This window comes from Scandinavium sp. NPDC088450, from assembly GCF_044900545.1.
GTDB lineage: Bacteria > Pseudomonadota > Gammaproteobacteria > Enterobacterales > Enterobacteriaceae > Scandinavium.
Map to the genome: position 1 here is coordinate 1 of NZ_JBJDNI010000021.1, position 96,074 is coordinate 96,074.

Consider the following 96,074-nt stretch of genomic DNA (forward strand, 5'->3'; position numbering starts at 1 on the left):
TGACCCCATGCCGAACTCAGAAGTGAAACGCCGTAGCGCCGATGGTAGTGTGGGGTCTCCCCATGTGAGAGTAGGGAACTGCCAGGCATCAAATTGAAAAACCTGAACAGTCTTCGAGGCAGTTCACTACTCGATGAGAGTAGGACAAAAGCGAATGCTTTTGAATGTTGCAGAGCAACAGCCCGAAGGGTGAGTCACAAAGTGACTCATAAACTGCCAGGCATCAAATAAACAAGAAAACCTCATGCGAAAGCATGGGGTTTTTTTGTTATCTGTTGTTTGCAGGAACAGGGTTACACACTGTCCCTGCACAGATTTTCCACACCCCACCCACAGAGTTATTCACAAGCCTTTCCTGTCGGCAGGCTTCAGTTTTCCCCTTGATAACGCAGATGCAGCAGCGGATAAGGTCTACCGTGATCGTCTGTTGCTGAATGCCCAGTGACCACGAACCCCATTCTTTTATAGAAACCAACCGCTTGATCGTTTTGCTCATTCACATCCGTTGTCAGTGATGACGTGAGCGAAAGAGCGTGGTGAATCATCATCCGTCCAAGCCTTGCCCATGAACATCTGGATCAACAAACAGCGCATCCATATGGCTATCTGACAACAGCATGAAGGCGACTGGCGTATCATCGGTCGCCACGGCTACCCAAAGCGGTGCGTCGGGTACAAAATGCCTGACCTGAATCTCAATCTCTTGCCGGTCTGCTACCGTTAAAAAGGCGTGTGTCGCATCAACGGCACGACACCAGACGTTAATCAGCTTGTCTGCATCTTCCTTGCGAGACTGGCGTATTGTGAATGTCATTCTTTCTCCTTGCTGTTTTGCTTATTCTACCACTGGCAGTGGACGTGAAACTTTCTCACCTTTCACATGCAGACTCGACATTTTGCCGATTCCTGGTTATCGTCAGCTATCTGGATGTCTAAACGTTTAAACGTATGCTGTGAGGTAATAAGGTTATGCCGATTCGGGTGCAGGACGAGCTACCAGCCGTCAATTTCTTGCGGGAAGAAAACGTCTTCGTGATGACGGCTTCTCGCGCGACAAATCAGGAAATTCGTCCGCTGAAGGTGCTGATCCTCAACCTGATGCCAAAGAAAATCGAGACGGAAAACCAGTTTCTGCGCCTGCTCTCCAACTCACCGTTGCAGGTTGATGTCCAGTTGCTCCGCATTGATGCCAGAGAATCACGGAATACGCCCACGGAGCACCTGAACAATTTCTACTGCAACTTCGAAGACATCTGCAACGATAATTACGATGGTCTGATTGTGACGGGTGCCCCGCTGGGTCTGGTGGAATTTAACGATGTCGCCTACTGGCCGCAAATCCAGCAGGTACTGGAATGGGCCAAAGATCACGTTACCTCGACGCTTTTCGTCTGTTGGGCGGTGCAGGCTGCGCTGAATATTCTGTATGGCATTCCGAAGCAAACCCGCACTGAAAAGCTTTCTGGCGTCTATGAACACCACATTTTGCACCCACACGCCTTACTGACCCGCGGGTTTGATGATTCCTTCCTGGCTCCTCATTCACGTTATGCAGATTTTCCTGCTGCACTGATTCGTGATTACACTGACCTGGAGATCCTGGCCGAAACAGAAGACGGTGATGCTTATCTGTTTGCCAGCAAAGACAAGCGAATTGCCTTCGTGACGGGTCATCCTGAGTACGATGCGCATACGTTGGCCAGTGAATTTTTCCGTGATGAAGAGGCCGGGCTTTCCCCGGAAGTGCCTTACAATTACTTCCCGCAAAACGATCCGCAAAATAAACCCCGGGCCACCTGGCGTAGTCATGGAAACCTGCTGTTCATTAACTGGCTGAACTATTACGTCTACCAGATCACACCATACGATCTGCGCCATATGAATCCTACCCTGGAGTAATCCTCCACTCTCGCGATCGTAAAGCGATTCAGCACTCCATATCAGGCACCTTCGGGTGCCTTTTTTATTTCCGAAAACCCTCTCCAGACACACTAAAACTTTAATTTCTTTGTTATCAAAAAGTTATGTGAAAGTTAATTTAAAAATGGAAATTGTTTTTGATTTTGGATAATTATTGCGTAGGCTTAAATCGAGCTGAACGAAAACCATCCAACGATCTCAGGTCGCACTGGGAAGTGACCAGAGATCAATAACGAGGAGCTGCGCAATGACACAACAGGCAACCACCATCGAAGAACTGGCCTTCAGCCAGCCGTTTGGCGAGCAGGAGCAGCAGATCCTGACGCCCGAAGCCGTTGAATTTCTCAATGAGCTGGTGACCCGATTTACGCCGAAGCGTAACAAGTTGCTGGCAGCACGCATTCAGCAACAGCAAGAGATTGACGATGGCAAGTTGCCTGATTTTATTTCGGAAACCGATTCCATTCGCAATTCGCAGTGGAAGATTCGCGGGATCCCTCAGGATTTACTGGACCGTCGCGTTGAGATCACCGGGCCCGTTGAGCGCAAAATGGTGATTAACGCGCTGAATGCTAACGTTAAAGTCTTCATGGCTGATTTCGAAGATTCGCTGGCACCCAACTGGCATAAGGTCATCGACGGACAGATCAACCTGCGTGATGCCGTGAACGGGACGATCAGCTATACCAACGAAGCCGGGAAAATCTACCAATTGCAACCCGATCCTGCGGTACTGATCTGCCGTGTTCGTGGCCTTCATCTGCCTGAAAAGCACGTCACCTGGCGTGGGGAAGCGATCCCCGGCAGCCTGTTTGATTTCGCGCTCTATTTTTTCCACAACCACGAAAGCTTACTGGCTAAAGGCAGCGGCCCTTATTTCTATCTGCCCAAAACGCAGGCCTGGCAGGAAGCGGCCTGGTGGAGCGAAGTGTTCAGCTACACAGAAGATCGCTTCAGCCTGCCACGCGGAACGATCAAGGCAACGCTGCTGATAGAAACACTGCCAGCGGTCTTCCAGATGGACGAGATCCTGCATGCGCTGCGTGATCATATCGTCGGTCTCAATTGTGGCCGCTGGGATTACATCTTCAGCTACATTAAAACCCTGAAAAATCACCCTGACCGCGTGTTGCCGGACAGGCAGGTCGTGACGATGGATAAGCCGTTCCTCAGCGCCTATTCACGTCTGTTGATCAAGACCTGTCACAAGCGCGGGGCTTTTGCGATGGGCGGCATGGCTGCGTTTATCCCGAGCAAAGAGAGCGAGCGTAATAGTTGGGTGCTCAACAAGGTGAAAGCAGACAAAGAGCTGGAAGCGAAAAATGGCCACGACGGCACCTGGATTGCGCATCCTGGGCTGGGGGACACGGTGATGGGCGTGTTCAACACTGCGCTGGGCGAGCAAAAGAATCAGCTCTCTGTCACGCGTGAAGAAGACGCGCCGATTACCGCCGAGCAGCTGTTGGCTCCCTGCGAGGGCGAACGCACCGAAGAAGGCATGCGCGCCAATATTCGCGTGGCGGTGCAATACATTGAAGCCTGGATCTCCGGTAATGGCTGCGTACCGATTTACGGCCTGATGGAGGATGCCGCAACCGCTGAGATCTCCCGAACCTCTATCTGGCAATGGATCCACCACCAGAAAACGCTCAGTAACGGCAAACCGGTGACCAAAGCCTTGTTCCGCCAGATGCTAGCCGAAGAGTTAATGGTTGTGCAGGACGAGCTGGGCGAGCACCGCTTCAGCAGCGGTCGCTTCGATGAAGCGGCGCGCCTGATGGAACAAATCACCACCTCTGATGAACTCGTTGATTTCTTAACGTTGCCTGGCTATCGCCTGCTGGCTTAACCCACCTCAAAACAATAATGGAGCACTCGCCAATGAAAACCCGTACCCAACAAATCGAAGAAGTACAACAGGAATGGACAAACCCACGCTGGGAAGGCATTCGCCGTCCTTACAGCGCGGAAGAGGTGGTGAAATTACGCGGCTCGGTGAACCCGGAATGCACGCTGGCGCAGCGTGGCGCGGCGAAAATGTGGCGTCTGCTGCATGGCGAATCAAAGAAAGGTTACGTGAACAGCCTCGGTGCGCTCACCGGCGGGCAGGCACTGCAACAGGCGAAAGCAGGCATTGAGGCGATCTACCTCTCTGGCTGGCAGGTGGCGGCGGACGCCAACCTCGCGTCCAGCATGTATCCCGATCAATCGCTCTACCCGGCGAACTCCGTGCCGTCAGTGGTGGATCGGATCAACAACACGTTTCGTCGTGCGGATCAGATCCAATGGGCATCCGGCATTGAACCAAACGATCCGCGTTTTGTGGATTACTTCCTGCCGATCGTGGCTGATGCGGAAGCTGGCTTTGGTGGCGTACTGAATGCCTTTGAACTGATGAAGTCGATGATTGAAGCCGGAGCGGCAGCCGTTCACTTCGAAGATCAGCTGGCTTCAGTGAAAAAATGCGGCCACATGGGCGGTAAAGTGCTGGTGCCAACACAAGACGCCATTCAGAAACTGGTTGCTGCGCGCCTGGCGGCGGATGTGCTTGGTGTGCCAACGCTGCTGATAGCCCGTACAGATGCTGATGCAGCGGATTTGATCACTTCCGATTGCGACCCGTACGACAGCGAATTTATCACCGGCGAGCGTACCAGCGAAGGGTTCTACCGTACCCGCGCGGGTATTGAGCAGGCTATCAGCCGTGGTCTGGCTTACGCGCCGTATGCAGATTTGGTGTGGTGTGAAACCTCCACGCCGGATATCGATCTGGCACGCCGCTTCGCTGAAGCTATTCACGCAAAATACCCGGGTAAGCTGCTGGCGTACAACTGCTCGCCATCGTTTAACTGGCAGAAAAATCTCGATGACAAAACCATCGCCAGCTTCCAGCAGCAACTCTCAGAGATGGGCTACAAATACCAGTTCATCACTTTGGCGGGTATCCACAGCATGTGGTTCAACATGTTCGACCTGGCGCACGCCTATGCACAAGGTGAAGGCATGAAACACTATGTCGAGAAGGTACAACAACCTGAGTTTGAGGCTGGAAAACAGGGCTATACCTTTGCTTCTCACCAGCAGGAAGTGGGCACCGGCTACTTCGACAAAGTGACCACCATTATTCAGGGCGGCGCCTCTTCCGTCACGGCGCTCACCGGGTCCACGGAAGAGTCGCAGTTCTGAGCCTGCATGTGTTTTCCCCCTCTCCCTGGGGGAGAGGGTTGGGGAGAGGGGGAAATGCATTAGCCGTTGCTACCTGAGGGGAAATTATGCCGCGTGGCCTGGAGTTACTGATTGCCCAAACCATCCTGCAAGGCTTTGACGCGCAGTATGGTCGCTTTCTGGAAGTCACTTCCGGCGCGCAGCAGCGCTTTGAACAGGCTGACTGGCACGCGGTGCAGCAGGCCATGAAACAGCGTATTCATCTCTACGATCACCACGTGGGGTTGGTGGTTGAGCAACTGCGCTGTATCACCGACGGCAAAAGTCCTGATGCGGATTTTTTGCTGCGGGTCAAAGAGCACTACACCTCGCTGTTGCCTGATTATCCTCGCTTTGAAATTGCCGAAAGCTTTTTTAACTCTGTGTATTGTCGGTTATTTGACCACCGCTCGCTGACTCCCGAGCGGCTTTTTATCTTCAGCTCTCAGCCTGAAGGGCGCTTTCGCACGATCCCTCGTCCATTAGCGAAAGATTTTTATCCGCATAAAGGCTGGGCAGCCTTGTTCAATCAGGTGCTGAGTGATTTGCCGCTGCGGCTGCCGTGGCAGGACAACGTGCGTGATATTGCCTACATCGTGGCGCATCTGACCGAAACGTTTGGTTCGCAGCAGCTGGCCGATTCGCATCTGCAAGTGGCGAACGAGCTGTTTTATCGTAACAAAGCGGCATGGCTCGTCGCTAAGCTGCACACGCCTGATGGCATGGTGCCGTTGCTGATGCCGATTCATCGCAGCGATGAGGGCGAATTGTTTGTCGATACCTGCCTGACAACCAGCGCCGAGGCCAGCATTGTGTTTGGTTTCGCCCGCTCTTATTTCATGGTGTATGCCCCGTTGCCGGCGGCGCTGGTCGAATGGCTGCGCGACATTTTACCGGGCAAAAGCACTGCCGAACTGTATATGGCGATTGGTTGCCAGAAACATGGCAAAACGGAAAGTTATCGTGAATACCTGACCTGGATAAGTAACACCGACGAGCAGTTTATTGAAGCGCCAGGGATACGCGGCATGGTGATGCTGGTGTTCACGCTGCCCGGTTTTGACCGGGTGTTTAAGGTGATTAAAGACCGTTTTGCGCCGCAGAAAGAAATGACGGCGACGCATGTGCGCGCCTGTTATCAGCTGGTCAAAGAGCACGACCGCGTAGGTCGCATGGCGGATACCCAAGAGTTTGAAAATTTCGTGCTGGAGAAACGGCAGATTTCTCCCGCGCTGCTCGATTTACTCTGGCAGGAAGTGCCGCAGAAAATCACCGATTTGGGCGACCGCATTGTTATCAGCCATCTCTATATTGAACGCCGGATGGTGCCGCTGAATCTGTGGCTTGAGCAGGTGAACGGGCAGCAACTGCGCGATGCGGTGGAAGAATACGGCAATGCGATTCGCCAGCTTGCAGCGGCTAATATTTTCCCCGGCGATATGCTGTTTAAGAACTTTGGTGTCACGCGCCATGGGCGAGTGGTGTTCTATGATTACGACGAAATTTGCTATATGACCGAAGTGAATTTCCGCGACATCCCGCCGCCGCGCTATCCGGAAGATGAGCTCGCCAGCGAGCCGTGGTACAGCGTCTCACCGGGTGATGTGTTCCCGGAAGAGTTTCGCCACTGGCTGTGCGCTGATGCGCGTATCGGGCCACTCTTTGAGGAAATGCACGCGGATTTACTGCGAGCGGATTACTGGCGCGGCCTGCAGACGCGCATTCGCGAAGGGCATGTCGAGGATGTGTTTGCTTACCGAAAATATCAGCGTTTCTGTATTCGATTTGGTGCCTGATGGCGGCTGCGCGAGGTAAACAGCAAGGCCTTCTTTTTGAAGAAGGCCTTTAGTGTTTGCGCCCTCTCCCCGTGGGAGAGGGTCGGGGAGAGGGCATCAGGCTGCACGTTTCTTAACGCATCCCACCATAAGCCAGCGTCACTTCTTTCGCCGCCTTAATCACCAGCGCACCCAACTCGGTCACGCGGTCATCGGTCATACGTGAAATTGGCCCGGAAATGGAGATCGCCGCAAACGGCTCGCGGTGCTCATCGTAAATACATGCCGCCAGACAGCGCAGACCCAGCGCGTGTTCTTCATCGTCAAACGAATAACCGCGTTTACGCGTCAGTGCCAAATCTTCTTTCAGATGCACGGGCGACACTAGCGTGGCGTGTGTATAAGCGTGCAGCCCTTTGCGGTGCAGTAACCCGCTTACCTGTTCGTCGTTCAACTGAGACAGAAACGCTTTACCGGCTCCGGAGGCGTGCATCGGCAGCTTGCCACCAATCGGCGCGGACATACGCATCAGTTGGGTGCACTGAACCTGGTCGATGATAATCGCCTGATGATCGCTCTGGTCGAGCACCGCCAGGTTCACTGTCTCGCCGGAGTCTTCCATTAATTTGCGCAGAATCGGGTGCACGATAGCCAGCAGGTTGCGGCTTTGCAGGAAGCTGCTGCCGACAATGAAAGCATGTGCGCCCACCGTCCAGTGGCCTAAATCGCCTACCTGGCGTACAAATCCGAGCTGCTGCATCGTCGTCAGCAGGCGATGTGTTGTGGAATTTGGCAGGCCAGCCTGCTGCGCCAGTTCAGTTAACGCGACATCACCGTGAGATTCGGCGATGGATTCAAGAAGTTTGAGGCCACGAGTTAAGGACTGAACCTGACCAACCGCCGGAGCGGCTGCAGCAGGGGCGGGTTTTCTGCCGCGTTTGGCGGGCGTGGTTGTAACCATGATGGCCTCCGTTTCTGTATCGTGGAAATCATTTTCGTTTTATCTGATTATAATGCAACCGCTTTCAGAACTGATCGGAGCAGTGGTCCTGAACATCTCTCATGTTCATGCCGGCTCTCTTTTCCGCACTGGCTGAATATGCCACTATGGCCTGATGAGAAGAGCGTTGTCGGGAGTCCGTGTGAGCACCATCGTGAAGCAGTTACACCAACAATTAAAAGACAGAATTCTGGTTCTGGACGGCGGCATGGGCACCATGATCCAAAGCTATCGCCTGAACGAAGAAGATTACCGTGGTGAGCGTTTTGCCCAATGGTCCAGCGACCTGAAGGGCAACAATGACCTGCTGGTGCTGACTCAACCGGACATCATCGCCGCCATCCACAACGCCTATTTTGAGGCTGGGGCGGATATCGTCGAAACCAACACCTTCAACTCCACCACCATCGCGATGGCGGATTACGAGATGGAGTCGCTGTCGGCGGAGATTAACTTCGAAGCCGCGAAACTGGCGCGCGCCTGCGCCGATGAGTGGACAGCCCGCACGCCAGACAAACCACGCTATGTCGCAGGCGTGCTTGGCCCAACCAACCGTACCGCGTCGATTTCCCCTGATGTGAACGACCCGGCGTTTCGTAACGTCACGTTTGATCAACTGGTCGTTGCCTACCGCGAATCCACCAAAGCGCTGGTGGAAGGGGGCTCAGATCTGATTCTGATTGAAACCGTCTTCGATACGCTCAACGCCAAAGCGGCCATCTATGCGGTGAAAGAAGAATTTGAAGCGCTGGGCGTCGAGTTGCCGATCATGATTTCCGGCACGATCACCGATGCGTCTGGCCGTACGCTCTCCGGGCAGACGACTGAAGCATTCTACAACTCACTTCGCCATGCGGACGCGCTCTCTTTCGGCCTTAACTGTGCGCTGGGGCCAGATGAACTGCGCCAGTATGTGCAGGAACTGTCTCGCATTGCCGATTGCTACGTGACAGCGCACCCCAACGCCGGTCTGCCAAATGCGTTTGGTGAATACGATCTTGATGCCGACACCATGGCGCTGCAAATTCGCGAATGGGCGGAAGCCGGGTTCCTGAATATTGTGGGTGGCTGCTGTGGCACCACGCCAGAACATATCGCGGCGATGAGCCGTGCAGTGGCTGGCCTTGCGCCACGTAAGCTGCCAGAAATTCCCGTAGCTTGTCGTCTGGCTGGCCTTGAGCCGCTGAACATTGGCGACGACAGCCTGTTTGTGAACGTCGGTGAACGTACCAACGTGACAGGGTCTGCCAAATTTAAGCGGCTGATTAAAGAAGAGAAATACAGCGAAGCGCTGGATGTGGCGCGTCAGCAGGTCGAAAGTGGCGCGCAGATCATCGACATCAACATGGATGAAGGGATGCTTGACGCCGAAGCGGCGATGGTGCGTTTCCTCAACCTGATTGCCGGTGAGCCGGATATCGCACGTGTGCCGATCATGATCGACTCCTCAAAATGGGACGTCATCGAAAAAGGCCTGAAGTGTATTCAGGGCAAAGGCATCGTGAACTCCATCTCGATGAAAGAAGGGGTGGAAGCGTTTGTCCAGCACGCGAAAAAGGTGCGTCGTTACGGCGCGGCTGTGGTGGTGATGGCGTTTGATGAAGTCGGTCAGGCCGATACCCGCGCGCGTAAAATCGAAATCTGCCGCCGTGCCTATCAAATTCTGACGCAAGAAGTTGGCTTCCCGCCGGAAGATATCATCTTCGACCCGAATATTTTCGCTGTCGCAACCGGCATCGAAGAGCACAACAACTACGCGCAGGACTTCATCGGCGCGTGTGAAGATATCAAACGTGAATTGCCACACGCGCTGATTTCCGGCGGTGTGTCCAACGTGTCGTTCTCTTTCCGGGGTAACGATCCGGTGCGCGAAGCGATTCACGCTGTGTTCCTCTACTACGCCATCCGTAACGGCATGGACATGGGGATTGTGAATGCCGGGCAGTTGGCGATTTACGACGACCTTCCTGCCGAACTGCGCGAAGCAGTAGAAGATGTGATCCTCAATCGCCGCGATGACAGTACAGAACGTCTGTTAGACCTGGCAGAGAAATACCGTGGCAGCAAAACCGATGAAGCGGCGAACACTCAGCAGGCCGAATGGCGCAGTTGGGAAGTGAAAAAGCGCCTCGAATATTCATTGGTTAAAGGCATCACAGAGTTTATCGAGCAGGACACTGAAGAAGCCCGCCAGCAAGCCTCACGCCCGATTGAGGTGATTGAAGGCCCGTTGATGGACGGCATGAACGTGGTCGGCGACCTGTTTGGTGAAGGGAAAATGTTCCTGCCCCAAGTGGTGAAATCCGCCCGTGTGATGAAACAGGCAGTTGCGTATCTCGAACCGTTTATCGAGGCCAGCAAAGAGAAAGGCCAGACTAACGGCAAGATGGTGATCGCCACGGTGAAAGGCGACGTGCATGACATCGGCAAGAACATCGTTGGCGTGGTGCTGCAATGTAATAACTACGAGATTATCGATCTTGGCGTGATGGTGCCGACGGATAAAATCCTCAAAACCGCACGTGAAGTGAACGCCGACCTGATTGGCTTGTCCGGGCTTATCACGCCGTCGCTGGATGAAATGGTCAACGTGGCAAAAGAGATGGAACGTCAGGGCTTCACCATTCCGCTGCTGATTGGCGGGGCAACCACTTCTAAAGCGCACACGGCAGTGAAAATCGAACAGAACTACAGCGGCCCGACAGTTTACGTGCAGAACGCCTCGCGTACAGTAGGCGTGGTGTCGGCACTGCTTTCGGCAACACAGCGTGATGACTTTGTCGCCCGCACTCGCCAGGAATACGAAACGGTCCGTATCCAGCACGCACGCAAAAAACCGCGCACGCCGCCAGTTTCTTTGCAGGCAGCACGCGATAACGATCTGGCTTTCGACTGGGAAAACTACACCCCGCCCGTGGCGCACCGCTTGGGCGTGCAGGCGGTCAACGCCAGTATCGAAACGCTGCGTAACTACATCGACTGGACGCCGTTCTTTATGACGTGGTCGCTGGCGGGCAAATATCCGCGCATCCTTGAAGATGAAGTGGTCGGCGAAGAAGCGAAGCGTCTGTTTGCCGATGCCAACGAAATGCTCGATAAACTCAGCGCCGAGAAAACCCTGAATCCGCGTGGCGTGGTGGGCTTGTTCCCGGCCAACCGCGTCGGTGATGATATCGAGATTTACCGCGATGAAACCCGTACTCACGTGCTGACGGTCAGCCATCATCTGCGTCAGCAAACGGAAAAAGTTGGGTTTGCCAACTACTGCCTGTCTGACTTCGTCGCGCCAAAAATTTCCGGTAAAGCGGATTACATTGGTGCGTTTGCGGTAACAGGCGGCCTGGAAGAAGATGCCCTGGCAGAAGCGTTCGATGCGCAGCACGATGATTACAACAAAATCATGGTCAAAGCGGTGGCGGATCGTCTGGCAGAAGCGTTTGCCGAATATCTGCATGAGCGCGTGCGTAAGGTGTATTGGGGTTATGCCGCCAATGAAAACCTGAGCAACGAAGAGCTGATTCGTGAAAATTATCAGGGTATCCGTCCGGCACCGGGCTACCCGGCCTGCCCGGAGCACACCGAGAAAGCCACGATTTGGGAGCTTCTGGATACGGAAACGCACACTGGAATGAAGCTCACTGAATCTTACGCCATGTGGCCCGGCGCTTCGGTTTCAGGCTGGTACTTCAGTCATCCTGACAGCAAATATTACGCAGTGGCACAGATTCAGCGCGATCAGGTCGAGGATTACGCTCGCCGTAAAGGCATGAGCGTGGCGGAAGCCGAACGCTGGCTGGCACCTAACCTCGGCTATGACGCTGATTAAGTCATCTTTTCTTACAACAAACAGGGCACCGTAACGGTGCCCTGTCTCTTTCTACTGCAATAACTCATATACTTAAGCTATTGGCATCCTGCCTCATGGCACTCATTGCCCGGTGGCGCTAACGCTTACCGGGCCTACAAACTGACCTAAAGCTTATTGTAGGCCGGGCAAACGCAGTGCCGCCCGGCAGAGGCTCCAAAGGAAAACCTATAACGATAAGGAGAACAAACATCCATGCTGATACTGTTACACCTGCTTTCTGCTATCGCCCTGCTGGTGTGGGGCACTCATATCGTCCGTACCGGCGTCATGCGCGTTTATGGCGCGCGTCTGCGTACTGTTCTTAGCCGTAGCGTCGAGAAGAAACCGCTCGCCTTCTGCGCGGGCATCGGCGTGACTGCGCTGGTGCAAAGCAGCAACGCCACCACCATGCTGGTCACCTCGTTTGTGGCGCAGGATCTGGTCGCGCTCACGCCTGCTCTGGTGATTGTCTTAGGCGCTGATGTGGGTACCGCGCTGATGGCGCGAGTCCTGACGTTCGACCTCTCGTGGCTGTCGCCGCTGCTGATTTTTGTCGGCGTCATTTTCTTCCTCGGCCGTAAGCAAACGCGTGCAGGCCAGTTGGGGCGCGTGGGCATCGGCCTTGGGCTGATTTTGCTGGCGCTGGAACTGATTGTTCAGGCCGTCCACCCGATTACCCAGGCCAATGGCGTGCAGGTGATTTTCGCCTCGCTGACGGGCGATATCATGCTGGATGCGCTGATTGGCGCGCTGTTCGCGGTGATCACCTACTCCAGCCTTGCCGCTGTGCTGCTGACGGCCACGTTAACGGCAACGGGCGTGATTTCCTTCCCTGTCGCGCTGTGTCTGGTGATTGGTGCCAACCTCGGTTCTGGCCTGCTGGCGATGCTCAACAACAGCGCAGCCAATGCCGCTGCTCGCCGTGTTGCGCTAGGAAGCCTGCTGTTCAAGTTGGTGGGGAGCCTGATTGTGCTGCCGTTCGTGCATATTCTGGCGGACAGCATGGCCAAACTGCCGGTGGCTAAATCGGAACTGGTTATCTATTTCCACGTGTTCTACAACCTGATCCGCTGCCTGGCGATGGTGCCGTTTGTTGATCCGATGGCGCGCTTCTGTAAACGCATCATCCAGGAAGTGCCGGAACTGGATGCCCGCCTCAAACCAAAACATCTCGACCCGACGGCGCTCGATACGCCAACGCTGGCGCTCGCCAATGCCGCACGTGAAACGCTGCGTATAGGTGATGCGATGGAAACGATGATGGACGGTCTGCGCAAAGTGATGCACGGCGAGCCGCGTGAAGAGAAAGAGCTGCGTAAAATCGCCGATGACGTGAACGTGCTGTATACGGCAATTAAGCTCTATCTGGCGCGAATGCCGAAAGATGAGTTGGCGGAAGAGGAATCTCGTCGCTGGGCGGAAATCATCGAGATGTCGCTCAACCTTGAACAGGCGTCCGATATCATCGAGCGCATGGGCAGTGAAATCGCGGATAAATCGCTGGCTGCACGCCGGGCGTTTTCGGTTGAAGGTCTCAAAGAGTTGGATGGCCTTTTCGAACAACTGCTCAGCAACCTACAACTGGCGATGTCGGTGTTCTTCTCCGGCGACGTCGACAGCGCTCGTCGCCTGCGCCGCAACAAGCATCGCTTCCGCATCATGAACCGTCGTTACTCGCATGCGCACGTTGACAGGCTGCATCAGCAAAACGTGCAGAGTATCGAAACCAGTTCGCTGCACCTCGGCTTGCTGGGCGATATGAAGCGTCTGAACTCCCTGTTTTGTGCCGTGGCCTACAGCGTGATGGAGCAACCGGACGAAGACGACGATCGCGACGACTATTAACCCCTCCACATCAGGTCGATAGCTGTTTTCTAAGGCTATTGGCCTTTGCTATAGTTCGCCTTCTACAGGAGAGACTATGCTGCCGAACTCATCAATTCGATTAAACAAATACATCAGCGAAAGCGGGATCTGCTCGCGTCGTGAGGCTGACCGCTACATTGAGCAAGGGAACGTGTTTATCAACGGTAAACGCGCGACCGTTGGCGACCAGGTGTCCGTGGGCGACGTGGTGAAAGTGAACGGTCAACTGATTGAACCGCGTCAGGAAGACGACCTGGTGTTAATCGCGTTGAACAAACCGGTCGGTATCGTCAGTACGACGGAAGCTGGCGAAAAAGACAATATCGTCGATTTCGTCAACCACAGCAGCCGTGTGTTTCCGATCGGTCGCCTCGACAAAGATTCTCAGGGGCTGATTTTCCTCACCAACCACGGTGACCTGGTAAACAAAATTCTGCGTGCCGGCAACGATCACGAGAAAGAATATCTGGTGACAGTGAACAAACCCGTCACCGATGAGTTCATCGTGGGAATGGGCAAAGGTGTGCCGATCCTCGGAACGGTGACGAAGAAATGTAAGGTGAAGAAGGAAGCTGCATGCACCTTCCGGATTACCCTGGTGCAGGGCTTGAACCGTCAGATCCGCCGTATGTGCAAACATTTCGGTTTTGAGGTGACCAAGCTGGAACGTGTGCGCATCATGAACGTCAGCCTGAAAGGATTGCCGCAGGGGGAATGGCGCGATCTGACGGACGACGAACTGATAGAACTGTTTAAGCTGATTGAGAACTCGTCTTCACAAGCGGAGCACGAGAAAGTGAAACCCAAGGCAAAACCGAAAGTTGCCGCCACACCGGCGAAAAAACCTGCCAGCAGCAGCGGAAAGAACATGGCAAAAACACCGGCAGAAATGGCGAACAAGAAGCGTTTTACCGCGCCGGGTCGCAAGAAGAAAGGGCGTTGAGTTCCTGAGAACACTGCCCGGCAGCACCTTGTTTGCGCGGGCATTGCCGGGGGCGACTACGCCTGACCCGGCTGGAAAATGTGATTACCTTCTGCCGCGCACATGCGTGCTGGCTGTCCACGAAAACGTCGCTTCTTTATCCACTTTATAAGCCTGCTTTTTCTTCAACTGGCGGGCTTTCTTCGCTTCGGCTTCCCGTTCTGCCATCAGCTTGTCGATGTACTCTTTCTTTACATGATTCGTTTCAGCGTTAGTCAGCGGGCGCCCGTGCGCGATCCGGGCACGGTCGAGGAGGGTTTTCAGCTCGCGTTGCTCTTGCTCGGTCATGTCCTGCTGGGTCAGACGTGGAGTTGCCATGCTGTATTCCTCTGGTGGAGTAACCGTGTCTTGCTTACGGAAGTGCCTCAGTATTCTTGATTGCCAGCTCAAAGCCCAGCGCTTTCATCACTGCCAGGGTGGTTTTTAAGGTCGGATTGCCCTTATCGCTGAATGAGCGGTAAAGCTGCTCGCGTGAAAGCCCGGTTTCAGCAGCGACAGCGCTCATCCCTTTGGCTCTGGCCACGATGCCCAGAGCCTGGGCGATATAGTTAGCATCGCCGGTTTCCAGGGCATCGTTCATGAAAATGGCGATGCATTCATCATCGACCAGCGCATCGGCAGGATCGTAGATGGTCAGTTTATTCATAAGGGAGAGCCTCGTTGGTTTCGTAAATTTTGGCCAGGTATTTTGCAGCGACGATATCGCTGCTTTGGCGATTTTTTTCACCACCACAGAGCAGCAGGACAATGGCATCGCTTCGTTGCTGAAAATAAATGCGATAACCAGGGCCAAAATGAATACGCAATTCGCTGAGACCATCACCGATGGGTTTTGCATCACCCACCAGTCCATTTGCCAGCCGCATAAGACGAGCGGCAATAAGCGCCTTTACTCGATGATCTTTGAGCTGATATTCCCACTTTTGAAACGCAGTGGTTTGCAGAATCGTTTTCACATCCGCTCCTTGTATTTTATAAACTACATAAAATAGTGCAAGGAATAACCGCGAGGATGAAGTACGAATCGGGACAAAAAGACCTCTGAAGGATCAATCCTGATAACGGCTCGAAGAATATTGCAACGGGGGTTTTATTGCAGGCGTGGCTTGCGATGAAGCCACGCCATTGGGGATCAACTCTCTTTCGCGACAGCCACTTTCGATTTCTCGACCGGCTTACCAGACCAGTAGCCTGCCAACAGCGAGCCGGAAAGGTTATGCCATACCGAGAACAGCGCGCCAGGCAAGGCGGCGAGCGGGCCGAAGTAGATTTTCCCCAGCGCGGCGGCCAGGCCGGAGTTCTGCATCCCAACTTCAATCGCCAGCGTGCGGCAGGTGGACTCGTCGAAGCCGAACAGGCGTCCTCCCCAGTAGCCGCCGAGCAGGCCAATCGTGTTATGCAGGATCACCGCGATAATCACCACGAAGCCAACCGAGGCAATGTGTGAGGCGGAACCTGCCACCACGGCGCTGATGATGGCCAAAATGCAGATCATCGAAAAAGCGGGCAGATACGGTTCGACAGCTTTCACCACGCGTGGCAGCAAATGATGCACCACCAGGCCTAACGCAATCGGGATCACCACGATTTGCAGAATGCTCAGCAGCATGCCCATCACATCGACCTGAATGTGGGTGTCGACATACAAGCGCGTCAGCAACGGCGTCGCGATAACGCCGACCAGTGTGGAAACGGACGAGATTGTCACGGACAGCGCCACATCACCTTTTGCCAGGAAGATCATCACATTGGACGCAGTCCCGCTGGCAACGCTGCCGACCAGCACCATCCCGGCAGACAGTTCTGGCGGCATATGGAACAGCATCGCCAGCAGCCATGCCGCGAGAGGCATCACCAGATAGTGCAGAAAAATCCCCGCTGCCACGGGCGCAGGGCGTGACAGCACACGTTTGAAATCATCGAGTTTCAGGTGCACGCCCATGCCAAACATGATCAGCATCAGCAGCGTAGTGACCCACGGGCCAATCGGTGTGAAGGTGGTTGGTGTCTTGTAAGCGAGGACGGAGAGCAGCACGGCCCATAACGGGAATAGCCGCGTCAGCAGAGATAACATAGTGTTTTCCTTTAATGTGTTGTGTGTCTTATAGGTATAAAAAAGCCGGGTTCGAGCCCGGCCTTAGATATTGTTTATCCTGCGAAGGATTTTTATTCAAACAAATTGTGATGAAGTTTTTGCACGACTTCTTCTGCCTCTGCGCCTGGCACCAGGAAGCAGAGGTTATGGCTTGATGCGCCATAGCAAATCATGCGGATGTTGAACGGTTCAAGCACGCCAAACACCTCTTTACCCACGCCACAAGCTTTCGACAGGTCGTTACCAATCAATGCGACCAGCGCCAGGTTCTCTTCCACTTCCACGCGGCACAGGGCGGACAACTCAATCAGCAAGGATTGCGTCAGCAGCATATCGCTGGTGGCTGTTGAACCGGTGGTGTCCAGCGTCAGCGCGATGCTCACTTCTGAAGTGGTGATCAAATCGACGGAGATATTATGGCGCGCCAGAATGCCGAAGACTTCCGCAAGGAACCCGCGGGAATGCAGCATATTCAGGCTGTGCAGCGTCAACAGCGTTTGCTTGCGGCGCAGTGCCAGCGCACGGAACAGCGGCGGGTTTTCGGTTTTATTACACACCAGCGTACCGCCCGCTTTAGGATCTTTGCTGGACCCTACAAACACTGGAATATCGCTGCGTACGGCAGGCAGCAGGGTTGCCGGATGCAGGACTTTCGCGCCGAAAGTCGCCATTTCAGCGGCTTCTTCAAAGGCGATTTCATCGATGCGTTTTGCCGCTGGCACGACGCGTGGATCGGTGGTGTAAATCCCTGGGACATCTGTCCAGATATCAACACGAGTCGCGTGCAGCGCTTCGCCCAACAGCGCTGCGGTGTAATCGCTGCCGCCGCGGCCAAGTGTGGTAGTGCGGCCTTTGGCTTCGCTGCCGATAAAGCCCTGGGTGATCACCAGGCCTTCCGCCAGACGCGGGGCCATCTGCAATGTAGCCAGTTCTGACAATGCAGCCACATCGGGTTCAGCGCGCCCGAAGCGGTCGTTGGTACGCATGATTTTGCGCACATCAAACCATTGTGCCTGAACGTCACGCTCGCGCAGGATTTCAACAAACAGCAGGGTGGACATCAGCTCGCCGTGGCTGACCAGTTCGTCAGTCAGGGCGGTCGATGTTGCCAGTGAAGCGGCTTCTGCCAGGGTGGTGATATTTTCCAGCAGGCGCTCAACTTCTTCACGAATCACATTGGGATTGCGCAGACGTTCGAGAATATCGAACTGGATTTTGCGCAGAGCATCGAGTTTCACGAACCGCTCGGTCGCTTCCAGGCCTTCGGCCAGAGCAACCAGCAAATTGGTGACGCCTGCGGAGGCAGAAAGCACAACCAGACGAACCGAAGGATCGGAAAGCACCACATCGGCACTGCGGTTCATGGCGGTGTAGTCGGCGACGCTGGTTCCGCCAAATTTGGCTACAACGAGCGGGGAAACTGCATGTGTCATAACAACCTCGTGTCAGGGGATTACATTCTCAGCCATGGCACAAGGGAAGAGCGGGAGGGCAGACGTAGAGGGCTACAGTTCACCCAGAAGCGCTCCACCTTGCGAAGCGCCCGACTGTGGGTCACTTCCGGTGACAGCCCAGAGGATTCAGCCCCTGTAGCCGATAGTGAACACTGCCAGATGCTCTGCTATCTCGGCATCGCTCCCCCTAAAGTGTTGTCTGCGGACTGGCTCCTCAAACACTTCGCCTGGGCGATGCTCCTCTTCTGGCCTGCGCACGCGAGCGCGCAGGTAGGGTTTAATAAATAAAGGGTTCCGGGGGGTGTTGTCAACGATCCGATGATGGTGATTTTTCACTTTCCACTATTGCCACCAGCGTACAGGGCGATGGTGGGGTCATTGTGCTGTTCAGCGGGATAAGCGCACCATCCTCTTTGCGGGCAAAAAGCGGCGTAGCGCCAGGGTTAACGTTGAGATAATCCATCCAGCCAAAGTTCTCATTCAGACGGGTAACTTTGACGGCCGCGCCTTTGGCAATCAGGCTACTGAGCCGCGCCCATGTCATCTCTGCATCAAATAACTGTTCATGGCGAGTTTCTTTTTCGCTGCGGCCTTTCGTCGCCGGACCCGTGCGAATCGAAAATACCCGGTTTTCCCCGAAGATATGCCGGAAATGCAGCGCAGAAAGCGCATTTTGATGACGGTTTGGCGACAGGGCGATCACCTGACGGGTGTCACTCAGATTGAGGTAGTTTTCTGCATGCTCAGACCAGACGTTGCCGTAATAGGTCGGCAGGCCTTCCATACGGGCAAGGCGATAATATTCCCAGCTGTTGTCGCTGAGCTGCACCGGAATATCGAGCTTTTTCAACGCCTGGGCTATCGTCCTTGCCACCGTATTGGCACCCACAATTAACACGCCACGCGATTTACGCTGCTGCACGCCAAGCCAGCGCGCCAGGCGACTGCTGGTGAGACTTTGCAGAACGACAGTCCCGATGATTATCGCAAACACCACCGTCACGATTTGGTCGGCTCCGTCGTAGCCATTTTTTTGCAATGTCAGGGCGAACAACGAGCTGACGGCGGCGGCCACAATGCCTCGCGGCGCAATCCAGCACAGCAGCAGTTTTTCGCGCCAGCGTAAGGTTGAACGCCAGGTTGAGGCGATAATACAGAGCGGACGGGCCACAAACTGCACCACCAAAAGCAGCACCAACAGAGGCCAGCCCATTGACCACAGAGCCTGAATATCCAGACGTGCCGCCAGAATGATAAACAAGGCTGAGAGTAATATCGCCGACAGTTCTTCTTTAAACTCGACGATATCGGCGGTTTCCACTTCCCGCATGTTGGCAAGCCAGATGCCCAGCACAGTCACTGCCAGCAGGCCAGACTCATCTGCCAGCGTATTAGACAGGCCAAACGTCAGCAGGACAAGGGCCAGCACCGCGAAGTTTTGCAGATAACCGGGTATCCAGCCGCGTTTGAGCGCATTGCCTAAAAACAGGCCAAACACTGCGCCTGTGGCGAGACCGACAACCAACGTTTGTGCCAGCATGATAAGCAGATGCAGCCACGTCCCGCTTTGTTCCTGCAGTGTAATAAACTCAAACACCAACAGAGTGAAAATGGCGCCCACAGGGTCGATAACAATCCCTTCCCAACGCAGCACCTGGTTGATGGCGGCAGTCGGGCGTACAACGCGCATCAGCGGGGCGATCACGGTAGGGCCTGTGACCACGGTGACTGCGCCAATCAGGGCGGAGATTTGTGGTGTCAGACCCAAAATTCCCCAGCAGGCCAGGGAGATAACCGCGAAGGTTATCAACATGCCGACAGTCACTAAATTACGCACCACGCCGCCAAGCCCGCGAATTTCATCAAAACGCAGCGTCAGCGCACCTTCAAACAGGATGATGGCCACCGCCAGCGAGACCAGCGGGAAAAGCAGTGAGCCAAACAGTAAGTCTGGCTGGAGAATATGCAGCGCAGGGCCTATCAACACGCCAATGAGCAGCAGCGGCAGGATGGCGGGAAGGCGAAGCCGCCAGGCCAGCCATTGGGCCAGCAGCGAAGCGATAGCGATGATGACCAGCAGAAAAGGGACCGGCAATTCCATTCTTTTTCTTTCTTCCTCAGAAACGTGGGCCTCGGTGATTTGCCCATTCGTGTAGTGCTCTGAGTATAAGCAGCGCTGGCGCAGACAGCGTAACGTACAAAGGTGAGAAAACACCTAATGACACAAAAATCATCACAAAAACCGTCGCAGGCGCTACAATCGACCGAAGTCACAATTCTCAAATCAGAAGAGTATTGCTATGAAAAACATCAATCCAACGCAGACCTCTGCCTGGCAGGCATTACAGAAACACTACGATGAAATGAAGGACGTGTCGATCGCCGACCTGTTCGCGAAAGATGGCGATCGTTTCGCCAAGTTTTCCGCGACGTTTGACGATTTTATGCTGGTGGACTTCTCCAAAAACCGCATTACCGAAGAGACACTGAGCAAACTGCAGGCGCTGGCGAAAGAGACAGAGCTGGCCGACGCTATCAAATCCATGTTCTCTGGTGAGAAGATCAACCGCACTGAAGACCGCGCGGTTCTGCACGTTGCCCTGCGCAACCGTAGCAATACCCCGATTATTGTTGACGGCAAAGACGTGATGCCGGAAGTGAATGCGGTTCTTGAGAAGATGAAGCATTTCTCCGAAGCGATCATTTCTGGAAGCTGGAAAGGTTACACCGGCAAAGCGATTACTGACGTGGTGAACATCGGTATCGGCGGTTCTGACCTCGGCCCGTTCATGGTGACCGAGGCGCTGCGTCCGTACAAAAACCACCTGAATATGCACTTTGTCTCTAACGTCGATGGCACTCACATCGCCGAAGTGCTGAAAACCGTTAACCCAGAAACCACGCTGTTCCTGGTGGCGTCCAAAACCTTCACCACTCAGGAAACCATGACCAACGCCCACAGTGCGCGTGACTGGTTCCTGAAAACCGCCGGTGACCAGAAGCACGTGGCGAAGCACTTCGCGGCGCTCTCTACTAACGGTAAAGCGGTGGGTGAGTTCGGCATTGATACCGCCAACATGTTCGAGTTCTGGGACTGGGTCGGTGGCCGTTACTCTCTGTGGTCTGCAATTGGTCTGTCGATCATCCTGTCTGTTGGTTTCGACAACTTTGTTGAGCTGCTCTCCGGCGCACACGCGATGGACAAGCACTTCTCCACGACCGCTCCAGAGAAAAACCTGCCAGTGCTGCTGGCGCTGATTGGTATCTGGTACAACAACTTCTTTGGTGCAGAAACCGAAGCCATCCTGCCGTACGACCAGTACATGCACCGCTTTGCGGCGTACTTCCAGCAGGGCAACATGGAATCCAACGGCAAATACGTTGACCGTAACGGCAACGCGGTGGATTACCAGACTGGCCCAATCATCTGGGGTGAGCCAGGCACCAACGGTCAGCATGCGTTCTATCAGCTGATTCACCAGGGCACCAAAATGGTTCCTTGTGATTTCATCGCACCGGCCACGACCCACAACCCGCTGTCCGATCACCATCCGAAGCTGCTGTCTAACTTCTTTGCGCAGACTGAAGCGCTGGCGTTCGGTAAATCACGTGAAGTGGTTGAGCAGGAATACCGTGACCAGGGTAAAGATCCGGCCACGCTGGAAAACGTGGTGCCGTTCAAAGTGTTCGAAGGCAACCGTCCAACCAACTCCATCCTGCTGCGCGAAATCACGCCGTTCAGCCTGGGTGCGTTGATTGCCCTGTATGAGCACAAAATCTTCACTCAGGGCGCGATCCTCAACATCTTCACCTTCGACCAATGGGGCGTTGAGTTAGGTAAACAGCTGGCCAACCGCATCCTGCCAGAGCTGGGCGATGACAAAGACGTCAGCAGCCACGACAGCTCTACCAACGGTCTGATCAACCGTTACAAAGCCTGGAAATAAACTGCGGAGCTTCCCCTCTCCCTAACCCTCTCCCGCGGGGAGAGGGAACCGACTTGTGCGGTTTTGGGCTTTCTCCCTCTCCTTTTGGAGAGGGCCGGAGAGAGGGGAACAGCCCGAACAGGTTTTGGACTTCTCCCTCTCCCTTTGGGAGAGAGCAGGGGAGAGGGGATTAAACCGCACCAAACTCACCATTACCCAATCCGCAAACTCCCAACCCCCAGCAGCTTCGCGATAGCTTCAATTTTCTCCCCAACGTGACCCATGCCGATGGCGCAGTGATGCGCAGGCCCACCTTCGCACCAACGACGGGTAAACTCGCGAGCAGACAGTGAAAAACGGTAATGGCTGTTGGTATTGCCGATATCCAGTACTTCACCCTTCACGGCTTCACCTTCTGCATATTGCAACGTCACGCTCCCGTCGCGATGTTCCACAACAGACAGGAACGTTACCGGGCCGGTTTTCACCGTCATCTGAATCGAGACGCCTTTGCCGGGCTTGCCGTGATAAACCGGTAAAGGCACCAGCCGGACTTTATCCGCCGACATCAACGGATGCGCTGGCCCATCGTGGCCCCACTGCACCGTCTGATGTTCAAAGTCGATGCCGTAAGGCTCAGAGAAGGAGCCTCCGGCTTTCAGCAGGCTGAGGATTTTCATCGCAATGACGTTTTTGATTTCGCATTCGCCCGCCACCGGAATATCTCGCTCGGTGAGCAAAGTGTTGCCGAGGATAACTGAAGTAATGATGTTCTCCTGCGGCGACCCGGCACTGCCTTCGTAGTAATACGCCATTCCGCCAAGCTGGTGGCGTTCCGCCAGTTTATCCAGTGCAACAGAGGTTGCGATGGCTCGCTGTAACTCATATTCCTCACAAGCGGGGTCAACATTCAGCGTGCGATAAACCTGTTCGCGTTTCTGGCTGCGCAGCTCTTCGGTGATGGCCGGTAATATTTCGGCCAGTTCGCAGATCTCCAGCACTTTAAAGCGCACGCCAAATTTCGCCGACAGGTTGGTCATGTCCGAATACACGTCGTACATGCCGTTGTAGTAATGCCCCATCACACCGATGTTCGTGCGTTTCAGGGCGTTAACGGTTGAGGCCGCCGCCAGCCAGGCGTCAATTTCTTGCCAGGCTTCGGCATCATCCAGATAGCCTGGAACCAGCGAGTAGCCGATATTCGCGCGCTGGAAAACGTTCACCAGTTCTGGTGCGCTACAGGCCTGACAATGTGCCAGCCATTGCCCGGTGCGTTCTCCGCGATCTTCACGCTGGTTGATGGTGGCGCAAGGCACTTTCTTTTCAGGCTGCAAGGCCAGGATCAGCACCGGGACGTTCAGTTGCTGCACCAAAGGAAGCACCGTTGAGCTCAGCGCATAAGTGGTGATGTAAAGCACCAACGCATCGACATTCTTGCTGGCGAACAGCGCCGTGGCGTTATCCATCGTTTGCGAACTGTCGACCAGACCACCGTTCACCACGGCGACTTCACGGCGTTGTAACTGGCTATCGACCTGATTCAGATAACCTTCAAGCTGCTCTCGCAGGCCATCAAACTGCGGCCAGTAGGTTTCTAATCCAATCCCAAACAGACCCACGGTGAATGCTTTCATCCCAACCTCTTATCAGAAAAATGGCAGATATCACCACTGTACTGAGTGAGACAGGGCAAAACCTGTTCCTGATGGACATCCGGGAGAAAGGAATGGCAAGGATTTCGAGGAAGGGAATATCACGATCGCAAAAAGGCATTCAGGCTATTTTCCGGGCCTTCCGGGCTTAATGATGTCATTAATTACCCATTTAAAATACAAGGAATAAAGTTGTTTTACGGTGATGAGGTTAATCCTAAAAAAGCCTGTGATGATTTCTGCATATTTTGATTTTTAAGATTATCTTGAGGGTGTGAATTTTTCATATCATTGATATTTTTGATTTTAATTATTAATGAATAATTTGAAATAATGATTTTTTCTCATTATCCGAAAACCCTCTTGCTTATTTCCTGAGCCCTAATTCGACCGTTTTACTTGTGTATACTCGATGACGCCTGAATATCTCAGGTGACACTCCATTCATTCAACCAATGAAGGGAAATAGCAATGAAAAAAGTACTGTGTGGCATTTTTGCCATTTCTGCGCTTGCGGCGGCTTCAGCTTATGCCGATCCGGTGGAAACCGGTGAGGCGGCAGGGGCGGCAGCGACGTCGGTCTCTGCGGGCAGTTCCGCCGCAACCAGCGCCAGCGCCGTAAGCTCGGCCGTGGGGGTCGCACTGGCGGCGACCGGTGGTGGTGATGGCTCCAATACCGGAACCACGACCACAACAACCACAAGTACCCGCTAAGTCTTACGGGTCATTAATCCTAACCACACTTCGGTGTGGTTATTTTGCCCCTTCGGAGAAGAGTCGTGCAGCGACCCATAATTATTCTGCTTTGCCTGCTGCTTCAGGCCTGTTCTGCCAGCACGGAAGGGCTGGGGAAATCTCTCTGGCACAGTCTTTTTGGCACCCCGGGCGTGCAGTTAACCGCCGATGATATCCAGAACATGCCGTACGCCAGCCAGTACCTGCAGCTCAATAACGGCCCCCAGCTTTTTGTGGTACTCGCGTTTTCTGAAAATGGTCAGCAGAAATGGGTGACTCAGGATCAGGCGACCCTCGTCACCCAACATGCCCGCATGGTGAAAACGCTGCTCGGCGGTGACAACCTGCTGAGCGTCAGCAATATCGACAACGACCCGCTGGCGAAACCCAATCAACTCGTCGATGGCGCAAGCTGGACCCGCACGATGGGCTGGACCGAACACAAGCAAGTCCGTTACGCCACAGCTCGTTCTCAGTTCCACTGGGACGGCACGGACACGCTAAAACTGGCGAATGACACCACCGCTGTACGCGTATTGGTGGAGAAAGTCAGTACCGATCAGGCGAGCTGGGAAAACCGGTTCTGGGTCGACAGCGACGGTCAGATTCGTCAGTCCGAACAGTACCTCGGGGCTGGCTTCTTCCCGGTCAAAATGACTCTGATTAAGGCGGCAAAGCAATGAAATCACCCCTCTTTGCTGCGTTGATGGCGCTCTTTGTTGCGCCTCTGGCTCTGGCGGCAGGCACGGTTGACGTTTATATCGATGGCGCAAAAGACCCTAAAACCCTGACGGATGCCGCGCATCTGGCGGATTTAGTCGCCCAGCCGAGGCTGGCAAAAAGCTGGTGGCCCGGTGCTGTCATTGCTGAAAAGCAGGCCAGTGCTGTAGCCCAACAGCAGAAGCAAACCCTGATGGCAGAGCTGGCGACATTAGCGGCGGATGAAAGTGGCGATGACGCTGCGGCCATTGCTTCGCTGCGCCAACAGCTTCAGGCGGTCAACGTCACGGGCCGACAGTTTGTGAATCTCGATCCGGATCGCGTTCGACTTGGGCGGCGCGCCAACCCGCCACTCGAAGGGCACTACAGCCTGTGGGTTGGGCAGCAACCGAGCACAGTCCACATTTTTGGCCTGATCAGTCGTCCAGGAAAAGTGGCGTTCACGCCGGGTAAAGATGTGGCGAGCTATCTCGATGATATGAGCCTGTTAAGCGGCGCTGACCGCAGCTACGCCTGGGTTATCTACCCGGATGGACGCCGCGAAAAAGCGCCTGTCGCTTACTGGAACAAACGCCATATTGAGCCAATGCCAGGCAGCACCATTTTTGTCGGTTTCGCCGACTCACTTTGGACGAAGAAGTTCGACGACCTTAACGCTGAGCTTCTTCGCGCCCTTGCACAGCGGATCCCGGAACAATGAAAAAAAGCCATCTCTTCAGCCTGCTGGCGCTGAGTATCAGCGCGGCCTGCCATGCAGAAACGTATCCGGCACCGATAGGTCCTTCTCAGTCTGATTTCGGCGGAGTGGGCCTGCTGCAAACGCCCACCGCGCGCATGGCGCGTGAAGGGGAACTCAGCCTCAACTATCGCGATAACGATCAGTACCGCTACTACTCCGCCTCGGTGCAGTTGTTCCCGTGGCTGGAAACCACGTTGCGCTATACCGACGTGCGTACCAAACAGTACAGCAGCGTCGAGTCGTTTTCCGGCGATCAGACCTACAAAGACAAAGCGTTCGACCTGAAACTGCGTCTGTGGGAAGAAAGTTACTGGTTGCCGCAGGTGTCCGTCGGTGCGCGTGATATCGGCGGGACAGGCTTGTTCGATGCCGAATATGTGGTGGCGAACAAAGCCTGGGGCCCGTTTGATTTCAGCCTCGGCCTTGGCTGGGGCTATCTCGGCACCAGCGGCAACGTCAAAAACCCGTTTTGCAGCTATGACGATAAGTTCTGTTATCGCAACAACAGTTATCGCCAGGCCGGATCGATGGACAGCAGCCAGATGTTCCACGGCCCGGCGTCGATTTTCGGTGGGGTGGAATATCAAACCCCCTGGCAGCCGCTGCGCCTTAAACTGGAGTACGAAGGCAACGACTACAGCGAAGACTTTGCCGGAAAGCTCGAACAGAAGAGCAAGTTTAACGTCGGCGCCATTTACCGCGTGGCTGACTGGGCCGACGTAAACCTGAGCTACGAGCGCGGTAATACCTTCATGTTTGGCTTCACGGTGCGCACCAACTTCAACGATCTGCGTCCGTCATACAATGATAACGCCCGTCCGAAATACCAGCCGGAGCCGCAGGATGCCATTTTGCAACACTCGGTAGTGGCGAATCAGCTGACCTTGCTGAAGTACAATGCAGGCTTTGCCGACCCGAAAATTCAGGTCAAAGGTGACACGCTGTATGTCACAGGCGAGCAGGTGAAATACCGCGATTCCCGTGAAGGCATCGAGCGTGCGAACCGTATTATCGCCAACGATCTGCCAGACGGCGTACGCACCATTCGCATCACGGAAAACCGTCTTAATATGCCGCAGGTCACCACCGAAACGGACGTGGCGAGCCTTCAGCATCATCTGGAAGGCGAACCGTTGGGGCATGAAACGCAGTTGGTACAAAAACGCGAAGCTCCTGTGGTGCCGGATAAAACGGAGCAGGGCTGGTACATCGATAAATCGTCGTTTGATTTCCACATCGATCCGGTGCTGAGCCAGTCCATCGGCGGGCCAGAAAGTTTCTACATGTACCAGCTTGGCGTAATGGCCACCGCCGACTGGTGGGTGACCGATCACCTGCTGACCACCGGTAGCCTGTTTGGCAACATCGCCAATAACTACGACAAGTTCAACTACACCAACCCGCCGAACGATTCGACGCTGCCACGCGTGCGTACTCACGTGCGTGATTACGTCGAAAATGATGTCTACGTGAATAACCTGCAGGCCAACTATCTCCAGTATCTGGGCAACGATTTTTACGGTCAGGTGTACGGCGGTTATCTCGAAACCATGTACGGCGGCGTGGGCGCGGAAGTGCTGTGGCGCCCTGTGGACAGCAACTGGGCGTTTGGTGTGGATGCCAACTACGTGAAACAGCGTGACTGGCGCAGCTCAATGGACATGATGAAGTTCACCGATTACAGCGCAAAAGTGGGCAATCTGGCGGCCTACTGGACGCCGCCGTTTGCTCAGGATGTGCTGATTAAAGCCAGCGTCGGCCAGTATCTGGCGGGCGATAAAGGCGGCACGCTGGAAGTGTCAAAACACTTCGACAGCGGCGTGGTAGTGGGCGCTTATGCAACGATCACCAACGTTTCGGCGCAGGAATATGGCGAGGGCGATTTCACCAAAGGCGTATATGTGTCGGTGCCGCTGGACTTGTTCTCGTCTGGCCCGACCCGCAGCCGCGCGGCGATTGGCTGGACGCCGCTCACGCGAGACGGCGGTCAGCAGCTTGGGCGTAAGTTCCAGCTGTATGATATGACCAGCGATCGCAGTGTGAATTTCCGCTAGCAGGGATTGCCGGGCGGCACGTTGTTTGCCCGGCCTACAAAAACCTTCGTAGGCCCGTGCAAGCGAAGCGCCGCCGGGCAGTGTTTTGCACAAAACATAAACAAAAAATATAGATCCCCGTCACAATTTTGCGTTATACAGGAAGCTCGCCACTGCGAAGGAGGTGCTGTATGACGTCGCTGACCCGTCCACGCGTTGAATTTATCTCCACCGTTTTGCAGACCGTGCTCAATCTGGGTTTGCTTAGCCTTGGCCTGATCCTGGTGGTTTTTCTTGGCAAAGAAACCGTCCATCTGGCCGATGTCCTGTTTGCACCGGAACAGACCAGCAAATATGAGCTGGTGGAAGGGCTGGTGGTTTACTTCCTGTATTTCGAATTTATCGCCCTGATTGTGAAGTACTTTCAGTCCGGATTTCACTTCCCGCTACGCTACTTTGTTTACATCGGGATCACCGCTATCGTGCGGCTGATCATCGTCGATCATAAATCCCCTCTGGATGTGCTGATCTACTCGGCGGCGATCTTGTTGCTGGTGGTTACGCTATGGCTGTGTAACTCGAAACGGCTAAGGCGTGAATAAAAAAAGGGCGCTCCGAAGAGCGCCAAACAACAGTCACAAGTTAGGGTCAAACATGAGGATAACGTGGCATTACAGTGGCATATAACGATGAAAACTTATCCTTTCACCCCGCCGGCGGTCAGGCCGTTTACCAGCCAGCGCTGAGCCAGCAGGAACACAACGGTGATAGGAATGGCGGAGAGCACAGCCGCCGCGGCAAAATCGCCCCACAGGTAGTTTTGCGGGTTGAGGTATTGCTGCATGCCGACCGCCAGGGTGTAGCTGTTCACATCACGCAGCAGCAGTGATGCGACCGGGACTTCGGTAATCGCGGCGATAAACGACAGAATAAAGACCACCGCCAGAATTGGCACGGAAAGCGGCAACAGCACCAGGCGGAAGGCCTGCCATGGGGTTGCGCCGTCCAGCGCGGCCGCTTCTTCCAGCGAGCCATCGATAGTTTCGAAGTAGCCCTTAATCGTCCACACGTGCAGTGCGATGCCGCCCATGTAGGCGAAGATAACGCCGCCGTGAGTGTTCAGGCCGATAAACGGCACGTACTGGCCGAGACGGTCGAACAAGGCATACAACGCAACCAGTGAGAGCACCGCCGGGAACATCTGGAAAATCAGCATGCTTTTCAGCAGGGTGGCTTTCCCCGGGAACTTCATACGGGCGAAGGCGTAAGCACAGGTGGTGGACAGCGCCACAATCCCTATCGCCGTGATACCCGCGATTTTGATTGAGTTCCACAGCCACAACAGCACCGGGAACGGTGGGGGAGTGACGCGGCCATCGGCGTGTTCCACGCTAAAGCCAAGCGCCAGTTTCCAGTGCTCCCAGGAAATCTGGTCCGGGATAAGGCTGCCGGTCGCGAAGTTCCCTTCACGCAGTGAGATAGCGATAACCATCAGCAGCGGGAACATGATCGCCGCGATAAACATCAGCAGTAAAAGGTGCGTGATAAAGAGGCGCAGCTTCTGGGATTTCGGTTGTACCATTGCCATTTTTGATGCCCTCCTTAGTCAAATTTCATGCGTGTGGCTTTCAGGTTGATAATCGCAAGCAGCCCTACCAACAGGAAGATCAGCGTGGCAATTGCCGCCGCCAGGCCAAAGTCCTGACCGCCGCCGCCTTCAAAGGCGATGCGGTAGGTGTAGCTCACCAGCAAGTCGGTGTAGCCCGCAGGCGTGGTGGTGCCCAGACGGTCTGGCCCGCCGTTGGTCAACAGTTGAATCAGCACGAAGTTGTTAAAGTTGAACGCGAAGCTGGCAATCATCAGCGGGGTTAGCGGCTTGATCAGCAGCGGCAGCGTAATCTTGAAGAAGTTCTGGAACGGGCCGGCACCGTCCATTGCCGACGCTTCATACAGGTCATCCGGAATCGCTTTCAGCAGCCCCATGCAGAGGATCATCATGTACGGATAGCCGAGCCAGGTGTTGACGATGATGATCATCGAACGGGCGGTGGTCGGGTCACTGAACCACGCTGGCTTAATGCCAAACAGCGCGCTCAGCATCATGTTGATCTCACCAAAGCTCTGGTTGAACAACCCTTTGAAAATCAGAATCGAGATGAACGACGGCACGGCGTAGGGCAGGATCAGCAGCACGCGGTAAATCGCTTTGCCTTTCAGGGATTCCCACTGAACGACGCACGCTAACACCATGCCGACTGCTACGGTCAGTAGAACGGTCAGCACAGAGAAGACCACCGTCCAGACGAAAATGGCGAAGAACGGTTTCTGAATCCCTTCGTCGGTGAAGACGCGAGTGAAGTTGTCCCAGCCGATGCTGACGGTGTAACCCGGGCTGAGTTTCTCGTCACCCCAGTTGCCGTCGGCATTGACCGACTGATAGAAACCGATTTGATTGTCAGGACGGTATTTCACGCCGCTTTGGTTGTTGGTCAGCTCGCCGTTTTCCCCGGCGGTGTACAGCGGACGCGTGCCCGAGAACTGACGCAGTGAGCTCATGATCACCTTGCTGTCATCCGGCAGAATGGCCGTCAGCTGGTTCAGCGCCTGGCGATTTTGGGTGATAACGCGCAGGTTGCCGCGTTCGCCTTCTGGCAGGGCATCGGCTTCTTTCAGCGTGATTTTTTGCTCGCCGCCCAGTTTGAACGCGTCGGAGACATAGTTTTTACCGCTGTCGCCATCATTTAGCGCCAGCTTCCACTCCTCACCCGCCGGATATAACCCGAAGTTATAGGCTTTGCCCGCCTGATAAGAGCGGTCCATCAGTACCTGCTGCGCACGTTCCTGAGTCAGCTGGTTAGTGCTGCTGTAGTTGGTGAAGGCGATAGCGATGGTACAGATAAGCGGGAATAACACGAACAAGCCCATCCCGGCCATACCCGGATAGACGTAGCGCCACGCGTAGGCTTTACGATTGGCGAAAATATACAGGCCAACTGAGCTTAAAATCAGCGTCATGATGGCAAACAGGTACTCCCCCTGGGCGTACATCAAAACAACAAGATAGCCAACCAGCAGGCCCAGCAGTCCAATCACGGACCACTTCAGCGTATCGCTCTGCCACCAGTGACTCTTTTTAACGGCATCCATGGGGTTCTTCCTCTACAACGGTGGAAACTTACTGTCAGGTGGCGCTTCGCTAACCTGACCTACGGGGCAAACCGTAGAAGTAGGGCGGGTCAGCAAAGCGCCACCCGCCACAGTGCTTACTTAGTAATACGACCCTGAGCATCCTTCAGCGCAGCATCAACAGTCTGACGACCGCTTGCAGCGTTGATCACAGCTGTGCGCGTTGCATACCAGAACGCAGCCATTTGTGGGATGTTAGGCATGATTTCGCCGGTTTTGGCGTTTGCCATGGTGGCGGCGATGCGTGGATCTTTCTCCAGTTGCTCCTGGTAAGTTTTCAGCGCTACAGCACCCAGCGGTTTGTCTTTGTTCACTTCCGCCAGACCTTCGTTGGTCAGCAGGTAGTTTTCGAGGAACTCTTTCGCCAGCTCTTTGTTCGGGCTGGCGGCGTTGATGCCCGCGCTCAGCACACCAACGAACGGTTTAGACGCTTTGCCTTTGAACGTTGGCAGCTGGGTCACGCCGTAGTTGATTTTGCTCTTGTCGATGTTGGACCACGCCCAAGGACCGTTGATGGTCATTGCGGTTTCACCTTTGTTGAAAGCGGCTTCTGCGATGGAGTAGTCGGTATCGGCATTCATGTGTTTGTTTTTAATCAGGTCAACCAGGAAGGTCAGGCCCGCTTTCGCGCCAGCGTTGTCCACGCCCACGTCTTTCACGTCGTATTTGCCGTTTTCAAACTTGAATGCGTAACCGCCATCGGCAGCAATCAGCGGCCAGGTGAAGTACGGTTCTTGCAGGTTGAACATCAGCGCAGATTTGCCTTTCGCCTTCAGCGCTTTATCCAGAGCCGGGATCTCTTCCCAGGTTTTCGGCGGGTTTGGCACCAGGTCTTTGTTATAGATGAGCGACAGGGCTTCAACAGCGATTGGATAAGCGATCAGCTTGCCGTTGTAACGCACCGCATCCCAGGTGAACGGATAGAGTTTGTCCTGGAACGCTTTGTCGGGAGTGACTTCAGCCAGCAGGCCGGACTGCGCGTAGCCACCAAAGCGGTCGTGTGCCCAGAAGATAATGTCCGGGCCATCACCGGTCGCGGCAACCTGCGGGTATTTCTCTTCCAGTTTATCCGGATGCTCTACGGTCACTTTAATGCCGGTGTCTTTCTCGAATTTCTTACCGACTTCTGCGAGGCCGTTATAGCCTTTGTCGCCGTTGATCCAGATAACCAGCTTGCCTTCTTCAATCTTGGCGAAGGCAGAGGCGGAAAACATCATCGTGGTCAGTGCCGACAGCGCGAGGATGCGTGCGCCAGTTTTGATTTTCATATATCCCGTCCTTTTTGGTGATGTGCTCGTGGATACGCCTGGTGGCTTTTACTCGGTTGAGTTTCCTTTCTTAGCAACCTCTTTCCATCCTCCCCGACCCTACGCCCCACCCCCGGTTTGTGTGATCTCTGTTACATAAAATTAAGTTATGCGTCCTGGCGCACACAAAATGACGCTGATTTTTGCCGTGTTCATCACGATTTTAGCCAGGCCCCGCCAGATGCGGGGGCAGACTAGCCCTCCTCATCCTCCCGCCTCCTCCCCCACAAAAAAGCCAGGGGGTGGAGGATTCACGAAAGTTATTGGTAGCCCATAGTCGGCGCAGAACGAATATTTCATTTAGTGACGGGTTGTAACGAAGGGAGAAGGGGATGGCGAGCGTACAGCTGCGAAATGTAACGAAAGCCTGGGGTGACGTGGTGGTGTCAAAAGACATCAATCTCGACATCCAGGAGGGAGAGTTCGTGGTGTTTGTCGGGCCATCAGGTTGCGGCAAATCCACGCTGTTGCGCATGATTGCCGGGCTGGAAACCATCACCACTGGTGAGTTGTTGATTGGTGATAAACGTATGAATGACACGCCGCCCGCGGAACGCGGAATCGGCATGGTCTTCCAGTCTTATGCGTTGTATCCCCACCTCTCCGTCGCCGAAAACATGTCCTTCGGTCTCAAGCTCGCGGGCGCGAAAAAAGACGTTATCAACCAGAAAGTCACTCAGGTTTCCGAAGTGCTGCAGCTGGCTCACCTGTTGGATCGTAAGCCAAAAGCGCTCTCCGGCGGGCAGCGTCAGCGCGTGGCGATTGGCCGTACGCTGGTGGCCGAGCCTCGCGTGTTCCTGCTGGATGAACCGCTTTCCAACCTTGATGCCGCGCTGCGTGTACAGATGCGTATTGAGATTTCCCGTCTGCATAAACGCCTTGGCCGCACGATGATTTACGTCACCCACGATCAGGTCGAAGCGATGACGCTGGCCGACAAAATTGTGGTGCTGGATGCCGGGCGCGTGGCGCAGGTCGGCAAACCGCTGGAACTGTATCACTACCCGGCAGACCGCTTCGTTGCGGGCTTTATCGGCTCGCCGAAGATGAACTTCCTGCCGGTGAAAGTCACCGCCACCGCCATTGAGCAGGTGCAGGTAGAACTCCCTAACCGTCAGCAAGTGTGGCTGCCGGTGGAAAGTACGGGCGTGCAGGTGGGCGCCAACATGTCGTTAGGTATTCGTCCTGAACATCTTCTGCCAAGCGACATCGCTGATGTCACGCTCGAAGGTGACGTTCAGGTCGTCGAGCAACTCGGTCACGAAACGCAAATTCATATCCAGATCCCCGCCATCCGTCAAAACCTGGTTTACCGCCAGAACGACGTGGTGTTGGTAGAAGAGGGAGCCAGATTCGCTATCGGTCTGCCGCCAGAGCGTTGCCATCTGTTCCGTGAGGATGGCACCGCATGTCGTCGGCTGCACAAAGAACCGGGCGTTTAAATCCCATAACAAAAGAAAGCAATGGTCTCAGGAGATAGAATGATGATTACTCTGCGCAAACTTCCACTGGCGATCGCCGTGACTGCGGGCATTTTGTCTGCGCACGCGGGCGCCGTAGATTTTAAAGGTTACGCCCGTTCGGGTATCGGCTGGACCGGTAGCGGCGGCGCGCAACAGTGTTTCCAGGCCACTGGTGCACAAAGTAAATATCGTCTCGGTAACGAATGTGAAACTTACGCCGAGCTGAAGCTGGGTCAGGAAGTGTGGAAAGAAGGCGACAAGAGCTTCTACTTCGACACTAACGTTGCCTACTCCGTAGCACAGCAGAACGACTGGGAAGCGACTGACCCAGCGTTCCGTGAAGCGAACGTGCAGGGTAAAAACCTGATCGAATGGCTGCCAGGTTCCACCATGTGGGCCGGTAAGCGCTTCTACCAGCGTCATGACGTTCACATGATCGACTTCTACTACTGGGATATCTCCGGCCCGGGTGCAGGTCTGGAAAACGTCGATCTCGGCTTCGGTAAACTCTCCATGGCGGTGACCCGCTCGACTGAAGCAGGCGGTTCTTCTACCTTCGCCAGCAACCAGGTTCGTGACTACACCACCGCCACCGCGAACGACGTGTTCGACGTGCGTTTGGCGCAGATGGAAATCAACCCAGGCGGTACGCTGGAACTGGGTGTTGACTACGGTCACACCAACGTAAACGACGATTACTACCTGCAGCCACAGGCTTCGAAAGATGGCTGGATGTTCACCGCTGAACACACCCAGAGCATGCTGAAAGGCTTTAACAAGTTCGTGGTTCAGTACGCCACTGACTCCATGACTTCTCAGGGTAAAGGCCTGTCTCAGGGCGCGGGCATCGGTCTTGGCAATGACGATACCGATGGCAAACTGTATGCCTACGGCATCAACAACAACGGCCACCTGCTGCGTATCCTCGACCACGGTGCAATCTCCCTGGGCGACAGCTGGGACCTGATGTACGTCGGTATGTACCAGGATATCAACTGGGATAACAACAACGGCACCAAGTGGTACACCGTGGGTGTTCGTCCAATGTACAAATGGACGCCAATCATGAGTACCTTACTGGAAGTGGGCTACGACAACGTCAAATCCCAGAACACCGGCGACACCAACAACCAGTACAAAATTACCCTGGCACAGCAATGGCAGGCGGGCGACAGCATCTGGTCCCGTCCGGCAATCCGTGTCTTCGCGACCTACGCCAAGTGGGATGAGAAATGGGGTTATGACACCGGTGGTAGCCCGATTTCTACCAGCGGCAACTTCAACTCTAACTTCGGTATGCAGACCGCTGGCCTGGGCCGCGGCGATAGCGACGAGTGGAGCTTCGGTGCCCAGATGGAAATCTGGTGGTAATTCGCAGTTAAGTTAACCCACTGTTATGCCACATAAAGAGGGGCGAAAGCCCCTCTGTTTTAGACTCAGCGCGCTATTGCCTGGCTACCGCTGAGCCCTGTCTTTGAGGTAATAAAAAATGAAAATGAAGAAAAGTTTTGTTGCCCTCTGCCTCTCCGCTGGCCTGCTGGCAAGCGTTCCGGCAGTCAGTTTTGCTGATGTGAATTTTGTGCCGCAGAACACTACCGCGGCGCCTGCTATCCCGGCTTCTGCGCTGCAGCAGTTGACCTGGACGCCGGTTGACCAATCGAAAACCCAAAACACGTCCCTTGCCACGGGTGGCCAGCAGCTGAATGTGCCGGGGATTTCCGGTCCGGTTGCGGCTTACAGCGTGCCAGCAAATATTGGTGAGCTGAATATCACCCTGACCAGCGAAGTGAACAAACAAACCAGCGTCTTTGCACCGAACGTGCTGATTCTGGATCAGAACATGACGCCATCGGCGTTCTTCCCAAGCAACTATTTTACCTATCAGGAACCCGGTGTGATGAGCGCCGATCGCCTGGAAGGGGTGATGCGCCTGACGCCAGCGCTGGGCCAGCAGAAAATTTATGTGCTGGTGTTCACCACGCCGCAGGATTTGCAGCAGACCACCAAACTGGTTGACCCGGCAAAAGCCTATGCCAAAGGCACCGGTAACGCCGTGCCGGATATTCCGGACCCGATTGCTCGCCACGTCACCGATGGCACGCTCAAACTGCAAGTGAAAACCTCGTCAGCCTCCAGCGTTCTGGTTGGCCCACTGTTCGGTTCTTCCGGCCCTGGTCCTGTCACCGTGGGTAACACGGCAGCACCGGTTTACAGTGCACCTGCGGCTGCCCCAGTAGCGGCGACGGCTATTGCAGCACCAGCGGCAGCCGCTTCTTCTGCTCCGGCAGCGAAGAGCGAACCGGTACTGAACGACACGGAAAGTTACTTCAACAACGCCATCAAACAGGCGGTGAAAGAAGGCAATATTGATAAGGCCCTCAAATTGTTGAACGAAGCCGAGCGCCTCGGTTCAACGTCTGCACGTTCCACCTTTATCAGCAGTGTAAAAGGCAAGGGGTAAACATCTCCCCACAATGCTGATGTTTAGGCCCTGGCCATTCGGTGCGTCCTCGCGGGCGCACCGTTTTTTCTGACGCAATGGCACGTGTTGCATCGCTGTTGCGCAGAAGATCGTATATTCATGTTTCTTCCTCCCGTTCGCCGTTTTCTACGATACAATGCCGATAAGTTTTGTATCGGAGAGTCAGGCATGTCACACCCTGCGCTGGCGCAACTGCGCGCGCTACGCTATTTCGCCACCCTTCCGGAACTCGACGCACAGCTTCGCGACTGGCTGCTGCTGGAAGATTCCATGACCAAACGTTTTGAACAGCAAGGCAAAAGCGTGACGGTAACGCTTATCCGCGAAGCGTTTGTCGGGCAGGATGAGGTGGCCGAGGAGTTGTCACTCCTGCCTGCGGAATCGCGCTACTGGCTGCGAGAAATCTTGCTCTGTGCTGACGGCGAACCCTGGCTTGTCGGGCGCACCGTCGTGCCGGAATCCACCCTGAGCGGCCCTGAGCTGCAATTACAGCAGCTGGGTAATACGCCGTTGGGGCGCTATCTGTTTACATCGTCGACGTTAACCCGCGATTTTATCGAGATTGGTAAGGATGCAGAGCTGTGGGGACGCCGTTCCCGTCTCCGGCTGAGTGGAAAACCGCTGCTGCTGACTGAGCTGTTTTTACCTGCATCACCGCTGTACTGAGAGGAAAAGAAGAATGGAGAGGAGTCTGACGCAGAATAAGCTGCTGGCTTATCACCGCCTGATGCGTACCGACAAACCGATTGGCGCGCTGCTGTTGCTGTGGCCAACGTTGTGGGCGCTGTGGGTTGCCACGCCCGGTGTGCCACCGCTGTGGATACTGGCGGTTTTTGTCGCAGGTGTCTGGCTGATGCGCGCGGCAGGGTGCGTGGTGAATGACTACGCCGATCGTAAATTCGATGGTCATGTGAAGCGCACTGCGCATCGCCCACTGCCAAGCGGCGATGTCAGCGAAAAAGAAGCGCGTGGGCTGTTTGTGGTGTTGGTTCTGCTTTCCTTCCTGCTGGTGTTGACGCTCAACAAAATGACCATCCTGCTTTCCGTCGCCGGGCTGGCGCTGGCGTGGGTCTATCCGTTTATGAAGCGCTACACCCATCTGCCGCAGGTGGTGTTAGGCGCGGCGTTTGGCTGGTCGATTCCGATGGCCTATGCCGCCGTCAGTGAAACACTGCCGCTGAGCTGCTGGCTGATGTTCCTCGCCAATATCTGCTGGGCGGTGGCGTATGACACGCAGTATGCGATGGTCGACCGTGACGATGACCTGAAGATTGGCGTGAAATCCACAGCGATCCTGTTCGGCAAACAAGACAAACTGATTATCGGCATTTTGCAGGTAGCGGTGCTGGCGCTGATGGCGGCAGTAGGCTGGATGAGCGGGCTGAACTGGGAGTTTTACTGGTCGATTTTTGTCGCCGGGGCACTGTTTGTTTATCAGCAGAAATTGATTAAAGACCGCGAGCGCGATGCCTGCTTTAAGGCGTTTATGAACAACAACTACGTTGGGCTGGTGCTGTTTATTGGCCTGGCGATGAGTTATTTGGTTTAACGCTAATCTGAGATGCCTGTCTGAGGATCTTGTAGGCCGGGTAAGGCGAAGCCGCCACCCGGCAATTCATATTGAAGGCATGTGCGGTCTGATGCCCTCTCCCCCGACCCCTCTCCCACGGGGCGAGGGGCGCAAACACTAAAAAAACCTCTCCGGGAGAGGTTTTTGCTGTTTACCTTGTGCGGTCTGATGCTCTCTCCCCCGACCCCTCTCCCACGTGGAGAGGGCGCAAAGACAAAAAAACCTTCCCGAAGGAAGGTTTTTGCAGTTTACCTAGTCCTGACTGGCGCTCTCAATCGTCAAACGCACATCGGAAGTGATCAGCTCCGCCAGCATCTGGTAAACCTTCATGGTTTCCGCCGGCTCGGCATCGCCGGAATCACTGATAAAGCCTTCGTCACGCAGCGTCAGCACCAGGGTGCTGAATACAGCTTTGTCGAAGAACTCTGGCGCGTTGATGCCGTGCAGAACGGAGAGACGCTGTGCCACGGTGCGGCTTTCTTTCTCCAGCGTACTGCGGTTGATTGACGGGTTCGCGCTCAGCAGCCAGAAGGTGATGGCGTAGCGTTGCAGCGTCTCGCGCGCACCGGCTGCCAATAATTGCAGCGTGCGGGAGTGAGACGGGTTAATGCTGACCGTGTCATTCTCAACCGTGACCAGCTCCTGACGCTGCATTTCTGCCAGCAACAGGTCGATAACGCCCGCCAGTTCGGCTTTTTCCCAGCGCAGGAACAGCTCGGCTTTCAGCATCGGATACAGCGTCTCGACGTGGCGAACCATCTCTTCGCGTGAGATTTTACGATGCTGAGTGACAATCGCGGCCAGCAAGGACGGGATCATCAGCATATGCGTGATGTTGTTGCGGTAGTAGGTCATCAGCACCGCCTGCTCGCGCGGCAGAATGATGATGTCACCGATGGTGTCTTTCTCCACTTCGAACTTATTCATCTGCAGCGCATGATCGATAAGTTCGCTGGCGCTGAGGGCAGGCACTGTCGAATCCTTCGAGTACGGCACGTTGCGCATCAGTTGCAGATAGCAGTCTAACTGCTGGGCGAGCTGTTCGCGGGTCAGAGAACGCTGACGAGAAGCCAACAGCGCGGTCACACACAGGTTCATGGCGTTAGCCGCGCCTGCGTTGTTGATGCGCACCATCAGGTCTTCGGCAATGTTATTCACCGTTGGTGTCAGCCATGCCGGGCGAATTGCTTCAATTGGGTCGATAGACTCGCGCCACTCTGGCACGTGCTGATTGAGGTAGGTCATCAGCGGCATCGGTTCGCCAAAGTTCACGTAGCCCTGGCCGAGATTACGCAGCTTGCTCAGGCCTTTCAGCATCTGAGGCAGGCTCTCTTTCTCTTTGGTCGCGCCTCGCAGTTCTTTCGCGTAGGTGCCCACTTCCATCACGTGCTCGTAGCCGATGTAAATTGGCACCAGCGTGATAGGACGTGTCCCGCCGCGCAGCATCGCCTGAATGGTCATCGACAGCGTGCCGGTTTTCGGGTCGAGCAGGCGACCAGTACGGGAACGGCCACCTTCCACGAAGTACTCAACGGAGTAACCACGGCTGAACAGTTCGCCGAGGTATTCGCGGAACACGGTGGAATAGAGCTTATTGCCCTTGAAGGTACGACGAATAAAGAACGCGCCGAGGCGGCGGAAAATCGGGCCAGCTGGCCAGAAGTTCAGGTTGATACCCGCGGCGATGTGCGGTGGCACCAGGCCTTGATGGTAGAGCACGTAAGAGAGCAGCAGATAGTCCATGTGACTGCGGTGGCAAGGCACATAGACAATCTCATGGCCGTCGTGGGCCAACTGGCGAACTCGCTCGGCGTTGTTAACGTTAATCCCCTGATAGAGGCGGTTCCAGGTAAAGCCCAGAACGCGGTCTGTCAGGCGGATCATCTCGTAAGAAAAGTTAGCCGCAATCTCTTCCATCAGCGCAATGGCGTTCTGCTGCGCTTTTTCGTGGGAGATTTTCTTGCTGCGCGCTTCATCTTCAACGGCGCGGGCAATCGCTTTGGACGCCAGCAGCTTGTTGAACAAATCCTGACGCGCAGGCAGGCGCGGGCCTACGGCCGCCAGACGCTGACGGGCGAAGTGCGTACGCGCCACACGAGCCAGCTTCTGCGCGATAATTTTGTCAGTGCCGTGTTCGGTCGCCATGCGGCGCAGTGACACGGACGGCGAGAAACGCACGAAGCTGTCGCGACCAAGCCAGGTGACGGCGAAGAACTTCTGGAAGCCGTTCATCATACGCAGTGGCGGGTTAACTTCGCCTTTTTCGCGCCCCGGAGAACGCCCAAACATCACCGAAACCGGCACCATCTGCACGTCGAGATCCGGGTTGCTGCGATGCAGGTCCAGATAGTTGTGGAACAGCTTGATGGATTCTTCTTTCGGCGTGTAATAAGTGAACGCGCGCGGCCCGCCGTGAATGAACACGTAACGCGGCAGCTCGGTTCCGTCGATCACCAGCGGCTCCAGCGGATCCGGGAGATCGTGCGCCAGACATTGGGCGCGTAACGTCAGCAGATCTGCCTTCGAGTTATAGGGCAGAACGTACATAATTGGGCGTGAGGTATCGAGTCCAAGTTCCTGGGCAGGATTTGCCGGAATGGACTTGCTTTTTACCAGCACGCTTAATGGTAAATTCAGTAATTTGTAGTAAATTCGTGGCCAGCCAGACATAAACGATGTAAAGCCTCTGGTTAATCATGCAAATGCGTCGCAAGGATAACAGAAAGTAAGCAGAATATCTGTTCTACCACTTACGGCGCGCAGTGACATTGACGCTAATAAATAAAAAGGTTCTTTTGATGGCCAATAATACCACCGGGTTAACCCGAATCATCAAGGCGACAGGCTACTCCTGGAAAGGGTTCCGCGCGGCGTGGAAGAACGAAGCCGCCTTCCGTCAGGAGGGTACCGCCGCCGTGATCGCCGTCATTATCGCCTGCTGGCTGGACGTGGATGCCATCACCCGCGTCCTGCTGATTGGCTCGGTGCTTCTGGTGATGATAGTGGAAATTCTCAACAGTGCGATTGAAGCAGTGGTCGACCGTATCGGGCCGGAGCATCACGAGCTGTCAGGGCGCGCGAAGGACATGGGTTCTGCCGCGGTCACGCTGGCTATCATTATCGCCGTCTTCACCTGGGCACTGCTGCTGTGGTCGCATTTTCGATAGACGCCACATAATTACGCAACCGTCTGGTTTTTTGTGCGTTTTGCGGTTCCAAAATCGCCATCAACTGTATATACTCACAGCATAACTGTATATACACCCAGGGGGCGGAATGAAAGCGTTAACGACCAGGCAGCAAGAGGTGTTTGATCTCATCAGGGATCACATCAGCCAGACGGGCATGCCACCGACGCGTGCGGAAATTGCACAGCGCCTGGGATTTAAGTCCCCTAATGCGGCTGAAGAGCACCTGAAAGCGCTGGCGCGTAAAGGCGTGCTTGAGATTGTCTCCGGGGCTTCTCGCGGCATTCGTCTTCTGGTTGAAGAAGAAGCGGGCATCCCACTGATTGGCCGCGTGGCTGCCGGTGAGCCGCTGCTGGCACAGCAACATATTGAAGGCCATTATCAGGTTGATCCAGGCATGTTCAAGCCAAGCGCAGATTTCCTGCTGCGCGTCAGCGGCATGTCGATGCGCGATATCGGTATTCTTGATGGCGACCTGCTGGCAGTGCATAAAACTCAGGATGTGCGTAACGGCCAGGTGGTTGTCGCGCGCATCGACGATGAAGTGACGGTCAAACGCCTGAAAAAACAGGGCAGCACCGTTGAGCTTCTGCCTGAAAACAGTGAATTCTCCCCGATCGTGGTCGACCTGCGCGAACAGAACTTCTCGATTGAAGGTCTGGCGGTTGGCGTGATCCGCAACGGCGAATGGCTATAATCATCCTTTAGCCTTCTGCTTCGTGTTTTGAGTGGCGCAATTCTGGCGCCACTTCGTTTTACCTTTCCACTCTGACAGGTTTTCCGATGTCGCTATTCACTGCTGCGGACAAGGCATTGTGGCGTCTTGCGCTGCCGATGATTTTCTCCAATATCACTGTCCCTTTACTGGGGCTGGTGGATACGGCGGTGATTGGGCATCTGGATAGTCCTGTGTATCTGGGCGGTGTCGCTGTGGGGTCTATGGCGACCAGCTTCCTCTTCATGTTGCTGCTTTTCCTGCGAATGAGCACCACCGGCCTGACGGCTCAGGCTTATGGCGCGAAAGATCCACAGCGGCTGGCGCGTGCTTTGGTACAACCGTTGTTGCTGGCGTTGGGCGCAGGGATAGCCATTGTCCTGCTTCGTACGCCGCTTATCGAGTTGGCGCTGCATATTGTCGGCGGCAGTGATGCGGTGCTGGAACAGGCAAGGCGCTTCCTTGAGATCCGCTGGCTCAGCGCGCCGGCTTCTCTGGCAAACCTGGTCTTACTGGGCTGGCTGCTTGGTGTGCAGTATGCTCGCGCACCGGTCATTTTGCTGGTGGTGGGGAATGTGCTGAACATCGCGCTCGATTTGTGGCTGGTGATGGGTCTGCACATGAACGTGCAAGGCGCGGCACTGGCAACCGCATGTTCGGAATATGTCACTTTCTTCATTGGCTTGCTGATGGTTCGGCGGGTCCTGCATCTGCGAGGCATTTCATTAGCGCTGTTGAAAGAGGCCTGGCGCGGCAATGTTCGTCGTCTGTTGGCACTCAACCGGGACATCATGCTGCGTTCGCTGCTACTGCAACTCTGCTTTGGCGCTCTGACTGTGTTTGGCGCGCGTTTGGGTAGCGACATTGTCGCGGTCAACGCCGTGTTGATGACCATGCTGACGTTCACCGCCTACGCGCTGGATGGTTTTGCTTATGCGGTTGAAGCCCATTCCGGGCAAGCATATGGCGCGAGAGATGACAGCCAACTGCTGCACGTCTGGAAAGCGGCGTGCCGACAATCCGGCTTAGTGGCACTGGCATTTGCCATGATTTATGCCGTCGGCGGGGAGCACATTGTGGCGATGCTGACCTCACTGCCACAGCTGCGTGAGCTGGCCGATCGCTATGTTATCTGGCAGGTGATTCTGCCGGTGATTGGCGTCTGGTGTTATTTGCTGGATGGCATGTTTATCGGTGCGACACGAGGGGCTGAAATGCGTAACAGCATGGCTGTCGCCGCCGCTGGCTTTGCTCTGACACTGTTAACCGTGCCGCTGTTTGGCAACCACGGATTGTGGCTGTCACTCGCGGTGTTTCTTGCGCTGCGCGGGCTCTCTCTGGCCTGGATTTGGCGACGTCACTGGCAACACGGAACCTGGTTTTCGTAGGGGGTTCGTTTCCCGCTATGGTTAAAGATTCTGAATAATTCCTGAAAGCCAATATCCTTACCTATACTCATTATCACGTCCAGCAGAAAACGATGCTTACAGGACGACGTTACTTCACTCTGCTTCACCGAACGATGAGGAAAGGATCATGAATAAAGACGAAGTCGGCGGTAACTGGAAACAGCTCAAAGGTAAAGTGAAAGAGAAATGGGGTAAGCTCACCGATGATGACTTTACCGTTATCGAAGGTAAGCGCGATCAGCTGGTAGGTAAAATCCAGGAGCGTTACGGATACGCGAAGGACCAGGCTGAGAAAGAGGTTAAAGACTGGGAAACCCGCAACGATTATCGCTGGTAACCCACTGCTCTACCCGTAGGTACAAGGAAGTACAACCCTCAGGGCGGCTTAGGCCGCCCGCTACTGTTCAGACAAAGAAAGGAAAAAGCGTGGTTTTTCCTTTCTTTGTGGAAAGCGGCCGAAAATCAATAAACCGATTTTCCTTAGTTTTATTCGGCTGCCTATGACAGCTCTCAATCGTATTAGGGTCTGTTATCTGTCTGTGGGCGGCTTAGGCCGCCCGCTACTATTTCTGGCCCGGCTTTCTTTTGATTTGAATGGTATGGTCGTGCCCGCAGCAATCCTGTGTTGCACAGGCTTCCACTTCAACACACTCCGCACACAAACCATGGGCTTCAAGCACATTATGGCGCAGCGCAAATCCCATCCTCGCAGCCAGCTTATGCATGATGTCTTCCAAGCCATCGGCAACTTCTTCTTTTACCACCCCACAACGGTCACAAATAAACATCGCAGAACTGTGTGAAGGGTGATCAATCAGATGACACAACACATAGCTGTTGGTGGATTCAACCTTGTGGACAAAACCCTGTTCGAGTAAAAACTCCAGTGCCCGATAAACGGTCGGTGGTTTCGCCTGTGGCTCACTGACTTTCAGCAGATCGAGTAAATCATAAGCGCTGATTGCGCCCTGTTGAAGCGTCATCAGGCGCAGCACTTCCAGACGCTGCGGGGTCAGACGCACGCCGCGCTGAGCGCAAAGCCTTTCGGCATGCGTGAGCATATCCTGGGGAGTGGTCTTGTCCATCGGCGTCCTCGAATCAGCTAAAAAGTAAACCGCTACTTTATCATGTTATGGCACAAACGCCGATAACCTGCCGGGTGTGTGCTATACATGACGCAAGACAACAGGGAAAAAATCCCGGGGGAAAGATGAAACGACCCGACTGCATTCGACACTGGCGTGACCTGGAAGAGCCAGATAACTCAACCTATCCCGACAGCCCTGAGCTGTTTGCCATCGGTGCGCCCCTGGCGCGTAAGCTTGGGCTGCGTCATTTAGGCATTCACCACGAACGCCTTCCGCCGGGTAGACGCACGTCTTACCCGCATGCCGAAAGCGATGAAGAAGAGTTTATTTATGTGCTTGAGGGCAACCCGCAGGCATGGATAAACGGCTATCTCTGGCAACTGGAACCGGGCGACAGCGTTGGCTTTCCTGCCGGGACGGGCGTCTGCCACACTTTTATCAATAATACTGAGGAAGAGGTGTGTCTGCTGGTCGTTGGCGAAGCCAATAAAAAGCACAATCGCATCTACTATCCGCTGAATCAGGAGTATGCCGCGACCCGCCAGGACCGCTGGGTCGACCATCCGCCGCAGTTTTTTGGCCCGCATGACGGTAAACCCTCGCGAAAATAACAATCTCATCTATAAATATTGAGGGGCGTCACATATTCCTACGATAACACGACGCCCCTTAACGCAAATCGCCCTAACAGGCTGCTTTTTACATCGTTATTCACAGCAATAGTTCGCCCCTTTTCAGCCGATAACTGAACAGGGATAAACGTTCACCTGCAAATAACGAGTCTATCGTGAAAAAAAATATCAAATATTCTGTGGTGTCTGCGGCAGTTTCGCTTTTTATGGCAAATCAGGCGGGGGCTGCGAATACGTGGTCTGAAGCAAGAAGTGATGCGATGGGGGGAACCGGGGTTGCGTCAGCCAGTTATGGCAGCGCAGTGTTGATTAACCCGGCGCTATTGGCAAAATCCAAACCTGACGATGATGTCTCTGTCGTTATTCCGTCGGTTGGCGGGCAGATTACCGACAAAGACAACCTTCGCGATCAAATTGACGATATCAGCAACGATATCGACCACTACAAGAGCGTGCTGGATAACATCACGCCGACGGATATTCTGATCAATCCCGGCGACACGTTAAATCAGTTCCAAAGCGCCGCAGGCGATTTAGCCGGGCAACTGGAAGATTTACGCGGCAAAACTGCGCGTGCGAATGCCGGTGCTGGTATTGCCGTCAGCGTGCCGACCTCCGCCGTTTCACTGGCGTTTGTCACCAAGGCCTATGCGCATGCCCGTGTCAGTTCCAGTATCGATCAGAGCGATATCGACTATCTGCGTAATATTCAGAATTCCGATCCTTTTGCTGCATCACAGGCGGCTAACGCGCTGATTAACGGCAGCGATTCGCTGACCAATAATCTCAATTCCACCGCATCCGGTAAGGCCGCCATTGTTTCCGATTACGGCATCGCAATCGCCCGTAAATTTGATATCGGCGGCGTGCCGGTTTCCTTTGGGGTCACGCCGAAACTGCAGCAAACCTGGCTCTATAACTACACGACGTCCATTGATGATTATCACAGTGATGACTGGAAGAAGAGCAAATATCGCAATGACGATACTGGCTTTAACGTGGATGCAGGGATTGCAGCAGACTTTGGCGAAAACTGGACAGTGGGTTTAAGCGGACAAAACCTGATGTCGCGTGATATCGACACCAAAGATGTTCGTATCACCAACAATTCAACCGGCGTGACCACCAACTACAAAGACACCTACCAAATTCGCCCACTGGTGACAGCCGGCGTGGCGTGGCACACCGACCTGGTGACGCTGAGTGCGGACGGCGACCTGACGGAAACCAAAGGATTTAAGAGCGAAGATAATTCCCAGTACGTTGGCGTCGGGGCAGAAGTGACGCCGCTGAGTTGGCTTGCGGTGCGTGCGGGTTATCGCGCAGACGTGAAAGGCAATGACAGCAACGTCTTCACCGCAGGTGTTGGTTTCGCGCCGCTGAACACAGTTCACGTCGATCTGATGGGGCTGTACGGCGAAGATCAAACCTGGGGCGCGGGTGTGCAACTGGGTCTGACCTTCTGATGTGTTGCCGGGCGGCACGTGTGCTTGCCCGGCCTACATGAACTTTCGCACTGCTTACCTGGCCCGCTCTGCCTTTGTAGGCTCGTGCCAGCGTAGCGCCGCCGGGCAATTCCTCTGCGCTTCCTTTGTGCTATAGTAGCGCCCCCTTTTAACCGGACGCTCAAACTTTCACCATGCTGCCAGAAACACAATCCCCCGCTTTTCCTGCATACCGCTTCTCCATCGCACCGATGCTCGACTGGACGGACAGGCATTGTCGTTACTTCCTGCGCCTGCTTTCGCGTCACACGCTGCTGTACACCGAAATGGTGACCACCGGGGCGATTATTCATGGCAAAGGCGATTATCTGGCGTACAGCAAGGAAGAGCATCCGTTGGCTTTACAGCTCGGCGGGAGCGATCCGGCGGCGTTAGCCCATTGTGCGAAGCTGGCTGAAGAGCGCGGGTATGATGAAATCAACCTGAATGTTGGCTGCCCGTCAGACCGTGTGCAAAACGGCATGTTCGGTGCTTGCCTGATGGGCAATGCACAACTGGTGGCAGACTGCGTGAAAGCGATGCGCGACGTGGTCTCCATTCCGGTCACCGTCAAAACGCGTATTGGCATTGACGATCAGGACAGCTACGAATTCCTCTGCGATTTCATCAATACCGTTTCCGGCAACGGCGAATGTGAGATGTTTATCATCCACGCGCGCAAAGCCTGGCTTTCTGGCCTGAGCCCGAAAGAAAACCGCGAAATTCCGCCACTCGACTACCCGCGTGTTTATCAGCTCAAGCGTGATTTCCCGCATCTGACGATGTCCATCAACGGCGGCATTAAGTCTTTGGCCGAAGCCAAAGAGCACCTGCAGCACATGGATGGCGTGATGGTCGGGCGCGAGGCGTATCAAAACCCTGGCATTCTGGCGACCGTTGACCGTGAAATCTTTGGCGTTGAAGGCGCGGATGTTGATCCTGTCGCCGTCGTCCGCGCGATGTATCCGTACATTGAGCGCGAGCTGAGTCGTGGCACCTATCTGGGCCACGTCACGCGTCATATGTTGGGCCTGTTCCAGGGGATTCCGGGCGCGCGCCAGTGGCGTCGCTACCTCAGTGAAAACGCTCACAAAGCGGGTGCCGATATCGACGTGCTGGAGCAAGCACTGCAGTTAGTGGCGAATAAGCGTTAAATACTCGCTAATAGTTAGTCAAATTGACCACGCCTCGCAACAGCTTGCGGGGCGTTTTTGTTTTAATTCAATAAGTTAGTTTTGGCATGTTTTTTGTATTGGTTAACCCAGTTGCGTTATCTTGAGGGACATAGCCATGTTTGAACTGTTATTTATCATTGGATTTTTCGTCATGCTGCTGGTGACTGGCGTGTCTGTGCTGGGCATTCTGGCGGCGATTGTGGTGGCTACCGTGCTGATGTTCTTCGGTGGCCTGATAGCGCTGATGATCAAATTGCTGCCGTGGCTGCTGCTGGCGGTCGCCGTGGTGTGGATCATCAGGGCGGTGAAAGCGCCAAAAGTGCCGCAGTATCGCCGCGACGATCGGTGGCGTTATTAAGGGTTTGCGGAGTTCGTCACAACCTGGAAAGGCCAGCATAGGCAGCGCGTCATAACTCTGTCATGCTTACCAGACTAACGAATTCATCGCGCTGTACCCTACATACAGCGAACGATAAAAAAACAGGGCTTCCTTCGGGAAGCCCTAATAATTTGTACCGATCCGCACTCTTAAGGGATCAGCAAGCTAGACCCTTCTGTCGCCCGGCTCTCCAGAATCTGATGCGCTCGCTGCGCATCCTTCAACGGATATTTCTGCGCATCGGCCACATCCACTTTGATAACGCCGCTGGCTATCAGCGAAAACAGTTCATTGCTTGCTTCGGCCAGTTCTTCCCGGTTAGTGATGTAACCCTGAAGAGAAGGGCGGGTCACGAACAGTGACCCTTTCTGGTTCAGGATCCCCAGATTCACGCCCGTCACCGCGCCAGACGAATTGCCAAAACTTACCATCAGGCCACGGCGCTGCAAGCAATCGAGCGAGGCTTCCCAGGTGTCTTTGCCGACCGAGTCATACACCACCCGCAGCTTTTTACCGTTGGTTATCTCTTTCACTCGCTCAACCAGATTTTCTTCCCGGTAATTAATGATCTGCCAGGCTCCGGCCTGTAACGCGCGTTGTGCCTTCTGTGCTGAGCCAACAGTCCCAATCAGCTGTGCGCCCAAAGCTTTCGCCCACTGGCAGGCGATAAGCCCCACACCCCCGGCCGCTGCATGAAACAGGAACGGTTCATTCGGTTTGATTTCATGCGTTTTGCGCAGCAGATAGAACACCGTCAGCCCTTTCAGGAAAGAAGCCGCGGCTTGTTCATAAGAGATTGCTGAGGGGAGGATAGCGGCTTTATCAGCGGGCACGTTGTGCACAGTACTGTAAGCCCCAAGAGCCGATTGTGCGTAGACCACGCGGTCGCCCGCTTTGATGTGTTTTACGCCGCTGCCGACTTTACTGACCACCCCTGCCGCTTCGGTACCAAGACCGCTCGGTAGCGCGGGCGGTGGGTAAAGGCCGCTGCGAATGTAAGTATCTATATAGTTGATTCCGATGGCTTTGTTTTCCACCTGAATCTCGTTCTCTTTGGGGTCGGTTGGGGTAAATTCTGCGGGCTTAAGTACCTCAGGCCCACCGTGCTGATGAAACTCAATTCGCGTTGCCATGCTATCCTCCAGATATCGTTTAGGAGCATCAGATATGATAATCTTACGGCCCACTCTTTAACCCGGTAACTCCATTCACTATGGCAGGAAATAAACCCTTCAACAAACAACAGACTGAACCCCGCGAGCGCGATCCACAGGTCGCAGGGTTGAAAGTACCGCCGCACTCGATTGAAGCGGAACAGTCGGTGTTGGGCGGTTTAATGCTGGATAACCAGCGCTGGGACGACGTTGCCGAACGCGTCGTAGCGGAAGATTTTTACACCCGTCCGCATCGCCATATTTTCACCGAAATGGCGAAGTTGCAGGAAACCGGCAGCCCGATTGACCTGATTACGCTCGCGGAATCGCTGGAGCGGGAAGGGCAACTGGACAGCGTCGGCGGGTTTGCCTATCTGGCAGAACTGTCTAAAAACACGCCAAGTGCGGCGAACATCAGCGCTTATGCAGACATCGTGCGTGAACGTGCCGTTGTTCGTGAGATGATCTCTGTGGCGAATGAAATCGCCGAAGCCGGTTTTGACCCACAAGGGCGCACCAGTGAAGACTTGTTGGATCTCGCTGAGTCCCGTGTTTTCAAAATCGCGGAAAGCCGCTCCAATAAAGACGAAGGCCCGAAAAATATCGCCGATGTGCTGGATGCCACCGTTGCGCGTATCGAACAGCTGTTTCAGCAACCGCACGATGGTGTCACTGGGGTCAACACGGGCTATGACGATCTGAATAAAAAGACTGCCGGTTTGCAGCCGTCGGACCTGATCATCGTCGCGGCTCGTCCGTCGATGGGTAAAACCACGTTTGCAATGAACCTCGTCGAAAATGCGGCGATGTTGCAGGATAAGCCCGTGCTTATCTTCAGTCTCGAGATGCCCTCCGAACAGATTATGATGCGTTCTCTTGCCTCATTGTCGCGCGTCGACCAGACCCGTATTCGTACTGGTCAGCTTGACGATGAAGACTGGGCACGTATCTCCGGCACCATGGGCATCTTGCTCGAAAAACGAAACATCTACATTGATGACTCTTCCGGCCTGACGCCGACAGAAGTGCGTTCCCGCGCGCGCCGTATTGCCCGAGAACACGGCGGCATCGGGCTTATCATGATCGACTACCTGCAATTAATGCGTGTGCCGTCGCTGTCAGACAACCGTACCCTTGAAATTGCTGAAATTTCTCGCTCCCTCAAGGCGTTGGCGAAAGAGCTGCATGTACCGGTGGTGGCGCTGTCGCAGCTTAACCGCTCTCTGGAACAGCGTGCGGATAAACGCCCGGTGAACTCGGATCTGCGTGAATCCGGCTCCATCGAGCAGGATGCCGACTTGATCATGTTTATCTATCGTGACGAGGTTTATCACGAAAACAGCGATCTGAAGGGGATTGCCGAGATTATCCTGGGTAAACAGCGTAACGGCCCCATCGGCACAGTACGTCTGACTTTTAACGGACAATGGTCGCGTTTCGATAACTACGCAGGCCCACAATACGACGACGAATAAATCCTCGGCTGAGGATCTTCATTTTTAAGGCAAGGAATTCAAATGCAAGCGGCAACTGTAGTCATTAACCGCCGCGCTCTGCGACACAATCTGCAACGCCTGCGTGAACTGGCGCCCGCCAGTAAGCTCGTTGCGGTCGTGAAAGCGAACGCCTACGGACACGGTCTTCTGGAGACTGCGCGAACGCTCCCCGACGCCGATGCTTTTGGCGTCGCCCGCCTGGAAGAGGCTGTGCGCCTGCGAGAAGGCGGCATTCGCCAGCCTGTGCTCCTGCTGGAAGGTTTTTTCAATGCCAGCGATCTGCCACTGATTTCCGCTCAGGGTTTTCAAACGGCTGTCCACAATCCTGAACAGCTTGAAGCGCTGGAGCAGGCTGATTTGCCTGAACCTATCACGGTCTGGATGAAACTCGACACCGGCATGCACCGTCTGGGCGTTCGACCGGAAGAGGCCACGGCGTTTTATCAGCGCCTGAGTCAGTGCAAAAATGTACGCCAGCCGGTGAACGTGGTCAGCCATTTTGCGCGTGCAGATGAGCCTGAGTGTGGCGCGACCGAACAGCAGCTCGACATTTTCACCACCTTTACCGAAGACAAGCTGGGCCAGCGTTCCATTGCCGCTTCCGGCGGTATTCTGCTGTTCCCGCAGTCGCATTTCGACTGGGTTCGTCCGGGCATCATTCTCTACGGCGTATCGCCGCTGGAAGGCAAGCCGTGGGGCGAGGATTTTGGCTTCAAACCAGTGATGTCTCTGACTTCCAGCCTGATCGCAGTACGCGAACATAAAGCAGGTGAACCCGTCGGTTATGGTGGAACCTGGACCAGTGAACGCGATACGCGTCTCGGCGTAGTGGCGATGGGCTATGGCGACGGATATCCACGCGCGGCACCAACAGGCACGCCAGTGCTGGTCAACGGACGTGAAGTGCCGATTGTTGGCCGTGTGGCGATGGACATGATTTGCGTCGATCTGGGGCCAGAAGCACAAGAGAAAGCAGGTGATAGCGTCGTGCTATGGGGCGAAGGCCTGCCGGTTGAACGTATCGCTGAAATCACGAAAGTAAGTGCTTACGAACTTATCACGCGCCTGACATCACGGGTGGCGATGCAGTATCTGGACAAGTAACGTTCTTCGCCCGGCGGCGCTACGCTGGCCGGGCTCATATCTCTTTTGACGAATGATTGTTTGTAAGCCTGTTGTGCGCAGCGATACCAGGCCTTTCCGTGTTCCAGGCGTTAACATCCTCTCGATCTTCCCCTGCATCCGGTTTATTGTGGTGATTCCTGCCCTGTGTAACCCTGGAGAATCATCGCGTGTTTCAGAAAGTTGACGCCTACGCTGGCGATCCCATCCTCTCGCTGATGGAAAAATTTAAAGAAGACTCCCGTAGTGACAAAGTGAACCTCAGCATCGGTCTTTATTACAATGAAGACGGTATCATTCCGCAATTACAGGCGGTTGCTGAAGCGGAAGCGCGTCTGAATGCTGCGCCGCACGGGGCTTCTGTTTATTTGCCGATGGAAGGTCTGAACACTTACCGCAACGGTATCGCACCTTTATTGTTTGGTGCCGATCACCCGGTGCTGGCGCAAAATCGCGTGGCGACCATCCAGACGCTGGGCGGTTCCGGTGCGCTGAAAGTAGGGGCTGATTTCCTCAAACGTTATTTCCCAGGTTCAAAAGTGTGGGTCAGTGACCCAACCTGGGAAAACCACATCGCCATATTTGAAGGGGCTGGCTTCGAAGTAAGTACTTACCCATGGTTTGATGAAAACACCAACGGTGTGCGTTTCGAAGCGCTGCTGGAAAAGCTCAATAGCCTGCCAGAAAAAGATATTGTTCTGCTGCATCCTTGCTGCCACAACCCGACCGGTGCGGATCTCACCGATGCCCAGTGGGATGCGGTGACGGAAGTCCTGAAAGCACGCAACCTTATCCCGTTCCTCGACATCGCCTATCAGGGCTTTGGCGCAGGCATGGAAGAAGATGCGTACGCCATTCGCACCATTGCCAGCGCAGGCTTGCCCGTGCTGGTCAGCAATTCGTTCTCCAAAATTTTCTCTCTGTATGGCGAGCGCGTGGGCGGCCTTTCTGTCGTGTGTGAAGACAGCGAAGTGGCCAGCCGCGTGCTTGGCCAGCTGAAAGCCACAGTGCGCCGTAACTACTCCAGTCCGCCGAATTTTGGCGCACAGGTGGTGTCGACTGTGCTCAACAATGCTGACCTGAAAGCCTCCTGGCTGGCGGAAGTAGAAGCCATGCGTACCCGTATTCTGGCGATGCGTCAGGAACTGGTGACAGTGCTGAAGCAGGCGATGCCGGAGGGGAATTTTGATTACCTGCTGAAGCAGCGCGGCATGTTCAGCTACACCGGGCTGAGCGCTGCTCAGGTCGATCGTCTGCGTGAAGAGTTTGGCGTCTACCTGATTTCCAGCGGACGTATGTGCGTGGCGGGTCTCAACTCGCGTAACGTTCAGCGTGTTGCCCAGGCGTTCTCTGCTGTAATGTAAGTGCTCACTTACGCTGGCTTTTGCGTTAAGGCAAGGCCAGCGTGTTTAAAGTCCTGGCAACAGTAAGGGTTTGTGATCATCACCCTTTTCTATGACATTAATCGTCAATATTCCTTCCCTTCATGTGTTCGCGCGGTTAAGGTCAACCTGACTGCTGGGCAGTCATCCTCTTCGAAAAAATAAAAACTGGCTCATTCAGGGATAAAAATGCGCAAAATTAGCCTGGCGCTTAGCGCCGTTTGTTTGCTGTTTACCTTAAACAGCGCTGTTGTCGATGCCCACGCTTCCTCGCCATCTCCGCTGTACGTGGGGACAAATGTCGCGAAGCTCGCCGAACAAGCGCCCATTCATTGGGTTTCTGTGGCGCAAATAGAAAACAGCCTGTTAGGTCGCCCGCCGATGGCCGTAGGATTCGATATTGATGACACCGTGCTGTTCTCAAGCCCCGGTTTCTGGCGCGGTAAAAAAACGTATTCACCAGAAAGTGAAGCCTATCTGAAGAACCCGGAGTTCTGGGAAAAAATGAACAACGGCTGGGACGAATTCAGCATCCCGAAAGAAGTGGCTCGCTCACTGATTGCGATGCACGTGAAGCGTGGCGACAGCATCTACTTTGTGACTGGCCGTAGCCAGACCAAAACCGAAACCGTAACGAAAACCCTGCAAGACGATTTCTTGATCCCTGCGGCCAACATGAACCCTGTGATTTTCGCCGGGGATGAGCCGGGTCAAAACACCAAAACGCAGTGGTTGCAGAGCAAGAACATCAAGCTGTTTTACGGTGACTCAGATAACGATATCACCGCTGCCCATGACGTTGGAGCCCGTGGCATCCGTGTTTTACGCGCTTCAAACTCGACCTACAAACCGTTGCCAAATGCCGGTGCGTACGGCGAAGAAGTTATCGTTAATTCCGAATATTGATCGCAGAAAACGGCAGACGTCAGGTGTGCCGTTTTTTTAATCAGTTTCGTTTCCCCTTTCCCCCGACTTGCTGCACACTTAGTCAGAAGATCTTCATGGCAGAACGCGGCATCGTGCCGCTGGGCTACAAGGGGAATAACGATGACCATTTCGGAGTTACTGCAATATTGCATGAGCAAGCCCGGTGCGGAACAGAGCGTTCACAGCGACTGGAAAGCCACGCAGATTAAAGTCTCAGACGTGTTGTTTGCGATGGTGAAAGAGGTGGAAGGTCGCCCGGCGACGTCACTGAAAACCAGCCCTGAACTGGCAGACTTGCTGCGCCAACAGCACGGCGATGTCCGGCCAAGCCAGCATTTGAATAAAGCACACTGGAGCACCGTTTATCTCGACGGAACGCTGCCGGATTCGCAGATTTACTACCTGGTGGATGCCTCTTATCAGCAGGCGATGGGGCTGCTGCCGGAAGCGGTCCGACAGCAGCTTTCAGACTGATTACAGCATAGGTTTGAGGAAGCGTGCCGTGTGCGAGGCTTCGCACTCTGCCACGGTTTCTGGCGTGCCTGAAACCAGGATTTCCCCGCCGCCGCTACCGCCTTCCGGACCGAGGTCAACAATCCAGTCTGCGGTTTTAATCACGTCGAGGTTGTGCTCAATCACCACAATGGTGTTGCCCTGATCACGCAGCTGATGCAGGACGTCGAGCAGTTGCTGAATATCCGCAAAGTGCAGACCGGTGGTCGGCTCATCAAGGATATAGAGCGTCTGGCCCGTACCGCGTTTTGACAGCTCACGCGCCAGTTTCACGCGCTGGGCCTCACCACCGGACAATGTTGTTGCGGATTGCCCAAGGCGAATGTAAGTCAGGCCGACATCCATCAACGTTTGCAGCTTACGCGCCAGCGCTGGTACGGCATCAAAGAACTCGCGTGCTTCTTCAATCGTCATATCCAGCACTTCGTGGATGGCCTTGCCTTTGTACTTAATCTCCAGCGTTTCGCGGTTATAGCGTTTGCCTTTGCACTGGTCGCACGGCACATAGATATCCGGCAGGAAGTGCATCTCAACCTTGATAACACCATCGCCCTGACAGGCTTCGCAACGCCCACCGCGCACGTTAAAGCTGAAGCGGCCCGGCGTATACCCGCGAGCACGGGATTCCGGCACGCCAGCAAACAGCTCGCGAACAGGCGTGAAAATGCCCGTATAGGTTGCCGGATTAGAGCGGGGTGTACGGCCGATTGGGCTCTGGTCGATGTCGATAACTTTGTCGAAATGCTCAAGACCCGAGACATCACGGTACGGCGCAGGTTCAGCGATAGTCGCGCCGTTGAGTGCGCGCTGTGCTATCGGGAACAGCGTGTCGTTAATCAGCGTAGACTTCCCGGAGCCGGACACGCCGGTCACGCAGGTGAACAGCCCAACCGGCACGGTCAGCGTGACGTCTTTCAGGTTGTTGCCACGTGCGCCGGTCAGCTTGAGGACTTTTTCCGGATTGGCCGGAACGCGCTGTTTCGGCACTTCGATTTTACGCTTGCCGCTCATGTACTGGCCGGTCAACGATTCAGGCACCGCCATAATGGCTTCTAACGGGCCTTCCGCAACCACTTCACCGCCGTGAACGCCCGCGCCAGGGCCGATGTCGATAACATGATCTGCGGCGCGAATCGCATCTTCATCGTGCTCAACCACAATCACCGTGTTGCCGAGATTACGCAGATGGATAAGCGTGCCGAGCAAACGCTCGTTATCGCGCTGATGCAGGCCGATGGACGGCTCATCCAGCACGTACATCACCCCGACCAGGCCCGCGCCAATCTGGCTTGCCAGACGGATACGCTGCGCTTCGCCGCCGGAGAGGGTTTCTGCGGAACGGGAAAGTGTCAGGTAGTTAAGGCCTACGTTGACGAGGAACTTCAGGCGATCCCCAATCTCTTTCAGCACTTTTTCGGCAATTTTTGCACGCTGCCCGGAAAGCTTCATGTTGTTGAAGAAATCCATGGCGTGACCGATGCTCATGTCTGAAATAGTCGGCAGCGCGGTGTTTTCCACAAACACGTGGCGCGCTTCGCGGTTCAGACGTGTGCCGTCACAGCTGGTACACGGGCGATTGCTGATGAATTTCGCCAGTTCCTCGCGCACCGCATTGGACTCAGTCTCTTTATAGCGACGCTCCATATTATGCAGCACGCCTTCAAACGGATGGCGGCGTACCGAGGTGTCGCCACGGTCATTGATGTATTTGAATTCAATGGTTTCTTTACCTGAACCGTACAACACGACTTTTTGCACGTGCGCGCTCAGGCTGCCCCACGGGGCTTCCACATCAAATTCATAATGTTCCGCCAGTGAGCGAAGCATCTGGAAATAATAGAAATTACGGCGATCCCAGCCGCGGATGGCACCGCCTGAAAGGGACAGCTCAGGGTTCTGAATGATGCGATCCGGATCGAAATATTGCTGCACGCCCAGGCCATCGCAGGTTGGGCAAGCCCCCGCCGGGTTGTTGAACGAGAACAGACGCGGTTCCAGTTCACGCATGCTATAGCCGCAAATCGGGCAGGCAAAGTTGGCCGAGAACAGCAGTTCTTCGGCTTTCGGATCGTCCATGTCGGCGACGACAGCGGTACCGCCGGAGAGCTCCAGTGCGGTTTCGAAAGATTCTGCCAGGCGCTGGGTGAGATCGTCTCGCACCTTAAAGCGGTCAATCACCACTTCAATGGTGTGCTTCTTCTGCAGTTCCAGTTTCGGGGGATCGGAAAGGTCACAGACTTCACCATCAATACGTGCGCGGATATACCCCTGACTAGCCAGGTTTTCCAGCGTTTTGGTGTGCTCGCCTTTACGCTCTTTGATAACCGGGGCCAACAGCATCAGGCGCTTGCCTTCCGGCTGCGACAGGACGTTATCCACCATCTGGCTGACGGTTTGCGCGGCCAGCGGGACATCGTGGTCAGGGCAGCGCGGCTCGCCCACGCGGGCATACAGCAGACGCAGGTAATCGTGAATTTCAGTGATGGTCCCCACGGTAGAACGCGGGTTATGCGACGTTGATTTTTGCTCAATTGAAATGGCGGGTGACAGCCCTTCAATGTGGTCAACGTCCGGTTTTTCCATCAGCGACAGGAACTGACGCGCATAGGCGGACAGCGATTCCACATAGCGCCGCTGCCCTTCGGCATACAGCGTATCGAACGCCAGCGAAGATTTACCTGACCCCGAAAGCCCGGTCACGACAATTAATTTGTCGCGAGGGATGACGAGGTTGATGTTTTTGAGGTTGTGGGTGCGGGCGCCCCGAACTTCGATCTTATCCATTCACCTTTCCCGGTAGAGACTCGGAATGCCTGGTTTGCTTGAAGGACAAACGGCAGAAACGGCTAATTATGACACAGTTTAACCTGAATGAATATACAGTACTGGAATCCAGCTTCAGGGTTTCGCTGCAACAAAGTCTGTCCATCAATGAAACCTGGAATCAGACTCGCAAACTATCAAACGGGCACTTTGTAATGCTACAATCCCCGGCTTAAACTATTTAGATATTCTTTTCAGGAGACACAGTCATGGCCAGCAGAGGCGTAAACAAGGTGATTCTCGTCGGTAATCTGGGCCAGGACCCGGAAGTACGCTACATGCCGAGTGGTGGTGCAGTTGCCAACATTACGCTGGCTACTTCTGAATCCTGGCGCGATAAAGCGACCGGTGAAATGAAAGAGCAGACTGAATGGCACCGTGTTGTGCTGTTTGGCAAACTGGCGGAAGTGGCCGGTGAATATCTGCGTAAAGGCTCTCAGGTCTACATCGAAGGCCAGCTGCGTACCCGCAAATGGACTGACCAGGCCGGTGCTGAAAAATACACCACTGAAGTCGTGGTTAACGTCGGCGGCACCATGCAGATGCTCGGCGGCCGTCAGGGCGGCGGTGCACCAGCAGCCGGTGGCCAGCAGCAGGGCGGAAGCTGGGGCCAGCCACAGCAGCCGCAAGGCGGCAACCAGTTCAGCGGCGGCGCGCAGGCTCGTCCGCAGCAGTCTTCTGCTCCGGCTCCGTCCAACGAACCGCCAATGGACTTCGACGACGATATCCCGTTCTGATTTAACCCTTCAGACGCGATCCGTTGATGAACAAAAGCCTCGTTTACGAGGCTTTTGCTTTTATAGCCGCAGGTGGCGCAGCGGGCGGGAGTTTCGTGGCCAGTTTCTTGCGAGCGACCTCGTCCATGATCAATCGATAGGCGACATAGTACTTGTAGATGTTGCTGACGTAGGTCACCGTCTCCGCACCAATTTTTTCCGCCGCCACATTCTCCACATTGCCAAACCAGACGTTTTCGTTAAACCCTCGTTTTTTCGTTTCAGCACGAAGTTGTGCGATACGTGCGGGGCCAGCGTTGTAAGAGGCGAAGGTAAACAGCGCCTTGTCCAGTGGCGTCATCGGCTCATCGGCGTAATAACGATCAATCATAAAGCGCATGTATTTGATGCCTGCATGGATGTTCGGCTCGACGCTACGAATATCGCCTACGGCCAGTTCCTTGCCGGTGCGTGGCATCACCTGCATCACGCCAATGGCACCCACCGGGCTGCGCACGGTCTGATTAAGACGTGATTCCTGGTAACCTTGTGCCGCCATCAGTAGCCAGTCAACCTGGTACTGCTCCCCGTATTTCTTGAACAAATCCACCATCGTAAGGAATTTGCGGCGTTCTTTTTCTGACGCGGCATCTTTGACATATTCGGCGCTTTTCAGATAGCGCAGCAGCAGGGTGTTGCCGAGTTTGCTGCCTTTTTTATTCTTATCAACAAAAGTGTTCAGCAGGGCAAGAAGCTGAGGATCGTCTTTGCGTACAGCCCAGGCAACATCCGCATGATCGCGAAGGATGACGTCTTCATGCACCTGGATTTTTGGGAACACTTGTTTCCAGAAAAGGGCTTTATGGCGGTCGACGACGATCAACGGGATCAGCCCGGCGTTGAGCATTTCGATCAGATCTTCATCTTCCAGTGATTCCGGCGCGGCTTCGAGTTTGACAGGTGGACGGGACTCTTTGGCAAAACGATCGTTCAACGCCTTCAGGCTTTCGTAATAGCTGGAAGAGAAGCGGACAAAGACGGTCTTGCCTGAGAGTTGATCAAGATTTTGCACCGTTGGCGAAGAGGGGCCAGAGAGTAACAGCTCTTTCACGTTTGGGTATAAAGAGTGGGTGAAGGCGACCTGACTCTCCCGGGAAGGCGTCACGGTAAGATTGGCTGCCGCGATGTCACCTTTCCCCTCATTCAGCGCAGTGAACAGCTGATCGCGAGAGACGGGCACGAAGAGGATCCTCACCTTGAGATGGCGATGTTCGAGCTTGTCGTCTTTAGCCAGTTGCTGGTTTAACGCTTGTTCGAACTGAATAAAAGCATCATGCGTCAGTCCTCGCTGTGTCCCTTTATTGATAAAGAAAAAGGTCTTACTGTAGGTTGTCAGGACACGGATCACCCGACGATCAAGCATGCCTTGTAGATCGCCTTTCCAGGGTTGCAGCACCTCGTCCATGTTGACTTCAAGCGGGAGGGATTCATCTGTTTTTGCGGCAGGAGCGTTTGAATCAGCGGCACAAGCCGGGGTAACAACCAGAAGTGTGGTCAGCAACGTGAGTAGCGCGGCAAAGCTGCGCTGAAAAGTGAGCCTGTGCATGATGCAACGCTCCAGAGGGGTACTGTTCTTATTTTAGTCAATGTCGCGGGCGCAAGCAGGAAATGACGAGGCAAGAAGCACAAAATCGGGCGAAAAAAAACGCCTCCTGAAACAGGAAGCGCTTCCTTCTGATCATATGCCTGCATCAGGTCATGACGATCGGCCATTCTGGTGGCGTCTGGCTCATCACATCCATCATCACGTCTTTAATGTTGTTCCAGACGAGGCTCATGTCGATGAGCGTGATACCTAACAAGCCGGTCGCAAACCAACAGGCGGCAGCAAGGCCGAAGAGACTGCAGATGACCGCCAGTCCGGCGTAATCTGATTTGCGGAACTGAATATTCAACGTGCTGGCCAGAAACATCAGCACAGCGCTCACTAAGGGCCAGCGTAAAAGCACGACGCCAGTGGTGACAGAAACCATGAAACGTATCCTCTGAGAGACTAAGCCGGCGGTAGCTCGGTGTTGCTCATCGGTGGCATCACGATTTGGCTAGCAGCAGGCATTCACGACAAAATGAAACAATGTTTTGTGTTTCATAAGATGTGTGAACTATATCACATTTGTGGATTTATTCGCCATGGGGAGAACGTATCTTTTTATCTGTTTTTGCGTGGGTGACCCGATGACATATTGATTTGAAGAATATATCGGTGGCGAACGCAGGGCCGGGTTGTTCGACATTTCAGTGAGATAGCCGTCAACCCTAAAGTTTAGCGTGTGTACATTATTTACAGCACAAACGTCATGGCTTATGCTTGCTGGACAATTAATTTTACTTGCGATCAATTAATCAGCTATTGATTTCATTGGTTATTTTATTTTTTGTCATGTTACCAAGACAACACAGCGTGTTTTTGTTTTTCTGAGCGTACACCTTCATGATTAACTTGTGCTTAATCATGCGAATCGGTATCTGATTTATTCATTGCAGGATTTGTCATTAACAAACCTGTGATTGAAAAAATGAAGAAAGAAAGATTACACACAGCAATCAACGATGCAGAGCGTAGCCTGCACCGTCTGGCAAAACTCATGCCTGGGTTAACGGCCCGGCATTCGCTGAGCGAGGTATTGAGCCACATTCATCATGTGATGGACGCCCGTCTGTCCTGGATAATGCTGGAAAATGAGGAGACCTGTCAGCTGGAAGTGCTGGGCGACCCGGACAATGCCAACGGCGGGGCGCAACGCTTACTCGACTTGTTGCGACAGCAGCAGGTGCATTGGCGCGTTAAATGCTGGCACAAGGATGTCGGTAAGCTGCTCTATTGCGACGATAATTTTCTCTCAAGGGAATTAGAATGTGGCGTGCTTTGCCGAATAACCCCGCTGCAGGATACTTCGCAAGCGTTTCTCTTTTTGGCCTTTGATCAGTCTTTATTCGCACCCGCCGTTTTACGTAGCGTGGCATTGATTATTGCTGACAAATTACGTGATTACATAACTGAATTAATATCGCGAGAAAGAACAGCTTTGGAATTGCAGAATATCGTCAATCAGTATCGTATTCTTTTTGATCGTGCTCCGGTGTTAATGAATTCATTCGATAAAAATAACCGCTGTATTTTATGGAACGGTGAGTGTGAGCGCGTTTTTGGCTGGACGCTGGAGGAAATTAATCAGAGTGCTGATCCGCTGGCGCTGTTTTACCCCGAGCCCGAAGTCAGGCGAAGGGTCCGCGAATCGGTCAACGTCTCTCCTAGCCTGGAGATGAACGAATGGTACCCGTGCCGTCGCGATGGCACGATCCTGGCGACATTATGGTCAAATATTATGCTTCCCGATGGCGAAATACTGAACATTGGTGTCGACATTACCGAGCGCAAAAGGGCGGAACATCTGCTGGAATTAAAGGCTACCACGGATGCTCTGACCAGTTGTTATAACCGTCTGGCGATTCTGGAGCGTTTGCAGCACTCGGTAGAAAAATGTGAGGAGGAACAGCACGATACGCATTTTGTGTTGGTGATGATTGATCTTGACCATTTCAAGCAGATTAATGATTGTTGGGGGCACCATATCGGTGACGAAGCGCTGATTTATTTCTGCGAGCGCATTCGTTCCCAATGTGACGAGCCGCCGATATTTGGCCGCTTAGGTGGCGAAGAGTTTCTGCTGTTGCTGCCGGTAGCCGATCCTCAACATGCCATTGCGTTTACCGACAAGCTACGTGCGCAACTGCAACATCAGCCTTTCTGTATGGGTGATGTCTCCCTTACCCTATCTTTTAGCGCGGGCGTTATTGCTGTATGCCAGAATAACCACGAAGCAGTTGTGTTATTAAAGCTTGTCGATAATGCCTTGTATGAGGCAAAACGTACTGGCCGCGGTAAAACAATGGTCGCCTCGCTTCCTTCTTTGTGAGTAAACAGGGGGTGATGACCTCATCGCCTGCTATTCTTATTGGGTTTGGCTTAAAGGATTGTTTGGTTCAGTTTTAAACAATAGGGTTAACAAACCTTAATAAATAGCAGACTTAATAAAAACGACAGCCTCACTTTTAGTTTGCCTTACGGGCAAATATTATCGTCATAAACAAATATTAGGTTTTTCCAGGCAAAAGACGGTTGCTAATGTTGATTGATTCATGCAACGTAATCACCTGTCAGAAAGCATCCAGCCTGAATAGCAGGCACATTATATGCAGGGATATCAGGCTGAATATGAATCAGAGTGCGCGAAGCAACGTGCTGAGGGGCTTGGGGGTGATCGTCGTCGTGCTCCTGCCGGTGATGCTTGCGCTTTGGTTTGCACAGCTACGTGCTGAATCTGAAACCCACAGCCAACTGCAAAACTTCGCTCATATTGCGCTAAATAAAACAGAACACGTTATCCGCCAGGCCGATCTCGCGCACGATGCAGCAGAACGCTTTACCGGTGCCGTGTGTTCGCCAGAACATCAGCAGCAGATGTTAAATATTGTTCGCGGCCGTTTATACGTGCAGGATTTAATATACGCCAAAGATAATCAGTTTTTATGCTCCACAGCGGTGCATCCTGACAAAGCATGGCAAATGCCTGAACCGAATTATCGCCGTCATCCTGATATCGCTATCTATTATTATCGTGATACCCCCTTTTACCCGGGTTATAACATGACCTACATGCAGCGGGGGAATTATGTTGCGGTGATTAATCCACTCTCTTACAGTGAAGTGGTGACGGACGATGACACGATCTCTTTTGGTGCCTTTGACACCAAAACCAATGAATTCTTTTCCCTCAGCGAAAATGCAAATCTGGCAACCCTGAAGCCCTTACTCCGCGACAGCAACTCTGCGTTTCAGCATGATGGGCGTTTTTACACCATTGCGTTGTCCGACAAGCGACCGATTGCCATTATTATTTCGTCGTCGGTGTCCCGTTATCTCGACAATTTTCGCCATCAGTCAACCTTGACGCTGCCGCTGGGCCTCATTTGTAGCCTCATTATTCTGCTGGTGTGGACGCGTACCCGGCAGCGGTTAAATTCCCCCAAACGTATGTTGCAACGTGCGCTTATCAAGCAGCAGTTGCGCCTGCACTATCAGCCCATCATTGATATTAAAAATAATCAATGCGTGGGAGCAGAAGCGCTTCTGCGTTGGCCTGGCTTTGACGGCCCGGTCATGAGTCCGGCCGAATTTATTCCGCTGGCAGAAAAAGAAGGGCTGATTGAACAAGTCACGGATTACGTGGTGGAGCATGTCTTCACGGATTTAGGCCATTTTCTGCAAAGCCAGCCTGAGCTTTATGTGTCGATTAACCTCTCGGCATCGGATTTCCACTCTTCGCGTCTGATTGCGATGATTTCTGACAAAGCCCAGCAGTATCGGGTACGTGCGCAGCAGATTAAAATCGAAGTGACCGAACGAGGGTTTATTGATGTGCCGAAAACGACGCCCGTTATTCAGGCGTTTCGCCAGGCGGGCTACGAAGTGGCGATCGATGATTTCGGCACCGGCTATTCCAACTTACATAACCTCTATTCGCTGAACGTCGATATTCTCAAAATCGATAAGTCATTCGTCGATACCCTGACCACCAACAGCACCAGCCATTTGATAGCTGAGCACATCATTGAAATGGCGCAAAGCCTGCGACTGAAAACGATCGCGGAAGGGGTGGAAACGGCTGAGCAGGTAAGCTGGCTGTTAAAACGCGGCGTGGAATACTGTCAGGGCTGGCACTTTGCGAAAGCGATGCCACCGCAGGAGTTTATCCAGTGGCAGCAACGCTCGACACAATCGGTCATGCGCAAGGTCACTCAGGCTGAGATCTGATGGCGGTAATCGCTCGGCGTCCTGTCAAACTCGCGGCGAAATACCCGTGAAAACGTCTGTTGTGAGACGTAGCCTAAATCCATCGCGATATCAAAAATCGGGCGCTGAGTGGTTCTGAGCTCTTCTGCCGCCATCGACAGCCGACGCTGACGAATGTAATCCCCCAGTGTCTGATGCGTGACCTGGCGGAACATCCGCTGCAAATACCATTTTGAATAACCTGATTTTTTCGCGACAACGTCGATGTTTAAGGGTTGATCGATATGGTCATCAATCCATTCAATTAAAGTCTGAACAATTTGCTGATGGGACATAAGCGGCCTCTTTTTCACCTTCTCGGTTCGTCGTTTTGTCTGCGGGCGAGTATAATTCCTCAAGTTAACTTGAGGTAAAGCGCTTTATGGAAAAGAAATCTCCCCGCATTAAAACGCTGCTCACACCGCGTGAGGTGGCAAAACGTAGCGGCGTTGCCGTCTCGGCGCTGCATTTCTATGAAAGCAAAGGGCTTATCGAAAGCACGCGTAATGGCGGCAATCAGCGGCGATATCGTCGTGATGTGCTGCGTTATGTGGCGATCATTAAGATTGCCCAGCGAATTGGCATTCCACTTTCGACCATTAGCGATGCCTTGGGTGTGTTGCCGGAAGGGCACAATCTGAGCCCGAAGGCCTGGAAACAGCTCTCGTCGCAATGGCGTGAAGAGTTGGATAGCCGCATCAATACGTTAGTGGCGCTGCGGGATCAGCTTGATGGGTGCATCGGTTGCGGCTGCTTATCGCATCGAGATTGCCCGCTGAGAAACCCAGGTGACATGCTTGGCGAGAAAGGGCCGGGCGCGCATTTCCCGGGTGATAAAGAATAGAAACAACTAAAGCGCCACACGAGGGCGCTTTAGTTGTTTTCCGGTCTTTGTCTTTCTCTCTATCCCGCTGGTTCACGGGAGGGTTTCCCCCGACATCAGTACGCCTCAGTCGATCAAATGGGTTGGAGGTTCCGGTTTGTGCTGACACTTTAAGTCTATGCCGGACGCGCTCTTTTGCCAGCAAAACGGGCGTCTTTTTCGCCGAATTTTTTCCCGCCTTACGCCACAGTTCCTATAGTTATTTTGAACAACTCACAGGAGACCGCCATGCTGACGGTGCATCATCTCAATCTGTCCCGCTCCCAGCGCGTGCTTTGGGCGCTGGAGGAACTGGAATTGCCCTACCAAATCGTGCGCTACCAGCGCGAACCCACCATGCTGGCACCGGAAGCACTGAAAAAAGTCCATCCACTGGGCAAGTCTCCGGTGCTGGAAGATGAAGGGACGGTGCTGGCGGAATCGGGGGCGATCCTCGAATACCTCCAGGAAACGCGTGACCCTGAGCAAAAACTAAAACCTTCAGATCCTCAGGCACGTATTCAGTATCGCTTCTGGCTTCATTACGCCGAAGGATCGCTGATGCCGATGCTGTTAATGAAACTGGTCTTTGGGTCTCTGGGTAAGCCGCCGGTGCCTATTGGGTTGCGTACGGTAGGGAAAATCCTTGGGCAAGGCGTGCAAAAAGCGTATCTGAACAAGCAACTGGCGACGCATGCGGCGTTTATCGAGTCACACCTTGCGCAAAATCCCTGGTTTGCCGGGGAAACGCTAAGCATGGCGGATATCCAGATGAGCTATCCGGCGATGGCACTTCTGGCTCGTGGCGAGCAGGGGGCAATGCCGCATCTTAGTGCGTGGAAGAAAAGGGTCGAAATGCGTCCAGCCTGGCAAAGAGCCATTCAACAGGGTGGCCCGCTCGATTTTCCTGGCGCGTAATTCGCCATCACAAAAACCGATGACGGCCAGGAATGAAAATATTCGTCCACAAAATTGTTGCCAGATTGCGCATAGACGATAACGTTTGCGCACACGTTGGCGATTTCTTCGCCGTCATAAGCGAAATTTAGCCAAATCGCATAAACATCAGTTGAAAAGGGCAGTATAAAAGCCAGATAATCGTTTGCCTTTTTTTGCCGGCCCTGTTTTTGCGTTGCGTAAACTCAGTGGCGGGTCACATTGAACACCGTTTTTGTCTGCGCGGAGTTAAACGTTTGCTTTTTTGCGGCTCCCCTTAGTCGCGATGTAGCACAGGGAGATGACGCTTAGCTGGCAGTGGATTGTCCACCACGCAGACGAACGAATGATAAAAAACTCTCAGGGGATGTTTGCTATGTCTACGCCTTCAGCGCGTACCGGCGGTTCGCTCGACGCCTGGTTCAAAATTTCAGCCCGTGGTAGCACGGTTCGTCAGGAAATCGTTGCCGGGTTAACCACCTTTTTGGCGATGGTGTACTCCGTTATCGTCGTGCCAGGTATGCTCGGCAAAGCAGGTTTCCCACCTGCGGCCGTCTTCGTAGCGACTTGCCTGGTTGCGGGTGTCGGTTCACTGGTCATGGGCCTGTGGGCTAACCTGCCGTTGGCCATTGGCTGTGCGATTTCACTGACCGCGTTCACCGCGTTCAGCCTGGTTCTGGGCCAGCACATCAGCATTCCTGTCGCTCTCGGTGCGGTATTCCTGATGGGTATTTTGTTCACCGTGATTTCTGCCACCGGGATCCGTAGCTGGATCCTGCGCAATCTGCCGCAGGGCGTTGCGCACGGCACGGGTATTGGTATCGGCCTGTTCCTGCTGCTGATTGCCGCTAACGGCGTGGGTCTGGTTATCAAAAACCCACTGGACGGTCTGCCGGTCACGCTGGGCCACTTCGCCAGCTTCCCGGTCATTATGTCGCTGATTGGTCTGGCGGTGATTATCGGTCTGGAAAAACTCAAAGTGCCGGGTGGTATTCTGCTGACTATCATTGGCGTTTCCGTCGTGGGTCTGATTTTCGACCCATCAGTGCATTTCTCCGGTATTTTTGCGATGCCTTCCCTGAGCGATGAGCACGGCAATTCCCTGATTGGTAGCCTCGATATCATGGGCGCGCTGAATCCGGTGGTTCTGCCAAGCGTCCTTGCGCTGGTCATGACCGCAGTCTTCGATGCGACAGGGACCATTCGCGCGGTCGCCGGTCAGGCTAACCTGCTGGATAAAGACGGGCAGATCATTAACGGCGGTAAAGCGCTGACCACCGACTCCCTGAGCAGCGTGTTCTCTGGTCTGGTGGGCGCGGCGCCTGCAGCGGTCTATATCGAATCTGCTGCGGGTACGGCGGCAGGCGGGAAAACCGGCCTGACTGCCATCACCGTGGGTGTGTTGTTCCTGCTGATCCTGTTCCTCTCGCCACTCTCTTATCTGGTTCCTGCTTACGCTACCGCTCCGGCGCTGATGTACGTGGGTCTGCTGATGCTGAGCAACGTGGCGAAAATCGACTTCAATGACTTCGTTGATGCGATGGCAGGCCTGATCACGGCGGTCTTCATCGTGCTGACCTGTAACATCGTGACCGGTATCATGATTGGTTTTGCGACCCTGGTGATTGGCCGCATCGTGTCAGGTGAATGGCGTAAGCTGAATATCGGCACCGTGATCATTGCGCTGGCGCTGGTCGCGTTCTACGCAGGTGGTTGGGCGATTTAAGTTCGACGCTGTGTGTTATGAAGCCCCTCGCGAGGGGCTTTTTTTATGTCACTCAAACAGCTTTTCAATTGATTTTGTCGGGAAAAAAAGCGAATTGGCGTTCCCTCCAACCAATGGGATAAAACCGAGCTTCAGGTAAAATTGTTTGGCCTTCTCTGATTGAGCATCCACAAACAGACCATGTACACCTACCGCCTTTGAAGCTTGATAAACAACCCGCATGGCATGTGCGACAAGCGTCGATCCCCATGCCTGGCGGTGAAGGTCACGATGCACAGCCAGACGACCTAATGTGACACTCGGTACATTGGCGTAAGGCACCTGGCGTTTTTGTGTGCTGGAGGGGAGGGTGGCTTTCTCAAAGCAGCTTCCGGACAGCGTGTAGTAGCCCAACACTTTGGGTAACGGATGCGGTGTTAGCAGGAGATAAGCCCGTAAAATGCGTCCCCGATGCTGCCGGAACAGGTGGTCCTTCAGGAAAATATTGAGATTTTCTTCGCCGCAATCGAAGCCTGTAAAGTCATACTCCGCCGCTTCAGAGAAAATCTCAATCTTCAGATGATCCACCGCTTACTCCCTGTCTTTGAGGCGTTTTGCCGCTTTTTTCAGCCTGTCGTTAGGGGCTGGTGGATGACTAATGGCTTCCATCACCTGGTTCCAGGAGGCCTCATTCAGAATCAGACGACGATGTTGCTCAATCACCTCAGCGGCGCGCTCTGAAGCGCTTGTCACCATAAACTGGGTGATGCTCTGGTTGGTCATTGCAGCCGCTTCTTCGATCATGCTTTTGTCCTCATCGGTCAGCCTGAGATCGATACGTTGGTTTTTCAGGGCTGGCATTCTCTACTCCTCGGCAGCCTTTACAAAGCGGCTGTCGTGCTCGTTGCGCGGGATGTTTTTACGTACGGGATTATTCCGTACAAAAAATATAAAGCGTAGCGAGCAAATTTTCAACAATAAAGCACCTGGATTCTGACGGCGGCAAGCATAATTTGCTGTGTGGCGGGGTTAGCTGCTGCCTTTGCGAGCGAGCTTCCAGAAAGTGTGTATCCCGCAAGGGAGGCTGAACAGAGTACAATGTTGCGATCGTGTTTCTGTTCTTACGTAATGATTTATCAGCCATTTTGCATTTTAGGGCACATCCTGCCGTTCTTTGCGATAAGCTGGATGACGTATTATCAAGCACTGCAATAGAAACAAGACATCGCATACAGGGATAGCATGGAAATTTTCTTCACAATACTGATCATGATCCTACTGGTCTCCCTTTCCGGGGTGATCACCCGTGTATTACCCTTCCAGATCCCCCTGCCGCTGATGCAAATCGCCATCGGGGCGCTGCTGGCGTGGCCGACGTTTGGGCTGCACGTCGAGTTTGATCCGGAACTGTTCCTCGTTCTGTTTATTCCGCCATTGCTGTTTGCCGATGGCTGGAAGACGCCGACTCGTGAGTTTATCGAGCATGGGCGAGAGATATTCGGTCTTGCGCTGGCGTTAGTGATAGTCACCGTGGTTGGTATCGGCTTCCTGATTTATTGGGTGGTGCCGGGCATTCCGCTGATCCCTGCCTTTGCGCTGGCGGCCGTGCTGTCACCGACCGATGCCGTTGCGCTCTCTGGCATTGTGGGCGAAGGGCGCATTCCTAAGAAAATTATGGGGATTTTGCAGGGCGAAGCGTTGATGAATGACGCCTCTGGCCTGGTGTCGCTGAAATTTGCGGTGGCTGTGGCGATGGGCACCATGGTGTTCAGCGTCGGAGGCGCCAGCCTGGAATTTCTGAAAGTTGCCATTGGCGGCATCCTTGCCGGGTTTGCGGTGAGCTGGCTGTATGGCCGCTCGATGCGTTTTCTCAGCCGTTGGGGCGGTGACGAACCGGCGACACAGATTGTGTTGCTGTTCCTTCTGCCGTTTGCTTCTTATCTGTTCGCGGAACACATCGGGGTGTCTGGCATTCTCGCCGCCGTTGCAGCAGGGATGACCATCACCCGTTCCGGCGTGATGCGCACTGCGCCATTGGCGATGCGTCTACGTGCAAACAGTACCTGGGCAATGCTTGAATTTGTCTTTAACGGCATGGTGTTCTTGCTGTTAGGTTTGCAGTTGCCGGGCATCCTCGAAACGTCGCTGGTGGCAGCTGAAGCCGATCCGAACGTCGAGACCTGGATGTTATTCGCAGACATCATCCTTATTTACGCCGCGCTAATGATCGTCCGTTTCGGTTGGTTATGGACGATGCAGCGCTTCAGCCAGCGTTTCCTGAAGAAAAAGCCAATGGAGTTCGGAAGCTGGAGCACGCGCGAGCTGCTTATTGCTTCTTTCGCTGGGGTTCGCGGGGCAATCACCCTCGCCGGTGTGCTGTCAATTCCGCTTCTTCTGCCGGATGGCAACGTCTTCCCGGCTCGTTATGAGCTGGTGTTCCTTTCCGCCGGGGTGATCCTTTTCTCGCTGTTTGTGGCGGTGGTGGTGATGCCAATTCTGCTTCAGCACATCGAGGTGGCCGATCACTCCCAGCAGCATAAAGAAGAGCGTCTGGCACGAGCCGCAACCGCAGAAGTGGCGATTGTCGCCATTCAGAAAAAAGTGGAACGCATGGCCGTGGACACGGAAGAGAACATCGACAATCAGCTTCTGACCGAAGTCAGCTCGCGAGTGATCGGTAATTTGCGTCGCCGCGCGGACGGGCGAAATGACGTGGAAACGTCAATGCTGGAAGAATCGCTGGAGCGACGTTTCCGTCTTGCAGCTTTACGCTCAGAACGCGGTGAGCTCTACCATCTTCGTGCCACACGGCAAATCAGCAACGAAACGCTGCAAAAGCTGCTGCATGACCTCGATTTGCTGGAAGCGCTGTTGATAGAAGATCAGTAATCACTTCCGCCCAAAAAAAAGCCGCCATTAAAGGCGGCTTAAAGGGGGGGGGAATAACGTTACCCGTTACTGCAGGTCAACGTTTTTACTGCCAAAGAACCAGGTCAATACAAACCCTGCAAGATAAGAAATCAAAATACCTGCCACATAAACTGCCATCCCGGCGAAGATACCCTGAGAAGAGGTCATCAGCGGAATAGAGACCAGGCCGGATGGGCCGAAGACGGTATTCAGGCCAACAGGCAGACCAAGCCAGGAGACCAGGCCAATAAAGAAGCCGCCGACAGCGCCGCCAATACAGGCCGTGATAAACGGTTTCAGGCGCGGTAGCGTCACACCGTAAATCAGCGGCTCACCGATACCCAGCAGGCCCGGGAAGATAGCGCCTTTAATCTGACCACGCAGCACTGAACCCTGCTTAGCACGGAAGTAGAGCGCCAGTGAAGCACCGACCTGACCCGCACCGGCCATCGCCAGAATCGGGAACAGGGAGTTAAAGCCCTGCGCATCCATCAGCGCGAAGTACACCGGTACGAAGCCCTGGTGAATACCAAACACCACCGCAATCAGGAACAGACCAGCCAGCAGCGCGGTACCGAACGGGTTGCCGTTGAGGTGCAGGAACAGCCAGGACATGCCTTTAAACAGCTCGCCGCCAATCGGCATAATCACGGTGAAGGTGATAGCGCCAGTAATCAGCAAGGTGATGGCTGAGGTCAGGATCATATCCAGGTCGTCGTGAATGAAACGACGCACCTGGCGCTCAATCCACGCACCCAGAATACAGGCCAGCAGCACGCCGATAATGTTGCCGCGTGGGTCAATCGTCAGGCCGAAGAAATCCTGCATGCCCGCGTAGTAGCCCACTTTGCCTTCCGGCACGTAGCGCAGAATAAACAGCGACGCGATAATTGCCCCGTTAACGCCGGAACCGCCGAACGCTTTCTGAGTGTTGAAGCCAATCAGGATGCTCAGGAAGGTGAACAGGCCAATGCTGAACACTTTCATGTAGGCGATAAGCTCGACCATCCAGCTGGCTGGCGTGTCGAAAATCTGTTGCAGCAGGGTCGCGATACCCAGCAGCAAGCCCGCAGCGATGAAGCCTGGGATAAGCGGCGTAAAGATGGTGGCGAATTTGGTCAGGAAGTTGTGAACAGCGCTGTTTTGCTTGCCCTTCATCTTCGCTTTATTCTCGCTGGCCTGAGATTTCAGGTTGGCGTCGGTCGCAGGCGCAGCGGTTTCACCGCCTTCTGCTTTGATCATCTCATTCATCATCTCGCTGGCCGTTTGCGCTTTGCCTGGGCCAAGAATGATTTGCAGCTGATCGTCACCGTTAATGACGCCCATCACGCCAGGTACAGCTTTCAGTTTGTCGATATCCACCGCATCGCGATTGACCAGCGTCAGGCGCAGGCGCGTCATGCAGTTGCCGCAGACGCTGATATTCGATTTCCCGCCAGAAAGCTGTAGCAGTTGCTCGATCATTGAGCTTGTTATTTTAGCCATGAGTTAGTTGCTCCCAATTCCTTGTATGGCGCTGCGAATAAAGCCGTTATTGCTGGACAGCATCTCGCTGGCATCTGCGGCGCTCACACCAGCCAGAATCATCACAATGGCTGTTTTGCAGTGACGGTTGCACGCAGCCAGCGCTGTTGCAGCTTCTTCAGGTGTGCACTCGGTGGCTTGTACCACGATGTTAACCTGACGCTGGATAAGCTTGGCGTTGGTGGCTTCCACGTCCACCATCAGATTGCCGAAGACTTTACCGGAGCGGATCATCGCGCCAGTCGTCAGCATGTTGAGGATCAGTTTTTGTGCGGTGCCCGCTTTCATACGGGAAGAGCCGGTAACCACTTCCGCGCCAACCAGCGGCTCGATAGCGATGTCGGCGATTTTGCCGATTTCGCTGCCACGGTTACAGGCGATAGCGCCAACAGTTGCGCCGACGCTGCGGGCATAATTCAGCGCGCCAATAACGTAAGGTGTGCGGCCGCTGGCGGCGATACCCACCACCACATCACGCTCGTTGAGGGCCAGATCACGCAGATCCTGCTCGCCCATCTGCGGGCTATCTTCGGCATTTTCTACCGCCTGAAGGATAGCGGTATGGCCGCCAGCAATCAGGCCGATAACCATTTCACGTGGCGTGCCGTAAGTCGGCGGGCATTCACTCGCATCCAGAATACCCAGACGACCGGAAGTCCCTGCACCGCAGTAAATCAGACGGCCGCCGTTGGCGAACGCGTGGGTGATGGCATCCACGGCTTTCGCGATAGCAGGCAGCTGTTCTTCAACCGCCAGAGCGACTTTTTTATCTTCCTCGTTGATCACCTTCAGCATGTCCAGGGTAGACAGGTTATCGATGTTTTCGCTGGCCAGGTTGCGGCTTTCGGTGGTCAGGGTGGATAAATCAATTTTCATAACGGCCTCAATGAAGAATGTATTTCATGGTTGGAATAATATATTCCAGCAATCTCGATAAGAAGTAATATTTTATCCCTAAACGGCAAACTGTGATCCCGGTCAACCTGAAAGGTCGCGATCGCCGCCTTCATACGTTGTAACGAGATGAAAGGGTGCCATGTGTGGGGGAATGCCTTATCATTTTAACCCCAGTTTAAGCCAGCCGACCTGAGCGATTGATTGCCGTTATATGAAACACATCAACACTATTCTGCATAACAAAGACCTGTTCACACCCGGTGAACGCAAGATCGCGGATTTCATCATCGAAAACCCGGGGCGAGTAAAACAGTTCTCTTCACCAGAGCTTGCCGACGTGCTGGGTATCAGCCAGTCGAGCATCATTAAATTTGCGCAGAAACTGGGCTTTAAGGGCTTCACCAACTTTAAAATTGCGCTGGTGGAAGAGTGGGGCCAGCAAAGTACCGAACGTAAGAACGATGTGGCTTACATCCATAATGAAATCAACAGCGAAGACACTTTCCCGGACATCGCCGAGAAGCTGATGCTGGAAAAGCAGCAGGCGCTACGCGACACCACCCAAGGGCTGGATTTCAGCAAGCTCCAGCAGGTGGTCGAACTGATTCGCCAGGCTGGGCGTGTACAAATCACGGCTATTGGCGGCTCGTCGCTGATTGCCAAAGATCTGGCCTATAAGCTGATGAAAATTGGCTATCCGGTGATGAATGAGATGGACAGCCACGTGCAAATCACCGTTGCACAATCGCTTACCGCAGCCGATGTGCAGATTGCTATCTCGTTTTCCGGCAGCCGCCGGGAAGTGCAGGTGGCGGCAGAAACAGCCAAAGCGCGAGGCGCAAAAATCATCGCGCTGACTTCGCTGCACCAGTCGCCGCTGCGCCAGGTAGCGGATGTGACGCTGGACACCATTGCCGATGGCAGCAAAACCCACAGCTCTTCCATTGCCGTGCGTACCGCGCAGCACACACTCATCGATTTGCTGTTTGTTTGCCTGTTGCAGCAGGGCGAGGAAGACCGCAGAGAGTTGATCGAGCAGAGTCGTAAGCTGGTGGAAAAACTTTAATTTTTGCCCGATGGCGCTACGCTTATCGGGCCTGGGTGACTTGTAGGTCCTGCAAACGAAGTGCCGCCGGGCAATTCAGCAGAACGTTAAGGGAATTACTGCACGTCCAGCGCCCATTTCAGGAACGCTTTTCGCTGTTGCGCATCACTTTGCAGATAGAGTTTCTGCATCGCTTTCATCGTGTCTGATTCGGCCTGACCCGACGTCGCCACTGGAGCAACAACCGTTGGCGCAACTGGCGTTGGCTCTCCATTCACCACCGAATCCCAGGATGTACTGATAGACCCAAATGCACTGGAGCGAATCAGCGGCGAATGTTTAAACGGCACCGCTTTGCCATTCACCGTCAGGATGAAGACCGGCTCTTTCGCTAACGCCCGCACTTCAGCCGTATCCGTCGCCACTTTCGTCATCAACTCAATGTTTTCGTCGCCGGTGGCGTTAAACGTCAAAAGATAGGGCTTTGACGTCACGCGTCCGTTGCTCTGATTGGTTGAGGACGGATTTTCCGGGCTGTCGTATTTCACGACAACTTTCTGCTCTCCGTCCTTCAGCGCGATATTGTCGCTGAAAATACTCACATCCGCCGACTTCGCCGCCAGCACGGTCAGGTTATCCCCAACGGTGAGTTGGGGGGCTGCCATCGCCTGGCAGCCGCAGAACAGAAGGGAGACTAACAGTAATTTTTTCATGCTTAGAACTCGTAACGCAGACCGACGTGGTAGTAATCGTCCGCTGGGTTGCTGCCGCCGAAGGAAACGCGGTTTTGGGTGTATTTGTTGGTCCCTTCTTTCCCGTTACGCCAGGAGTATGAAGTGTAAATGGAGCTGCGCTGAGTCAGTTTGTACTGCACTTCGAAGGTGGTATCGCGCAGTTGCAGGCCGTCGCCGTCTTCGTTCGTCATGTGGCGATAACCGGTGCGCAGTGCCCAATCTGGGCTTACGTTCCACACCAGCGTTGCTTCGTAATCTTTATCTACGCTGTCAGAAGAACCGTCGAGGAAGGTCACGCGATCCTGAGCATAGAGCAGGCCTAGCATCACATCACCAATGTAATAGCGGGTCCCGATTCCCCAGAAAGAATATTCGTCGCTCATGTCGTGATACAACGTGGAAGTCGTATCATGGCGAGATTTTTCTTTTTGAGCCGCGATAACCGGCTGTAATTTACCCGCATCACCCATATCCAGCGTATATCGAACTGCGCCGTTATAACCGTAATCCAGGTCAGAAGTGTTATTCCCCAGAAGATAAGCTGCAGAGACATCCACATTACCAAAGGTATTTTGGTATTGGATGGTACCATCCTGACGGAATACCTGAACGGCGGTTGGGTCGACAAAGTTTGCCTGGCGAGCCATTGCTACATCCGAGCTGGCAAATACATCGCCGATATCGGTAAACATAATCAGGCCGGAAGACACACGACCGCCGGTAATTTTACCGTACTCGGCTAAATCCAGACCTGCCCACACATAACGAGCGGTAAAATCGCTTGGATTTTCCGCCACGTTATTGGCATATTCAGCCGCATTCACCTGATACTGAGCAAGGCCAATGACCGCCATTTTGTCGTTGATCGCCTGACGTGCAGAGAAGCCCAAACGAGCGTCAAAATCGCCAGAAGTGTTGCCGGTTTTTTTGTCTGAAACGTTGAAACCTAAGCGGCCATACAGATCGATAAATGAGCCATCATCAGCCTGATAAATCGGCGCGGAAAATGCTGCGTTGCTGGTGGCCAGTAAGAACAGTGCTGTTAGAGTTTTAAATTTAAATTTCACGAAACTAATCCCTGTACAAATGAGGTAAAAAACAGAATTGGAATTAATCATTCTTGATTTTGCGTATCAATGTAATTTTTTATTCCTTCGTGTTTTTTGTGAATCTGTTCAAAAATTGATATCGCGAATGCAAGAATGCTCTGAGAAAATAAAGACTGAAGGAGGTGATTTAAAATAACAGGAGGGATGAATATCAAAGAGGATGAGGTCAAATAACCTTCAATAAGCAAGAATCATCCTGCTTATTTAGCAGCGAGTATGAACTGAAAAATAGAAATAAAAATTCACCTGTACCGAAATAGGCCCAATACAGGTGGAATATATATTAAGCCCCGGGCAACCAAAACCCCTCACAGCATTTCAGCCAGGCTTGCGCGCTGTGTGAAAGATAGGAGCCTTCGCGCCAGATCATGCCCAGTTGCCAATTCAGTTCGCTGTTGAGCGGGATCCAGCGCAAGGTGTTTTTATCCAGCCGCTGGCAGATGGGCTCGGGCAAAATAGCCACGCCGACGCCAGCCTGAACCATAGCAGCCAAAAAATCCCACTGGCCACTGCGTACGGCGATGCGCGGTTTGACATTGTGATCGGTGAATAACTGCATGAGCTGGCGGCTCAGGGCGAAATCTTCGTTGTAAATCAACAGCGGATGCGCTGCCAGCTGTTCAGGGCTAATCGAATCCACTTTCAGCCATTCGCCTGAGCGTGGCACCAGCACGCACAAAGGGTGACTAAACAGCGGCAGGGTGGAAAGCCCGCTTTCTTCATCGACAGGCAGCGCGGTCATTGCCACATCCAGCTCGCCGTTGATCACGGCCTGTTGCACGGTCAGGCCGCCAAACTCTGAAATTTTTAGCTCCACGCCAGGATAACGCTGACGATACAAGCTGATAGGCCCGGCCATCAGCATCCCGACCATCGGGGGGATCCCAAGACGCAGCAGGCCTTTGTGCAGATGGTTGATGTCACTGAGTTCAGCTTCAAGCTGGCTAAATTCGGTCAGGATGGTCAGGCCGCGTTCAAACACCACGCGCCCGGTGTCGGTCAGCAGCAGTTTGCGACCATCACGAATGAGAAGGGTACAGTTGAGTTCATCTTCCAGATTTTTCAGCATCTTGCTGATGGTCGGCTGCGTAACAAACAGCTTCTCTGCCGCGCGGGTAAAGCTCTGCTGGCGAACCACTTCGACGAAATAGCGCAGCGTTCTTATGTCCATGATTATTCCTCGAAACTATACCTTCAATGATTTTAATTCATTTCAGTCACGGTCGGCGTCTCACTATACTGAGCGCCTTCACTTTTTTCAGGAATTCCTTCCATGGCTGTGGCCTTAGGGCGCGTAACGCCTGCTGTCCTGCATCATCTTCAGGTTCCGGTGCAGGTGGTTCTGTATGCCGGTTTGTTTGTGTTGGCTGAACATCTGGTGGCGTGGTGCCATTTACCGTTGCCCGCCAATCTGGTGGGGATGGTGTTGCTGCTGGCCCTGATTGTTTGCCGTGTCGTACCGTTGAAATGGGTTCGCGCCGGGTCTCGCTGGCTGCTGGCTGAAATGCTGCTGTTCTTTGTGCCTGCTGTGGTCGCGGTAGTGAACTATGCACAACTGTTGATGATTGATGGCTGGCGCATTTTTCTGGTCATTGCCCTGAGCACCATGATGGTGCTGGCCTCCACCGCCTGGGTGGTCGATAAAGTGTATCGCTATGAGCTGCGCAGGATGAACCATGAATAACTTCCAGCTCAGCGTGCTGTGCCTTGCGATCACTCTGGGGCTTTATTACGCCAACAAACGCCTGTATCGCCGTTTTCGCAAACTACCGCTGATGCCACTGGTGTTCACGCCGATTTTACTGGTGCTGATGCTGGTCTTTGGCCACATTTCCTATCAAAACTACATGGGCGAAGCGCACTGGCTGCTGTGGCTGCTGGGCCCGGCGACCATCGCGTTTGCCGTGCCGGTGTATGACAATCTGGCGGTCATCAAACGTCACTGGATGTCGCTGACGGCAGGCGTCACCACCGCAATCATTGTTGCCGTGACCAGTTCTGTCTGGCTGGCTCGCCTGTTTACTCTACCGGATGAAATTCAGCGCAGCCTGGCGGTGCGTTCCATCACCACGCCGTTTGCGCTGGCGGCCGCAAAACCGATTGGTGGGCAGCCAGAGTTAGTGGCGTTATTTGTGGTGATCACCGGCGTGTTCGGCATGGCGGTGGGCGATATCCTGTTTATGCGTCTGGCGATCCGTGAAGGGTTGGCAAAAGGTGCCGGTTTTGGTGCCGCTTCGCACGGCGCTGGCACCGCGCGTTCCTACGAGCTGGGCCCGCAGGAAGGCGTGGTGGCCAGTCTGGTGATGATGTTATCCGGCGTGGTCACCGTGTTGGTGGCGCCGTTAGTCTCGCTGGTGATGTTTTAAACGCGAAACCAGTTCAAACTCGCGAAAGTTGACCGGGCGTTGCTGCTGCATGGAGATATTCCCCGCAATGCCCGTCAGAATCGACATTGCCCCGTCTCGATGATCGGCGGCTCGCTGCAGCGGGTCGTGACTCAGTTCACCAAACAGGTCAGCCAGCATGGCGTTATCACCACCGCCATGACCTCCTTCACCCAGAGTAAACTCTGCTTTCCAGGGGGCGGCGAACATCGGGAATACCGTGATATCGCACTGTTCCAGGCTGCCTTCGTTGTCGCGCTCTCCTCCGGCATTGACGTAGGAGTTCTCCACGATTTTCATCTCAAGCCGCCCTTTGCTGCCGTTAAAGACCACGTTCAGCCCTTCCCAGGGTAAATAAGCATTGAGTGAATACGTGAGCTGAACCTGATTCTGGTATTTCACCAGCACCGAAAGCGTGTCTTCGATAGTGATCCCATCGCTGAATACGCTTTGGTCCCGGTAGTAGCTGTCTTCATGTTCGGCATCCAGATACAGCGCTTTCAGTTGCGGATTGTCGGCCATCTGCAGCGCAAAAGGATCATCTTTTGCAGCGGCATAACCCTCAGCACGCGGATAAAATTGAGTGACCCCACGTTGCTCAGCATTTTCGCGGCCATAAAAACGCAGCCCGCCTTCGGCGTAAACGCGCTCCGGATAGCTGCCAAGCCAGAAATTCATCAAGTCGAAATGGTGTGTGGATTTGTGCACCAACAGACCGCCGCTGTTGCGTTTTTCGCGATGCCAACGGCGGAAGTAATCTGCGCCGTGCTCCGTATTCAGCAGCCATTCAAAATGCACCGAGTTGACCTGACCAATCACATCCTGCATCAGCAGCTCGCGCACTTTGCTGTGGTGCGGGGCATAGCGATAGTTAAACGCCACACGGACCTGCCGCCCAGTTTGCTCAATGGCATCAAGAATGCGCAGGGCTCGCTGCTCATCAATAGTCATGGGTTTTTCGGTGATGACATCGCACCCGGCGTGCAGTGCCCGCACAATATAGTCATCGTGAGTGCGGTCCAGAGTGGTGACGATGATGATATCCGGCTTAGTTTCACGGATCATCTCTTCAAACTGTGCCGCTTTCCAGGTGGAGACAGGCTCTGCGCCTTCGTTCTTTAAAAGCTGATTGGCGTACTGCATTCGCGTCTGGTTGGTGTCACAAAAGGCCACCATTCGGGCGTTATCTCGCCATTTCCCGCCAATAGCTGCAATGTATAACCCGGCACGACCGCCAGTGCCGACAAGCGCATATTTTTTCATATCCTTGTTACCCTTCAAAAAATGAATCATCGGATTGATGAAATAAAAACAGCGTTTCATTTAGATTTAGGTACTGTAACGCGCTGAAGGAGAATAAAAATAAGTGAAGGGGAAAAATGTGATCCCCGGCGAAATCGCCGGGGAAGAGGGGATTAGTGCGCGCGGCCCTGTTCGATACCCAGGCCGGTTTGTGAACGGATAAACTGCGCACGGAACTGCTCGCGTTCGCGCAGGCCCTCCGCGGAATTATCGGTGGTGGAGAAGAACCAGATACCGATGAAGGCCACGGCTATCGAGAACAGCGCCGGGTACTCATACGGGAAAATCGCTTTCTCGTGACCGAGGATCTGCACCCAAATGGTTGGGCCGAGAACCATCAGGATAATCGCCGTTAACAGGCCGAGCCAGCCGCCAATCATCGCGCCACGCGTGGTCAGCTTCGACCAGTACATGGAAAGCAGGATAATCGGGAAGTTACAGCTCGCGGCAATTGAGAACGCCAGGCCCACCATAAAGGCGATGTTCTGCTTCTCGAACAGAATGCCCAGCAAGATAGCCACCACGCCCAGCACCAGTACGGTGATTTTCGACACTTTCAGCTCGTCACGCTCAGACGCGCCTTTGCGGAACACGTTGGCATAGAGATCGTGCGAAACCGCCGATGCGCCCGCCAGCGTCAATCCGGCCACGACCGCGAGGATGGTGGCGAACGCCACTGCCGAAATAAAGCCAAGGAACAGGCTACCGCCAACAGCATCTGCCAGGTGCACCGCCGCCATGTTGTTGCCGCCAATCAACTGCCCCGCCGCATCTTTAAACGCCGGGTTAGCGCCAACCAGCATGATGGCACCAAATCCGATGATAAAGGTCAGGATGTAGAAGTAACCCATAAAACCGGTGGCGTAAAACACGCTTTTACGTGCCTCACGGGCATCGCTTACGGTGAAGAAACGCATCAGGATGTGTGGCAATCCGGCGGTACCAAACATCAGGCCAAGACCGAGCGAAAGCGCGGATATCGGGTCTTTCACCAGCCCGCCAGGGCTCATGATCGCCGCGCCTTTCGGGTGGACTGCCATCGCCTCGGTGAACAGATTGTTGAAGCTGAAGCCGACGTGTTTCATCACCATAAAGGCCATAAAGCTTGCGCCGAACAGCAACAACACGGCTTTGATGATTTGCACCCATGTGGTGGCGAGCATGCCGCCAAACAGCACGTACATCACCATCAGCACGCCAACCAACACCACTGCAACGTGGTAGTTCAGGCCAAACAGCAATTCAATCAGCTTGCCCGCGCCGACCATCTGCGCAATCAAATACAGCGCGACAACAACCAGTGAACCGCAGGCAGACAGAATACGAATCGGCCCTTGTTTCAGGCGATACGAGGCGACATCGGCGAAGGTATAACGCCCGAGGTTACGCAGGCGTTCGGCAATCAGGAACAGAATAATCGGCCAGCCGACGAGGAACCCGAGCGAGTAAATCAGGCCGTCGTAGCCGGAGGTGTACACCAGCGCGGAAATGCCGAGGAACGACGCGGCAGACATGAAGTCACCGGCAATCGCCAGCCCGTTCTGGAAACCGGTGATATTGCCGCCCGCGGTGTAGTAATCGTTGCGCGATTTCACACGTTTGGAGGCCCAGTAGGTGATGTACAGCGTCAGCAGCACAAAGACCAGGAACATGATGATGGCTTCCCAGTTGGTCGGCTGACGCTCAACTGCGCCGGTAATGGCGTCAGCAGCGTTTGCCGCCAGGGGCAGCGTGGCGGCGAGTGCCGTCATAAGCTTTTTCATGATGCCTTCACCTCACGCATAACGGCCTTGGTCAGCCTGTCGAATTCGCCATTTGCCCGCCAGACATACACACCGGTGAGCACGAAAGAAATCACAATCACCCCAATCCCGATAGGAATGCCGCGAGTGACGCTGGTTCCAGCGTGCAACGGTGTACCGAGCCAGCCAGGGGCGAAGGCAATCAACAGAATAAAACCGACGTAGACGATCAGCATGATGATGGACAGAAGGGTGGCAAACCGTTGCCGTTTTTCGACTAACTCCCTGAAATGCGCACTGTCTTCTATCTGCTGACAAATATCGTTATTCATCACAGAGTTTCTCCAGAGGTATTATGGGGACTTATTGTTTTGAGGGTGTAACTCCCTCTCCCGAAAGGAGAGGGGACTAACCTGTAGGCCGGATAAGCGTAGCGCCATCCGGCATTGTATTGCCGGGCGGTACTGCGTTTGCCCGGCTTACGTTAGGGCTTATGACTGCACAAATTTCGTTAAGAAGGCATCGTAATGGACTGCTTCTCTTCGAGCAGTTTTTCCACCACGCCCGGATCGGCCAGCGTCGAGGTATCGCCAAAGTTGCTGGTATCCCCGGCGGCGATTTTGCGCAGAATACGGCGCATGATCTTGCCGGAGCGGGTTTTCGGCAGCGAGTCAGTCCAGTGCAGCACGTCTGGCGTTGCCAGCGGACCAATCTCTTTGCGCACCCAGTTGCGCACTTCGGTATACAGTTCTGGCGTCGGTTCTTCACCATGGTTCAGGGTCACATAGGCGTAAATTGCCTGGCCCTTGATGTTATGCGGGATCCCCACCACTGCCGCTTCCGCGACTTTCGGGTGCGACACCAGCGCCGACTCAATTTCAGCCGTGCCCAGACGGTGACCAGAAACGTTCAGTACATCGTCCACGCGGCCAGTAATCCAGTAATAACCGTCTTCATCACGACGAGCGCCGTCACCGCTGAAATACATGTTTTTGAAGGTGGAGAAGTAGGTTTGCTCGAAGCGCTCGTGATCGCCAAACAGCGTACGCGCCTGGCCCGGCCAGGAGTCGACAATCACCAGGTTGCCTTCGGTCGCGCCTTCCTGCGGCTTGCCTTCGTTGTCCACCAGTGCAGGCTGTACACCAAAGAAAGGACGCGTTGCGGAACCGGCTTTCAGCTCAATCGCGCCTGGCAGTGGGGTAATCATGAAACCGCCGGTTTCGGTCTGCCACCAGGTGTCCATCACCGGGCATTTTTCATTGCCGATTTTCTTCCAGTACCACTCCCAGGCTTCCGGGTTGATAGGCTCGCCCACGGAACCGAGAATGCGCAGAGAAGAGCGGTCAGTGCCTTGTACGGCTTTGTCACCTTCCGCCATCAGCGCACGAATCGCCGTAGGGGCAGTGTAGAGAATATTGACCTTGTGCTTATCCACAACCTGGCTCATACGTGCTGGCGTCGGCCAGTTTGGCACACCTTCGAACATCAGCGTGGTCGCGCCACAGGCCAGCGGCCCGTACAACAGATAGCTGTGACCGGTGACCCAGCCCACATCTGCCGTACACCAGTAAATATCGCCCTGATGGTAGTCAAAGACATATTTAAAGGTGGTCGCGGCATACACCAGATAGCCACCGGTGGTATGCAGCACGCCTTTCGGTTTGCCGGTAGAACCGGAGGTATAAAGGATAAACAGCGGATCTTCAGCACCCATTTCTACGGGCTGATGCTGATCGCTTGCTTTGTCGATAAGGTCACTCCACCACAGGTCGCGGCCTTCGTGCCATTCCGTTTTCCCGCCGGTACGTTTGAGCACAACCACATGCTCAACGCTTTTCACGTTCGGGTTTTTCAGGGCGTCATCGACGTTTTTCTTCAGCGGGATTGAACGGCCCGCGCGCACGCCTTCATCGGCAGTGATCACCAGACGTGAGCTGGAATCGATAATACGGCCCGCGACGGCTTCCGGGGAGAATCCGCCGAAGATGACCGAATGCACGGCACCAATGCGCGCACAGGCGAGCATCGCGACAGCGGCTTCCGGCACCATCGGCATATAGATGGCCACCACGTCACCTTTCTTAATGCCCAATTCGGTCAGGACATTGGCGAAGCGGCAGACGTCGCGGTGCAGTTCTTTGTAAGTGATGTGTTTGCTCTGGCTGGCATCGTCGCCTTCCCAGATGATAGCTGTCTGGTCGCCGCGCTCCGCCAGATGCCTGTCGAGGCAGTTGGCCGCCAGGTTGAGGGTGCCGTCTTCATACCATTTAATGGAGACGTTGCCCGGGGCGAAAGAGGTGTTTTTGACCTTACTGTAAGGCTTGATCCAGTCGAGGATTTTGCCCTGGTCGCCCCAGAAGGTATCCGGGTCGCTGACGGACTGTTGATACTTCGCTTGATACTGTTCCGGGTTAATCAGGCAGTTTTCCGCAATGTTTGCGGGAATAGGGTGTTTATGGACCTGGCTCATGGCTTTTGCTCTCCTTATTAGAATGTTAAATATATGTCAAACAAACGTTAATAATAGAGCTTTTAGCGGCTTTGTTTATTATTTGGGCGACAGATCACGCATTAATCGCAATGGATGAAAATCCATCAAATGAATCTTTTAAGGCGAATAATAACGGTAATGAATTTATAGTTTTTTCGCTTTAAAAAAGTTTTGCAGAACAAAAGGTTATTTTTGCTAACCAGACTTAATTCACGCTCATCCCACTTTTGACAGCCCAAAGCCCTGTTCTGAAAGGGTTGCGCAGCAGGCTGTACAGGTGGTACTGATACGGCGCGTTAAAAACTCCCCTTACAAACGCAACACAAATCATCCCCCTTTCAGTGGGTGTTATTTGTTACATGAATAACGCCCTGTATTGAGGAAGTCTGTAGTTATGAAAAAAGCGAAAGTCAGCCTGGCCTGGCAGATCCTGCTGGCGTTGGTGCTGGGTATTCTTCTGGGCAGTTACCTGCATTATCAAAGTGACAGCCGTGAATGGCTGATTGCCAATTTGCTGTCACCGGCGGGTGATATCTTTATTCATCTGATCAAAATGATTGTGGTGCCAATCGTTATTTCGACGCTGGTGGTCGGGATTGCAGGCGTGGGCGATGCGAAGTCCCTGGGCCGTATTGGCGCCAAAACCATTATCTATTTTGAAATCATCACCACCGTTGCCATCGTGCTGGGCATTACGCTGGCGAACGTCTTCAAGCCAGGTGCTGGTATTGATATGTCGCATCTGGCAACCGTCGATATTTCGAAATATCAGAGCACCACGGCGGAAGTGGCAAGCCACGCGCATGGCCTGATGGGCACTATCCTGTCGCTGGTGCCGACCAACATCTTCGCTTCCATGGCGAAAGGTGAAATGTTGCCGATCATCTTCTTCTCGGTGCTGTTTGGTCTGGGCCTGTCTTCATTGCCCGCTACACATCGTGAGCCGCTGGTGACCGTGTTCCGTTCTGTGTCGGAAACGATGTTTAAAGTCACTCACATGGTGATGCGTTACGCACCGGTTGGGGTGTTCGCGTTGATTTCTGTCACCGTCGCCAACTTCGGTTTTGCCTCGCTGCTGCCGCTCGCCAAGCTGGTTATTCTGGTGTACGCCGCAATCGCCTTCTTCGCGCTGGTGGTACTGGGTGCGGTGGCGAAACTGTGCGGGCTGAGCATCTGGATTTTGATTCGTATCCTCAAAGACGAACTGATTCTGGCGTACTCCACGGCGAGTTCAGAGAGCGTGCTGCCGCGAATTATCGAGAAGATGGAAGCCTACGGTGCACCGCCGTCAATCACCAGTTTCGTGGTGCCGACCGGCTATTCCTTTAACCTTGATGGGTCCACGCTGTACCAGAGTATTGCCGCGATTTTCATCGCTCAGCTGTACGGTATCGATCTCTCGATCGGCCAGGAAATCATTCTGGTGCTGACGCTGATGGTGACCTCGAAAGGCATCGCAGGCGTGCCGGGCGTTTCGTTCGTTGTGCTGTTGGCTACGCTGGGCAGTGTGGGAATTCCGCTGGAAGGCCTGGCGTTTATCGCCGGTGTTGACCGTATTCTCGACATGGCGCGTACGGCGCTGAACGTAGTGGGTAATGCGCTGGCGGTGCTGGTGATTGCCAAGTGGGAACACAAATTCGACCGCAAAAAAGCGCTGGCCTATGAGCGTGAAATGCTGGGGAAATTTGATAAGACCGCGAACCATTAAGGTCAACATGCCGGATGGCGCTAGCGCTTATCCGGCCTACAAATGATCTGGGCCACACACGGTTTGTAGATTGGGTGTTACGGCAATATTTTTGTAGGCCGGGCAAACGCAGTGCCGCCCGGCGTTTTACTCGCCGCTCAACCGATCAAAGTCCTCGCAACCCTCATCATTCCCTTCCACACAGCTGACGTTATACCAGTTCAAGGCTTTCTGTTTATTCGGCTGAATAAAGCCCGGTTCACCCAGCTCGAAGATTTTAGCCGCCCAGTATTCGGCATAGCCCGAACGCGACAGCATTGAGCTGCTCTTAAGGAACTCGGTGGCTTTTGCATCGTCTTCTTTGACTTCGCCGCCGTTGGCATAAATCAGCCCCAGCAGCATTTGGGCATCGACAGCGGCGTCGCTGTCCCGGTTTTCTGCCGCTTTTTGCAGCAACGTAATGGCGCGTGGGTAATCGGTTTTTCCCGCATGGCTGTTCAACAGGGTGTGCGCGAGGGTGATTTCTCCGCTTTCACTGCCGGCCAGCGTGGCCTGTTCGGCCAGTTTGCGGGCATTGGGCAGGTCCGTTTTCATCATCATCTGCGCCAACAATGCGACAGCATCGGGGTCGCCACTTTGCGCGGCTTTATCCGCCCAGTAGAGCGCGTGCTTTTCGTCACCGGAACTGAAATAAGTATCCGCCAGATAGTATTGCGCGCGCTTGTCGCCCGCTTCGGCCTGCGCCTTATACTGGCTGCCAATCTCATCGGCGTGGGCCAACAAAGGGAGTAACAAGAGTAAACCGCAGCGTTTTATCATCTGTTTTTTGTCCGCATTGGGAAAGGGAGGCAGTATAAGGGGCGAAGCCGAAGAAAAGAATGACGATGATGACACCTGGTCTGAATAAAGACCAAAAAAAGGGGTGAACAGCGTCACCCCAAATGAGCCATTAACGAACAGCCTTAACCCAGAGCACTCTCACGTAACCGGGATTTCAGCTTGTTGTACTCGTCAATAACGTACTGCTCGGCAGCGTGCTGATCGGCGATACGTTCCACCCGAACGGCGCAGTATTTGTACTCCGGCGTTTTGGTTATCGGGCTCAGGTTCTCGGTCACCAGCTCGTTACAGGCACCAATCCACCACTGATAGGTCATATACACGGCGCCTTTATTTGGGCGGTCGCTGACCTGAGCGCGAGTGATGACCCGGCCTTTGCGGGAGTTGACCCACACCAGTGCTTCGTTCTCAATGCCCAGCTCAGCGGCATCGGCCGTGTTGATCTGCGCATAACCTGGTTCATCGGCCAGCGCCGCCAAAGCCGCACAGTTGCCGGTCATCGAACGACAGGAGTAGTGACCCACTTCGCGCACGGTGGACAGCACCATCGGATACTCTTCGGTGAGCTTATCGACAGGCGCGACCCAGTCGCAGGTAAAGAACTGCGCCATGCCGTTCGGGGTGTCGAACTTCTCTTTGAAGAGATATGACGTGCCCTGATCGTCGTCAGACTCATCGCGGCAAGGCCACATCACATAGCCCAGTTCACCCATTTTTTCGTAAGTGGCACCCTTAAAGCTTGGGCAGAGATTACGCAACTCATCCCAGATTTCCTGAGTGTTGTTGTAGTGCATCGCATAGCCCATGCGGGTGGCGATTTCACTGATGATTTGCCAGTCGGTTTTCAGATCCCACTTCGGCTCTACCGCTTTAAAGAAGCGCTGGAAGCCACGGTCTGCGGCGGTGTATACGCCTTCGTGCTCACCCCAGGAGGTGGACGGCAAAATGACGTCTGCGGCGGACGCCGTTTTGGTCATAAAGATGTCCTGCACGATAACCAGTTCGAGATCTTCAAACCCTTTACGCACCGCAGAGAGTTCCGCATCCGTCTGGAGCGGATCTTCGCCCATGATGTAAGCCGCACGAACTTCACCATGCGCCGCACGGTGCGGCAGCTCGCTGATGCGATAGCCGGTATGTGCTGGCAGGCTTTCCACGCCCCAGGCTTTGGCGAATTTCTCGCGGTTAGCCGGGTTGTTGACGTACTGATAGCCCGGATAGGTGTCCGGCAGTGCGCCCATATCACACGCGCCCTGCACGTTGTTCTGCCCACGCACCGGGTTGACGCCGACGCTCGGACGACCGAGGTTGCCGGTCAGCATGGCGAGGCTTGTCAGCGAGCGAACGGTTTCAACGCCCTGATAGAACTGGGTGACGCCCATGCCCCACAGGATCGCCGCTGATTTTGCGTTGGCGTACATTCTTGCGCACTGGCGAATTTCCTGCGCGCTCACGCCGGTAATGGCTTCCACCGACTCCGGCGTGTAGCCTTCGACAATTTTGCGATACTCCTCGAAGCCTTCAGTACGGCTGGCGACAAACGCCGTGTCGTACAGATTCTCTTCGATGATCACATGCCCAAGCGCATTGAGCAGCGCGATATTCGAGCCGTTTTTCAGCGCAATATGCATATCAGCAATGCGCGCGGTTTCAATCTTACGCGGATCGCAGACGATAATTTTCGCCCCATTACGTTTGGCGTTAATCACGTGATTCGCCACGATAGGGTGTGAATCTGCCGGGTTATACCCGAAGATAAACACGAGATCGGTATTATCAATTTCGTTGATGGCATTACTCATGGCGCCATTACCGACCGACTGGTGCAGACCTGCAACCGAAGGGCCGTGTCAGACGCGTGCGCAGCAGTCCACGTTATTGGTACCAATAACGGCGCGCGCAAATTTCTGCATGATGTAGTTGGTTTCGTTGCCTGTTCCGCGAGAGGAACCGGTGGTCTGGATAGCATCCGGGCCATATTTTTCTTTAATGGCACTCAGGCGTTCAGCCACATAATTCAGGGCTTCGTCCCAGGAGACGTTTTCCAGCTTGCCGCCGCGCTCACGACGGATCATCGGGCTTTTCAGGCGCGGGGTGAGGATCTGGGTATCGTTAATAAAATCCCAGCCGTAGTAGCCTTTCAGGCACAGCGTGCCCTTATTGGTTTTCCCCTGCGCCGCTTCCGCCCGGACTATTTTGCCGTTATCCACCACCAGGTTTATCTTGCAGCCCGATGCGCAATAAGGGCAAACCGTGACGACTTTTTTCATCGGTTTCGCTCCAGTTAAACAGTCGCATAAATGCGTTCAGCGCTGATTAATGCAGGTTTTATGCCACTCCTGAATGTAGGGGTATTTGCCGGGCTGAAGGGCTTTCCGGCTGACGAAATCACACGGCTCGTCAGTTTTGACGTGTCGAACGTCGCCGGGATGTGACGGCGGTTAAAGATTCATCACCCCGCAGTGGCAAAGGCTTGAGCCCAGTGCAGAATCATCCAGACTTACGCTATGACACTTGTGCAGGGGGCTGATGATGAAACCGCTCATACTGGTGATTGATGACGATACCGCCCTCTGCGAGCTGTTGCGGGATGTGCTAGTCGAGCATGTTTTTGACGTCGAGGTTTGCCATCTTGGACAACAAGGCGTGGCGATGGCGGCAGAGCGGCCAGATATCGCGCTGGTGCTGCTGGATATGATGCTGCCGGATATCAATGGCCTACAGGTGCTCACCCAGATACAGCGATTACGCCCTGAGCTGCCGGTGGTGATGCTCACCGGAATGGGCAGCGAAGCTGACGTGGTGGTCGGGCTCGAAATGGGGGCGGATGACTACATCGGTAAGCCGTTTAATCCGCGGATTGTGGTGGCACGCCTGAAAGCGGTGTTGCGGCGCAGTGGTGCGCTGGCTGTTGAAAGCGGTGGGCAGGGGAGTGGCATGACGTTCAACGGCTGGCGACTGGACACGCAGCGCTGTGAGCTCATCAACCCGCAACTGCAGGTGGTTCCGCTGACACAAGGTGAATATGGATTATTGCAGGCGCTGGCGCAAAACGCGCGGCGAGTGCTGAGCCGTGAACAATTACTGGAGCTCACGCACAGCGAAAGCATGGAGGTGTTTGATCGTACGATTGACGTGCTGATCATGCGCCTGAGACGCAAGATCGAGCTGAATCCTCATCAGCCGACGCTGATCAAAACCCTGCGCGGGCTGGGCTATGTGTTTGCTGCGGATGTGGTGCATAGCGACAAGGCGGCTTGATCGTGTGACTGTGTCAGTTGTAGGCCGGATAAGCGTAGCGCCATCCGGCAATCCGCAGACGGCAATGATTGTCAGGTGGCGCTTCGCTTACCTGACCTACAAAACCACAAATATCACCGGCATTTACCCCCCGCTCTCACTGATAAACACCTGCAACTCTTCCAGCGTTTTCGCGCCGTCAATGGCGTTGGCACACAACAGGCTGGCTCTGGCACAGGCATGTGCCAAAAGGACACTTTCACGCAATCCCCATTTTTCATGGCAGCCATAAAGGAATCCTGCACAGAAGGCATCTCCGGCCCCGACGCTGCCGACAATCTCATTCTGCGCCAGCCGCCACGACGGCACCCACTGGCCTTTTTCGTTTGGCGCCTCACACCATGCGCCTTCCGGGCAATGGATAACCACTCGCTGCCTCACGCCTGCTTTTAACAGCAGGGCTGAAGCTTTGGCGATATTGTCGATAATCGGCTCGCCGTTATCCGCGCGAATATCCAGCTCACTAAACTCCCCGGCTTCCAGTTCGTTGATTACCAGATAGTCGAGGTGTTTGAGCGCCGGACGTACCAACGGCTGATAGCGTGGATCGCCTTTGCGTGACACCAAATCCAGCGACGTTTCATAGCCTTTTTCTCGCATTTGCGCCAACAGGCGTGCGGCACGAGTGCCGAATTCTTTATCAGCCAGATCGAGGCTATCGAGCAGCAGCAGATAACCAAGATGGAAGATTTTCATCGATCCTTCCAGCCGATCAAAAGCCGGAAGATCTAACAGGCGATTCGCGCCCGGTGAATGGAAAAAAGTGCGCTGCCCGCTGGGATCGGTCATCACCTGCGACATCGACGTAGGCGCAAAACTGGTGCGCTGCACGTGCTGACGATTGACGTGATACTGGTCGAGCATCGCCATAATGTAATCGCCGTCGCTGTCTTCGCCCACCAGCCCGACGGCCTGCAACGGCAGGTGGCTGCGCATTTTCGCCAGCGTCAGCAGCACATTGAGCGGTGCGCCACCGGTGGAACGTTCGCTGTGGGTGATTTCCGCCAGCCAGCCGCGCTCCGGCCACTGCACAATTTTATGCACGTGATCCACCAGCATATTCCCGGCGGCGATAATCCCCTGACGTTCCATCAGAGTCTCCCTGCGCTGCCGAAGATGCGCATCTGTTCGGCGACGATGTCGGTAATGGCTGTTTCGATGCCGAGCAGCAGTTCCGCAAACTCATCGTAAATAGGCTGACGGTGCGCCATGCGGTGTTCAACCGCCTGCAAAGCGGCCTGCGACATCCCGGTGTAGAAATTGATTTTGTGAATGCCCAGTTCAATCGCCCGACGGAAATCGGCATCGCTGATCCCCGAACCGCCGTGCAGCACCAGCGGTAAACCGGTTTGTTGACGAATGGCATCGAGACGGGCGAAATCGAGCTTCGGTTCGCCTTTATATTTGCCGTGAGCGTTACCGATGGCGACGGCGAGCGCGTCAATGCCGGTTCTGTCGACAAATTCGCGAGCTAAATCCGGGTCGGTGAAAAAGGCTTCATCGGCATGACCGTACAGCGCACCGCCTTCATCGCCGCCCACGGCGCCCAGTTCAGCTTCCACCGACACGCCAACCGCATGGCACATCTTCACCACTTCACGGGTCTGACGAATATTTTCGTCGTAACTCAGCGTGGAGCCGTCAAACATCACCGAGCTGAAGCCCAAACGCAGCGCGCGCACGACGGCCTCAAAGTGCAGGCCGTGATCGAGATTCAGCACCACGGGAATGTCGTGTCGGGCCGCTTCAAAACGCACGGCTTCAACCAGCGACTCCAGCGACAAATATTTAAAATGCATTTCAGCGATATTGATGATAAACGGCGAGCGCTCCTGCTCAGCAGCGGCAAACAGAGCGCGCAGGAAATGGGAATCGAGCACGTTAAACGCACCCAGCGCATAGCCGTGCTCGCGGGCGTGCGCTAATCCTTCGGCAAGAGAAATCATCGGCATAGCATTCTCCTTTAGCTGCGAAACAGGCGGTATTCGTTGCACAGCACCAGATGCGCCGGCTCGTCTTCTTCAATGTTGTTATAGCGGTCGAGCGGGAACAGGAAATGGTTGTCGTGATCGTCATCGTTGATGGTCGACACTTCCCCCACCAGCACGTCGCCAAATCCACGTTCACCCCAAAAGCTGTGATAAAGCCCCGGCGGCAAACAGATGCTTTCACCAGGCGTGAGACGTAGCTGACTGCCAGCAGTGTGCGTCTGAGTGCAACCGTCAATGGTTACCGTGACATCGGTATTTTCCGTCTGCTCAAGCGCGTCGGCGTTCCACAGTTCGACAATCAGGTTGCTACCGCCACGGTTGATGATGTCTTCCCGTTTACGCCAGTGAAAATGCATCGGCGTCACCTGGCCGTCGCGAACGTGCATGATCTTTTCTGCGTAGGTTTTTTCGTACGGCATCCCGTTGGGCGAGCCGTTGCGCAGAGTGAACAACGTCAGCCCCTGAGCGAGAAAATTGGTGCCGCCAAAGGCGGTGACATCCCAGCCCAGTTTAAGGGCAAACACCTCGTGCCAGGCATCGGGATCAAGCTTCTGCCACTGGGTCGGCGGGAAGCTGGCGAACGGCGGCAGATGCACGTCGTGCTGGGAGAAAAACTGACGCGTATGGCCGAGAATGTTGTTAATTTCGGAGCGTTTCATTGGTTCTCCTTTGGCATCGGTGGTGACCCCTCTCCCCGACCCTCTCCCGAAAGGGAGAGGGAGAAAAGAAAGTCCCCTCTCCCTTTCGGGAGAGGGTTAGGGAGAGGGGCGCGCACAAATCTTACTTAACCGTCCACCCCTTATAACTGCCGACGTTGTTCTTATCGATCATCGTCACCGGGATCAGCACTGGCGCTGTCGGCGCAGGCTTCCCTTGCAGAATGTCATAGCCGATTTCCACCGCTTTTGCCGCCATCACCTGCGGGTCTTGCGCTGGCGTCGCCACGAACAGCGAGTTCTGACGTTTCAGCGCTTCTTCGCCGTCCGGGCTGCCATCCACGCCGACGATAAAGAACTCTTTACGTTGCGCTTGTTTCGCCGCCAGATCGGCCCCGATCGCGGTCGGATCGTTTATCGCGAACACGCCGTCGATCTTCGGATTCGCAGCCAGCAGCGAGGTCATCACTTCCAGCCCACCTTCGCGGCTGCCTTTGGCGTTTTGGTTATAGGAGAGCACCTTGATATCCGGGTGGCGCTTGAATTCGGTCTGGCAGCCTTCCACACGGTTCTGCACTGCGGAGACTGGTGGCCCGTTGATGATAACCACGTTGCCTTTGCCTTTCAGGCGGTCGGTGATGTATTTACAGGCCATCTCGCCCGCCTGGGTGTTATCGGAGGTGATGGTGGCATCAGCGCCTTCGGCTGCTACGTCGACCGCCACCACCACGATGCCCGCTTCTTTCGCGCGCTTCACTGCGGGGCCGATGCCTTTAGAATCCGCGGCGTTGAGGATAATCATGTCGACCTTGGCGGCGATAAAGTTGTCAATCTGCGACACCTGCTGGCCGAGGTCATAGCCGCTGGACACCAGCGTCACTTTGACGTTATCGCCCGCCAGCTTACGGGCTTCCAGTTCAGCCCCTTTAGTGATTTGCACGAAGAACGGGTTGGCAAGATCGCCCACCGTTACGCCGATAGATTTCAGCTCTTTAGCCTGCACAAAAGGCGCGGCGGCGAGCAGGGTGCCTGCACAGAGTGCGAGGGCGAGTGGCTTTAAACGCATATGACTTTCCTCATGTAGGGTACTTTTTATTGTCATTGCCTGATGGCGCTGCGCTTATCAGGCCTACGGGTAGGCCGGTTAAGGCGTATACGCCGCCATCCGGCAGGGTTTATGCACTTTGATGATGTCGGGTACGGTATTTGTCTATCAGCACTGCAATGATGATCACCGCCCCTTTGATCACCAATTGCCAGAAGTAAGAGACGCCCATCAGCGTCATGCCGTTATTGAGTGTGGCGATGATCAACGCACCAACCAGCGTGCCGGTGATCGTGCCGATCCCGCCGACAAAACTGGTGCCGCCGAGGATCACCGCCGCAATCGCATCCAGCTCATAGCCCACGCCAAGGTTGCCGTTGGCGCTGTAAAGCCGTGAGGCGCTCATGATGCCGCCAAGCCCGGAAAGCAGGCCGCTCATGCCGTAGACAAACAGCAACACCAGCCACACTTTGATGCCCGTCAGCCGCGCGGCCTGCATGTTGCCGCCAACCGCATAGATATGAACGCCAAGTGTGGTGCGGCGCAGAATGAACCAGCACACCGCAATTACCGCCAGCGCAATCACCACCAGCCACGGGATCGGCCCGAGGTAGTTGTTGCCTATCCACTCAAAGCTGATGTCGGAGTTGATGACTGTCGTGCCGTCTGCCAGCAGATAGGCCGCGCCTCGCAGGGCGGTATACGTGCCTAGCGTGACAATAAACGGCGGTAGCCCGGCAAACGCCACTAAGGCTCCGTTGAACAAGCCCAATACCAGCCCGAGCATCAGCGCTGCCGGAATCGATAACAGGGCGAATTGAGGGATCAGCGACACCACCATCGCGGCGACCGCCGTGGTGCCGAGGATTGAGCCAACTGACAGGTCAATCCCGCCGGTCAGAATGATGAAGGTCATGCCCGCCGCGAGCACAATGTTGATGGATGCCTGGCGGGTGATGTTCAGCAAATTACTCTCGGTGAAGAAGTTTGGCGTGATAAAGCCAAACACCGCCACAATCAGGATCAATATCGGCAAGATACCGACGGTTTGCATCAAATCCCCCATCAGCATTTTTTTGGCTGACGTTTTCGCGACTTGCTGAGGTGTGGGTACGGAGTTCTCTTTGCTCATGGTGACACCGCCTGGTGATGGGATTCGTTTACGCCGGTAGCCAGCGTCATAATGTTTTCCTGGGTAATGTCGTGGCTGAGGAGTTCCCCGGCGATGCTGCCTTCACGCATCACGTAAACCCGGTCGCTCATGCCGACCACTTCCGGCAGCTCGCTGGAAATCATCAGAATTGCCACGCCCTGTCGCGCCATCTGGTTCATGATGCGATAGATTTCGCTCTTCGCGCCCACGTCCACACCGCGTGTGGGTTCATCCAGAATCAAAATGCGTGGGCCGATGGCGACCCAGCGAGAGATCAACAGCTTTTGCTGATTACCCCCTGATAATCCGCCCGCCCGCACCTGCGAGTGCGGCACGCGAATATTCAGCAGCTTGATAGCGTCGTCAGAAATGCTTTGCGCCTTTTTGCGGTCGAGCATGCCGTAATGTGCATCGCGCTCCAGCGTCGCCATGGTGATGTTTTCCTGCGCCGCCAGTTCGAGGAACAGCCCTTGCTCTTTGCGGTTCTCCGTCAGGAAACCAATGCCCAAATCAATCGCTTCGCGCGGGGAGTGGATAAGCACCGGTTCGCCATCGACCTCAATCACGCCGGCGGTCGCTTTGCGTACGCCGAAGATAAGCTGCGCCAGTTCGGAGCGCCCTGCGCCAACCAACCCCGCCAGCCCGACAATTTCACCCGAGCGCACCAGCAGGCTGCACGGCTGCACTTTGCCGCCATCCGTCAGATGGTGAACGTTAAGGCGCGGTTGGCCGTGCGGGATATCGCGCTCTTTGTTGAACAGATCGCTTAACGGGCGGCCAACCATCATCCGCACCAGTTCAGAAGCATTCAGTTTGTCGCGAGTCAGGCTGCCGACGTATTGCCCGTCGCGTAGCACGCTCACGCGGTCGGAGAGTTCATACACTTCCGCCATGCGATGGCTGATGTAGATGATCGCCATGCCCTCATCACGAAGACGCATGATGAGTTCAAACAGGCGGTGTGTTTCACGGGAAGAAAGGGCGGCGGTGGGTTCATCCATCACCAGAATGCGGCTGTTGCGGTGCAGTGCGCGGGCGATTTCCACCTGCTGCTGCTCGGCGATGGTTAGCTTCATGACCAGATCGGTTGCTTTGAACTGAGCGCCCAGGCGGTTAATCACCTCCTGCGCTTGCATCACCATGGTTTTGCGCTGCACCAGGCCGCCGCGAGAAAGCTCACTGCCGAGGAAAATGTTTTCTGCCACGGTCAGGTTCGGTGCGAGCTGCATCTCCTGATAAATCAGGGTAATGCCTGCGCCGAGTGCGTCTTTCGGGCCTTTGATGGTATGCGGCTGACCGTCAATCAGGATCTCGCCGCTGGTGGCGGTATAGGCCCCGGCGAGGATCTTCATCAGCGTGCTTTTCCCCGCGCCATTTTCACCCATCAGCGCATGGATTTCGCCGGGATAGACCGTCAGGTCCACCCCTTTCAGCGCATAGAATTTGCCGAACGCTTTGGCAATGTTGCGCATCTCCAACACGGGCGTCTGATTCATGGTGGCACTCCTGAGAGTCTGGTCGATATCAGCAGTCCATCACAGGAAAGTAAATGCAAAATGTCAGAGGCCGTTCATATTTGTCATATTGCGGGGAAGTTGATGTGACTCACAGCGCGCCCCTCTCCCTAACCCTCTCCCGCGGGGCTGAGGGATCCCCAGTAATATGGTCATTCGCCTGTGACCATATTACTGTACTCTTTCCCTAATAAT

At 54.4% G+C, this 96,074-nt stretch carries 80 protein-coding genes, 1 rRNA gene, 2 pseudogenes and 1 riboswitch; of the genes and pseudogenes, 45 read left to right on the forward strand and 38 right to left on the reverse strand.

Annotation, left to right across the window (positions count from 1 at the left end; translation table 11 throughout):
• Nucleotides 1–87: ribosomal RNA gene (rrf, locus tag ACI2I2_RS17150) — 5S ribosomal RNA — on the forward strand; the annotation flags it as partial.
• A gap of 281 nt (nt 88–368) precedes the next feature.
• Here rrf and ACI2I2_RS17155 read toward each other — a convergent pair.
• Nucleotides 369–814, reverse strand: a pseudogene (locus tag ACI2I2_RS17155) (acetyltransferase).
• Nucleotides 815–969: 155 nt separating this feature from the next.
• Between ACI2I2_RS17155 and metA the strand changes: the two are divergent.
• The 4 genes from metA to aceK all read left to right on the forward strand — a co-directional run bounded on the left by metA (nt 970) and on the right by aceK (nt 6,920).
• Nucleotides 970–1,899 (forward strand): homoserine O-succinyltransferase, encoded by a 930-nt coding sequence (gene metA, locus ACI2I2_RS17160; RefSeq protein ID WP_330986077.1) that lies wholly within the window; start codon nt 970–972, stop codon nt 1,897–1,899.
• A 268-nt stretch (nt 1,900–2,167) separates the two neighbouring features.
• Complete coding sequence (gene aceB / locus ACI2I2_RS17165) at nt 2,168–3,769, forward strand: malate synthase A (protein ID WP_404658984.1); 1,602 nt, start codon at nt 2,168–2,170, stop codon at nt 3,767–3,769.
• A 32-nt stretch (nt 3,770–3,801) separates the two neighbouring features.
• Nucleotides 3,802–5,106 carry an isocitrate lyase gene (gene aceA / locus ACI2I2_RS17170; RefSeq protein ID WP_404658985.1) on the forward strand — a complete coding sequence of 435 codons (1,305 nt, stop codon included), beginning with the start codon at nt 3,802–3,804 and terminating at the stop codon, nt 5,104–5,106.
• A gap of 86 nt (nt 5,107–5,192) precedes the next feature.
• Nucleotides 5,193–6,920, forward strand: coding sequence for a bifunctional isocitrate dehydrogenase kinase/phosphatase (gene aceK, locus ACI2I2_RS17175; protein ID WP_404658986.1), 1,728 nt, complete (start codon nt 5,193–5,195; stop codon nt 6,918–6,920).
• A gap of 112 nt (nt 6,921–7,032) precedes the next feature.
• Here aceK and iclR read toward each other — a convergent pair whose 3' ends face one another.
• A complete protein-coding gene (iclR, locus tag ACI2I2_RS17180; RefSeq protein WP_404658987.1) occupies nt 7,033–7,860 on the reverse strand; it encodes a glyoxylate bypass operon transcriptional repressor IclR in 828 nt (275 codons plus the stop codon).
• A 181-nt stretch (nt 7,861–8,041) separates the two neighbouring features.
• Here iclR and metH point away from each other — a divergent pair, with 181 nt between their 5' ends.
• The 3 genes from metH to rluF all read left to right on the forward strand — a co-directional run bounded on the left by metH (nt 8,042) and on the right by rluF (nt 14,555).
• Entirely contained in the window at nt 8,042–11,725 is a 3,684-nt protein-coding gene (gene metH, locus ACI2I2_RS17185; RefSeq protein WP_404658988.1) for a methionine synthase, read from the forward strand.
• Between the two features lie 234 nt (nt 11,726–11,959).
• Entirely contained in the window at nt 11,960–13,591 is a 1,632-nt protein-coding gene (locus tag ACI2I2_RS17190) for a Na/Pi cotransporter family protein (RefSeq protein WP_404658989.1), read from the forward strand.
• Nucleotides 13,592–13,667: 76 nt separating this feature from the next.
• Entirely contained in the window at nt 13,668–14,555 is an 888-nt protein-coding gene (rluF, locus tag ACI2I2_RS17195; protein ID WP_404658990.1) for a 23S rRNA pseudouridine(2604) synthase RluF, read from the forward strand.
• A gap of 84 nt (nt 14,556–14,639) precedes the next feature.
• On the opposite strand, the gene ACI2I2_RS17200 is transcribed toward rluF, so the two are convergent.
• The 6 genes from ACI2I2_RS17200 to ACI2I2_RS17225 all read right to left on the reverse strand — a co-directional run bounded on the left by ACI2I2_RS17200 (nt 14,640) and on the right by ACI2I2_RS17225 (nt 20,244).
• Nucleotides 14,640–14,912, reverse strand: coding sequence for a DUF3811 domain-containing protein (locus tag ACI2I2_RS17200; protein ID WP_404658991.1), 273 nt, complete (start codon nt 14,910–14,912; stop codon nt 14,640–14,642).
• A gap of 34 nt (nt 14,913–14,946) precedes the next feature.
• The gene (locus ACI2I2_RS17205; protein ID WP_404658992.1) at nt 14,947–15,240 is read right to left on the reverse strand and encodes an addiction module antidote protein; all 294 of its coding nucleotides are present in this window, start codon (nt 15,238–15,240) and stop codon (nt 14,947–14,949) included.
• Nucleotides 15,233–15,550, reverse strand: a complete 318-nt coding sequence (locus ACI2I2_RS17210) for a type II toxin-antitoxin system RelE/ParE family toxin (RefSeq protein WP_404658993.1) — start codon at nt 15,548–15,550, stop codon at nt 15,233–15,235. Before ACI2I2_RS17210 ends, ACI2I2_RS17205 begins: the two co-directional genes overlap by 8 nt.
• 176 nt (nt 15,551–15,726) lie before the next feature.
• Nucleotides 15,727–16,668, reverse strand: a complete 942-nt coding sequence (gene panS / locus ACI2I2_RS17215) for a ketopantoate/pantoate/pantothenate transporter PanS (protein ID WP_404658994.1) — start codon at nt 16,666–16,668, stop codon at nt 15,727–15,729.
• A 92-nt stretch (nt 16,669–16,760) separates the two neighbouring features.
• The gene (lysC, locus tag ACI2I2_RS17220) at nt 16,761–18,122 is read right to left on the reverse strand and encodes a lysine-sensitive aspartokinase 3 (protein ID WP_330986062.1); all 1,362 of its coding nucleotides are present in this window, start codon (nt 18,120–18,122) and stop codon (nt 16,761–16,763) included.
• 79 nt (nt 18,123–18,201) lie between these two features.
• A riboswitch (Lysine riboswitch) is annotated at nt 18,202–18,396 on the reverse strand.
• A gap of 54 nt (nt 18,397–18,450) precedes the next feature.
• Nucleotides 18,451–20,244 carry a cation:proton antiporter gene (locus ACI2I2_RS17225; protein ID WP_404658995.1) on the reverse strand — a complete coding sequence of 598 codons (1,794 nt, stop codon included), beginning with the start codon at nt 20,242–20,244 and terminating at the stop codon, nt 18,451–18,453.
• A gap of 199 nt (nt 20,245–20,443) precedes the next feature.
• On the opposite strand from ACI2I2_RS17225, the gene pgi reads away from it, so the two are divergent.
• Entirely contained in the window at nt 20,444–22,090 is a 1,647-nt protein-coding gene (gene pgi, locus ACI2I2_RS17230; protein ID WP_404658996.1) for a glucose-6-phosphate isomerase, read from the forward strand.
• A 191-nt stretch (nt 22,091–22,281) separates the two neighbouring features.
• Here pgi and ACI2I2_RS17235 read toward each other — a convergent pair whose 3' ends face one another.
• Nucleotides 22,282–23,703: an arabinose isomerase gene (locus ACI2I2_RS17235; RefSeq protein WP_404658997.1), complete on the reverse strand. Its 1,422-nt coding sequence runs from the start codon at nt 23,701–23,703 to the stop codon at nt 22,282–22,284.
• A gap of 489 nt (nt 23,704–24,192) precedes the next feature.
• Here ACI2I2_RS17235 and yjbE point away from each other — a divergent pair, with 489 nt between their 5' ends.
• The 5 genes from yjbE (at nt 24,193) to psiE (ending at nt 28,550) form a co-directional block, all read left to right on the forward strand.
• Nucleotides 24,193–24,435 (forward strand): exopolysaccharide production protein YjbE, encoded by a 243-nt coding sequence (yjbE, locus tag ACI2I2_RS17240; protein WP_404658998.1) that lies wholly within the window; start codon nt 24,193–24,195, stop codon nt 24,433–24,435.
• Between the two features lie 65 nt (nt 24,436–24,500).
• Nucleotides 24,501–25,139: a YjbF family lipoprotein gene (locus ACI2I2_RS17245; protein WP_404658999.1), complete on the forward strand. Its 639-nt coding sequence runs from the start codon at nt 24,501–24,503 to the stop codon at nt 25,137–25,139.
• Nucleotides 25,136–25,876, forward strand: a complete 741-nt coding sequence (locus ACI2I2_RS17250; RefSeq protein ID WP_404659000.1) for a capsule biosynthesis GfcC D2 domain-containing protein — start codon at nt 25,136–25,138, stop codon at nt 25,874–25,876. The genes ACI2I2_RS17245 and ACI2I2_RS17250 overlap by 4 nt, the downstream gene beginning before the upstream one ends.
• The gene (locus tag ACI2I2_RS17255; RefSeq protein ID WP_404659001.1) at nt 25,873–27,969 is read left to right on the forward strand and encodes a YjbH domain-containing protein; all 2,097 of its coding nucleotides are present in this window, start codon (nt 25,873–25,875) and stop codon (nt 27,967–27,969) included. The genes ACI2I2_RS17250 and ACI2I2_RS17255 overlap by 4 nt, the downstream gene beginning before the upstream one ends.
• A 170-nt stretch (nt 27,970–28,139) precedes the next feature.
• A complete protein-coding gene (gene psiE, locus ACI2I2_RS17260; RefSeq protein ID WP_330986181.1) occupies nt 28,140–28,550 on the forward strand; it encodes a phosphate-starvation-inducible protein PsiE in 411 nt (136 codons plus the stop codon).
• A 95-nt stretch (nt 28,551–28,645) separates the two neighbouring features.
• Here psiE and malG read toward each other — a convergent pair whose 3' ends face one another.
• The 3 genes from malG to malE form a co-directional block, all read right to left on the reverse strand.
• Complete coding sequence (malG, locus tag ACI2I2_RS17265) at nt 28,646–29,536, reverse strand: maltose ABC transporter permease MalG (protein WP_404659002.1); 891 nt, start codon at nt 29,534–29,536, stop codon at nt 28,646–28,648.
• A 14-nt stretch (nt 29,537–29,550) separates the two neighbouring features.
• Nucleotides 29,551–31,095 (reverse strand): maltose ABC transporter permease MalF, encoded by a 1,545-nt coding sequence (gene malF / locus ACI2I2_RS17270; protein ID WP_404659003.1) that lies wholly within the window; start codon nt 31,093–31,095, stop codon nt 29,551–29,553.
• Nucleotides 31,096–31,211: 116 nt separating this feature from the next.
• Entirely contained in the window at nt 31,212–32,402 is a 1,191-nt protein-coding gene (malE, locus tag ACI2I2_RS17275) for a maltose/maltodextrin ABC transporter substrate-binding protein MalE (RefSeq protein ID WP_404659004.1), read from the reverse strand.
• A gap of 371 nt (nt 32,403–32,773) precedes the next feature.
• On the opposite strand from malE, the gene malK reads away from it, so the two are divergent.
• The 5 genes from malK (at nt 32,774) to ubiA (ending at nt 37,935) form a co-directional block, all read left to right on the forward strand.
• Nucleotides 32,774–33,883 (forward strand): maltose/maltodextrin ABC transporter ATP-binding protein MalK, encoded by a 1,110-nt coding sequence (malK, locus tag ACI2I2_RS17280; RefSeq protein ID WP_404659005.1) that lies wholly within the window; start codon nt 32,774–32,776, stop codon nt 33,881–33,883.
• 39 nt (nt 33,884–33,922) lie between these two features.
• Nucleotides 33,923–35,275 carry a maltoporin gene (locus tag ACI2I2_RS17285; RefSeq protein WP_330986186.1) on the forward strand — a complete coding sequence of 451 codons (1,353 nt, stop codon included), beginning with the start codon at nt 33,923–33,925 and terminating at the stop codon, nt 35,273–35,275.
• 118 nt (nt 35,276–35,393) lie between these two features.
• Nucleotides 35,394–36,365: a maltose operon protein MalM gene (gene malM / locus ACI2I2_RS17290; protein WP_404659006.1), complete on the forward strand. Its 972-nt coding sequence runs from the start codon at nt 35,394–35,396 to the stop codon at nt 36,363–36,365.
• A gap of 189 nt (nt 36,366–36,554) precedes the next feature.
• Nucleotides 36,555–37,052, forward strand: a complete 498-nt coding sequence (ubiC, locus tag ACI2I2_RS17295) for a chorismate lyase (protein ID WP_330986188.1) — start codon at nt 36,555–36,557, stop codon at nt 37,050–37,052.
• Nucleotides 37,053–37,065: 13 nt separating this feature from the next.
• Complete coding sequence (gene ubiA, locus ACI2I2_RS17300; RefSeq protein ID WP_404659007.1) at nt 37,066–37,935, forward strand: 4-hydroxybenzoate octaprenyltransferase; 870 nt, start codon at nt 37,066–37,068, stop codon at nt 37,933–37,935.
• Nucleotides 37,936–38,208: 273 nt separating this feature from the next.
• Here the strand turns inward: ubiA and plsB are convergent, their stop codons facing one another.
• Nucleotides 38,209–40,626, reverse strand: a complete 2,418-nt coding sequence (gene plsB / locus ACI2I2_RS17305; RefSeq protein ID WP_404659008.1) for a glycerol-3-phosphate 1-O-acyltransferase PlsB — start codon at nt 40,624–40,626, stop codon at nt 38,209–38,211.
• Nucleotides 40,627–40,754: 128 nt separating this feature from the next.
• On the opposite strand from plsB, the gene ACI2I2_RS17310 reads away from it, so the two are divergent.
• The 4 genes from ACI2I2_RS17310 (at nt 40,755) to ACI2I2_RS17325 (ending at nt 43,605) form a co-directional block, all read left to right on the forward strand.
• Entirely contained in the window at nt 40,755–41,123 is a 369-nt protein-coding gene (locus ACI2I2_RS17310) for a diacylglycerol kinase (RefSeq protein ID WP_404659009.1), read from the forward strand.
• 109 nt (nt 41,124–41,232) lie between these two features.
• Complete coding sequence (lexA, locus tag ACI2I2_RS17315; protein WP_330983818.1) at nt 41,233–41,841, forward strand: transcriptional repressor LexA; 609 nt, start codon at nt 41,233–41,235, stop codon at nt 41,839–41,841.
• Between the two features lie 86 nt (nt 41,842–41,927).
• Nucleotides 41,928–43,247, forward strand: a complete 1,320-nt coding sequence (dinF, locus tag ACI2I2_RS17320) for an MATE family efflux transporter DinF (protein WP_404659010.1) — start codon at nt 41,928–41,930, stop codon at nt 43,245–43,247.
• A gap of 148 nt (nt 43,248–43,395) precedes the next feature.
• Entirely contained in the window at nt 43,396–43,605 is a 210-nt protein-coding gene (locus tag ACI2I2_RS17325) for a CsbD family protein (RefSeq protein WP_404659011.1), read from the forward strand.
• Nucleotides 43,606–43,831: 226 nt separating this feature from the next.
• On the opposite strand, the gene zur is transcribed toward ACI2I2_RS17325, so the two are convergent.
• A complete protein-coding gene (gene zur, locus ACI2I2_RS17330) occupies nt 43,832–44,353 on the reverse strand; it encodes a zinc uptake transcriptional repressor Zur (RefSeq protein ID WP_404659012.1) in 522 nt (173 codons plus the stop codon).
• Between the two features lie 125 nt (nt 44,354–44,478).
• On the opposite strand from zur, the gene ACI2I2_RS17335 reads away from it, so the two are divergent.
• From ACI2I2_RS17335 to pspG, 4 genes are all read left to right on the forward strand, one after another.
• On the forward strand, nt 44,479–44,967 hold the full coding sequence (locus ACI2I2_RS17335; RefSeq protein ID WP_404659013.1) for a cupin domain-containing protein: 489 nt from the start codon (nt 44,479–44,481) through the stop codon (nt 44,965–44,967).
• Between the two features lie 176 nt (nt 44,968–45,143).
• Nucleotides 45,144–46,454 carry a conjugal transfer protein TraF gene (gene traF, locus ACI2I2_RS17340; RefSeq protein ID WP_404659014.1) on the forward strand — a complete coding sequence of 437 codons (1,311 nt, stop codon included), beginning with the start codon at nt 45,144–45,146 and terminating at the stop codon, nt 46,452–46,454.
• A 173-nt stretch (nt 46,455–46,627) separates the two neighbouring features.
• Nucleotides 46,628–47,626 carry a tRNA dihydrouridine(20/20a) synthase DusA gene (gene dusA, locus ACI2I2_RS17345; protein ID WP_404659015.1) on the forward strand — a complete coding sequence of 333 codons (999 nt, stop codon included), beginning with the start codon at nt 46,628–46,630 and terminating at the stop codon, nt 47,624–47,626.
• Nucleotides 47,627–47,762: 136 nt separating this feature from the next.
• Nucleotides 47,763–48,005 carry an envelope stress response protein PspG gene (gene pspG / locus ACI2I2_RS17350; RefSeq protein WP_330983767.1) on the forward strand — a complete coding sequence of 81 codons (243 nt, stop codon included), beginning with the start codon at nt 47,763–47,765 and terminating at the stop codon, nt 48,003–48,005.
• Between the two features lie 170 nt (nt 48,006–48,175).
• On the opposite strand, the gene ACI2I2_RS17355 is transcribed toward pspG, so the two are convergent.
• Nucleotides 48,176–49,159, reverse strand: coding sequence for a quinone oxidoreductase (locus ACI2I2_RS17355; protein WP_404659016.1), 984 nt, complete (start codon nt 49,157–49,159; stop codon nt 48,176–48,178).
• Between the two features lie 80 nt (nt 49,160–49,239).
• Between ACI2I2_RS17355 and dnaB the strand changes: the two genes are divergently transcribed.
• From dnaB to ACI2I2_RS17380, 5 genes are all read left to right on the forward strand, one after another.
• Nucleotides 49,240–50,655 (forward strand): replicative DNA helicase, encoded by a 1,416-nt coding sequence (gene dnaB, locus ACI2I2_RS17360; protein ID WP_404659017.1) that lies wholly within the window; start codon nt 49,240–49,242, stop codon nt 50,653–50,655.
• Nucleotides 50,656–50,697: 42 nt separating this feature from the next.
• The gene (alr, locus tag ACI2I2_RS17365; RefSeq protein ID WP_404659018.1) at nt 50,698–51,780 is read left to right on the forward strand and encodes an alanine racemase; all 1,083 of its coding nucleotides are present in this window, start codon (nt 50,698–50,700) and stop codon (nt 51,778–51,780) included.
• Nucleotides 51,781–51,968: 188 nt separating this feature from the next.
• Nucleotides 51,969–53,162: an aromatic amino acid transaminase gene (gene tyrB, locus ACI2I2_RS17370; RefSeq protein ID WP_404659019.1), complete on the forward strand. Its 1,194-nt coding sequence runs from the start codon at nt 51,969–51,971 to the stop codon at nt 53,160–53,162.
• Nucleotides 53,163–53,369: 207 nt separating this feature from the next.
• A complete protein-coding gene (gene aphA, locus ACI2I2_RS17375; RefSeq protein ID WP_330983760.1) occupies nt 53,370–54,086 on the forward strand; it encodes an acid phosphatase AphA in 717 nt (238 codons plus the stop codon).
• Between the two features lie 141 nt (nt 54,087–54,227).
• Nucleotides 54,228–54,581 carry an MmcQ/YjbR family DNA-binding protein gene (locus tag ACI2I2_RS17380; RefSeq protein ID WP_330983759.1) on the forward strand — a complete coding sequence of 118 codons (354 nt, stop codon included), beginning with the start codon at nt 54,228–54,230 and terminating at the stop codon, nt 54,579–54,581.
• Here the strand turns inward: ACI2I2_RS17380 and uvrA are convergent, their stop codons facing one another.
• Nucleotides 54,582–57,404: an excinuclease ABC subunit UvrA gene (gene uvrA, locus ACI2I2_RS17385; RefSeq protein ID WP_404659020.1), complete on the reverse strand. Its 2,823-nt coding sequence runs from the start codon at nt 57,402–57,404 to the stop codon at nt 54,582–54,584.
• Between the two features lie 248 nt (nt 57,405–57,652).
• On the opposite strand from uvrA, the gene ssb1 reads away from it, so the two are divergent.
• Nucleotides 57,653–58,180 carry a single-stranded DNA-binding protein SSB1 gene (ssb1, locus tag ACI2I2_RS17390; RefSeq protein ID WP_404659021.1) on the forward strand — a complete coding sequence of 176 codons (528 nt, stop codon included), beginning with the start codon at nt 57,653–57,655 and terminating at the stop codon, nt 58,178–58,180.
• A gap of 43 nt (nt 58,181–58,223) precedes the next feature.
• Here ssb1 and ACI2I2_RS17395 read toward each other — a convergent pair whose 3' ends face one another.
• Together ACI2I2_RS17395 and ACI2I2_RS17400 are read right to left on the reverse strand one after the other, a co-directional pair.
• Nucleotides 58,224–59,765 (reverse strand): transglycosylase SLT domain-containing protein, encoded by a 1,542-nt coding sequence (locus tag ACI2I2_RS17395; protein WP_404659022.1) that lies wholly within the window; start codon nt 59,763–59,765, stop codon nt 58,224–58,226.
• Nucleotides 59,766–59,910: 145 nt separating this feature from the next.
• Nucleotides 59,911–60,192, reverse strand: a complete 282-nt coding sequence (locus tag ACI2I2_RS17400; protein WP_330983750.1) for a YjcB family protein — start codon at nt 60,190–60,192, stop codon at nt 59,911–59,913.
• A gap of 543 nt (nt 60,193–60,735) precedes the next feature.
• On the opposite strand from ACI2I2_RS17400, the gene ACI2I2_RS17405 reads away from it, so the two are divergent.
• On the forward strand, nt 60,736–62,136 hold the full coding sequence (locus tag ACI2I2_RS17405) for a diguanylate cyclase (RefSeq protein WP_404659023.1): 1,401 nt from the start codon (nt 60,736–60,738) through the stop codon (nt 62,134–62,136).
• Between the two features lie 299 nt (nt 62,137–62,435).
• A complete protein-coding gene (locus ACI2I2_RS17410) occupies nt 62,436–64,034 on the forward strand; it encodes an EAL domain-containing protein (RefSeq protein WP_404659024.1) in 1,599 nt (532 codons plus the stop codon).
• Here the strand turns inward: ACI2I2_RS17410 and soxS are convergent.
• Nucleotides 64,019–64,348 carry a superoxide response transcriptional regulator SoxS gene (soxS, locus tag ACI2I2_RS17415; protein ID WP_330983749.1) on the reverse strand — a complete coding sequence of 110 codons (330 nt, stop codon included), beginning with the start codon at nt 64,346–64,348 and terminating at the stop codon, nt 64,019–64,021. The two genes, ACI2I2_RS17410 and soxS, sit on opposite strands and share 16 nt — an antisense overlap.
• Nucleotides 64,349–64,434: 86 nt before the next feature.
• Here soxS and soxR point away from each other — a divergent pair, with 86 nt between their 5' ends.
• From soxR to ghxP, 3 genes are all read left to right on the forward strand, one after another.
• Nucleotides 64,435–64,896 (forward strand): redox-sensitive transcriptional activator SoxR, encoded by a 462-nt coding sequence (soxR, locus tag ACI2I2_RS17420; protein ID WP_404659025.1) that lies wholly within the window; start codon nt 64,435–64,437, stop codon nt 64,894–64,896.
• A 267-nt stretch (nt 64,897–65,163) separates the two neighbouring features.
• Entirely contained in the window at nt 65,164–65,832 is a 669-nt protein-coding gene (locus ACI2I2_RS17425; RefSeq protein WP_404659026.1) for a glutathione S-transferase family protein, read from the forward strand.
• A 394-nt stretch (nt 65,833–66,226) separates the two neighbouring features.
• The gene (ghxP, locus tag ACI2I2_RS17430) at nt 66,227–67,576 is read left to right on the forward strand and encodes a guanine/hypoxanthine transporter GhxP (protein ID WP_404659027.1); all 1,350 of its coding nucleotides are present in this window, start codon (nt 66,227–66,229) and stop codon (nt 67,574–67,576) included.
• 48 nt (nt 67,577–67,624) lie between these two features.
• On the opposite strand, the gene ACI2I2_RS17435 is transcribed toward ghxP, so the two are convergent.
• Both ACI2I2_RS17435 and ACI2I2_RS17440 read right to left on the reverse strand, forming a co-directional pair.
• Nucleotides 67,625–68,143, reverse strand: a complete 519-nt coding sequence (locus ACI2I2_RS17435) for a GNAT family N-acetyltransferase (protein WP_404659028.1) — start codon at nt 68,141–68,143, stop codon at nt 67,625–67,627.
• Between the two features lie 3 nt (nt 68,144–68,146).
• Complete coding sequence (locus tag ACI2I2_RS17440; RefSeq protein WP_404659029.1) at nt 68,147–68,416, reverse strand: DUF1778 domain-containing protein; 270 nt, start codon at nt 68,414–68,416, stop codon at nt 68,147–68,149.
• 381 nt (nt 68,417–68,797) lie between these two features.
• Here ACI2I2_RS17440 and ACI2I2_RS17445 point away from each other — a divergent pair, with 381 nt between their 5' ends.
• Nucleotides 68,798–70,444, forward strand: a complete 1,647-nt coding sequence (locus tag ACI2I2_RS17445) for a Na+/H+ antiporter (protein ID WP_404659030.1) — start codon at nt 68,798–68,800, stop codon at nt 70,442–70,444.
• Nucleotides 70,445–70,510: 66 nt separating this feature from the next.
• Here the strand turns inward: ACI2I2_RS17445 and murP are convergent, their stop codons facing one another.
• A complete protein-coding gene (gene murP, locus ACI2I2_RS17450; RefSeq protein ID WP_404659031.1) occupies nt 70,511–71,950 on the reverse strand; it encodes a PTS N-acetylmuramic acid transporter subunit IIBC in 1,440 nt (479 codons plus the stop codon).
• 3 nt (nt 71,951–71,953) lie between these two features.
• Nucleotides 71,954–72,865, reverse strand: coding sequence for an N-acetylmuramic acid 6-phosphate etherase (gene murQ / locus ACI2I2_RS17455; protein WP_404659032.1), 912 nt, complete (start codon nt 72,863–72,865; stop codon nt 71,954–71,956).
• Nucleotides 72,866–73,097: 232 nt separating this feature from the next.
• On the opposite strand from murQ, the gene ACI2I2_RS17460 reads away from it, so the two are divergent.
• On the forward strand, nt 73,098–73,952 hold the full coding sequence (locus tag ACI2I2_RS17460) for an SIS domain-containing protein (protein ID WP_404659033.1): 855 nt from the start codon (nt 73,098–73,100) through the stop codon (nt 73,950–73,952).
• Nucleotides 73,953–74,047: 95 nt separating this feature from the next.
• On the opposite strand, the gene ACI2I2_RS17465 is transcribed toward ACI2I2_RS17460, so the two are convergent.
• The 3 genes from ACI2I2_RS17465 to ACI2I2_RS17475 form a co-directional block, all read right to left on the reverse strand.
• Nucleotides 74,048–74,644, reverse strand: a complete 597-nt coding sequence (locus ACI2I2_RS17465; protein WP_404659034.1) for a DUF2057 family protein — start codon at nt 74,642–74,644, stop codon at nt 74,048–74,050.
• Nucleotides 74,645–74,646: 2 nt separating this feature from the next.
• Complete coding sequence (locus ACI2I2_RS17470; protein ID WP_404659035.1) at nt 74,647–75,732, reverse strand: porin; 1,086 nt, start codon at nt 75,730–75,732, stop codon at nt 74,647–74,649.
• A gap of 325 nt (nt 75,733–76,057) precedes the next feature.
• On the reverse strand, nt 76,058–76,945 hold the full coding sequence (locus ACI2I2_RS17475; protein WP_404659036.1) for a LysR family transcriptional regulator: 888 nt from the start codon (nt 76,943–76,945) through the stop codon (nt 76,058–76,060).
• A 102-nt stretch (nt 76,946–77,047) separates the two neighbouring features.
• Here ACI2I2_RS17475 and ACI2I2_RS17480 point away from each other — a divergent pair, with 102 nt between their 5' ends.
• Both ACI2I2_RS17480 and ACI2I2_RS17485 read left to right on the forward strand, forming a co-directional pair.
• Nucleotides 77,048–77,458 carry a CidA/LrgA family protein gene (locus tag ACI2I2_RS17480; protein WP_330983735.1) on the forward strand — a complete coding sequence of 137 codons (411 nt, stop codon included), beginning with the start codon at nt 77,048–77,050 and terminating at the stop codon, nt 77,456–77,458.
• A complete protein-coding gene (locus ACI2I2_RS17485; protein ID WP_404659037.1) occupies nt 77,451–78,140 on the forward strand; it encodes an LrgB family protein in 690 nt (229 codons plus the stop codon). Before ACI2I2_RS17480 ends, ACI2I2_RS17485 begins: the two co-directional genes overlap by 8 nt.
• Here the strand turns inward: ACI2I2_RS17485 and ACI2I2_RS17490 are convergent.
• From ACI2I2_RS17490 to acs, 4 genes are all read right to left on the reverse strand, one after another.
• The gene (locus ACI2I2_RS17490; RefSeq protein WP_404659038.1) at nt 78,117–79,421 is read right to left on the reverse strand and encodes a Gfo/Idh/MocA family protein; all 1,305 of its coding nucleotides are present in this window, start codon (nt 79,419–79,421) and stop codon (nt 78,117–78,119) included. The two genes, ACI2I2_RS17485 and ACI2I2_RS17490, sit on opposite strands and share 24 nt — an antisense overlap.
• 152 nt (nt 79,422–79,573) lie before the next feature.
• Complete coding sequence (gene actP, locus ACI2I2_RS17495) at nt 79,574–81,223, reverse strand: cation/acetate symporter ActP (RefSeq protein ID WP_404659039.1); 1,650 nt, start codon at nt 81,221–81,223, stop codon at nt 79,574–79,576.
• Nucleotides 81,220–81,534: a DUF485 domain-containing protein gene (locus ACI2I2_RS17500; protein ID WP_404659049.1), complete on the reverse strand. Its 315-nt coding sequence runs from the start codon at nt 81,532–81,534 to the stop codon at nt 81,220–81,222. The genes actP and ACI2I2_RS17500 overlap by 4 nt, the downstream gene beginning before the upstream one ends.
• A 179-nt stretch (nt 81,535–81,713) precedes the next feature.
• Nucleotides 81,714–83,672: an acetate--CoA ligase gene (gene acs, locus ACI2I2_RS17505; protein WP_404659040.1), complete on the reverse strand. Its 1,959-nt coding sequence runs from the start codon at nt 83,670–83,672 to the stop codon at nt 81,714–81,716.
• A gap of 415 nt (nt 83,673–84,087) precedes the next feature.
• Between acs and gltP the strand changes: the two genes are divergently transcribed.
• Nucleotides 84,088–85,401: a glutamate/aspartate:proton symporter GltP gene (gene gltP, locus ACI2I2_RS17510; RefSeq protein ID WP_404659041.1), complete on the forward strand. Its 1,314-nt coding sequence runs from the start codon at nt 84,088–84,090 to the stop codon at nt 85,399–85,401.
• A 126-nt stretch (nt 85,402–85,527) separates the two neighbouring features.
• Here gltP and ACI2I2_RS17515 read toward each other — a convergent pair whose 3' ends face one another.
• Both ACI2I2_RS17515 and fdhF read right to left on the reverse strand, forming a co-directional pair.
• Complete coding sequence (locus tag ACI2I2_RS17515; protein ID WP_404659042.1) at nt 85,528–86,199, reverse strand: tetratricopeptide repeat protein; 672 nt, start codon at nt 86,197–86,199, stop codon at nt 85,528–85,530.
• Between the two features lie 143 nt (nt 86,200–86,342).
• Entirely contained in the window at nt 86,343–88,490 is a 2,148-nt protein-coding gene (gene fdhF / locus ACI2I2_RS17520; protein ID WP_404659043.1) for a formate dehydrogenase subunit alpha, read from the reverse strand.
• Between the two features lie 262 nt (nt 88,491–88,752).
• Between fdhF and ACI2I2_RS17525 the strand changes: the two genes are divergently transcribed.
• Entirely contained in the window at nt 88,753–89,481 is a 729-nt protein-coding gene (locus tag ACI2I2_RS17525; protein ID WP_404659050.1) for a response regulator, read from the forward strand.
• Nucleotides 89,482–89,604: 123 nt separating this feature from the next.
• Here the strand turns inward: ACI2I2_RS17525 and ACI2I2_RS17530 are convergent, their stop codons facing one another.
• From ACI2I2_RS17530 to ACI2I2_RS17545, 4 genes are all read right to left on the reverse strand, one after another.
• The gene (locus tag ACI2I2_RS17530) at nt 89,605–90,615 is read right to left on the reverse strand and encodes a carbohydrate kinase family protein (protein WP_404659051.1); all 1,011 of its coding nucleotides are present in this window, start codon (nt 90,613–90,615) and stop codon (nt 89,605–89,607) included.
• Entirely contained in the window at nt 90,612–91,472 is an 861-nt protein-coding gene (locus ACI2I2_RS17535; RefSeq protein WP_404659044.1) for a ketose 1,6-bisphosphate aldolase, read from the reverse strand. Before ACI2I2_RS17535 ends, ACI2I2_RS17530 begins: the two co-directional genes overlap by 4 nt.
• An 11-nt stretch (nt 91,473–91,483) precedes the next feature.
• A complete protein-coding gene (locus ACI2I2_RS17540; protein WP_404659045.1) occupies nt 91,484–92,170 on the reverse strand; it encodes a D-lyxose/D-mannose family sugar isomerase in 687 nt (228 codons plus the stop codon).
• A gap of 121 nt (nt 92,171–92,291) precedes the next feature.
• Nucleotides 92,292–93,233, reverse strand: a complete 942-nt coding sequence (locus ACI2I2_RS17545) for an ABC transporter substrate-binding protein (RefSeq protein ID WP_404659046.1) — start codon at nt 93,231–93,233, stop codon at nt 92,292–92,294.
• A 35-nt stretch (nt 93,234–93,268) separates the two neighbouring features.
• Here ACI2I2_RS17545 and ACI2I2_RS17550 point away from each other — a divergent pair.
• A pseudogene (locus tag ACI2I2_RS17550) lies at nt 93,269–93,355 on the forward strand (hypothetical protein); the annotation flags it as partial.
• Here the strand turns inward: ACI2I2_RS17550 and ACI2I2_RS17555 are convergent.
• Together ACI2I2_RS17555 and ACI2I2_RS17560 are read right to left on the reverse strand one after the other, a co-directional pair.
• Nucleotides 93,343–94,344 (reverse strand): ribose ABC transporter permease, encoded by a 1,002-nt coding sequence (locus tag ACI2I2_RS17555; RefSeq protein ID WP_404659047.1) that lies wholly within the window; start codon nt 94,342–94,344, stop codon nt 93,343–93,345. The pseudogene ACI2I2_RS17550 and the gene ACI2I2_RS17555 overlap by 13 nt on opposite strands.
• Complete coding sequence (locus ACI2I2_RS17560; protein WP_404659048.1) at nt 94,341–95,861, reverse strand: sugar ABC transporter ATP-binding protein; 1,521 nt, start codon at nt 95,859–95,861, stop codon at nt 94,341–94,343. Before ACI2I2_RS17560 ends, ACI2I2_RS17555 begins: the two co-directional genes overlap by 4 nt.
• Nucleotides 95,862–96,074 lie beyond the last annotated feature (213 nt).

Excerpts from the sequence above, each read along its gene's own strand:
- metA (WP_330986077.1), top strand. The coding sequence starts at position 970 with ATGCCGATTCGGGTGCAGGACGAGCTACCAGCCGTCAATTTCTTGCGG.
- aceB (WP_404658984.1), top strand. The coding sequence starts at position 2,168 with ATGACACAACAGGCAACCACCATCGAAGAACTGGCCTTCAGCCAGCCG.
- aceA (WP_404658985.1), top strand. The coding sequence starts at position 3,802 with ATGAAAACCCGTACCCAACAAATCGAAGAAGTACAACAGGAATGGACA.
- aceK (WP_404658986.1), top strand. The coding sequence starts at position 5,193 with ATGCCGCGTGGCCTGGAGTTACTGATTGCCCAAACCATCCTGCAAGGC.
- iclR (WP_404658987.1), bottom strand. The coding sequence starts at position 7,860 with ATGGTTACAACCACGCCCGCCAAACGCGGCAGAAAACCCGCCCCTGCT.
- ACI2I2_RS17190 (WP_404658989.1), top strand. The coding sequence starts at position 11,960 with ATGCTGATACTGTTACACCTGCTTTCTGCTATCGCCCTGCTGGTGTGG.
- rluF (WP_404658990.1), top strand. The coding sequence starts at position 13,668 with ATGCTGCCGAACTCATCAATTCGATTAAACAAATACATCAGCGAAAGC.
- ACI2I2_RS17200 (WP_404658991.1), bottom strand. The coding sequence starts at position 14,912 with ATGGCAACTCCACGTCTGACCCAGCAGGACATGACCGAGCAAGAGCAA.
- ACI2I2_RS17205 (WP_404658992.1), bottom strand. The coding sequence starts at position 15,240 with ATGAATAAACTGACCATCTACGATCCTGCCGATGCGCTGGTCGATGAT.
- panS (WP_404658994.1), bottom strand. The coding sequence starts at position 16,668 with ATGTTATCTCTGCTGACGCGGCTATTCCCGTTATGGGCCGTGCTGCTC.
- lysC (WP_330986062.1), bottom strand. The coding sequence starts at position 18,122 with ATGACACATGCAGTTTCCCCGCTCGTTGTAGCCAAATTTGGCGGAACC.
- ACI2I2_RS17225 (WP_404658995.1), bottom strand. The coding sequence starts at position 20,244 with ATGGAATTGCCGGTCCCTTTTCTGCTGGTCATCATCGCTATCGCTTCG.
- pgi (WP_404658996.1), top strand. The coding sequence starts at position 20,444 with ATGAAAAACATCAATCCAACGCAGACCTCTGCCTGGCAGGCATTACAG.
- ACI2I2_RS17235 (WP_404658997.1), bottom strand. The coding sequence starts at position 23,703 with ATGAAAGCATTCACCGTGGGTCTGTTTGGGATTGGATTAGAAACCTAC.
- yjbE (WP_404658998.1), top strand. The coding sequence starts at position 24,193 with ATGAAAAAAGTACTGTGTGGCATTTTTGCCATTTCTGCGCTTGCGGCG.
- ACI2I2_RS17250 (WP_404659000.1), top strand. The coding sequence starts at position 25,136 with ATGAAATCACCCCTCTTTGCTGCGTTGATGGCGCTCTTTGTTGCGCCT.
- ACI2I2_RS17255 (WP_404659001.1), top strand. The coding sequence starts at position 25,873 with ATGAAAAAAAGCCATCTCTTCAGCCTGCTGGCGCTGAGTATCAGCGCG.
- psiE (WP_330986181.1), top strand. The coding sequence starts at position 28,140 with ATGACGTCGCTGACCCGTCCACGCGTTGAATTTATCTCCACCGTTTTG.
- malG (WP_404659002.1), bottom strand. The coding sequence starts at position 29,536 with ATGGCAATGGTACAACCGAAATCCCAGAAGCTGCGCCTCTTTATCACG.
- malF (WP_404659003.1), bottom strand. The coding sequence starts at position 31,095 with ATGGATGCCGTTAAAAAGAGTCACTGGTGGCAGAGCGATACGCTGAAG.
- malE (WP_404659004.1), bottom strand. The coding sequence starts at position 32,402 with ATGAAAATCAAAACTGGCGCACGCATCCTCGCGCTGTCGGCACTGACC.
- malK (WP_404659005.1), top strand. The coding sequence starts at position 32,774 with ATGGCGAGCGTACAGCTGCGAAATGTAACGAAAGCCTGGGGTGACGTG.
- ACI2I2_RS17285 (WP_330986186.1), top strand. The coding sequence starts at position 33,923 with ATGATGATTACTCTGCGCAAACTTCCACTGGCGATCGCCGTGACTGCG.
- malM (WP_404659006.1), top strand. The coding sequence starts at position 35,394 with ATGAAAATGAAGAAAAGTTTTGTTGCCCTCTGCCTCTCCGCTGGCCTG.
- ubiC (WP_330986188.1), top strand. The coding sequence starts at position 36,555 with ATGTCACACCCTGCGCTGGCGCAACTGCGCGCGCTACGCTATTTCGCC.
- ubiA (WP_404659007.1), top strand. The coding sequence starts at position 37,066 with ATGGAGAGGAGTCTGACGCAGAATAAGCTGCTGGCTTATCACCGCCTG.
- plsB (WP_404659008.1), bottom strand. The coding sequence starts at position 40,626 with ATGTCTGGCTGGCCACGAATTTACTACAAATTACTGAATTTACCATTA.
- ACI2I2_RS17310 (WP_404659009.1), top strand. The coding sequence starts at position 40,755 with ATGGCCAATAATACCACCGGGTTAACCCGAATCATCAAGGCGACAGGC.
- lexA (WP_330983818.1), top strand. The coding sequence starts at position 41,233 with ATGAAAGCGTTAACGACCAGGCAGCAAGAGGTGTTTGATCTCATCAGG.
- dinF (WP_404659010.1), top strand. The coding sequence starts at position 41,928 with ATGTCGCTATTCACTGCTGCGGACAAGGCATTGTGGCGTCTTGCGCTG.
- ACI2I2_RS17325 (WP_404659011.1), top strand. The coding sequence starts at position 43,396 with ATGAATAAAGACGAAGTCGGCGGTAACTGGAAACAGCTCAAAGGTAAA.
- zur (WP_404659012.1), bottom strand. The coding sequence starts at position 44,353 with ATGGACAAGACCACTCCCCAGGATATGCTCACGCATGCCGAAAGGCTT.
- ACI2I2_RS17335 (WP_404659013.1), top strand. The coding sequence starts at position 44,479 with ATGAAACGACCCGACTGCATTCGACACTGGCGTGACCTGGAAGAGCCA.
- dusA (WP_404659015.1), top strand. The coding sequence starts at position 46,628 with ATGCTGCCAGAAACACAATCCCCCGCTTTTCCTGCATACCGCTTCTCC.
- pspG (WP_330983767.1), top strand. The coding sequence starts at position 47,763 with ATGTTTGAACTGTTATTTATCATTGGATTTTTCGTCATGCTGCTGGTG.
- ACI2I2_RS17355 (WP_404659016.1), bottom strand. The coding sequence starts at position 49,159 with ATGGCAACGCGAATTGAGTTTCATCAGCACGGTGGGCCTGAGGTACTT.
- dnaB (WP_404659017.1), top strand. The coding sequence starts at position 49,240 with ATGGCAGGAAATAAACCCTTCAACAAACAACAGACTGAACCCCGCGAG.
- alr (WP_404659018.1), top strand. The coding sequence starts at position 50,698 with ATGCAAGCGGCAACTGTAGTCATTAACCGCCGCGCTCTGCGACACAAT.
- aphA (WP_330983760.1), top strand. The coding sequence starts at position 53,370 with ATGCGCAAAATTAGCCTGGCGCTTAGCGCCGTTTGTTTGCTGTTTACC.
- ACI2I2_RS17380 (WP_330983759.1), top strand. The coding sequence starts at position 54,228 with ATGACCATTTCGGAGTTACTGCAATATTGCATGAGCAAGCCCGGTGCG.
- uvrA (WP_404659020.1), bottom strand. The coding sequence starts at position 57,404 with ATGGATAAGATCGAAGTTCGGGGCGCCCGCACCCACAACCTCAAAAAC.
- ssb1 (WP_404659021.1), top strand. The coding sequence starts at position 57,653 with ATGGCCAGCAGAGGCGTAAACAAGGTGATTCTCGTCGGTAATCTGGGC.
- ACI2I2_RS17395 (WP_404659022.1), bottom strand. The coding sequence starts at position 59,765 with ATGCACAGGCTCACTTTTCAGCGCAGCTTTGCCGCGCTACTCACGTTG.
- ACI2I2_RS17400 (WP_330983750.1), bottom strand. The coding sequence starts at position 60,192 with ATGGTTTCTGTCACCACTGGCGTCGTGCTTTTACGCTGGCCCTTAGTG.
- ACI2I2_RS17405 (WP_404659023.1), top strand. The coding sequence starts at position 60,736 with ATGAAGAAAGAAAGATTACACACAGCAATCAACGATGCAGAGCGTAGC.
- ACI2I2_RS17410 (WP_404659024.1), top strand. The coding sequence starts at position 62,436 with ATGAATCAGAGTGCGCGAAGCAACGTGCTGAGGGGCTTGGGGGTGATC.
- soxS (WP_330983749.1), bottom strand. The coding sequence starts at position 64,348 with ATGTCCCATCAGCAAATTGTTCAGACTTTAATTGAATGGATTGATGAC.
- soxR (WP_404659025.1), top strand. The coding sequence starts at position 64,435 with ATGGAAAAGAAATCTCCCCGCATTAAAACGCTGCTCACACCGCGTGAG.
- ACI2I2_RS17425 (WP_404659026.1), top strand. The coding sequence starts at position 65,164 with ATGCTGACGGTGCATCATCTCAATCTGTCCCGCTCCCAGCGCGTGCTT.
- ghxP (WP_404659027.1), top strand. The coding sequence starts at position 66,227 with ATGTCTACGCCTTCAGCGCGTACCGGCGGTTCGCTCGACGCCTGGTTC.
- ACI2I2_RS17440 (WP_404659029.1), bottom strand. The coding sequence starts at position 68,416 with ATGCCAGCCCTGAAAAACCAACGTATCGATCTCAGGCTGACCGATGAG.
- ACI2I2_RS17445 (WP_404659030.1), top strand. The coding sequence starts at position 68,798 with ATGGAAATTTTCTTCACAATACTGATCATGATCCTACTGGTCTCCCTT.
- murP (WP_404659031.1), bottom strand. The coding sequence starts at position 71,950 with ATGGCTAAAATAACAAGCTCAATGATCGAGCAACTGCTACAGCTTTCT.
- murQ (WP_404659032.1), bottom strand. The coding sequence starts at position 72,865 with ATGAAAATTGATTTATCCACCCTGACCACCGAAAGCCGCAACCTGGCC.
- ACI2I2_RS17460 (WP_404659033.1), top strand. The coding sequence starts at position 73,098 with ATGAAACACATCAACACTATTCTGCATAACAAAGACCTGTTCACACCC.
- ACI2I2_RS17465 (WP_404659034.1), bottom strand. The coding sequence starts at position 74,644 with ATGAAAAAATTACTGTTAGTCTCCCTTCTGTTCTGCGGCTGCCAGGCG.
- ACI2I2_RS17475 (WP_404659036.1), bottom strand. The coding sequence starts at position 76,945 with ATGGACATAAGAACGCTGCGCTATTTCGTCGAAGTGGTTCGCCAGCAG.
- ACI2I2_RS17480 (WP_330983735.1), top strand. The coding sequence starts at position 77,048 with ATGGCTGTGGCCTTAGGGCGCGTAACGCCTGCTGTCCTGCATCATCTT.
- ACI2I2_RS17485 (WP_404659037.1), top strand. The coding sequence starts at position 77,451 with ATGAATAACTTCCAGCTCAGCGTGCTGTGCCTTGCGATCACTCTGGGG.
- ACI2I2_RS17490 (WP_404659038.1), bottom strand. The coding sequence starts at position 79,421 with ATGAAAAAATATGCGCTTGTCGGCACTGGCGGTCGTGCCGGGTTATAC.
- actP (WP_404659039.1), bottom strand. The coding sequence starts at position 81,223 with ATGAAAAAGCTTATGACGGCACTCGCCGCCACGCTGCCCCTGGCGGCA.
- ACI2I2_RS17500 (WP_404659049.1), bottom strand. The coding sequence starts at position 81,534 with ATGAATAACGATATTTGTCAGCAGATAGAAGACAGTGCGCATTTCAGG.
- acs (WP_404659040.1), bottom strand. The coding sequence starts at position 83,672 with ATGAGCCAGGTCCATAAACACCCTATTCCCGCAAACATTGCGGAAAAC.
- gltP (WP_404659041.1), top strand. The coding sequence starts at position 84,088 with ATGAAAAAAGCGAAAGTCAGCCTGGCCTGGCAGATCCTGCTGGCGTTG.
- ACI2I2_RS17515 (WP_404659042.1), bottom strand. The coding sequence starts at position 86,199 with ATGATAAAACGCTGCGGTTTACTCTTGTTACTCCCTTTGTTGGCCCAC.
- ACI2I2_RS17525 (WP_404659050.1), top strand. The coding sequence starts at position 88,753 with ATGAAACCGCTCATACTGGTGATTGATGACGATACCGCCCTCTGCGAG.
- ACI2I2_RS17535 (WP_404659044.1), bottom strand. The coding sequence starts at position 91,472 with ATGCCGATGATTTCTCTTGCCGAAGGATTAGCGCACGCCCGCGAGCAC.
- ACI2I2_RS17540 (WP_404659045.1), bottom strand. The coding sequence starts at position 92,170 with ATGAAACGCTCCGAAATTAACAACATTCTCGGCCATACGCGTCAGTTT.
- ACI2I2_RS17545 (WP_404659046.1), bottom strand. The coding sequence starts at position 93,233 with ATGCGTTTAAAGCCACTCGCCCTCGCACTCTGTGCAGGCACCCTGCTC.
- ACI2I2_RS17555 (WP_404659047.1), bottom strand. The coding sequence starts at position 94,344 with ATGAGCAAAGAGAACTCCGTACCCACACCTCAGCAAGTCGCGAAAACG.
- ACI2I2_RS17560 (WP_404659048.1), bottom strand. The coding sequence starts at position 95,861 with ATGAATCAGACGCCCGTGTTGGAGATGCGCAACATTGCCAAAGCGTTC.